Source organism: Nocardia sp. NBC_01009 (assembly GCF_045208035.1).
In the GTDB taxonomy this organism is placed as follows: domain Bacteria; phylum Actinomycetota; class Actinomycetes; order Mycobacteriales; family Mycobacteriaceae; genus Nocardia.
In genome coordinates this window covers 1,833,019-1,947,074 of record NZ_CP108695.1, presented here as the reverse complement: position 1 = coordinate 1,947,074, position 114,056 = coordinate 1,833,019, and the positions used below count along the sequence as shown (strand labels likewise).

Below are 114,056 nucleotides of genomic sequence, written 5' to 3'. Positions count from 1 at the left end.
GCGCCGCGCTCGTGGTGCTGGAACGCGCCGAACGCAATGTGATCGGTGATCGGTACAAGGTGCCGCGGCTGGTGGCCGAGGAGATCCTCGACTCTCCCGACTTCCTGCACCGGCTCGACGTCATCGCCGACCAGATCGGCGCAAGCCCGCACGAGGTGTACCGCAGGGCCGAGAAGGGGCTGCAGGAACTCGTTGCCGCACAGAGCAGGCTGGTTTCGGACCTGTTCACCCAGGCGATGCGGCCGGTGCACGCCTCTACCTGGAAGGTGCACACCGAGGAATCCGGGCTCGCCGGACTGCGGACCCTCAACCGGCGTTATCCGCTGGTCTTTCTACCTTCGCACCGCTCCTACGTCGACGCATTCGTGCTGGGTGATGTGCTGGCCCGCAATGATTTTCCGCCGAACCATGTGATCGGCGGCGCGAACCTCAGCTTCTGGCCGATGGGCCCCATCGCCCGGCGCACCGGCACCGTCTTCATCCGGCGCAGCTTCGGCGACGACGAGGTCTACAAGGCGGTGGTCGAGGAATACTTCGCCTACCTGCTCGCCAAGCGATTCAACCTGGAGTGGTACTTCGAGGGCGGCCGCACCCGCACCGGCAAGCTCCGACCGCCGCGCTACGGGCTACTGAATTATCTTGCCGCCGCTGTCCGTTCGAATCGCATCGACGACGTCATGCTGGTGCCGGTGTCGATCACCTATGAGCGGCTCAACGAACTCGGCGCCATCGCCACCGAACAGGTGGGCGGGCAGAAGAAGCCCGAGGGCCTGGCCTGGCTGGCGCGCTACATTCGCAGCCAACAGCATTCGGCCGGACACGTCTATGTGAGCTTCGGCGAACCGCTGTCCGCGCGCGACCGGCTTGCGGCGTATGGCGATCCGCTCGTCACGCCACCGCTGTCCATTCCGCTACACAGCACCGATTCGGCGCTGGATGGGCCGGGCTCCACTGCCGCCGAGGAAGAGATCGCCGAACGGGAACGAAAGGCCGTGCAGCGGCTGGCGTTCGAGGTCGCCGTCGGCATCAATGCCGTCACCCCGATCACGGTGAACGCGCTGGCCACCCTGGCACTGCTCGGTGTGCACGGACGCGCGCTGACCCGCGGCGAGGTGCGCGCAGTGCTCGATCCGGTGCTGAACTACATCGAGAAGCGCGCGCTGCCCAGCGGTGAGCTCGACGCGCTGCGCGACGAACAGAGCCTCGCCGTGGTGCTGGAACAGCTGTCGCTGGCCAAGGTTGTCACCGTCTATCGCGGCGGGCTGGAACCGATCTACTCGATCGAGGCGGGCGCCCACCTGGAAGCCGCGTTCTACCGCAACAGCGCCGTGCACTGGTTCATCAACCGCGCGATCCTCGAACTGTCCATCCTGACCGCGCTCGACACACCAGCACCGAACCAGCTGAAGGCAGGCTGGGACGAGGCGTTCCGCCTGCGCGACCTGCTGAAGTTCGATTTCTTCTTCCCCGAACGGTCCGAGTTCGCCGAACAGATGACCACGGAAATGCTGGTGCTCGAACCGGATTGGAACACCCACACCACCGAGGACACCTTCGGCACCGATGTGCTCGCCACCCTCACCGCCTCCGGATTCATGATGGCGCACCGCACCTTGCGTTCCTTCTTCGACGCGCAACTGGTGGTGGCAGAACGGCTTGCCGCCCGTGACCCCGCCGAGGAGATCGACCGCAAGCTGTTCATCGACGAGTGCGTCCGGGTCGGCAAACAGATGATGCTGCAGCAGCGGCTGCACAGCCCGGAATCGGTATCGACCGAACTATTCACCAGCGCACTGAAACTCGCGGACAACCACGGGCTGCTGACACCGGTCGGGCGGGATTCGGCCAAACGCCGGGCCGAATTGACCGAGCGCAGACTCGAGTTCGCCGAACGACTGCGCGCCATCGGCAACCGTATTTCCCAGGCCGCCACCTTGGATCCGTCGAACCGACTAGTGCAGGAGCCGTGATGGGTGCGCGCAACACTACGGCGCAGGAGGAAGGCGCGACTATTGCGCACAGCGAGACTGCGCCAACGGATCTCGATGCGGCGATCGCCGCGATCCGGTCGGGCCCGCAGGGACCCGAAATCGCCGCTGTCTTCGACTTCGGCGGCACCATCGCGGACGGGTTCGCCCGGCCCTCGCTGTTGCGGCGCGTCTTCCGGCCGAACGCCCCGACAGCGGCCACAACGCTGCTCGGCGGCATTCGCAACGGCCTCACCGACGGCGAGTACGGACGGTTCGTGCACCTGTCCATGCACGCGCTGGCGGGGCGGCCGGAGGCGGAACTCGACGCGCTCGGCCAACGTCTCTTCGAACGATCCATCTACGGGCGCCTGTATCCCGAAGCATGGCAGCTCATCCGAGCCCATGAGGCCGCCGGGCACACCCTGGTGCTCGCCACCTCGCTGACCAGGTTCCAGGTGGCGCCTGCGGCCGCCGCACTCGGCATCGAGCACGTGCTGTACACCCCGATGGCGACCAGCGAAGGCATCCTCACCGGCTACGTCGAGGGAAAGACGTTGTGGCGCAACGGCAAGTCCGATGCGGTCGGCAGTTTCGCGGCCGCAAGAGGCGTCGACCTCGGCCGCAGCTATGCCTATTCGGACACACTCGCCGATCTGCCGTTGCTGTCGCTGGTCGGCCATCCGGTGGCGGTGAACCCCGATAAACGGCTCAGCGTGGTAGCCACCGAACAGGATTGGCCGAAGCTGACGTTCCGGCCACGGCAGACCCCGAGCCCGGCCGACTACGGCCGGACGATCGCGGGATTCGCCGCACTCCTCGGCGGCGCCTTCCTCGGCGTGATCGCCAAGTCCTACACACGGCAGCGCAGAAAGATGGCCGATGGACTGATGGCCTACGCGACGCGCGGCACCCTCGGGGCTATCGGTGTGCGAATCCGCGTCTCCGGCGCGGAGCATGCGCGGACACCGCGGCCTGCGGTATTTCTCTTCAACCATCAGAGCCAATTCGACGTCATCATCGTGCCCAAGGTCCTGGTGGGCGGCGTCACCGGCATCGGAAAGAAGGAACTGACCCGCAATCCGATATTCGGGCCGTTGATGCGTTTCGTTGGAGTGACATTCATCGATCGCTCGAATACCGAGCAGGCGAAGGCCGCGCTAGCGCCGGTGGTGGAGACGCTGCGCGCGGGTCTATCCATCGCCGTCGCCCCCGAAGGCCATCGCTCGTACACACCGAGCCCGCTGCCGTTCAAGAAGGGCGCGTTCCATATCGCGCTACAGGCCGGTGTGCCGGTGATCCCGGTGGTGATCCGCAACGCGGGCGAAATCTCGTGGCGCAATTCGATGGTCGCACGCAAAGGCACGGTCGACGTCGCGATCCTCGCGCCCATCGATGTGAGCGGCTGGGATCCCGACGATATGCAGGACGAGGTCGAGTCGGTACGACAGCTCTACCTCGACACGCTGCTGAACTGGCCGGAACCGGACGCGGACTAGCCCTTTCGAGCAAAACCAGACGAGCGTTGTCGAACAAAGCCCAGCGCCCCGCATTCGAGTACGACGCGGGACCCTGGGCGTTCGGCTACACCTTGCGACCGAAGAGCAGCTTCCACGGCATCAGGGCCGACTCCAGCTGCACCTTGAGGCTCATCTTCGATGCGCCGAGGGTGCGCTCCTCGAAACGGATCGGCACCTCGGCAATCGTGATGCCCTGTTTGATCGTCCGATAGTTCATCTCGACCTGGAACGAATAGCCGTTGCTGCGGATCGAGGCGACGTCGATCGCGCGCAGCGTATCCGCCTTCCACGCCTTGAAACCGGCGGTGGCGTCCTTCACACCGAGCCGCAGAATCAGGTTCACGTAGAAATTGGCCCACGACGAGAGCGCTTTGCGATACCACTTCCACTCCGCGGCGGTCGACCCGCCCGGCACGTAGCGCGATCCGAGAACCACGCCGGCATCGGTGGTGGTCAGCTTCTCCAGCATGGCCGGAATCACCTCGGCCGGATGGGATAGGTCGGCGTCCATCTGGATCACCACGTCGGCACCTTCGTCCAGCGCCCGGGTGATCCCGGCGATGTAGGCCCGGCCCAATCCGTCCTTCTCGGTGCGATGCAGCACGCCGACGACGTTCGGCAGCTCGACCGCCAACTTGTCGGCGACCTCACCCGTCCCGTCCGGCGAATTGTCATCCACCACGAGCACATGCAGGTCGGGCACTGGCAGCGCCGTCAGCCGCTCCACCGCAACCGGCAGATTTTCCCGCTCGTTGTAGGTCGGCACAACAACGGTAACCCTCAAGGGTCGCCCTCCCTGCTCACCTGTCAGCTCCGAGCCCACGACAGGACCCCGAGCATTCGTCTGATTTCAGGAAACCGTACTTGATCGACCTAAACAGCACCTGAGCGCACTCCCCGACGTTCCGTCAACTTTCGTCCCACCTCCGGGGCCGAACCAGATACCTGTGCAACACTCGCTCGGAAATGCCTCGGGCGCATGGACATTCTGTTGCCTGCACCACGGCCGGTCCGCTCGCCGGGCTTTTCCTGGTTCACACCCGAACGAAACTGCTCGACCTTCCAGCGAGCTGCTCGGCGTGTCGAACGACGACAAGGACGCATTTCGCTCCTGGACCGCCGTCGTCGTCGACGACTCGGCCAGCATCGAGACGATGCCCGTCGGCGACGACAAGACGCAGTCCGCGATGGTCTGACCCGGTTGTGCGCGGCGCCCGTCGTGTCACAACGACGTGCACCGCGCCGCGGTTTTCCTCATTCGCCCTCGCGCCACGACCGATCCCGCGCATCCTCGCGCTCATTGCGCGCACGCACAATCTCCAACGCCCGCTCAGCGGTGGCCTGATCCGGATACGGCCCCATCCGATCCCGGAACCAACACTGCCGCCCCTGCTCGGCCCGGTTGTGCTTCAGGCAGTAATACCAGCGCTCAGCCATACCCCCAGCATCCCACCGATCCCCCAGCCGATCCGAGATTTCGGGCAAAGCCCGACACAACCGTTGGCCTGGGACGAAGGTGACCACATCGGTAGGCCCGAGGGCCGAACGTGACCCTGATCCGGGAGCCGGACTACTTCAGCCGACGATATGAGCCCAGGGTGTACTCAACGGCCGGCGCCAACGTGGCATACGGATGCACTGCCATGTTTCTCCACCCGAAGAGCTGACGAGCGCATCCGATCAACTGGTCCGAGCAACAACCAACACCGAGGTAATCCGCAGACTGTGATCAGCGTTACAGACGCCGTGCGACATACGTGCAACATCGGGCGGAAAACAGCGGTCACCCACGGACACATGCCCCAGCAGGGGTATAGACGCGAAAGATCCCCCTGACCACGTGCAATGTCAAGGGGATTTGGTGGCCAGGGCCGGGATCGAACCGGCGACCTTCCGCTTTTCAGGCGGACGCTCGTACCAACTGAGCTACCTGGCCGCAGGCACCCGTATTGAATGCCATACGCGAAGTGCCGGATTGCTCCGGCACTTATCTTGCGACCCTGACGGGACTCGAACCCGCGACCTCCGCCGTGACAGGGCGGCGCGCTAACCAACTGCGCCACAGGGCCTTGCGTGCTACCAACGATCCGAAGACCGTACCCCCTACGGGATTCGAACCCGCGCTACCGCCTTGAAAGGGCGGCGTCCTAGGCCGCTAGACGAAGGGGGCTCGTCCTGGATTCCTCCAGACCGGCTTTCAACGGGTATCCGTTGGGAGCTCGGTTAGCTTATGACAGACCGGTAGCGCTTTCCAAACCGGCTGGTCACAGCCCTAAACCGAGGTCTTCCAGGCGAGCTCGAGCCTGCCACCCATCCTTGCGGAACTTCTCGGCCCACTCCGGAGTGGCCATGGCCTCGACGATCACCTCGAGCGCCTCCTGGAACCGGGCGCGCAGATCCGCCCCGCCGCCGAAGAGGTCCACCATGTAGCGCTGACCCGCGAGTGCGGCGGCCAACGTGCGGGTGAAGCGATCCGGGTCCGCGTCGGTGCGCAGCTGCCCTTGCTCGACGGCACGGACAGTGAGCATCCTGGTGGCGCGGCCGAGAATCCGTCCACCACCGGTTTGCACGTCCCGATAGAAGTCGGGCTCGATGATCAACCGGTACTCGGCCTGGACGATGATGTCGTGCTCCAATCGCAGCGCCATCTCGTCGATCATGCCGTGCAGGATGTCCAGCGCACCGAGATCCGTTCTGATGAGCCAACGTTCGGCCGAGGCGCGATAGCGCTCGACCGCCGTCTCCAGTACGGCGCGAGCCAGATCTTCCTTGGAATCGAAATGAAAGTACATGGCGCCCTTGGTGGCGCGCGATCCTTCTAATATGCGGTTGAGCGATGCAGCGGCATAGCCGCTCTTCCCGAACTCAACGGCGGCGGACCTGATAATCGCCGCGCGTGTCCGGCGGGCCCGCTCTTGCTGCCGTGCCATGCTCGAAACGCCTCCGAAGCCTACTCGCCGCCAATCGATGCCCCCCAAAGGAACAGACCCTTGGCGCGAAGTTATGAGTTTTATCAATACTTCAAACCGGGTTTTCGCCCAGTTTCAAACTTTCGGTACGAAAACTTGCGATAAACCTAAAAAACACCAGCTGGTATAGTTTCCCTGCCCGGGTGCGCCGCAGGGGGTGCGCACCCGGGTATTTCTTTGTCTCGGATCTGCCTCCCCCGGCGTCGATTCGTAGTTCGCCACGATCGGCCATACCGGTCGCGACACGTTCGAACACAACAACGATAGGCCGAATTCCGGAACGCCGGGCAAGACGGCGATTCTTCCGGTATTCACCAAGTCGTCACCGTACCCGGAATCGTCATCCGACACGCGGCAAACTGGAGAGTAGGGTTGCAAGCAGACTCGACTATCTGTTACGGCAAACATTCCGCAATCAACTCGGGTCGCCTGCTCGATTCCCGAATTCGACAGCGTCGCAGCCACGTTCACTCGAGTCGACCGGCCGACCGATGACGTGTCCATTCGACGCGCGGCACCAGCCCGCGCCGACGACGCGCTCCCCCGAGCTTCGGCCCGCGCCCCCCGCAAATCCAAAGACTTTGGTAGACAACATGTTTCGATGATATCCATGTCTCGGCGAAATGAACAAAGCTGGGTACCAAATGTTTACCGGCAGCATCGTCGCGCTCGCACCCTTTGTTACCCGCTGCCACACCGCCTCTCGGCGACGCCGGCACGGTGCAGGCACCAGCCGCGTCCGGCCGCATCGGACGCGCCGCCGCCCCGGTTACCGGATACGCGCCAGGCCCACTACACTGTCCCTCCGCGCCCCTATAGCTCAGTTGGTAGAGCTACGGACTTTTAATCCGCAGGTCGTAGGTTCGAGCCCTACTGGGGGCACCTTGTCGGGCGTCCGGTTCCGTACCGGACGCCCGACCTGTCTCATCGATGGGCGACGCGCCCGCTCCGGCCACGAAACACCACATCACCCGCGGGGTTTCCCCTACTGTGGGCGCGCACCTGTACATCCTGGACACCATCCACGACAGGCGGAGCTGATGACTTCTTTCGATGATTTGCTCTCCCAGGTACCCATACCCCAGATCGCCGAGAAGCTCGGCGTCGACCAGAGCACCGCGACCAACGCGGTCAAGGCGGCGCTACCGACGCTGCTCGGCGGATTGCAGGCCAATGCCACCCAGCCGGAAGGCGCCGCCTCGCTGGTCGGCGCGCTCGACAACCACGGCGACCTCGTCGAAGGCGAGGGCCAGGTCGATATCGATAAGGTCGACGTCGCGGACGGCTCGAAGATCGTCGACAACGTCTTCGGTGCAGAGAAGAACACGGTGATCAGCGCGCTCGGCGCCACCGAGGGCACGGGCGGCAACGACCTGGTGTCCAAACTGCTGCCGATGCTCGCCCCGATCGTGCTCGCCTATCTGGCCAAGCAGCTGACTGGTGGCGGCGGTGGCACCGGCGCACCGCAGACACAGGCAGGCGGCGGTGGCATCGGCGACCTGCTCGGCGGGCTGCTCGGCGGCGGCAGCAACAGCGGCGGCATCGGCGGCGCGATCGGCGAGGCACTGGCCAAGAACTCAGGTGGCGCTTTGGCGAACGTGCTCGGCAGTCTGTTCGGCGGCAAGCGCTGAACCAGCGCTGCGACACTCGATGTCGGCCGGGCAAGCCGGTCCCGCCGCCAGCGGCAGTCCCGCATCAAGGCACACTGTGTGATCGAGCACGCTGGGCTAACAACTCTCGGCCCGTAGCGATATTCCCCTCGTTGCGGGCCGAAGCCATAGACTCGACGCGGTCGCCGAGCGCCAACGAAGGCGTATGACGTGCATCACCAGGGCATCGATTGTCAGACAGATGCGTTTCGCATCACACTTACGGTGCCGTAAGGTATGGCCGCATCGGCACGGTCCTACCTTGGGGGGACGACCTGCAAGAGCGCACGCACACATGAAGGGCATATGCATGGCAAGGGATCTGACTCAACTCGAGCTGCTCACGGAGTTGGAGCCGGTTGCCGAAGAAAACGTCAACCGGCACCTCTCCCTGGCAAAGGAATGGCATCCGCACGACTATGTCCCGTGGGACGAAGGCCGCAATTTCGCGGTACTCGGCGGGGTGGATTGGGACCCGGAGCAGTCCCGGCTGAACGAGGTCGCCAAGGCGGCCATGATCACCAACCTGCTGACCGAAGACAACCTACCCTCCTACCACCGTGAGATCGCCGAGAACTTCTCTCAGGACGGCGCATGGGGCACGTGGGTGGGCCGCTGGACCGCCGAGGAGAACCGCCACGGCATCGTCATGCGCGACTACCTGGTTGTCACGCGCGGCGTCGATCCGGTCGCCCTCGAAGAGGCGCGCATGATCCACATGACCAACGGCTTCGCCTCGCCCACCGAGGCCGACGCGGGCTTCCTGCACTCGGTCGCCTACGTGACCTTCCAGGAACTCGCCACCCGGGTCAGCCACCGCAACACCGGCAAGGTCTGCGACGACCCGATCGCCGACCGCATGCTGCAGCGCGTCGCCGCCGACGAGAACCTGCACATGATCTTCTACCGCAACATGTGCGGTGCGGCGCTGGATCTGTCGCCGGATCAGTCCATCGAGGCGATCACGTTGATCCTGGAGAACTTCCAGATGCCGGGCGCAGGCATGCCCAACTTCCGTCGCAACGGCGTGCTGATGGCCAAGCACGGCATCTACGACCTGCGCCAGCACCTCGAAGAGGTGGTGCAGCCGGTCCTCAAGAAGTGGGACATCTTCGAACGCACCGACTTCACCCCCCGTGGTGAGGCGGTCCGCGATCGACTCGCGATCTTCCTGGAGAAGCTGGCGGGCGACGTGATCAAGTTCGAAGAGCAGCGCGACCGCATGCTGGCCCGCGAGGCGAAGAAGCGCGAGCTGGCCGGGGTTGCCGCGGGCTGATCCCCACCGACATAAACGCGCCGCCGCCCGGATATCCGGGCGGCGGCGCGTTTATGTCCCGCTATCTAGTTATTGCCATGGCGAGCTATTTCATCGGGGCAGTGCACCGTCGACGCCGCCGACATCGGTGATCTTCCAGCCCGAGTTCTTATCCAGCGTGACGTTGTAGGTCACCGAGGTCTGCGCACCCTCCGGGCTTTGCGCATTCGTCGAACTCACGTTGACGAATACATTCACCTTGAAGATGCCGTCCTGTTCCGACATCACCTTTGCGGTGATCGGCGTGGCCGTCGAGGTCCACTTCAGCGGCACCAGAATCTGTTCGAGTTTGGGCCCTGTCGCGTCGAACTTGTTGGCCAGCTGCGGCGCGGTATTCGCCTTCAGCTTCGCGACCCAGGCATTGATGTCCTGATAATTGACCGTTGCCGCGCCGACCGAGTATTCGGTGGCGACCTGCTCGGCTTTCCGGTCGTCCGTGGCGTGATCATTTCGCTGGGTTATATCGTGTCGAGCCGACCACAGCAGTCCGCTCAGCACACAGACCGCGACGACGAGCGCAGCAATGACGGCGCCCCGGATTACCGTCGAAATCCGGATCGACACCGTTCCTGGGCGGGCGGACTTCGCGTCCGATGCTGCCGCGGTTGTCGATGCGGTTGGCTGTCCCGCCGTCGGCGCGCCTGTCGCGGCGTCGTCCCCGCCCGTACCGGTGTCTTCGATCCGTGCTGTCATGCGGCCTCTCCGATGAGTCTGGTGTGTCGAGACGCTCCCACCGCCAGCGGCAGGTGTTACTCGGAGTACCGAGGTAACTGAGGTCGGATAACCGCGTCGTAGGCCCCTCGGTCCTGCGGCTATACCGCCGTGCCGCGCCGGCACCGCGCTTCGGCCGAACTATGCATGCCGAATCCGCCGACGATTCCGGCTGCGAACCTCGACACTGGGGGGTATCCGCGCCGAACGAGCGGCGCAACCGGCCGCGAACGGCGTGCTGCGCTGCACGGCCACATCCCACGGGACGAGCACGCAGGAAGGCCGAGAATATGACCAGCACAGCGAAGGACGCGACCCCACTCGCAGGCAAGGTCGTCGCGATCACCGGCGGCGCACGCGGTATCGGACGCGCCACCGCGGCAGCCTTCCTCGCCGCGGGCGCCGCGGTCGCGATCGGCGACATCGATGTCGAGCTGGTCGCCAAGACCGCGGCGGAGCTGGGCGCTGACCCCGATGCCAAGATCGTCGGACTGCCGCTGAACGTCACCGACCGTGCCTCCTTCGCCGCCTTCCTCGACTCCGTGGACAGCGAGCTCGGTCCGCTGGATGTGCTGGTCAACAATGCCGGCATCATGCCGACCGGCCTGTTCGCCGACGAAGACGAGGCAATGACCGACCGCATCATCGACATCAACCTCAACGGCGTGATCCACGGCTCCCGACTGGCCGTCAAACGATTCACCGACCGCGGCAGCGGCCATCTCATCAACATCGCCTCACTGGCCGGAACCCAAGGCTTCCCCGGCCTCGCCACCTACTGCGCAACCAAGCACGCGGTGATCGGCTTCACCTCGGCGCTGCACCTCGAGATGAAAGAGCACGGCGTGCACGTCGGCGCGGTGCTGCCCGGCATCGTGCGCACCGAACTGTCCGCCGGTGCCAATATGCCGAGTTGGATCACCCCGCTGACCACCGTCGACCCCGAAGACGTCGCCGCGGCCATCGTCACATCGGTGCAGCGGGAGAAGCCGATGGTGACCGTGCCGCGCAGGCTCGCCGCCATCATCAAGTCGGCACAGCTGCTGCCCTACCGTGCACAGCTCGCAGTGGCCCGATTCACCGGTGCGACAACCGCTTACGCGCAGCCGGATGCCGCGGTGCGGGAGATCTACCACCGTCGGCTCCGGGGCGAGTAGGTCCTTTCGGCTCAGGGACTGCTCGACCGACCGCGGCTCGGCTACCGGGTGTCTTTCTCGCACAGGACCATTCGGGCCGCCTCCCCGCCCCGTCCGACAGGCCGGTGACGCAGCGGACGCGCCCGGGCGGCACGGGCGGCACGGGCGGCACGGGCGGCACGGGAGAGGCGTCACCCCGAGCGTCGAATAGCTTCAGCGCCGCTCTTTCCTGTGACAATCCTCATAGGATTCGTTCGACTGCGCCCGCCACGGGCAGGTGCGCCGACACCGCCGACACGGGAGACAACGATGTCCGACCTGCACGCCGCGCCCCACCGCACCGGACGGTCGAGTCCGCTGCGCCTGTTTCTGGCCGCTATGACCGTGATCGGCTTCGTCGTGCCCAACGCCATGGTGATCACGTACTTCAGCGGGTCGGAGCACACTCAGGCCGACTACTTCCGCGCCTGGACTGCGAGCCTGCCCTCCACTCAGCTGTTGGTCGACCTGACGATCGTGGTGATCGCCTTCCTCGGTTGGGCGCTGACCGAAGCCCGCAAGCTCCGGATCATGCGCTGGTGGGTGCTGTCGGTGGGGCTGACCTTCGCGGTCGGCATCTGCTGTGCGCTGCCGCTGTTTCTGCTGGTCCGTGAACTGAACAAGGATCGGATCGACGACGCGGAGGGCGGCGTGGGCGCAGCGCGGCACTGATTGTGTGGCGGCGGCACAGGTCCGTCATCAGGTCAGGGAGTGAATCAGCGCACGTCGCGCACCAGCACCTTCGGGGTCTGCCGGCCCTGATGAGACACTGGACGGCGTGACGATGACTACCGAGGCGAAGACCACGCTGCGGATCGGACCGTATCCGGTCGATCCGCCGGTGGTGCTGGCGCCGATGGCGGGCATCACGAACTTGGCATTCCGCAAGCTGTGCCGGGAGTTCGGCAGCTCCACCTCGATCTATGTCTGCGAGATGATCACCGCGCGCGCAGTGGTCGAACGCAACGAGAAGACGCTGCACATGATGTCCTTCGACGAGGACGAGCACCCGCGCTCCATGCAGCTCTACGGTGTAGACCCGGCCACTCTCGGCGAGGCCGTGCGCATCATCGTCGGCGAGGGGTGGGCCGACCATATCGATCTGAACCTCGGCTGCCCGGTGCCCAAGGTCACCCGGCTCGGTGGTGGCGCGGCACTGCCCTACAAGCGCGCCCTGTTCAGCAGAATCGTGCAGGCCATGGTCAGCGGCGCCGAACCGGCGGGCGTCCCGGTGACGGTGAAATTCCGTATCGGTATCGATGACGATCATCTGACCTATCTCGACGCGGGCCGCATCGCCGAGGCCGAGGGTGCCAAGGCCGTCGCGCTGCACGCCCGCACGGCCGCGCAGCGGTATTCCGGCCAGGCCGACTGGACCGCCATCGCCAGGCTCAAGGAAGCCGTACAGACCATCCCGGTGCTCGGCAACGGCGATATCTTCTCCGCCGCCGACGCCGTCCGGATGATGGACGAAACCGGTTGCGACGGTGTCGTAGTCGGCCGCGGCTGCCTCGGCAGACCGTGGCTGTTCGGCGAACTGCAGGCGGCGCTGCGCGGTGAGCCGCTCCCGGAGGCGCCGAATCTCGGACGCGTCGGCGAGGTGCTCTACCGACACGCGGCGCTGCTGTCCGAGCATCTCGGCGAGGACAAGGCCATGCGAGATCTGCGCAAGCACATGGCCTGGTATCTGATGGGTTTCCCGGTCGGTGCGGATCTTCGCCGTTCTTTCGCCACGGTGTCGCGGCTGACCGAATTGCAGGATCTGATCGGCCAACTCGATCCGGACGCCCCGTTCCCGCGGGACGCCGAGGGGCCGCGCGGACGCCAGGGCTCGCCGGGCAAGGTCGCGTTGCCGCACGGCTGGCTCGACGATCCGGAGGATCCCGCGGTACCGGAGGGCGCGGATCTGATGCACAGCGGCGGCTGATTTCAGCAGGCCACGCACCACGCGAAACACCCGTGTGGCCTATTCGATTTCCCGCTGGGCTGGCTCGTCGTGGCGGAATCGTTATCATTGGCGGAATCGGTCATGCCGGGCGAACCCGGCTCGGACTCGATAAGCCATGCGGCGTAGACGAAAAGTGAGGTTCGTTGGTGGGTGACGATCGGCACGGGCGTTCGCCTCGGCCCGGAGATCGCGCCCCGTGGGAGCGGTATCCCACGGCGGATTACACCGAGCGCGACGACACGCGGTCATCCCGGCGGTCCAGGCATACCGACGCCGAATCCGGCTCGGCACCGCTGACAGTTCAGGACCTCGTCCAGAAGGTCGACAACGAACGCGGCGGCCGCAGGCGCAGGGCGGCCACCGAGGGCGAAGCCGCGCCGGCCGGCCCGCCCGCCCGGCGTCCCGAGACCGCGCGACCCGCCGACAGCGCGCCTCCGCGCGAATCCGGCACCCCGCAGGCACGGCCCGCAGGCAGCGCGCCCCCACGTGAATCCGGCACCCCGCAGGCACGGCCCGCAGGCAGCGCGCCGCAGCGACCGACCGAACCCGCGCGGCCCGCAGGCGCCACCGGCGCCCGCCGTGCAGTGGCCTCTCCCGTCGTCGACGACATCGCGGGCACACCGTCCGCCGCCCGCCCCGCCGTTCGGCGCACCGCCGAGGACCCCAGGCGATCGGCACCGTCCGCACCCGGCGCACAGGAACCACCCGAGGTCGTCACCGACATCATCCCGCCGGTCAACGAACCCGCCAAGACCAAACGCCGCGGTGCCGGATGGCCGACGACCGAATCGGATAAGCGTGATCGGGGCGCACAACCGAAGACCGTCGGCAATCCACCGCTGTCGCGGCTCGCGGCGTCCAAGCAGCGCCGCAATAAGCGGCTTCAGGTCGCCGGACGCGTCAGCGGTTCGATCTGCGCGGCGGTCGCGCTCCTGATCACCGGCGGCGGCTGGAGCTATATGAACGCGACCGCCAACAGCTTCAACCAGGTCAATGCGATCGACGACAACTCCGAAGACGTCGTCGACTCCGGCGCGCAGCTCGGCGACGAGAACTTCCTGCTCGTCGGCACCGACACCCGCGCGGGCGTCAACGGAAAGCTCGGAGCGGGCACCATCGACGACGCCGAGGGCGCGCGCGCCGATACCGCCATGCTGGTCCATATCCCCAAGAACCGCTCGCGCGTCGTCGTCGTGTCGTTCCCGCGCGACCTCGACGTCACCCGACCGCAGTGCAACGGCTGGGACAACGACAAGGGCGAAAACACCCAGGAAACGTTCCCGTCGGCGATCGGCGACAAGCTCAACGCCGTCTATGCTCTTGGCGGCCCCAAGTGCCTCGTCACAACGATTCAGCGACTCACCGGCAGCACCATCAATCACTTCATCGGCATTGACTTCGCCGGCTTCGAAGCAATGGTCGATCAGGTCGGCGGTGTCGAGGTCTGTGCACCGAAGCCGGTCAAGGACGAAATTCTCGGCACTGTCCTCGAGACAGCGGGCAAACAGCGGATCAACGGTGAGACCGCGTTGAATTATGTGCGCGCCAGGCATGTCTACGGCGAGGAGCGCAGCGACTACGACCGCATCGCCAGGCAGCAGCGGTTCCTCGCCTCACTGCTACGCGGTGCCCTGTCCAGCAGGGTGCTGTTCGATCCGGTCAAATTGAACGGTTTCATCAAGGCATTCACCGACGCGACCTTTGTCCACAAGGTCGATACGAACGATCTGCTGACTCTCGGGCGGTCCCTGCAGAAGATGGACGCCGGCGCGGTGACCTTCTTGACCATCCCGACCGCGGGCACGACCTCCTACGGCAACGAGATCCCGCGCGAGTCCGACATCAAGGCCATCTTCAAGGCGATCCGAGACGACCAACCACTGCCCGGTGAGAAGAAGGTCGCGCCCGCGCCCGGTTCGATCCCTTCGGCTCCCCCCACGCCGCCGAAGCTGATCGCGGTGGATCCGAGCACGGTGTCACTGCTGGTCTCCAATGGCTCGACCACGGTAGGTGCGGCGAACAAGGCAGCCACCAAATTCGGCAACCTGGGCTTCCCGATCTACAACACCGCCAACTACTCCCTCGGCAACTCGGAGGTGGCCTCCAAGGTCCGCTACGGGGCCGGACACGAGGCCGAAGCGGCCACGGTGGCCAGCTCGCTACCCGGAGCGACGATGGAGCAGTCGAGCGATCTCGGCGGCATCATCGAAGTGGTGATCGGCGCCGACTACACGGGCAACATCCGCCCGCCGACACCGGTGGGCGATCCGATCTCGAACGTCAACATCAGCACCTCCTCGTCCTCAACGCCGGTGCCACTTCCCTCGGACCTGGAACACGTCAACGCTGCCGACGAAACCTGCAAGTAGCAGCGGCCCGAGCCGAGGTGAACACACGTGCCTCGTGCAGGTGGTCTGCGGTGGTATGCACAGACAGCATGTCCCGGTGCACAGACGCATCTTCGGGCATTGTCGGCCCTCGCTATCCGATGACTATCTCGGTCGCTTCGATGGCAACAGTCCGAGCTGCCAGTGGCTCGCGAACCAGGCCACGCAGCACCGAACCGTCAGCGATGCTGAATTTGCTTCCGTCACAGGGATACTCGATGACCCGCCGTGCCGCCGCAGCACCGCGCCGGACCGCGGTCGTCGACGACATGATGATCTCGTCACTGTTGTGGACGACGATTTGGCGCTACGCAACGAGCACGCGGCAGACTCACCTCCAGACAGCGGTCTTCATCTGACGACGATCTCGGTCGCTTCAATAGCGACAGTCCGGGCGGCCAATGGTTCGCGAGCCGGGCCACGCAGCACCGAACCGTCAGCGATGCTGAATTTGCTTCCGTGACAGGGACACTCGATGGTGTCGCCGATTTTGGCGACGGCGCAGCCCTGGTGGGGGCAGACGGCCGAGAAGGCGCGGACCTCACCGGGGGTCGGCTGGGTCACCACCAGACCTTGCTGTGGAAATATCCGTCCGCCGCCGATCGGAATCTCGGCCAGCGAAACCCGCAACGGCCCGGAATCCGCACTGCCGCTTGCACATCCGGTGGCGACCAGGGCTGCGGCAGCGCCGGCTCCGAGCAACACGCCGCGCCGCGTGCACCCGGCGCACGGCGGTGGATCGGAATGCGGTGCGGCAGCGTTGTTCATGCGGCCACCAGCAACCCGGTCGAGTACATCACCAGCAGTCCGACCGCGATGCCACCGAGTGCCATCGCGTCGAAACTCCGGCCGGCCGATTCGCGCAGGCTGGGGGCGATCTGCACGATGACCTGGATAATCGCGCCGACGCCGACGCCGAGCAGCAAGGCGGACAGCTCGGCATTGTTCACTGTCGCACCGACAACGGCGCCCACGATGGCGGGCGCTCCGGCGATCAGTCCGAGACCGAGCAGGGTCAGCAGTGGTGGACGTCGCTCGGTCAGCGGTGAAACGACCGCGAGGCCCTCGGTGGTGTTCTGGATGGTGAAACCGATGACCAGGAAGGCACCGAGCGCCAATTCGCCTACGGCATAAGCGGATCCGATGGCCAGCCCCTCGCCGAGGTTGTGCAGGCCGATACCGATGGCGATCATCAGCGCCAGCCGCACCCCGGCACCGCCCGCGGCCTCGGCGGTCCGGCGTCGGTTGCGCAGCCACTGGTCCACCGCGGTGAGTCCGAGGAAGGCAAGACCCGCGCCGAGCACGACCAGGGCCGTGCCGCCGAACGCACCACCGGAGCGGCCCGCGAGCTCGAAGCCTTCGCTGGCGCCTTCCCACGCCAGAAACGCCAGCAGACCCACCGTCACGGCAAGCAGCACCCGCACGACACGGCTGCCCGCGACCCGCATGACGGGCAGGAACAACATGCCGAGCACGACGGGGACGATGCCGACGTAGGTCCCGAGCAACGCCATCAGGCCGAAGAACGACGCATTGGGCTCCGGTGTGGTGACGGCCAGGGGGACGTCGTGTTCGATCACCAGACCGGTCGAGGTCAGCATGGAGATCTTGTAGGGCTGGCCGTCCTGCCACGGATAGTCCAGTCGCAACCGAGCCGAGCCCAATCGGCCGATCGGGTCGGTCGGGCCGGTGAAGTCGATGTATGCGTCGTTGACGAAAATCTGGGCGATCGACACCGCGTCGGGCCCGGTATTGCGCACCGTCAACTCGATTGCACCGGGTGTGAGGGTGGTGTGCTCGACCGCGATCTCTTCCACGGGCGGGCCGGTCCGTTCGGGCAGGGTGCGCCCGCCGAGCAGGGCCAACCCGGCCAGTGCGATCGCCAGGAGGGCGACCGAGATCAGTCCCAGAATCCACGGCCTGCGGGTGTGCACGGTAGTGGTCATCGCGATTACTCCGTCACCTCGAACATGCCCATCCAGCCGAGTTCGGCGAACTCGGTCTTGTGAGCGTGGAACATGTACTGCCCCAGGTGCGGAAAGCGCAGCTCACAGATGCCGCGCTGGCCTTGTCCCTGCACGATGGTGTCGGTGTATTCCGTTGGCTGCAGCCGGGTTCCGGTGGGGTAGTAGTCGAAGAAGTTCCCGTGGATGTGGAAGCTGTTGATGGGGTCGTACTCCAGCACGTTGACCAGGTAGATGCGCACCAGTTCGTTGCGCTTCACCCGGACCGGCTCGTGCATGAAGTGGAACGGAATCCCGTTGACCGCGTAGAGCTGGTTGCCCTCGCCATCGAAAGTCGTGTTGTAGCCGTGCATCACCATCACCATTTCGTCGGCCTGCGGCCGGGGCTGCGGCGGATCGACGATGAAGGTCCCGTACATGCCGCGGGCGATGTGTTCGGCCAGTGGGCCGACATGGCAGTGGAACAAGTGCAGGCCGAACGGTGTCGCGTCGAACTCGTAGGTGAAGCTCTCGCCCGGGTTGATGACACCGCGACCGATACCCGGAATGCCATCCATCTCGGCGGGGTGGATGCCGTGGAAATGCAGCGTGTGCGGGTGGTGCGAGCCGTTGGTGAAATGGACCCGCAGCAGATCGCCCGCGCGGCAACGCAGGGTCGGGCCCGGGATCCGCGAGTTCAGCGTCCACGCCGGGAAACGCACTCCCGGCGCTATCTCGATGTCCTCGTCACTGGCGAAGACCTCCCATTCGCGCACTGTCCGGCCGTCCGGCCGCGTCGAGGTCTTGCCGTAGTCGAAATCGCGGAGGACCTCGGTCGGGTCGAACCCGTTCGCGGCGTGATCGACGACTGCGCCTTTACGGAACGTCGGCCCGTTGACCCCGCCGCCGTGCGCACTCGTATTCGGATGGTGTGCGGGGTGTCCGGGTGGAGCCGGAGGCGAGTCCGCGGCGGCTGGGCCGTAGTCGCGCAGCGGCAACGCTCCGAGTGCCAGGCCCGCCGAAGCCGCGACGGTGCCACCGATCATGAACCGGCGCCGTGTTGAAGATGTCATCCCAGCCTGTCGTAATTAGAGCGAGCGATCTCCATAGTTTGGCAGGCCGAAAATAATCTTTCAATAGTCCGAATACGAACTGGTCGCGCGGTCATGACAGGCCCGATGTACGGCCACCGAATGGGACAGCGATGATCACATCGAATGCGATCCCGGTCACGCCACGGTTCGATATCGCACCCGCAGATGCTGCAGACAATGTCGGAGCCAGGGCGCTGCTCTCAGCTGCGGCAACACCAGCGCAAACGACTGCAACCGGGCATTAACCCTGTGTTCGTGACTAGGTCAGGGCAGGGCACTAGTGTCTGGACTCATGCGTGTCATCTACAACGAGCAAATGGCCGATCTCGCTCACCTGCTGGGCGAGATGGCCGGCCTGGCGGGTTCGGCCATGGACCGGGCCACTCAGTCACTGCTCCAGGCCGACCTCGCCCTTGCCGAGTCGGTGATCAGCGAATACGACCGGATCGCGGAAATGATCCAGGACGCCGAAGAGAAGGCGTTTGCCCTGCTTGCGCTGCAGGCGCCCGTCGCGGGCGATCTGCGACAGGTGGTCAGCGCCATTCAGATCGTCGCCGATGTGAACCGGATGGGCGCACTCGCGCTGCACGTCGCCAAGGTCACGCGACGCCGCCACCCCAACCATGCCCTGCCGGAATCGGTCAACGGCTACTTCGCCGAAATGGGCCGCATCGCGGTGAACATGGGTGCGGGCGCCAAAGAGGTGCTCGAGACCCGTGACCCGGAGCGTGCGGCGCAGCTCAACGAGGACGACGAGGCGATGGACGACCTGCACCGTCACCTCTTCACGTTGCTGATGGATCGCGACTGGAAGTACGGCGTCGCCGCGGCCGTCGACGTGACGCTGCTGGGCCGCTACTACGAGCGCTTCGCCGACCATGCCGTGGAGATCGGCCGCCGCGTGATCTTCCTCGTCACCGGTGTCCTCCCCTCGGACCCCGACGCCGAAGCGTAACCGCCGCGCCGGTTTTCCAGCGGCCGCCCGGCTCGCATTGCGAGCCGGCGGTCGAGGGCGCGGATGAGTTCTGGGGCGTACCCGAGTGCCTACGAAATCAGTTGTTGCGCAACACGCTCGAGCACGACAAAAGGCCCGCACACCGCTTGGGTTCATGCGGTCGTCGCAACACTCTCGATGTGAGAGGTTGCGGCGACCGTGTCGTTTTCGGAGGATTTGGTTCAGTTCGGTGATCAGCTGGCCCGGCTGGCCGATGCCGGGGTCCCGGTGAGGCAAGCAGCTGAGGCGTTGGGGATCGGGCGGGGGCGTTGCTATGCGATCCTGCGTGCGCAGGGTCGTGCAGCGGGCAAACCCAGGGGTGCGTCCCGGGCGGCGGACCCGGAGTTGATCAGGTCGGTGTTCGAGGCGACGGGATCGGTGAACCGGGCGGCCGAGACCGCTGGGGTGGCCTTCTCGGTGGCGCGCCGTTTTCTGGTTGCCGATGGCCTGATCGGCGTGGGTCCGATAGTTCGCGGCAAACCCGACGCCAAGAGGCGGTTCAGTGAGCTGATCGCCTCGGGGTGGTCGGTGGCGCGGGCGGCTCGCGAGGTCGGGGTGAACGAACGAACTGCCCGGGATTGGCGGGCTGGGATACGCAGGTCCGGGGACAAGCGGATTCATCCCGACGGCACGGTGGTGGACTACACGACCGGAAGCCGGTACACATCTGCGGTGATCAAACCCGTTGGTGTCGAGCCTGTTTCGATCAGTGACCGGTACCTGTCGTTGCAGGACCGCCTCGATATCGCCGATGGGCTATTGATCGGGCAGTCGTTGACGGGGATCGCGGCACGGATCGGTAAACATAAATCGACGGTGTCGCGGGAGGTCCGGGCGCACCGGATCGATGGGCTTTACCTGCCCTATCAGGCGAACAAGGCTGCCGCGGATGCGCGGGCGCGTCCGAAGGGGTCCAAACTGGTGACCAACCAGGCTTTGCGGGCGTGGGTGGTCGATGGTTTGTCACGGCAGCGGTCTCCCGAACAGATCTGTCACCGGCTCCGCAGGGACTATCCCGACGACGAGAGTATGCGGGTGAGCCACGAAACGATCTACCAAGCCCTCTACTTCCAGTCCCGTGGCGGGCTGAGACGTGAAGTCGCGCAAGCGTTGCGAACTGGACGGACCCGGCGGAAACCGCATCGCAAATCAGATCAGCGCACCCACCGGTTCGTCGATGCGATGATCATGATCAGTGACCGGCCCGCCGAGGTCGAAGATCGTGCGGTGCCCGGCCATTGGGAAGGCGATCTGATCATCGGCAAGGACGGTGGTTCGGCCATCGGCACCCTCGTGGAACGGTCCACCCGTTACACGATGCTGGTTCACCTGCCCGGCGGTCACGACGCCGAAACCGTCCGTGACGGCTTGATCCGGACGATCTCGACCCTGCCCACCCACCTGCGCGGGTCGCTGACCTGGGACCAGGGCGCCGAGATGGCCAGGCACAAGCAGTTCTCGATGGCCACCGACATGGCGGTCTACTTCTGCGACCCGGCGAGTCCTTGGCAACGCGGAACCAACGAGAACACGAACGGGTTACTGCGCCAATACTTCCCGAAAAGCACCGATCTGAGTGTCTATGGTCCCGAAGACCTCGAACACGTCGCTCACCAACTCAACGATCGTCCACGCAAAACGCTCGACTGGGAAACCCCAGCCGAGCGTCTGCGTGATCTACTTACCCGCTAAAAGCAGGCAGTGTTGCGACGACCCCTTGAATTCACCCCGAGTGCGGGCCTTTTGTCTGTCCATGCTTAACCGAAGCGGCCGGAGATGTAGTCTTCCGTCGCCTTCTGGCCCGGGTTGGAGAAGATCTTCTCGGTGTCGTCGATCTCGATCAGCCTGCCGGGCTTACCCTGCGCCTCCAGGTTGAAGAAGCCGGTCTGGTCACTCACGCGCGCGGCCTGCTGCATGTTGTGGGTGACGATGACGATGGTGAATTCCTTCTTCAGCTCGGTGATCAGGTCCTCGATCGCCAGGGTGGAGATCGGGTCCAGCGCCGAGCACGGCTCGTCCATCAACAGCACGTCCGGCGAGACCGCGATTGCACGCGCGATGCACAGCCGCTGCTGCTGACCACCGGAGAGGCCGCCGCCCGGCTTGTCGAGCCGGTCCTTGACCTCGTTCCACAGGTTGGCGCCACGCAACGAGCGCTCGGCGACCTCGTCGAGCTCCTTCTTGTTGCGCACGCCCTGCAGCTTCAGCCCGGCCACCACATTGTCGCGAATCGACATGGTGGGGAACGGGTTCGGCCGCTGGAACACCATGCCGATGGTGCGGCGCACACCCACCGGGTCGACCTGCGAGCCGTAGATGTCTTCGCCGTCGAGCAACACGGCGCCCTCGACGCGAGCGTTCGGGGTGACCTCGTGCATCCGGTTGAGCGAGCGCAACACGGTGGACTTACCGCAACCCGACGGCCCGATGAAGGCAGTCACGCTGCGCGGCAGCACCGACAGCTTGACATCGGCAACCGCATGGAATTTGCCGTAATAGATATTCAGGTCTTTGACGTCGATCCGCTTGGCCATCTGAGTATCCGTTCGCTTCTATCGGTTCCGCGTGAGCAGCTTGTTGACGACCGCCGCGGCCACGTACAGCAGCGCGATGATCAGGATCAGCGTCAGCGCCGCACCCCACACCCGCAGTCGGCCCGCGGGTTCCGGGTTCGACAGCTCTTGGTAGATCAGCAGCGGCAGCGAGGCCATATTGCCGTCGAAGAGGTCGGTGTTGATCGACTTGCTGTAGCCGACGAGCACCAGCACCGGCGCCGTCTCGCCCATCACGCGGGCAAGGGCGAGCAGGATGCCGCTCAGCATGCCGGGCAATGCGGTCGGCACGACGATCCGCAGGATCGTCTTCCACTTCGGAATGCCGAGCGCATACGACGCCTCGCGTAGCTCGTCGGGCACCAGCTTCAGCATTTCCTCGGTGCTGCGCACGACCACCGGCAGCATCAGCAGCACCAACGCGAGAGACACCGCGAAGGCGCTCTGCGGGAAGCCGAACGTGGCGATCCACAGCGCGAAGATGAACAGCGCCGCGACAATGGACGGGACGCCCGCGAGGATGTCCACCATGAAGGTGGTGGTCTTGGCCAGCCAGCCGCGCCCGTATTCCACCAGGTAGACCGCGGCCATAATGCCCAGCGGCACCGCGATGACCGCGGCCACCGCGGTCTGCACGATGGTGCCGTAGATCGCGTGGTAGACACCGCCCGCGAACTGGTCGGGCAGCACGCCCTTCTGCGACTTCTCCCACCAGTTCAGCGAGGTGATCGCCTCGAAGCCCTTGGTCACCACCATGAGCAGGACCCAGACCAGCGGCACGAGCGCGATGGCGAAGCAAGCCCAGACCACACCGGTGGCAATGTTGTTGCGTATCCGGCGGCTCGTGCTGACATGACGAAAGGTCGGCGCCTTGACCGGCTTGTCGAGTGTCGTCGTGGTCATTATCCGTTCACCCTTCCACCGGCCACCAGACGTGCCAGCGCGTTGACGACGAAGGTCAGCGCGAACAGCACGAAGCCGGCCGCAATGTAGGCGCCGGTCGGCAGCGGCGAACTGAATTCCGAAGCCGCAGAGGCGATCTTGGAGGCAAAGGTGAAGCCACCGTCGAACAGCGACCAGTGCCCGGCCTGTGCGGAGGTCCGCAGCACGAGCAGCACCGCGATCGTCTCGCCGAGGGCGCGACCGAGGCCGAGCATGGAGCCCGCGATGACACCGCTGCGACCGTAGGGCAGCACCGTCATCCGGACCATCTCCCACTTCGTCGCACCGAGCGCATGGGCGGCCTCGATGTGCGCGGCGGGAGTCAGATTGAAGACCTCACGCGAGACCGAGGTGATGATCGGCAGGATCATCACCGCGAGCACCACGCCCGCGGTGAAGATCGTGCCGCCGCCGGAGATCGTGACGTTGCCGTCGGAGAACAGGAACAACCAGCCGAGGTTCCGGTTCAGGAAGGTCTCCACCGGCTCCAGCTGGGGCGCGAGCACGAGCACGCCCCACAGGCCGAAGACGATCGACGGCACCGCGGCGAGCAGGTCGACCAGCATCGCGAACGGCCGCGCCATCGTCTTGGGCGAGTAATGAGTCAAGAACAGTGCGATGCCGACACCGACGGGCACCGCGATCACCAAGGCCAGCATCGAGCTCAGCACCGTGACCATGAGCAGGTCCCGGATGCCGAAGCGCAGGTGGTCGGCGTTGTTGGTGACGAACTCGGTACTGGCGAAGAAGTTCGCCTCGTTCGCCATGACCGAGGGCCACGCGCGGATCAGCAGGAACAGCGCGATCAGCGCGATGGCGGCGACGATGGTGGCACCGGCTGCCGTGGCTAGCGACCGGAAGATGATCTCGGCCCGCTGGCTGTGTGCAGGACGAACCTTCTTGGCCGGTTCGGTGCTCGGTTCACTCGGCATAAGGGAAGTATCTCCAGCCGCCCGCGGGCCCGTCGAGTCCGACGAGCCCGCAGCGGTCACCTCAGGGTGCACGGTCATGACGATGCGATCAGGAGATGGCGTTGATCGCGGTGGTCAGCTTGGTCTTGAACTTGTCCGGGATCGGGATGTAGCCGCTCTCGTCAAGGCCCTTCTGGCCGTTGGTGGTCGCCGAGGTCAGGAAGGCCTTGACCGCCTTGGCAGTATCGGCATCGGCGTACTTCGAGCACACGATCTCGTAGGTGGGCAGGATGATCGGGTAGGCGCCCGCCTCGGTCGGCTTGTAGAACGAACTGGTGTCGAGCACCAGGTCGTTGCCCTCGCCCTTGAGCTTCACGCTGTCGATGGCCTTGCCCGCGGACGCGACGGTCAGCTTGACCGGGTCCTTGCTGGCGGAGGTGACGATCTGCGCGATGGACAGGTTCTGCGACTTCGCGAACGACCACTCGTTGTAGGTGATCGAGTTCTTGGTGCTCTTGATCGCGGCCGAGGTGCCCTCGTTGCCCTTCGCGCCCTCACCGACGCCGCCGGCGAAGACCTTGCCCGATCCCTTGCCCCATGCGCCGTCGGAGGCCGCGTCGAGGTAGAGCTGGAAGTTGTCGGTGGTGCCCGACTCGTCGCTGCGGAAGATCACGGCGATCTTGTCCGAGGGGAGCTTGGCGTTCGGGTTCAGCGCCTTGATCTCCGGTGCGTCCCACGTGGTGACCGCGCCGTTGAAGACCTTGGCCGCGGTCGGGCCGTCGAGCACGAGGTCGGTGACACCGTCGATGTTGTAGGTCACGGCGATCGGGCCGAAGACGGTCGGCAGGTTCCATGCCGGGGCGCCGCAGCGCTCCTGAGCCTTGGCGGGCTCTTCCTTCTTGGCGCTCAGCGGCGAATCGGAGCCACCGAAATCGGTCTGGCTGCCGAGGAACTCGTTGACACCGGCGCCGGAGCCACTCGAGGTGTAGTTCAGGGTGTTGCCATCGCAGTTGGCCTCGTAGGCGGCGATGAAACGCTCCATGGCGTTCTTCTGCGCCGACGAACCGCTGGCCTTGAGGGCCTTCTTACCGCCGCAGGCGACGCTGGTGTTGGCGGCGTTGCTGGTGTCGCTGGTCGAGGAGTTGTCGTCGCTGCCACAGGCCGCGAGAGTCATCGCTCCGACGGCCAGCACGCCGACGAAGGCGCTGCTGCGCTTGAAGTTCACTATTCCTCCGGGGAATCACGTCCGACACGCCCGGTCCCTCACCGGCCCGGGCGGGTGTTGTGGTGCCGTTCGCGAGGAACTTGCGCACCAGGCAGCTGCGCCGCCCATAAGTAACGTAGATTCGCTCGGTTGACAGTTGGACCAAGCTGAGTGAACGCCGAGTGAACAGCCCGGCGCGATTAAGCCCGGCAGGTGTGAGATTTGCCCCAGTGTTACTCGAGCAACCCCACCGGGCCGCTTTCTATTCAGTCACGGGCCGCGTAGGCGACATCGACGTGCGCGGGAGCGAATCCGAGCCGGGTGTAGGTGTGCACGGCCGCGGTGTTGTCGGCCTCGGTGTAGAGCAGCACCTCGGCGAGATCGCGTTCGCGCAGGTAACGCAGTCCGGCGAGGGTGAGCAGGCGGCCGAGCCCGCGACCCTGCGCCGCCGGATCGATGCCGACCACGTACACCTCGCCGATCGCCGGGTCCTCGTCGTAATGCACCTTGGTCCAATGGAATCCGAGCACACGACCGGGATCGGCGGCCGCGGCCGCGATGAACAGACCCTTCGGGTCGAACCACGGCTCGTTGCTGCGGACCTCGATATCGCGCTCGGTCCAGCCGCCCTGTTCCGGATGCCAGGCGAACGCGGCCTTGTTCACCCGCAGCAGTTCGGCGTCGTCGGCAGGACCCGCATAGGTGCGCAGCACGATCTCCGCCGGAACCTCCAGCTCGGGTAGCTCAGGTGTAGCCAATGCGCGTCGCATCTGCCACAACTCGCGCGCGGTCACCAAATCCAGGCGGGCCGCGACGGCCTGCGCCTGGGTCCGATTGCCATGTGCCCAGACCCGAGTGCCGGTGCCGCCTGCGGCGAGCGCTGCGTTGACGAGCTGGGTTCCGATGCCGTGGCCACGAGCGGCCGGATCGACCGCGACCTCGGCCATCGCAGGGTGCTCACCATGCGCGGGAACCAGATTCGCGTATCCCGCGATCGCGCCGTCGTGACGCACGATCAGGTGTCGTGCGTCATCGGCGGCGGTCAACGACAACACGGCCTGCTCGGAGATCGGGGCGACGCCGTCGGCGACGGTCGCTCGGTCGAGCAGTTCACGCACCGAGCGCGCGGCATCGGCATCGACCTGTTCGGTCCAGCGCATCGTCACTGCGGCACGGAGCCGTTCACGGGCGCGAACGGAGCTTCGTCGGTGCCCTCGGTCTCATCCTCGTGGAACGGGACCGGCTCACCCTTGGTGGCCGACCTGGACGGCCGCACCGCCTTGTAGCCGACATTGCGCACGGTGCCGATCAGCGACTCGTATTCACTGCCGAGTTTGGCGCGCAGGCGACGCACGTGCACGTCGACCGTGCGGGTGCCACCGAAGAAGTCGTATCCCCATACCTCCTGCAGCAGCTGGGCCCGAGTGAAAACCCGGCCCGCATGCTGCGCGAGGTACTTGAGGAGTTCGAATTCCTTATAGGTGAGATCGAGCGGGCGCCCGCGCAGACGTGCGGTGTAGGTGCCTTCATCGATCACCAACTCACCGAGGGTGATCTTGCCGGTGTTCTCCGGGCTTGCCACACCACCGGTTCGACCGACCAGCAGCCGCAATCGGGCGTCCAGTTCGGCGGGCCCGGTGCCGGGCAGCAGAATGTCGTCGAGGCCCCAATCAGCGTTCACAGCCACCAGGCCACCCTCGGTGAGCACAGCGACGACGGGCACCGACGAGCCGGTGCTCCCGAGCAGCCGACACAGGCCGCGCGCGGCGGCCAGGTCGGTGCGCGCGTCGACAAGTGCCACATCCGCGGTGCCTGCTTCCAGCAGGGACGCCACCTCGGTCGGTGCCGGACGCACGTTGTGCGCCAGCAGCGCGAGCGAAGGCAGTACCGACTCGGGGTTGGGGTCGGAGGTCAACAGGAGCAGCTCCACAAAGCCCTCCTCCCATCTCGTCGCTCCGACGACAACAGCAGTAACCGCCGAAGCCACGTCGCTAATCACAGGTAATCGGTGCAAGATTAGCGCGTGAACCCCGATAACCTCGCCATCCGGGTAAGCAACGCATAGGCAATACCCAGAACAAGCTGCCAGTTGGGCGGCCGCCTCACCTTCGCGCTGCTCGGCACGACTGGCGACGGACTCCGTCCGGCGGTGCTATTAGGGTTGGGTCCATGCGCAAGCTGATTATCGGGCTGCTGGTTCTCGCGGGACTGGCAGTCGTCATCGATTTCGGCGCCGCCGCTTACTCCGAGTATCGCGTATCGCGCGCTCTGCGTGAGGGCGCCGATCTCATCGCCGACCCCCAGGTGACCATCTACGGGTTCCCCTTCTTCGGCCAGGTGCTCGAGAGTCGATTCCAGAATGTCGACATCCGCGCACGTATCGTGCGCCCGGACATCCCCGGCGAAGTCTCGGCCGAGGCGACGTTGACCGGAGTGCATCTGCCGCTGGGCGATCTCGTCGACAGCAGCGTGCGCCGAGTCCCGGTGGAACGGGTCGAGGGCAGGATGCGTCTCGAGCCCACCGAACTGGGCAGGCTGTTCAAAATCCCGGACCTGCAAGTGCATTCGCGACCTGCGGATAAATCCGACGGAACGGGCGGATCGGGCGGATCCGGAATGACGACGGCGGGCGCACTGGTGCTCACCGGCACGCTGCCCGGCACACCGCTCGCCTCGACCGCGCCCGGCGCGCCGCTGGGCGGTGACAAGGTCAGCGTGCAGGCGGATCTGCTGCTCGACGGTGATCAGGTGCGGATCGTCGCGACCGGTTTCTACCGCGGCACCAGCACCGAGCTCACCCCCACCGCGGTCGTCCCCGAAGCCGACCGACCGGCGGTGCTGGAGCTGTTCACGCGCACCATCGACACGAAGGAATTGCCCTTCGGTCTGCGGCCGACGAAGGTCTCCGCACAAGGCGGCCAGATCGTTGTCGAAGGCAAAGGGGAGAATGTGACGATCGACCTGGATAGATTGCAGCGGCCATGATCGGAATCACAATATTGGTGGTGATGATGCTTGCCGCACTGGCGGTCGGCACGGCGCTACGGCGCCGGGACGGGAAATTGCGTGCCGCCGATACGATCACACCGACCAAGGCGGCGCGCACCGAATTGCTCGCCGCCGCCGGAGTGAGCGGTGCGGGGCCCGCAGTGCTGCATTTCTCCGCCGACTGGTGCGGCCCGTGCGCGGCGGTGCGCCGGGTGGTCGCCGGGGTGACCGAAGGTCTATCGGATGCGCCGAACCCGCCGCTGGATATCGAGGTCGATATCGATGCCGAGCCCGCGCTGGCCAAAGAGCTGAATGTGCTCTCGTTGCCGACCACCTTCGTCTTCGACAGGGAAGGCAGGGAGCGTTTCCGTATCTCCGGCGTCCCGAAGACTGCCGATCTACACACCGCACTCGAGCCGCTGACGGTGTAAAAACAGGGCCTGAAAAGGCTCTATAGCCGATGTGACGAACCCGGGGTCCAATTTCCCCTCGGAACCGGGTAAACTGCCTTTCGTGCAATCCGACCACGAGCTGATGCTCACCCGACGCCGCACAGTTGATCTGTGTCGCCTCGGTGGTTGTTGCTGCCTGTGCCGCTGACCGGTCGGTCCGTTCAGATTTCCTGACGCCGACCTTTGTCCGCCGTGCGAGTGATCTCTTGATCCCCCGGCGAACTGGCAATTTTTCAGCCGTCAGAGTCATTCAGCGCAGGAGTACGCACAATGTCTGCCGAAACCCGTAACACTGCCTCCGGGCAAGCCATTCCATTCAATTCCGTCGACGTCCGTGGACCGCGCTTCGCCGCGTGGATCACCACCGCCGTCCTCGTCGTCGTGCTGATCGCCGCCGCTCTGTCCACCGCGGCCGCCGCCGTGCTCATCGCGATCCAAGCGGTGGTCTTCGCGATCGGCGCCGCCACCGGCCCGCGGCGCAGCCCCTACGGTCGGATCTACGCCGCGCTGGTCGCACCGCGCGTCGGCCCGCCGACCGAAACCGAACCCGTGGCGCCGCTGCGGTTCGCCCAATTGCTCGGCCTGGTCTTCAGTGCCGTCAGCCTGCTGGGTTTCCTGGCCGGCTCCATCGTCGTCGGCGCGGTGTTCGCCGGCTTCGCCCTGTTCGCGGCGTTCCTGAACGCGGCGTTCGGAATCTGCCTGGGTTGCCAGATTTATCCACTGGTCGCCCGTTTCCGCCGGACCATCCCCGCCCCGGCTTCGTCCTGACACTGCAAGTCACCACCCCGAAAGGAACAACATGGCCCGCTCCGATGTCCTGGTCTCCGTTGACTGGGCCGAAGAGAACCTCAACGCCCCCGGCGTCGTCTTCGTCGAGGTAGACGAGGACACCTCCGCCTACGACGGCGGCCACATCGAGGGTGCCGTCCGGCTCGATTGGAAGAAAGACCTGCAGGATCAGGTTCGTCGCGACTTCGTGAACCAGGAGCAGTTCTCCGATCTGCTCTCGGCGCGCGGCATCGCGAACGACGACGAGGTTGTGCTCTACGGCGGCAACAACAACTGGTTCGCCGCGTACGCGTACTGGTACTTCAAGCTCTACGGCCACAACAACGTCAAGCTGCTCGACGGTGGCCGCAAGAAGTGGGAGCTCGAAGGCCGTCCGCTCTCGCGCGACGCGGTGAGCCGCCCGGCCACCCAATACAAGGCTGCCGCGCCCGACCTGACCATCCGTGCCTTCCGTGACGAGGTCATCGCCGCCATCGGCGCCAAGAACCTGGTCGACGTGCGTTCGCCTGACGAGTTCTCCGGCAAGATCCTGGCCCCCGCCCACCTGCCGCAGGAGCAGAGCCAGCGCCCCGGCCACATCCCCAGCGCCATCAACGTGCCGTGGAGCAAGGCCGCGAACGAGGACGGCACCTTCAAGTCCGATGCCGAGCTCACCGAGATCTACCAGGAAGCGGGCCTGGACGGCGAGAAGGACACCATCGCCTACTGCCGCATCGGCGAGCGTTCCTCGCACACCTGGTTCGTGCTGCAGGAGCTGCTCGGCCACCAGAATGTCAAGAACTACGACGGGAGCTGGACCGAATACGGCTCCCTCGTCGGTGCACCTATCGAGTTGGGAGCCTGATCACATGTGCGCAGCACCTACCCAGGGTCAGGCCATTCCGGCCGGAGTCGATGTGGAAAAGGAAACGGTCATCACCGGCCGTGTCCTGAGCACCGACGGCCAGCCCGTCGGCGGCGCGTTCGTGCGCCTGCTCGACGGCAACGGTGATTTCACCGCCGAGGTCGTTGCCTCGGGCACCGGTGACTTCCGGTTCTTCGCCGCTCCCGGCGCATGGACCGTGCGGGCACTCTCCTCGGCCGGCAACGGCTCCGCGGAGATCCGCCCCGACGGCGCGGGCATCCACCCGGTCGACGTCGCCGTCGCGAAGTAATAGCTGAGATCCGATCAGCGACCGTAAGTTGTCGACGGCCCCGGCGTTTCCCAGATTCCATCGGGAAGCTCCGGGGCCGTTGTGCTGGGCGGCGAGCAAGTCGTTAGACTCGAAACGTGGTCCTCTTCTTCGAGATTCTGCTGGTGGCCGTGGCCGTGCTTATCGGCTGGTTCGGCCTGTACGTTTTCTACCGGCTGTTCACCGAGTCATGAGCGAGCTCGCTAGCGAAGGTTCCGATCCGGCCGAGCGAGCGAGTGAACACATGAACGGCGCCGCTCCGGCCGAGCCGTCTCGCCGCAGCGGCGATCAAGCCGTGGCCGATGCGGTCGAACGCGCGAAAGCAACCGGTGCACGCAACATTCCGGTCCTCCCGGATCTGCCATTGCCGGAAGACACCGCGAACCTGCGACTCGGCCCGGATCTGAGTTCCTCGATGCTGGCGCTGCTGCCGATGGTCGGTGTGTGGCGCGGTGAAGGCGAGGGCAACTCCCCCGAGCGCGGCGACTACCGCTTCGGCCAGCAGATCATCGTCTCCCACGACGGCGGCGACTACCTGGCCTGGGACTCACGCTCCTGGTTCATCGAGTCCGACGGATCCTACGGCGGCCCAGACCTGCGTGAGAGCGGCTTCTGGCGCGTTGGCATCGACGGCGATGACGAGGTCATCGAACTGCTGCTCACCCACAGCACCGGCATCGTCGAACTCTTCTATGGCACCGCGCTGACCCAATCCTCCTGGGAACTGGCCACCGACGTCGTGATCCGCAGTCAATCCGGCATCGTCGTCGGCGGCGCCAAGCGGTTGTACGGCATCGTCGAGGGTGGCGACCTGGCCTACGTCGAGGAACGCGTCGTTGCCGACGGTCCCCTCGAACCCCGGCTCTCCGCCCGGCTCCAGCGGTACATCGGATAGTCGACCACCACACGCCACGCCCCGCACCTCGAATCACCATGAGGGCGGGGCGATCTGCTGCCTGGGGCAGGTACCGGGTGAACCACCGCACGACACAGGCCCCGCGGTCATCGCACGTGCGTCGTCACCGGAGACGGCACAGGCCCTGCGGTCATCACATGTGCGTCACCGGAGCAGGAGTCTCATCAGGGTCGGTGTGCAGATACCGATCACCGAGGATCACAGGTCACCAGAAGTTCGTCGGCGACCGTTTCCACCGCCAAGGTGAAACCGCTCACCTCCAGAACCGCGCCGCGCAGTCGTTCATCGTGCAGGCGCGACTCGGAGACCGCGGCGACCCGGCTTCCGACCAGCTGCGAGTACGGATATTCCGAACCGACATCGAAAGCCGTGTACTTCCCGGACTCCGCCACGTACTCGATGTACTCGGGCTCGGACACACCGGCGAACGGGTCACGCCACGCTGCCGGAACAACGCGCAGCTCCTCACCATCACTGCCGGCATCGAAGAGCAGCACGGTGCCTTCGTCGAACGTCAACTCGATCGGCCCCTCCGAACGGTCGACATCCTCGCCGTGCACATAGAACACGCGCCTGACCGCCGTGATGCGCCGACCGATCGCCGCAGCAAGACTTTCCGATGCCAACCCGGATACCCCTTCATAGAACCGACCGATGAACTGTATCGTTCCAGCCGTCCGTCGCGAGGAGCCTGCCCGTGTCGCAGCCGCGACCCGCCCTGCGCCCGAATCTGATCCGCCATCGAGGGACCGCGGGCATGGCTGCCACCCCAGCTTCAGCGCCTACGGCTGATTCTCAACCGCGGCGGTCGATTTCGGCCTGGTCGATGTCGATGGGAAAAGCCGTAGAAAAGGGAACGGCCCCCGAACCTTTCCTTGTGGATGCAACTCACACAAGGCCCGGTCGGACTGGACCGGGGGCTCGGGGGCCGGGTGACTGCGTTGGATTCGCTAGCGCTCGCGCGGGAATCCTGCAGCGGTGGCGCTAGCGCGCAGCCACCTCACGTGTCCTGGAAAAATACATTTCTCGAACCACCTCCTTCCTTGTGTAAGGACGAATTTAGCGAGGTGTCGGCGAGTCGGCAACGGAATTTATCGGTGGGCGGAAACCGCGGCTTCCGATGCCGAGAATATGGTGCTGACCTGGCCTGATGCGGAGACCCGCACGATCGCGTCGGCGCGGTGGTCCGGCGGGAGTTGATGTGTGACGACAACCACAATTCGATCGGGTTCGATCAGGCCGCTGTCGGCATCGAGCAGATCGCGCAACAGTTGGGCGCCCGCTTCGGCTTCCAGGTGTTCGGTCGGCTCGTCGAGCAACAGGACTCGAGCAGGCGCGATCAGGGCGCGAGCGAGCAGGATGCGCCGGCGTTGGCCACCGGAGACGGCGGCGGCACCGCCGACCAGATCGGTGTGCACGCCGTCATGGAGGGAGTCCAGCCAGTCGCCGAGACCGACCGCGCGCAAGGCCTGTTCGGCATTGGCCTCGGTCAGGTCGCCGCGCGCGACGCGCAGGTTCTCCAGGACCGAGGTGCCGAACAGGTGGGCGTCTTCGGCGAAGAAGGTGACACCGGGGTGCGGGGTATCGAAGAGCCCGGCCCAGAACATGAGCAGCGTCGTCTTGCCCGCACCACTCGGGCCGACAATGGCGATCCTGCGTCCGGCGGGGCGGTCGGGCATGTTGTCCGGCAACAGGTCCGGGGATGATCCGTGCCGTGTTCGGTCTGAGCCATCCGGACCGGCGGGTCGGCCGTCCACCACAAATTCTCGCGAAGAGCTGCGCCGCCGTCGGTCCTCGTGGCTCGTGTCAGCGGTGCGTCCTGCTGGCCAACGTGCTGGGAGCTCTTGGGTAGCAGGGTCCCCGCCCTCGGCCGGCAAGAGCCGGTGCAGAGCGGCACGAGCGGTGGTCAGCGCCTGCGCGGCGGCGGGCAGCGTGCCCACCGCCTCGAAGGCCGAGAGTGGCAGCAGCACAAGGATGGTGAGTGCCATCGGCGTCATCGCACCGGAACCGCCGCCGTTCGGCCCGTAGATCGCGATTCCGACCAGCAGCGCGCCGAGCACGCTCGCGCCGATCGAGAGCGGTGTCGCTGCGGCGGCCCACGCGCTGCGTGACGCCGCCGAATCCTCCGCTGCCACTGCACGCTGCCCCGCACTGTTCGCGGCCGCCAGCGCCGCAGCCAGACGGCCGGCAACGCGCAACTCGGCCGCGTGGTCCAGTACGGTGACCGCCTGCGCGGTGAACTCGGCGCGATCGGCCCGCACGGCCGTCTCTGCTTCGTGTGCGGCCAATGCCGACAACAAAGGCGCGACGATCCCCGAAACGGCCAGCGCCGCAGCCAGAATCACGGCCGCTGCCACCGAAATAGTCGCAAGCAGCCCGATCGCGGCCGCCGACACGAGGATCGCCACCACGATCGGCACGAAGACGCGCACGACCACCGCGCCCAGATCGTCGATATCGCCACCGATTCGAACCAGGAGATCCCCGCGACGCAACTGCGCGGCGCCGCTGGCACCCGACGCGGCCACGGCAACTCCGCGCCCCGACCCGCCGAACCTTCCCACCGCCGCAGCCCCACGCTCGAGATCGGCGTCGGGCTGACGAACTGCACCCCCGGACTCTCCGGAAACCGCGCCATCTGGACCGGCCTCCTCGGGCAGGGCCCGTCGCATCCAGACGTCGGAGTGTGCCAACGCCCGGTAGACGGTCGACCGCGCCGTGGTCATCGCGCGCAACGCGACATCATGTGTAGCAAGACGTTCCAGGTACCGGCAGAGCCCACGTGAAATTCCCAGCGCCCGCACCGAGACCACCGCAACGCTCAGATCGAGCACCGGCGGCATCTCCCAGGCCCGCGCGATCAACCACGCCGCCAACGCCGCCAACCCGAGTCCACTGCCCAACGCCGCAGTGCCCCACCCGATCGCCACCGCGATCCGCCACGGCGACAACGCGAGCAACCGCCACATCCGCCGCATATCGCCGACCATGCCCGCTACCACCTTCCCGCCCACTACCTCTGTGGTTGTGCTCATCGCGGCACCACCGTGCGGGGGTCGCGTGCTTCGGCGCGGACCCGGATGATGTGGTCGGCGGCGGCAAGGACGGTGGGGCGGTGGCCGATGACGATGACGGTGGCTCCGGCACGGGCGCGTTGTTTCAGGGCTGCCAGCACGGCGGCCTCGCTGTCGGGGTCGAGGTGGGCGGTCGGTTCGTCGAGGAGCAGTATCGGTCGGTCGGCGGCGAGGACTCTGGTGAGGGCCAAGCGTTGGCGTTGCCCCAGGGAGAGCCCGACACCGCCGGCGCCGACGACCGTGTCCCAGCCGCGGGGCAGGTCGGCGAGAACTGCATCGAATCCGGTTGCTAGGCAGGCGGCTTCGAGCTCGTCGACGACTCGCGCTGCGCCCTGTGCCGACTTGTCCGGCACGTGGGCGCCGAGCAGTTCGAGATTTTCGCGCAGGGTTCCCGGCACCAGGACGGGGCGCTGCGGCAACCAGGCCACCCGACCCCACCAGGCGTCCGCATCGAGGTCGCGGACGTCGGTTCCGTCGACCGTCACCGATCCCCGATCCGGCGTGATCAGCCCCAGGATCGCCTGCAAGGTGGTGGATTTCCCGCTCCCATTGGGACCGGCCAGCACGGTGACCGCAGCGGGGCGCAGCACCGCCGAAAGGCCGGCCGGTGCGAAACCGTCCCTGGCGCGGACCGCGAGATCACGCACCGCGATGACGCCACCGAAGGCCGCGCCTGCCCGGTGGGACGAGCGACGGTGATCGACCTCGTCGGACGCGCCGACCGGACCGACGCCGGCCGAACCGGGCATCCCCGGCTCAGCAGCCGCCGATTCCGGCTCCAGAACGGCAAAAGCCTTGTCGGCAGCCGCCATTCCGTCCTGGGCGGCGTGGAAACGCTCGCCGACCATCCGCAGCGGCAAGTAGACCTCGGGGGCCAGGATCAGCGCCACCAATCCGGCGTACAGGCTCATCTCGCCGTACACGAGCCGCAGGCCGATGGAGACCGCGATCAGCGCGACGCTCAAAGCCGCGAGCAGCTCCAGCACCATCGACGACAGAAACGCGATTCGCAGTGCGCGCATGGTGCGCTGCCGCAACGCATCTCCGAGCTCGCGCACGCGATGTTCCATCGAGCCGGCCCGCTGGACCCGATTGCTCGCGCCGAGACCCGCATCCTGGTCGGGTCGCACTCGCGTCCGACCCGAAGTGGTGCTGGATTCGACCGCACCGCCCTCCCGCCCGAGCGCCCGCAACGTCGGCATACCGGCGAACAAGTCCAAGAGCTGATCCGAGAGGCGGGTGGTCGCGGCGAGGGTGGCTTCGGCACGGCCCTGGGTGAGCAGGCCGATGAGGATCATGAAAACCGGGATCAGCGGGAGCGTCACCAGGGCGATACCGCCGGAGATCGGGTCGTGCACGGCGATGACCACCAGCACGATCGGCGGCACCAGGCAGGCGAGCAGCAGGGCGGGCAGGTAGCCGGTGAGGTAGGCGCGCAAGCCGGCGAGGCCGGTGCCGACAACGACCGCGAGTTCGGTTCGGCGGGTTTCGAGTTCGCGTGGCGCCATGCGGGCGCCTGCGGCCAGGACGGCGGTCTCCAGCTCGGTCACCACCGTGGCGCCTGCGCGGTGCGCCAGGCGTGATTGCACCCAGGTGGCCACAACCCGAACGGTGATGGCGCAGGCCAGGACAACAAGTTCGGTCATCCACCCGCCGAGGGTGCGCTGGCCGGGGTCGGTGATGACTCCGGCCAGCACACGAGCCAACGCGACCGCGGCAACCACGATGGCGATCGTGATCACCAGCGACAGCGCCACGCTCAGCGCCAGATAGCGGCGGGCCGAACGGGCGTGCCGCCACAGGCGCGGATCGACGGGCGGGCGGGCCATGGAATCAGTCCTTGCTCGAATCCTGGGGGACGGCCGTTTCCACCGGCAGTGCCGATTGCAGCGGCAGCCCGATGGGCGGTGGGATCTGTTCGACGGTGATGCGCTTGCGGAACACCCAGTACGTCCAGCCCTGGTAGGCCAGCACAACCGGAGTGACGATCACCGCGGCCCAGCTCATCACCTTCAGTGTGTACGGCGTGGACGACGCGTTGTCGATGGTGAGGTCGAACAGGTCGCTGATGGTGGAGGGCAACACATTCGGGTACAGCGACCCGAACAACAGCACCGTCGCGGCGGCGACGGTGAGCGTGGTGCCGGTGAAACCCCACCCGTCCCGATGGGCGAACGAAGCCGCGCCGGCGATCAGGAGCCCGATCACCGCGAGCACCAACGGAATCCAGGTCCAGCCGGTGCCGTAGGCGAGCTGGGTCCACACTCCGAAGGCACCGACGACGACAGCCGTCGGCACGAGCAGCAGCCGCACCGTCCGCACCGCGTCGTCGCGCACTTCGCCGCCGGTCTTCAACACCAGGAAGACCGCACCGTGCAGCGCGAACAGCAGCCCGGTCGCGAGCCCACCGAGCAGTGCGTACGGTCCGAGCAGCTCCCACACCGAGCCGGTGATCTGCTTCTTCTCGTTCAGCGGTACTCCGCGCACCACATTGGCGAACACCCAGCCCCAGGCCAAAGCCGGTATCCAGGAGCCGATACCGATGCCGATGTCGCAGCGGGCCCGCCACTTCGGGTCGTCGATCTTGCTCCGGTACTCGATGGCGCAGATCCGCAGGATCAGCGCGACGAGCACCAGCAGCAGCGCGAGGTAGAAGCCGGCAAACAGACTCGCGTACCACTCGGGGAAGGCCGCGAACATCGCACCGGCCGCCGTGATCAACCAGACTTCGTTGCCGTCCCACACCGGGCCGATGGTGTTGAGCACCACGCGCCTGCGCGCGTCGCTGCCCTTGCCGAGGATCGGCATCAGCATGCCCACCCCGAAGTCGAAGCCCTCCAGCACGAAGTAGCCGGTGAACAGGACGCCGATCAGAATGAACCAGAACTCTTGCAAACTCATCGTCGGCTCCTCAGTACGCGAAGGAAAGCTGTTCGACGGCAGGCTCTGCGGCGCGATGGCGGCCGACAGGACCATCCGTATCGTCCGGTCCGCCGCCGGGCGGGCCGACGGTCGGCTGCTCGGGTCCGGCGATCACATAGCGGCGCATGAGGTAGAACCACACCACCGCGAGCGCACCGTAGAGCAGCGTGAAGACCACCAGCGAGGTGATCACCGTGCCTGCGACATGGTCGGAGACGCCCTGCTGCACCATCAGCCGCAGCTGTGGATCGCCGGTCGGGTTCGGCGCGACAACCCAGGGCTGGCGGCCCATTTCGGTGAACACCCAGCCCGCGGCGTTGGCCAGGAACGGTGTCGGGATGGCGAGCAGGCACAGCCACGAGTACCAGCGCTGATCCGCGACGCGACCGCGGCGGGTCAGCCACATGCCGACCAGCCAGAGCCCGATCGCACCGGCGGACAGGCCGATCATGGCGCGGAAGGACCAGTAGGTGACGAACAGGTTGGGCCGGTAGTCGCCGGGCCCGAACTTCTCGTTGTAGGCCTTTTGCAGGTCGACGACGCCGTCCAGGGTGACGTCTTCGAACTTGCCCTCGGCCAGATACGGCAGCACATAGGGCACGTCGAGCACGTGCGTGACGCTGTCGCAGTTGTTGTGCGTGCCGACCGTAAGGATCGAGAAGTCCGGATCGGTTGCGGTGTGGCACAACGACTCCGCCGACGCCATTTTCATCGGTTGCTGTTCGAACATCAGCTTGCCCTGGATGTCACCGGTGAAGAAGATCGCGATGCCGGACACCACGATCACCCACATGCCCGCACGCCCCGCCGAGCGCCACATGCCCCGCGCCTCGGCGACTTTCGTCTCGTCGCCGCTGCGCGCATTCCGAACCATCCACCAGCCGGAGATGCCTGCGATGAAGGTGCCTGCGGTGAGGAAGGCGCCCGCGACGACGTGCGGGAAGGCCGCGAGGGTGGTGTTGTTGGTCAGCACCTCCCAGATGCTGGTGAGCTCGGCGCGGCCGCGTTCGGCGTTGTACCTCGCGCCGACCGGGTGCTGCATGAACGAGTTGGCCGCGACGATGAAGTACGCGGAGGCATTCACACCGATGGCGACCAGCCAGATGGTGGCCAGGTGCAGCTTTTTGGGCAGCCGCGTCCAGCCGAAGATCCACAGGCCGAGAAATGTCGACTCCAGGAAGAACGCGACAAGCGCCTCCAGCGCCAGCGGGGCACCGAACACATCGCCGACGAAGCGGGAGTACTCGCTCCAGTTCATGCCGAACTGGAACTCCTGCACGATGCCGGTGGCAACGCCCAGCGCGAAGTTGATCAGGAACAGCTTCCCGAAGAACTTCGTCAGCCGGTACCAGTGCTCCTTGCCGGTCACCACCCATGCGGTCTGCATACCCGCGACGAGCGGGGCGAGGCCGATCGTCAGCGGGACGAAAATGAAGTGATAAACGGTCGTGATGCCGAACTGCCAGCGCGAGATGTCCAAGACGCTCATTCGACCTCCAGCCGATCTACGACATGTCGTAGTAAAGGCTACGCCGGAGGCTTGCCCGATCAAGAAGACTTAACGCGCGACACACCGTGCTGTCGGGCTCAGGACGGCCATTTCCCGAGCTCGCCAACAACTCCTACATGTCGTCGTAGGACGAAGATCACGGGATAGGGCGTCCCGAGGCACTCACCAATCCCCGATCGCACCGGCCCTGCCGACGCCTCGATCGACCAGCTCGACGATCTCCCCGGCATTGTCCGGCGCCATCATGCGCAGACCGTCCAACGCGTTGACCCGCGCGGCCAGCGTGATGCTCGACAGCATCCAGATGCTGTCGCAGGTGAGCAGATCGGCAGTGAACAGCGACTTGTATTCACATTTCCAGCCCGCCTTCTCCGCTTCGGCGAACAGCGCCCGCTGGGTGACGCCGGGCAGGATGCCGTTCTTGGCAGGCGGAGTGATCAACTGCTTGTCGCGGGCGATCACCACTGTCGAACGCGGACCCTCCAGCACCCGGTTCTCGGTGCTCGTGAAGATCACGTCGTCGGAGCCCATCCGGTGTGCGAACCGCAGCGCCGCCATGTTGGAGGCGTACGACAGCGTCTTCGCGCCGAGCAGCTGCCACGGCGCGGCCTGCGCCAGATCCACCGAGATACCGCGTGAGAGCGTCACCACCGAAACACCATCGGTCCTGGCCTGCTGCACCCGCTCCGGCACCGGCAGCACCAGCACGTAGCAAGTCGGCACCGGCACCGCGGCAGCGAGATCACCGGAGGTGACCGAGGACTTGGCGCCGGAAAGTTCGGTATCGCGACCCCGCGTGAACACCAGCCGCATCAGGCCCTCGCGTTCGGTGCCCCATTCCTTCGCAGCCTGCTCGACCGCCTCGCGCCACCGCCCCAATTCGGGCTCCGGCAAGTCCAGCGCCTGCGCCGAACGACGCAGTCTGCCTAGATGAAACTCGATCGCACAAGGATTGCCGGCACGCACCAGCACCGTCTCGAAAACACCGTCACCACGAAGCACGCCGATATCGTCGGCAAATAACAACGGCGCGTCCGGATCCCGGACCGCGCCATCGAGTGTTACCAGAACTCGATCTACCATGCGAGGAAGCGTAGGCCCTGTTCGCCGGCCGCGCCTACGTCACGGCAAATGTTTCGCGGCCATTCCGGTTGGTATCGGACCGAGCGCGACTTGTGCGGCGAAGTTTCCTGTGCCGCTCCCCGATCGGACACCCGCCGGTAGCCCGACTACGGCACGCCGCTCGGCACCCGCCTAGAGTGGTTGGCGTGTCCGTGGTCGTTGTACCGAGCCCCATCCTTGTTGTCCCGGGCGCCGTCGCGGGAGCACCCGGTTCGCCGGATGCCGCCGTCGCATGGCATTACGGTGATCCCCTCGGGGAGCAACGCGCAGCCGTGGAACGGGTGGCGATCGTCGATCGGTCACACCGATTCGTGCTGAGCATCACCGGCGCCGAACGGTTGACCTGGCTACACACCATCAGCAGCCAGCACATCGCGAACCTGGGCGACCGGAAGTCGGCGGAGAATCTGGATCTCGATCTCAACGGCCGAGTGCTCCACCACTTCGTGCTCACCGATCTGGACGGCACGCTGTGGATCGACACCGAGGCCGACCGCGGAACCGCGCTCCTCGATTTCCTGAAGAAAATGGTCTTCTGGGCCGACGCCAAGCCGGAAGCCGCCGATTACGCGGTGCTGAGCCTGCTCGGTCCGCAGGCCAGCCGGCTGACCGAGGCGCTCGGCCTGACCGAGCCGCTGCCCGACGCCTACGATGCGGTGCCGCTGCCCGGCGGCGGCTTCGTGCGCCGGATGCCGTGGCCGACCGGCGATTCCTTCGATCTGGTGATTCCGCGTGCGCAGCTCGACGATCTGTGGACCCGATTGAGCACCGCGGGCGCGGAACCCGCCGGCATGTGGACCTTCGAGGCGCTGCGTGTTGCGGCACTGCGCCCGCGCGTCGGGCTGGACACCGATGAGCGGACTATCCCGCACGAGGTGCACTGGATCGGCGGGATCGACGAGCACGGCGCGGTCCACCTGAACAAGGGCTGCTACCGCGGGCAGGAAACCGTCGCCCGAGTGCACAACCTCGGCAAACCGCCGCGCCACCTGGTGCTGCTGCACCTCGACGGCTCCGCCGACGACCGTCCTGCCGTCGGCGACGACGTCACCGCGGGCGGTCGCGCGGTCGGCCGCGTCGGCACCATCATCGACCACTACGAACTCGGCCCGATCGCTCTTGCCCTGATCAAGCGCACCATCCCGGCCGATACCGCACTGACGGCCGGACCGTGTGCCGCCGCGATCGATCCGGATTCGGTGCCCGCCGATGACGCACCCCAAGCGGGCAGGCTCGCGGTCGACCGGCTACGCGGGCGCTGAGCTGGTTCGGCTGTGGTGACGAAAGGTCCATCCGCCGCGGGCGTGACAAACAAAACACAGAGGGGCAGGCTCGATGCAACCCGATGACTCTGCCCGCGTGCTCGCGGTCTGTGTCGTGCATGCCGAACTCCAGGTGCCGGGCCGGGTCGGCAAGACCGCGATCGACAAGCGGCCCCAGCCCGGTCGGGTGACGGTGCGGTCGCTCGGCCTCGACGGCGATCACGTATGCGACATCAAGAATCACGGCGGTACCCATCAGGCCGTCTACGCATATGCCCAGGCCGACGCCGAACGCTGGGCCGCGGAGCTCGGCCGCGACCTGCCGGCAGGCTGGTTCGGTGAGAACCTGCGGATCTCCGGACTCGCGGTCAGTGACGCGGTGATCGGCGCCCGCTGGTCGATCGGCGACACACTGCTCGAGGTGAGCGCACCGCGCGTGCCATGCGCCACCTTCCAGCACTGGAGCAACGAGGCACAGTGGGTCCGGCGCTTCACCCTGCAGAGCGATACCGGCGCCTACCTGCGGGTACTGACCGAGGGCAGCATCGGCGCCTGCGACGAAGTGCGGGTGGTGCACGTCCCCGAGCACGGCGTGACCGTCCGTGATCTCTTCACCGGCAAAGACATGGACCGGCTCGCGATGCTGCTCGAGGCCGAACCGTCGATCTCCGACGACGTGCGAATGCAGATCGAGCGACACGCACGCCGCCATGCGAACGAACAACGCGCCCAACAACAGCGCGCCGACGAACTCGCGACAGGAGCCCAACTGTGATCGAGCGCAGTGAAACCGAGGACACGACGCAACCGATCTTCGGCGAGGTGCTGTCATGAGCGTCGAGCTGGTCGAAGTCGTCCGTTCCGGTTTCCGCGAATGCGTGCATCGCGGCTCGGCGGTCATCCTCGGCGCCGACGGTGAGCCGACCCTCGCGCTCGGCGAGGTGCACCTGCCGATCTTCCCGCGCTCGACCAACAAACCGATGCAGGCGATCACTCTGCTGCGCAACGGCTTCGAACCGCTCGACGACGCGGAGCTGGCCATCGCGACGGCCTCGCATTACGGCGAGCCCGATCATGTCGCGCTGGTGCGCAGGCTGCTCGACCGGTTCGGGTTCGACGAGAAGGCCCTCGCGTGCCCGCCCGACCTGCCGTCGGGCGAGCAAGCGCGGGCCGCGGCGCTCGCCGGATCCGTCGAGCCGAGCCCCGTTTTCATGAACTGCTCCGGCAAGCACGCGGCGATGCTCGCCACCTGCGCCGTCAACGGCTGGCCGACCACGGGCTACCTCGACGAGGCGCACCCGCTGCAGCAGTCGGTGATCGCCACCATCACCGACCTCACCGGGGAACCGGAGACCGATCTCGGTATCGATGGCTGTGGGCTGCCCATCATTCCGGTCTCGTTGGTCAACCTCGCGCGCGCCTTCGCGACCATGGCGACGGCCGATCCCGAGGCGCCGGAACGGCGCGTCGCCGACGCGATTCGCGCCCATCCGCGAGTGATTTCCGGCACGAACGCGCCCGATTTATTGACTATGCAGGCGACCCCCGGCCTGGTCTGCAAGATCGGCGCCGATGGGGTGCATGCCGGTGCGCTACCGGACGGAACGGCCTTCGCGTACAAGATCGATGACGGCCACGATCGGGCTCGCATCCCCTTGACGCTGGCCATTCTGCACCGAATGGGCGTCGAGTGGACCGACGCGCATGCCGAGCTCGCGGCGCCCGCGGTGCTCGGCGGCGGCGCTCGGGTCGGCGTCATCCGTGCCATCCCCGGGGTGGTGTAGGCCCGAGCGCCGAGGGCGACAACCGGGCAAACGGCACCACTCGACGAGTTCTTCACCCACTCATGGAAGCGAGACTGCCTGACACACGCTAAAGTGTCTGTCAGGAAGATATCAATTCGAACGGGGCCGCCAAACCACCCCAGGCCGCCCCGCAGTGACGCGAGGGGGTCAGCCATGGGCCGTGGCCGGGCTAAGGCAAAGCAGACCAAGGTCGCACGCGAGCTGAAGTACAGCTCTCCGTCGACCGACTTCACGAGCCTTCAGCGCGAGTTGGCGGGTAGCAGTGCTCCCCACACCGCGCAGCGCAGTGATGTGATCTCCGACGAGCACGATGTCGACGAATCGCGGTCCCGCTGGGACAGCGACGATAACTACGACGACTGGCGCCGCTGACACACGTCTACGTATGAGGGGGAGGCCAGGGCCTCCCCCGCTTTCATGCGTCGATTGACCCTGTGTTGGCGGACGCGAACATCTAGGCCTGCAACACAATCACCTGCATACGACAACAGAGTCCCGCATCATCCGATGTGGGACTCTGTTGTGCGTTCGATGGTGTCCGACCGCGGCGGTCAGAACCTCGGGTGCTCACCGACCAGGACCGCGCGCAACGCGTCCGCATCCTTGGCCTTCTTGACGGTGCCGAGGGTCCAGCATTCGATGTGCCGCGCGGTCAGCACCGCAAGCGCCCGGTCGACATCCTCCGGCGCAACGACGGCAACCATGCCGACGCCCATGTTGAAGGTCTTCTCCATCTCGACCCGCTCGACCCGCCCGCGCTGGGCGATCATCTTGAAGACCGGCGCGGGATTCCAGGTGCCGCGATCGAGCTCGGCGACCAGACCCGCGGGCAGCACCCGGCCCAGATTGGCGGCCAGACCGCCACCGGTGACATGCGCGAAGGTGCGCACATCGGTTTCGGCGATGAGCGCAAGGCAGTCCTTGGCGTAGATCCTGGTCGGCTCGAGCAGCTCCTCGCCCAGTGTGCGACCGAACTCCTCGACGTGCCCGGTCAGCGACATCCTGCTGATGTCGAGCAGCACCTTGCGGGCCAGGCTGTAACCGTTGGAGTGCAGGCCCGACGCGCCCATCGCGATCACCACGTCGCCGGGACGCACTCGATCCGGGCCGAGCACCGCGTCGGCCTCGACCACGCCGACACCGGTCGCCGACAGGTCGTAGTCGTCGGGATCCATCAGGCCGGGGTGCTCGGCGGTCTCGCCGCCCAGCAACGCGCAGCCTGCCTGCACGCAGCCCTCGGCGATGCCGGAGACCAGTTCGGCGACCCGCTCCGGCACCACCTTGCCGACGGCGATGTAGTCCTGCAGGAACAGCGGCTCGGCGCCGCACACCACCAGATCGTCGACGACCATGGCGACCAGGTCGAGCCCGACGGTGTCGTGCTTGTCCATGGCCTGCGCGACGGCGATCTTGGTGCCGACGCCGTCGGTCGAGGCGGCGAGCAGTGGCTCGCGGTAGCCACCCTTCAGTGCGAACAGTCCGGCGAATCCGCCGAGGCCACCCTGGACTTCGGGACGGCTGGCCTTCTTCGCCAATGGTCCGAACAACTCGACGGCGCGGTCACCGGCCTCGATGTCCACGCCCGCTGCGGCGTAGGAGGCACCGGCGCCACTAGGTGTCTGTTCAGTCATTTTCGGGGAAAGCTCCAAACCGAATCGGCGGATAGATGCCTGATCACGCTACCGGAGCCAGATAACGAGCACACAGCGCTCCCCCGCCTCTCCGCGACTTTCGCCGGTGGTAACTGCCACGACAGCTTCCGCGCGGACCGGCGGTCCCGTGTCGAGTCGAGTTCTGGACGTACCCGGTGAGTTACCCATGCGCGAGCGAAATCGGTTGTCACGTCGGATCCCCATCCGTCACCTGGGTGCGAGTCATGCTCGATTCGCCGGGCTCGGTCGCGAACAGGCCCGCGGTCCGGGCCCGGCGGCGGCGCTGTTCCACCGGATCGGGGACCGGCACGGCGGCAACCAGGCGCTGCGTGTACTCCTGTTGCGGCGCACGCAGAATCCGATCCCGATCGCCCTGTTCGACCACCGCGCCATCGCGTAGCACCACGATCCGATCGGCCAGCTGATCGACCACGGCGAGATCGTGGCTGATGAACAGGCAGGCCCACCCGCATTCGCGTTGCAGCTGGCCGAACAGCTCCAGCACGGCGGCCTGCACCGAGACGTCCAGTGCGCTGGTCGGCTCGTCGGCGACCAGCAGATCGGGGTCCAGCGCAAGGGCCCTTGCCAGACTGGCACGCTGGCGCTGGCCGCCGGACAGTTCATGCGGATAGCGGCGATCGGTGCCGGCCGGCAGTTGCACGTCTTCGAGCAGATGCCGCACCCGGTCGCGAATCTGAGTCGCGGTGCCCATCTTGTGCACGATCAACGGCTCGGCGACGCAGTCACCGACGGTGAGCCGCGGGTTGAGCGAGCTGGCCGGGTCTTGGAAGACGAAACCGAAGCGCCGCCGGATCGGCCGCAGTTGTCGCTGCGACAGCCCGGCGATGTCCTGCCCGCGGACCCGGACAACGCCGGACGTCGGACGTTGCAACGCGGCGACGCAGCGGCCGATGGTCGATTTGCCCGAGCCCGATTCACCGACGAGTCCGAGCGTCTCGCCCGGCCCGATGGACAGAGTCACGTTGTCCACCGCCCGGAACGCCGGCCTGCCGAACGGCCCCGGGAATTGCACCACCAGGTCGGATACCTCGAGCACCGGGTCGCCCGCGATCGTCACATCCTTCGGCGGGCCGTGCTGGAGCTGTTCGGTGCCGAGATGGGGCACGGCCGCAAGTAGCGCGCGGGTGTAGTCCGCGCGCGGATTCGCGAAGAGCTCGTCCACCGGCGCCTCCTCGACCACCCGGCCGTCGCGCATCACCACGACCCGGTCGGCGAGGTCGGCGACCACCCCCATGTTGTGGGTGATGAGCACGATGGCGCTGCCGATGCGATCGCGCAGATCGCGCAGCAGCTCCAGGATTTCGGCCTGCACGGTGACGTCGAGCGCGGTGGTCGGCTCGTCGGCGATGATCACCTTCGGCTCGCAGGCGATGGCGATGGCGATCACCACGCGCTGCTTCTGTCCGCCCGAGAGTTGATGCGGGTAGTAGTCGACCCGATGCTCGGGGTCGGGCAGACCGACCAGCCGAAGCAATTCCACCGCACGCGCTTTGGCTGCCTTGCGCCCCATGTCGCTGTGCGCCCGCAGCGCCTCGCTGATCTGGAAGCCGACGGTGAACAGTGGGTCGAGCGCGAGGCCGGGCTCCTGGAACACCATCGAGATCGCGCCACCCCGCAGCGCGGTGAGCTGCTTCTCGCTCATCGAGGTGATGGCCTCGGTGCCGAGGGTGACAAGGCCGCGCACCCGCGCGGTCGCGGGCAGCAAGCCCATCGCCGTGCGGGAGCTCACCGACTTCCCGGAGCCCGACTCCCCCACAATCGCGAGGACCTCCCCGGGAAACACCTCATAGGACACATCGCTGACGGCGTAGACGGGCCCGGCATCGGTGGCGAAGGTGACCGACAGCGATTCGATCGACAACGCCGGTCGGCGATCGGCCACCACAGCTGGCTCACTCATTGGTCTTGTCCTTCCGCACCGTCTCGCCCGGCTCGGTGCTGCCGTCGGCGGCAGCATCGGTTTCGGTTCCGGCACTCGGTGATTCGCTGGCATCGGCCTTGCCCGGTGCGGTCCCACGACCATCCGCAGGGGCAGCCTTGTCGTCGGCAGGACTCACGGTTTCATCCGGATCGGCCTGGTCCAGCGCAGTGTCGTCGGCGGCCGCGACAGCCTTTTCGCCGGTGCCGCCCGAGGTTTCGTCGGGATCGGCCTTCTCCAGCGCAGCACCGCCACCGCCATCCGCGGAGCCATCGCCTGCACCGGCATCGGTTTCCACTGCGGCAGTGGAATTCTCGCCGCCATCGGCTTCGGTGACTTCGGCGACCTCCGCAGCTTCGGCAACCTCGCCGACCTCGGCAACCTCGCCGACCTCGGCAACCTCGCCGACCTCGGCAACCTCGCCGACCTCGGCGACCTCCGCAGCTTCGGCAGCTTCGGCAGCTTCGGCAACCTCCGCGGCTCCGGCGGCTCCGGCGGCTCCGGCGGGGAGATTGTCGTCCGCTGACACCGCAACGGCACGGCGGGTCCGCAGCAGTGGGTTGAGGGCCTCGTTGAGACTCTCGCCGACCAGCGTCATGCCGAGCACCACGAGGACGATGGCGGTACCGGGGAAGATGCTGGTCCACCAAATGCCGTTGGAGACATCGTTGAGCGCCTTGTTCAGGTCGTAACCCCATTCCGCGGCTTGGGTCGGCTCGATGCCGAAACCGAGGAAGCCGAGCGCGGCCAGTGTCAGGATGGCGTCGGCGCCGTTGAGGGTGATGATCACCGGCAACGACTGGGTGACATTGGCGAGGATATGCCGGAACAGGATTCGCGTGGTGGAGGCGCCGGTGACGCGGGCCGCATCCACATACGGTTCGTTCTTCACCGCCACCGTGGCGTTGCGTACCACCCGAAAGTACTGCGGCACATAGATCGCCGTGATCGCCACCGCGGCGGAGAGCACCCCGCCGAAGCTGCTCGACTGGCCGCCCGCCACCACGATCGACACCACGATTGCGAGCAGCAGTGTCGGGAACGCGTAGATCGCATCCATGAAGAGCACGAGAATCCGGTCGACCCAGCGACCGACGTATCCGGACACCAGACCCAGCGGCACACCGATGAGCAACGACAGTGTCAGCGAGATGGCGATCACATAGAGCGCGGTGCGCGCGCCATAGATCACCCGGGAGAACACGTCCTCACTGCGGACCGATGTCCCGAACCAGTGCTGCCCCGACGGCGGCTGCTGTGCAACGAAAGCAACTCCGTCGGAAGAGTTCTGGGCAAGCCCGTAGGGGGCGATCAACGGCGCGAAGATCGCCGTGAGCACGAACAGCGCGACCAGGCCGAGACCGATGATCAGCGTCACCCGTTGCAACCCTGCGGTCATCGTCAACAGTCGCAGCCCTGGCAATCGCCTGCGCCCACCGGGCGACACCGGCGGCACGATCACCGGCTCGTTGGCCAATTCCGGTGCGGTCATCAGAACCTCACCCTCGGGTCGATCAGTGCGACGATGACATCCACCAGGAAGCTCATGGCTGCGACGGCGAGTGCGACGAACGCGACAATGCCCTGCACTGCGATGAAGTCACGTTGGTGCAGATACTCCGCGAGCTGATAGCCGAGCCCCTTCCATTCGAAGGTCGTCTCGGTGAGCACCGCCCCGCCCAGCATCATCGCGATGTACATACCCATCACCGTGACAATGGGAATCATCGCGTTACGCACGGCATGTCGGCCGGTCACCACGCGCGATGAGAGCCCGCGGGCCCGCGCGGCGTCCACATAGTCGCTGCGTAGCGTCTGGATCAGATTGATGCGCACCAGCCGCAGGAAGATTCCCGCGGTCAGCAGACCGAGCGCAATCGCAGGCAGCACAGCATGTTTCAACACGTCGACGAGATAGCCGCCGTCTCCGTAGAGAATGGCGTCGATCACCATGATGTTGGTCTTCGGCGAAACATGCTGCAGCTCCAGCTCCACCGGTGTACTGGCCCGGCCCGCGACCGGCAACCAGTCCAGTTTCACCGCGAAGATCAACTTGAGCAGCATGCCGACGAAGAAGACCGGCGCCGCGTAGGCCAGGATGGCGAACATCCGCAGCCCGGCGTCGGCGGTCGAATCACGATGCGTCGCCGCGTATCTGCCCAGTGGCACGCCGACCGCGAAGGCCACGAGCAGCGCCCAGAACACCAGCTCCAGGGTCGCCGCACCGTAGGTCGTCACGACCTCGCTGATCTGCCGATTGTCTTGGGAGTGACCGAAATCCCCGTGCATGAGCCCGGAGATGTACTCCCAATACTGGGTCAGGATCGGCCGGTTCAACCCGGCCGCCTCCTTGCGCACTTCGATCTGCTCCTGGGTCATGCGGCCGCCCATCGCCGCACTGATCGGATCGCCGATCACCCGCATCAGGAAGAACACGACCGTCACCAGAATCCATGCGGTCGGCAGAATCAGCAGCAGCCGAATCCCCAAGTACCGCAGCAGCGCGAGCTGACGGGAATCCCCGCCACCCCCCTTGACGCGGCGCAGCAGCCCGAACCGCCGGGCCCGAGGCGATGCCTCGAGCCCGGCTTCACCGGATGTCACTTGCTCAGTACCGTGTAGCGGAACTTGAACGAGGCGTCGAGTGTCTGCGGCACCCCCTGGACCTTGGGATTCGCTACCGCAATCTGCTTACCCGACAACAAAGGAAGCGTCGGCAGGTAGTTCTGCGCGAGGTCACGCTGCACGGCCTCGATCAGCTTGACCCGCTTGTCCTTGTCCGGCTCGGTCACCTCCGCGGTGAGCTGCGCGGTGACTTTCGGATCCTCGAAGTGCGACTGCAGGAAGTTGTTCGGCGCGAAGAACGGGGTCAGGTAGTTGTCCGCGTCCGGGAAGTCCGGGAACCAGCCGAAGTGGTAGAGCGGGTAGCCGTCACGCGCACGTTCACGCTGGTAGGTAACCCATTCGGTGGATTGCAGGTTCACCTTGAACAGCCCGGATGCCTCGAGCTGGGACTTGATCGCTGCGTACTCCTCGGAGCTGCTGGAGCCGTAGTGATCCGGGTTGTATTGCAGGTTCAGCTCGACCGGCGTCGCCACACCTGCATCGGCGAGGAACTTGGCGGCCGCGTCCTTGTTCGGCTTCGCGCCGTAGAGCTCCTGGAGCGGCTCGGCGGCGCCCGGCATACCTTGCGGCACATAGCCGTAGGCGGGCTTGTAGGTGCTCTTGTAGACGCCCTCGGCCAGCGCCGGACGGTCGATGGAGGACGCCATGGCCTTACGCACCGCGAGCTTCTGCTCCGGCGTGCCGCCCGGCATGGTGTTCATGTTGAACACGATGTAGCGCAGCTCACCGCCGGGACCGTCGTACACCTTGACCTTGTCGTTGCCGCGCAGCGATTCGATGTCGGTCGGCGTGAAGGACCGGTAGCCGACATCGAGCGCACCGTTCTGCAGGTCGAGCTTCATGTTGTCGGAAGTCGCGTAGTACTTGGTGGAGACCGTCGAGGTCTTCGGGGTCCCGAGAATGCCCTTGTAGTCCGGGTACGCCTTGTACTCGACCAGCTTGTTCTTGTCGTAGCTCGCAATGGTGTACGGCCCGGAATAGCCCTTGGCCTTCACCACGTCCTCATCGGCCATGACCTTGTCGGCCGGGTAGACCTTCTCGTCCACGATGGGACCGGCCTGGGTGGGCAGGATCGCCGGGAAGGTCTGATCGTTGCCGACCTTCAGGGTGAACGCGACGGTCAGGTCATCGACGACGTCGGTCTTGTCCAGATTGCCAAGCAGTGAGGCGGGTCCGTTGGGATCGTTGATCTTGACCATCCGGTCGAAGGAGAACTTGACGCTGGTGGCGGTCAAGGGATTCCCGTTGGCGAACTTCAGCCCGGACTTCAGCTTGCAGGTGTACATGGTCGGTGTGGAGAACTCACACTTCTCCGCGGCGTCCGGCTTCGGCGTCGCATCACCGGGGGTGAAGTTCAGCAGATACGAATAGATCTGAGTCTCGACCAGCAGCGATCCGTTGTCGTAGGCGGCGGCGGGATCCAACGAGAAGATCTTGTCCGTGGTGCCGGCAACCAGCCCGGCGCCGCCACCTCCCTCCCCGGTCCGTCCGGAACCACAGCCCGCGAGACCGGCCGCCAGTAGCGCTGCCGCGCCGATGGCCGCGAAGGCTCGCATCCGCTTTCGTTCTCCAGGCGTCCTTGAAACCAACATCTCCGGCCCCACTTCTCGAGCGCCGCACCGCGTTCTCCTGGATCACAGGCCCCGGTACGGACACGGTGAACTTCCGATATAACCGGGCACCGTACCCACGAACCATTTCCGACAGGTTGCGTTTTCAAAGAAAAAATTGCCGGGGCGGTATCAGCCGTTGCCTATGGCGCAGCGGCCACCCCCGCTCACCGGTCGAATGACCAGGTTCACGCCGAAACGGCGGCTGGGGTGTCTCGAGGATGCCACGTCACGTGACTGGACAGCGGTACGGCGGTACCCAAGGCGCGCAGCGCTGAAACACCGCAAATGATTTTGCTCGTTCACCGCACCCCCGGAAGGCTGGACACGGCTTCGCCGACGCGCAATCGGGTCGGGGTTCAGTGGGTCATCACAACGTGCGTAGACCACGGTAATTCGCGGCCTTCGCCGATACGTATACGCGAGTTCTCAGGACGGAGAGGACTCGAAGCGAGGCTCGAAAACAGCGTCCGAGTTCCCGGGGCGCCGCCGGCGCACCCGGGATATCGAGCCTCAAGGACGGCTCAGTGCGCTCGCATTCGCGTTGTCGCCCAGCAACATTGCCTCGGACTGCCCGCTGAGCATGCCCTCGAGCACGTTCTTGCCGATCGCCGCCTCCGTGGGCAGCGCGATCGGGTAGTCGCCGTCGAAGCACGCGCAGCACAGTCGCGAGCGCGGCTGTTCGGTCGCGGCGATCATGCCTTCGGTGGAGATGTAGCCGAGGGTGTCGGCGCCGATCGAGCGGCGCACGCCCTCGACCATATCGGCGTAGCTGTCTTCCGCGCCCGCACCGTTGGCGATCAGCTCGGCGCGCGAAGCGAAGTCGATGCCGTAGAAGCACGGCCACTTCACCGGCGGCGACGCGATCCGCACATGGATCTCCAATGCGCCTGCCTCACGCAGCATTCGAATCAACGCGCGCTGGGTGTTGCCGCGCACGATGGAGTCGTCGACCACGATGAGCCGCTTGCCGCGGATCACCTCGCGCAGCGGATTCAACTTGAGTCGAATGCCCAGCTGGCGAATGGTCTGGCTCGGCTGGATGAAGGTGCGCCCCACGTAGGCGTTCTTCATCAGGCCCTGCCCGTAGGGCACGCCGGAACCCTGGGCGTAACCGACCGCGGCCGGGGTGCCGGATTCCGGAACCGGGATCACCAGGTCGGCCTCGACGGGATGCTCCTTGGCGAGCAGCCGTCCGATCTCCACCCGAGTTGCGTGCACCGAACGACCGGAGATGGTGCTGTCCGGCCTGGCCAGGTAAACGAATTCGAAGACACAGCCCTTGGGCTCCGGGTTGGCGAAGCGCATCGACCGGACACCCTCGGCGTCGATCGCCAGTAGTTCGCCCGGCTCGATCTCACGGACGAAGGCCGCGCCGACGATGTCGAGTGCGGCGGTTTCGCTGGCAACAACCCAGCCACGATCGAGCCTGCCGAGACACAGCGGACGCACACCGTGCGGGTCGCGCGCGGCGTACAGGGTGTGCTCGTCCATGAAGGTCAGGCAGAACGCGCCCTTCAGCGTCGGCAGCAGCTCCATCGCCGCCTGCTCGATGCTCGAGTCCGCCGCGGCGTGCGCGAGCAGCGCGGTCACCACATCGGAGTCCGAGGTTGCCGCGATCGGCGCCGGGCGGCCGCCGGACACGGTTGCGCCGCCGATCAGCCCGAGTTCCCTTGCCCGGCCTGCCAATTCGGAGGTATTGACCAGATTGCCGTTGTGGCCCAAGGCAAGTCCGGAACCGACGGCAGTGGTACGGAAGATCGGCTGGGCATTTTCCCAGGTGACGCCGCCGGTGGTGGAGTAGCGGCAGTGGCCGATGGCGATGTGACCCGGCATAGCGGCCAGGGTCTGCTCGTCGAACACCTGGCTGACCAGCCCGAGATCCTTGAAGACCAGGATCTGCGAACCATCGGAAACGGCGATGCCCGCCGCCTCCTGGCCACGGTGCTGCAACGCATACAAGCCGTAGTAAGTGAGCTTGGCCACGTCTTCACTCGGCGCCCAGACTCCGAACACACCACACTCTTCGCGTGGCTCGTTCTCATCCTGATCCGGTGTGGCGGCAGAGTTGATTTCAACAGGCATGCTGCTGTCGACCGGCAGTTCGGCGTTGGTCACCGTTTGCTCCCTGTTCGGGCGGGCTGGGGGCAATGGTCATTCTACGGGTGATTTTCTGTGCGCGATCACCGACGCCGCATCCGGGCAGCAATCGCCGCGGTAAGCTGCCCGATTCCGACCGGGTCAGCTGTTACCGTGCGACCCGTGACGACTACCGACAGTGCGGACACCGGCGGCGGGACAGCAGGGGGCGCAACGGGAGGGTCACCGCGGCGCCACTGGCTTCGCATGGTGTTGCTGCCCGTCGCGGTCCTGACCCTGCTGACCACGCTGCTGGGCATCATGTACCTCGACTATGTCGTCGATCCGGAGCAGAACCTGCACGACTTCCCCATCGCGCTCGTCAACCAGGATGTCGGCGACACGATCGGTGCGCCGGGTCAGGAGAAGCGAGTCAATTTCGGCGACCAGGTGGCCGCCGGTCTGGAGCAGGCCGTGCCCGCCGACCGAATCGACCTGCGCGTGCTCGGCATCAACGAGGCGCAACTCCAGATGCAGAACGGCAAGGTCTACGGCGCCATCATCATTCCGAGCGATTTCAGCAAGCGGCTCGGCATTTTCGGCGTCGGCAGCGTGATTCCCGGCGATATCGAGCGCCCGATCATCACGCTGCAGACCAATCCGCGCACCGGCGCCTTCGCCACCGAGATCGTCAACCGCATCGGCGCCCAGGCGCTGCCGCAAGTGAACGCGCAGGTCGGCAAGCAGCTGACCGATCAGGTGCGGGCCCAGCTGTCCGCGCCGCCCGGTGAGCCACCGGCACCCGAACTGACCGGGGCCACCCGAATCGCGCTGGCGGATCCGCTACAGATCGTCGTCGAGCCGTTCCGGCCGTTGCCCAGCGGAACCGGCCAAGGTCTCACCGCCTTCTTCTTCGCCCTGCTGCTGCTGCTGGCCGGGCTGGTCGGCTCTATGACAATTCACACCATGGTCGATGCCGCACTCGGCTTCGTGCCGACCGAGTACGGACCGTGGTTTGTGCACTTCCCGCCGACGCCGATCTCGCGCTTCCACACGCTGCTGATCAAGTGGGGAGTGATGGTGCTGACGGCGACTATCGTCGCGGCGATCTACCTCGTCGTTGCGAACGCACTCGGCATGCCGATCGACCATCCGCTCGGTCTGTTCCTCTACAGCACGTTCGCGATCATCGCCGTCGGTATCACCGGCCTCTCGGTGCTCGCCGCGATCGGCTCCGCGGGCCTGCTGGTGAACCTGATCCTGTTCATCGTCCTCGGCCTGCCCTCCTCGGGCGGCACGGTGCCGATCGAGGCCACCCCGAAGTACTTCGGCTGGCTGGCCGAATTCGAGCCGATGCATCAGGTCTTCCTCGGCGTTCGCGCCATCCTCTACTTCGACGGAAACTATGACGCGGGTCTGGCCCGTGGTTTCTGGATGGTCGTGCTCGGGCTAGCGGTCGGCCTGGTCTTCGGCGCGATCATCACCCGTTATTACGACCGCAAGGGCCTGCACCGCGGCGCGACCGCCCCCGCCGCCGGCTGATCGGCCGGACTCCGCGTCCGGCCCGATCGGACCGCACACCGGAATGCGCTGCTCAACAGGTCGGCAGACGCGGCAGCCGACGACTGATGCTCGTCAGTCCGTGACCAGCCGAGTGACCGGCAGCCAGTGCGCGACCTCCGCGGCCCGGCTCCCGGACGCGGTCACCGCACCGACGTCCACCGCGCCGGCGAATTCGAGCAGGCCGGTGGCGAGCAGCAGCCAGGTGCGTGGATCGGTCTCGACGACATTCGGCGGCGTGCCCCTGGTGTGCCGCGGCCCTTCGATGCACTGCACCGCGACGAACGGCGGCACCCGCACCTCCACCGAATGCCCGGGCGCAGACGCGGCCAGCGCACGCACAGTCGTGCGAACCGCCGCGGCGAGCTCGGTCCGGGCTGGTGTCGGGGCGGATTCGTCCCGCAACCACTCGCTCACCGCCGCTACCGCCACCCGCAACGCCATCGGATCCACTGTCGACTTTCCCGCCACTGTGCCGAGAATACTGACGCGCACCGTCACCGAATGCCGCGCCGGGGCCAGACCGCACGGAACAAGCCCTGCCGCCGCCGACTCGGCACACACCGACGTCGAACAAGTGCGTACCGGCCCGCGCAGTGACCACCATCGCACGGCGCGAGTCCACCGGCACCGACCAGTCAGGGGTCGCAGGGCGAGTCGCCGCTCGGTCAGCGCGTCGATCGGTGAGCCCACCGAGCGGCAAGCCAGGGGGCGAGCGCTCCGCCCGCGTTGACGGCCAGGTGCAGCAGGGCAGAAGCGGCGGCGCTGTCGGAGCGGCGGCGGAGCAGGCCGAAGACGAGGCCACCGAGCGCGGTTGCGGCAACGGTCACCGCGACACTGTCGCCCGCGGCGCGGGCCGGGTGGATATGCCACAGGCCGAAGGTGCTCGCGCCGAGGAGAATTCCCGCTCGCGTGCCGAAGGTAGTGTCCAGCAACGGATCCAGGGTGCCGCGGAAGACCAGTTCCTCGCTGTAGACCGTGCCGATCGGGATATGCACGGCGATCCACTCCGCGGGCGTGACATCCGGGCCACGATCGGCGAACTCGCGCAGCCGGCTCCGCACTCCCGGAACAGCAACGGCCGCACCGTAGCCCGCGACAACAACGGCCGCCGACGCCAGCCCGTAGCGCAGTCCACGAACCGACCACCAGTTCGCCCTGCTACCGAACACCAGCGCATAACCGGTGGCGAATCCCGCATTGGCAGCGGTCCTGCCGCGCACATCGAGACCGAGACGTGGCAGCAGCCCATTGCTCCACAGCAGCGCAGTGGCAATAGCAGCAGCACTCTTCGCGCCCGTGGCGCCGTCACTCACTTGGTCTCCCGCTCGTAGTCCTCGGCGGCCTCGAGCTGCCTGCGGATCTTGTCGGAGAGCTCAGCGGTCCAATCCGGCGGCTGCGCCACGGCTACCCAGCCATCGAGTACCAGACTGCCGTAGCGATGACCGTGCCCATCGGTGACGCCCTGAGCATTGGTGAGGTCGGCGGCAACCTGCCAGAAGGTGACGAATGGCCACCAGCGCATCTGCGAGGAGACATCGGCGCCGCGTGGCTCCGAGAGCCAATCCGGTTGGGACAGGATCAGATCGGGCGACCACCACACGATCGGGTCGGAAGCGTGTTGCAGATAGGCGATGCGTGGTGACCGCCATTCGGGACCCGGTCTGACGAGATCGGCGCTGTCACTGGCGAATCGGACGACGAGGCCGTCCGCGTACACCGGCTGCACCTCCCTGGACCCGGGGTCACGCCGCGAAACGAACTGCTGCCACAGCCGATTGGAGTTCGGCGGACCCACCCACAGCGCGCCGTCCACCTGTGCCCGCAGGTCCGCGAGCCCATCGAAGGCCGCCTCCGAACCCTGCGAACCCAGGCTCTCCCCATACACGAGCAGCTTCGGCCGAGACTCCGGCGGCCGTGCCTTCCAATGCTGGTACACCGCATCGAAGAGCCGCTTGCCCGCGTCCATGGCCTTGCTGCGGTCGGCGAGGAACGACAGCACACTGGGCAGGTACGAGTACTGCGAGGCGACGATCGCGGTGTCGCCACCGTACATGTACTCGATGGCACCGGTCGCCATCGAATTCACCCAGCCGGTGCCGGTTGTGGTGACCACCACGATCACCTTCCTGTCGAAGGCACCGGTGCGGTCCAGCTCGGATACCGCGAGTTGCGCCTGCGCCTCGCCGTCGGCCGCCGACTCCAAGCCCACATAGGCCCTGATCGGCTCGCGGGCCTGCCGACCGGTGACCGCCGTGATCCGATGGGCGGAGGGACCGTGCGAAACGAACCACCGCCCCTCGAAACCCAGCGAGTCCCATTTCGCCAATGACGCCGGGCTACCGGACCGCTCGGGTTGAGACGGCGGTACCGCGTTGGGGGAGGTGTAATCGTTGCGCACGCTGAAGGCCGAGTTGGCCACGGCGAAGAAAGCGCGCGAGGCCACGCCGTTGAAGATTGTGACGACCAGCAGTACCAGCACCAGGAACCCGGCGGTCGGCGCGAGCTCGCGCGGCACCCGCACCCAACGATTGAGCTGGCGGGCCAGAAAGAGGATGATCTCGCGCAGCGTCCGGTACCCGGCGACCACCGCCGCGCCGACGGCCACGCTGAGCAGTCCGGTGCGCAGGTAGGCGGGGGTGGTGGTGCCCTCCATGTCCATCAGCGTGGTGATCTCCCGCTGCCAGCGCGCCGATTGCACGAGCATCAGACCCGCGCTCAATGCGGCGGTCAGCAGGATGGCGGATTTCACCGCGTAGCGCACCCAGGTCGGCGGTGCGGGAAGGGTGACTCGCGGTCGAATCCACACCCGGAACACCCACTCCAGCAGGCAGCCGAGGCCGTAGCCGAGCGCGGCATTGACACCGCTGATCAGGCCCTGGAACAGCCAGTCGCGCGGGACGAGCGAAGGCGTCACCGACAGCGCGAAGAACACCGTCGCAACGATCAGCCCCACATAGTTCAGGTCGATGATGTCCTCGGCGCGCCGCACGACAACGACGCCACGCGTACGCAGCTTCGTCAGGGTCGTAGCGGTCTCGAGCACGATCGGCTCAGCGTGACGGCACGCTGCGACGGTCGGGCACGGGTGGCGTCGGCGGGTCCGAAACGATCATCACCCGACCAGTATGCTGTGTTTGTTTTGCAGCGCCTGCGGCGCTGCGTGTTCGCGGCCCCCAAGGCTCGCGTCCGAGCGGCCGAGACTCGCGACTTCGTCGCATGCGCTTCGGCCACTCGGACGCGAGCCGGCCGCGAACGGTCGCTCGTAAAACTCGCTCCGTGGTGCGTGCTTTGGTGGGAAGCTCGCGACTGTGGCGCGCTGTATCGGTTGCGTAGGTGCTAGCTGCGAACGGTCGCTCGTAAAACTCGCTCCGTGGTGCGTGCTTTGGTGGGAAGCTCGCGACTGTGGCGCGCTGTATCGGTTGTGTGGGTGCCGGCCGCGAACGGTCGTTCGTAAAGCTCGCTCCGCGGTCGCTCGGTATGTCGGGAGAAGTCGGCCCGATCAAAACTAATTGCCCTGGTGGGCAAGAGATTAAGGACCGCGCGGCAATTACCCATTTCGCTCGAGTAGTTGTACCCGGTCGCCCAGGCGGCCGGGCCAGCAGACTCAGTACCCATGAGCACCCCCAACGCACAGCCGAAGACCACCTCGGCATTCCTCGCGCAAGCCGCGATCGCGTTCGGCGTCAGCTTCTTCGGGACCGGCGTCGGCATCTGCTATCTCCCACTGGACATCTCACAGCGCGGCTTTCTCGCCATGTCGGTCCTGTTCCTGGTGTCGAGCACCTTCACCCTGGCGAAGGTAGTTCGCGACCAACAGGAAACCGCGAGCGTGCGCAGGCGCATCGACGAGGCGCGGATGGAAAAACTGATCGCGGAGCACGATCCGTTCAAGTCCGTCGCCTGACGGCGCTCACCTGGACGGGCCCGGTACACGAGGGGTCCGGGTCCGCCCAGGTGGTGCGTTTACTTGAGCTGACGCTCGCGGATGGCCGACAACTCCAGGTAGTTCCGGATCCGATCCGACAGCTCCGCCGACCACCCCGGCGGCTGTGCGATCGCGGCCCAGCCGTCCAGCACCAGCGTGCCGTAGCGGTGCCCGTGCCCGTCGGTGACGCCTTGGGCGTTGGGCAGATCCGCGGCGACCTGCCAGAACGTGACGATCGGATACCAGGCCATCGTCGCGGACACATCCGGCCCGCGCGGTTCCCGCAGCCAATCGGGTTCGGCGAACAGCAGGTCGGGCGACCACCAGATCACCGGGTCCGAGGCATGCTGCAGGTAGGCGATGCGTGGCGAAAGCCAGGTGTCCGACGGCTTCGCCAGATCGCCGCGATCGTTGGCGAAGCGCACCACCAACCCGTCGGCATAGGTCGGCAGAATCTCGGGCGCACCTGGATCCCGGCGTGCGGTCAGCTCACTCCACAGACGATTCGAGTTCGGCGGCCCGACCCACAGCACCCCGTCGGCCCTCGCACGGATACCCGCCAGGCCGGTGAAAGCGCCCTCCGAACCTTGGGAGCCGAGACTCTCGCCATAGACGAGCAGCTTCGGCCTTGCGTCCGCGGGCCGCGCCGACCAATGCTCGTAAACCTTGTCGAACACCAGCTTTCCGGCCTGTGTCGCCTTCTCCTTGTCCGACAGGAACGACAGCACACTCGGCAGATACGAATACTGACTCGCGACGATCGCGGTGTCGCCGCCGTACATCATCTCGACGGATTCGGCGCTGGTCGAGTCGACCCATCCGGTGCCCGTTGTGGTCACCACAACGATCACCTTGCGGTCGAACGCGCCGGTGCGCTCCAGCTCGGCCACCGCGAGTTCCGCCTGCGCCTGCGGCCCGTCGGCCGACTCCAGGCCGGTGTACACCCGGATCGGCTCGCGGGCGGGCTTGCCGGTGACCTGGCTGATGGTGGCGGCGTCCGGTCCATAGGAAACGAACCAGCGCCCCTCCGAGCCGAGCGTCTCCCACGCCGCCAGTGAAGCCGGGCTGCCGGACCGCTCCGGCCCCTGCGGCTGCACGGCATTCGGCGAGGTATGGCCGTTGCGCACACTGAAGGCCGAATTCGCCACGCTGAAAAAGGCTTTGAACAGCACACCGTTGAAGAGCAGGATCGCCGCAAACGCGACGAGCACGAAGCCGACGGGCAGCGCCGCCCGGCGTGGGATGGGCATCCACTTGGTCAGCTCGGTCGCGACCCACCGAACCAGCCACCGGACGCTTCGGAATGCCCCGATGGCGATCGCACCCACCAGGGCACTCAACGCGCCGGTGCGCAGGAACCCCGAGGTGGTGATCGGATCCATGCCCATCAGTGCGGTGATCTCGCGCTGCCACCGCGCCGACTGCACGAGCATCTGGACAGCGACGAGAACGCAGGCCACCACGATCGCGACCTTGACCGCGCCGGGCAGCCAGTTCGGCTGTTTCTCCAGCACGTGCGTCACCGCGGCGGGCAAGTGCACGTTGGGCCGAATCCACCTGCGGTACACCCATTCCAGCACGCAGCCGACCCCGTAGCCGATGGCCGCGTTGATGCCGCTGACCAACCCTTCGAACAGCCAATCGCGCGGCAGCAGTGACGGAGTCAACGACCAGGCGAAGAAGACCGTGGCAACGACGAGCCCGGCGTAGTTGGGATGGAAGAACCGCTCGACGGCGCCGACAATCGTGCCGACGCCGTCGCGTAGACGTACTGAGACTGCTCGAGCCCCAGCCCCGGTCAAACGGCGCTGGCTCCGAACAGCTTCGGCAGCGTGCCCTCGTGCGCGGCGCGCAATTCGTCCATGGGGATGCTGAACTGGCCCTGGACCTCGACGGAATCAGCGCCCTGGTCGACAACGCCGATGCGCACCCACGGCAGCTCCCGCGCGGTGCACATCTTGGTGAAGCGGGTCTCCTCCGAACGCGGCACCGCGACGAGCACCCGGCCCGCCGACTCGGAGAACAGCGTCACGAACGGGTCCGCGCCCTCGGGAAGCAGGATGCGGCAACCGGTTTCGCCGGCCAGCGCAGCCTCGACGACGGCCTGGATCAGACCGCCCTCGGACAGGTCGTGCGCGGCGCTGATCATGCCATCGCGCGAACCCGAGGTCAGCACCTCGGCGAGCAGCTGCTCGCGGGCGAAGTCGACCTTGGGCGGCACGCCGCCGAGGTGGTCGTGGGCGACCTGGGACCAGATGGACCCGCCGAACTCGTCGTGGGTCTCGCCGAGCAGGATCAGCGTCTCGCCCGGCTCCAGGCCGAGGCCGGTCGGGATGCGACGGTGCACATCATCGATGACACCGAGCACGCCGACAACCGGGGTCGGCAGGATGGCGTCCTGGCCGGTTTGGTTGTAGAAGCTGACGTTGCCGCCGGTCACCGGAATGCCGAGCGCGACACAACCGTCCGCGAGACCGCGCACGGCCTGCTGGAACTGCCACATCACACCGGGATCCTCGGGAGAACCGAAGTTGAGGCAGTTGGTGACGGCCTTCGGTGTCGCGCCGGTGGTCGCCACATTGCGGAAGGCCTCGGCCAGCGCCAGCTGCGCGCCGGTGTAGGGGTCGAGCTTGGTGTAGCGCCCCGACGCGTCGGTGGCCAGCGCGATACCGCGGCCGGTCTGCTCGTCGATGCGGATAACGCCCGCGTCGGCGTGCTCGGCGAGCACGGTGTTGCCGCGCACGTAACGGTCGTACTGCTCGGTGATCCACTTGCGGCTGCACAGCTGCGGGCTGGAAATCATCTGCAGCAGCGTGTCGCGCAGCTCGTCCGGGGTCTTCGGGCGGGTCAGCTTGTCGGTGCTGTCGGCGATGAGCGCGTCCTGCTCGTCGGGGCGCTGGACCGGGCGCTCGTAGACCGGGCCCTGGTGGGCGACGGTGCGCGGCGGCACGTCGACAACGGTCTCGCCGTGCCAGCTGATGACCAGCCGGTCGCCGTCGGTGACCTCACCGATCACCGTCGCGAGCACGTCCCACTTGTGGCAGACGGCCATGAAGGCGTCGACATTCTCCGGCGTCACGACCGCGCACATGCGCTCCTGCGATTCGCTGGAGAGCACCTCGGCCGGGGTCATGCCCTTGGCGCGCAGCGGCACCTTGGTCAGGTCGATGTGCATACCGCCGTCACCCGCCGCGGCCAGTTCCGAAGTGGCGCAGGACAACCCGGCGCCGCCGAGGTCCTGGATACCGACGACCAACTTGGCGGCGTACAGCTCGAGACAGCACTCGATGAGCACCTTCTCGGTGAACGGGTCGCCGACCTGCACGCTCGGCAGCTTCTTGCGGCCGGCGCCGGATTCCTCGCCGGAGAAGGTGTCCGAGGCGAGCACCGAAACGCCGCCGATGCCGTCGAGCCCGGTGCGCGCACCGAACAAGATGATCTTGTTGCCGGTGCCGGACGCGAACGCCAGATGCAGGTCCTCGACCCGCATTACGCCCGCGCACAGCGCGTTGACCAGCGGGTTGCCCTGGTAGGAGGCATCGAAGACGGTCTCGCCGCCGATATTCGGCAGGCCGAGGGAATTGCCGTAACCACCGACACCGCGCACCACACCGTCGACAACACGGCGGGTGTCGGCCGCGTCCGCCGCGCCGAAGCGCAGTTGGTCCATCACTGCGATGGGCCGGGCGCCCATGGCCATGATGTCGCGCACGATGCCGCCGACGCCGGTGGCCGCACCCTGGTAGGGCTCGACATAGGAGGGATGGTTGTGGCTTTCCACCTTGAAGGTGACCGCCCAGCCGTCGCCGACGTCGACGACGCCGGCGTTCTCGCCGATGCCCGCGAGCATGGAGGCCCGCATTTCGTCGGTGGTGGTCTCACCGAAGTAGCGCAGATGCACCTTCGAGGACTTGTAGGAGCAGTGCTCGCTCCACATCACCGAGTACATCGCTAGTTCGGCGTCGGTCGGCCGGCGGCCGAGGATCTCCTTGATCCGCGCGTACTCGTCGTCTTTCAGACCTAGTTCTTTATAGGGCTGCGAGATATCCGGAGTTGCTGCGGCTGCGCTGACGGTGTCGACCTGCGGAGTCACGGAGTACCAGGGTCCTTTCGGGCCGGAGCGCGAAGCTGGGGATTCGCCTCGAAGTTTAGCTGTGGCTCCCGACGGACGGCGGGCCGCATCGCACCCGCCGTCCGGTCAGCCGGTTTTGCGCACCGATACCGGAGGGTTACGGCGCCGAATCCCGTTGGCGGAATGTGACGCAAGACATGGTGTAGACCGCGGCGAACGGCTCGGGCCGGCACACATCGGCCGACGTCGCAACCGCTACGCTTTGGCGGTGAGCGATAGATCGGGGATTGCAGATCCGGCTGAGCGGCCCGTCACCTCGGAGCACGTGCGCCCGGAATCCGCAGCGGCCGACCCGGTGTTGTCGCGACCCCCGATGTCGAACCGGCAGCTGCGCTGGCTGATCGGCGCCGTCGCCCTTTTCGTCGTTTCCGCCGCCGTCTCGCTGCTCGTGCACTGGTGGAGCGGCTATATCGATCTGCAGGTGTATCGCACCGGCGCTCGGGTCTGGCTGGACGACGGCGAGCTGTACGGGCCGATGCCGCCGGTGATGGGGATCGGGCTGCCGTTCACCTATCCCCCGCTCGCCGCGCTGTTCTTCGCGCCACTGGCACTGATGCCGCTGCTGCTGGCCGAGGTGCTGGTCCTCGCCACATCCGTGCTCAGCCTCGGCATCACGCTGTGGCTTGTGCTCGCGCGCTTGCGCCCGGAACTGGACCGGATGGTCGTCCTCCCGCTGGTCATCACCACGGTCGCACTGCTGCAATTGCTGGAACCGCTGCGCCAGACCTTCGGGTTCGGGCAGATCAACCTGGTGCTGATGGCGGCGATCACGATGGATTGCCTGGTACGCAAACCGTTCTGGCCGCGCGGCATGCTGATCGGCATCGCGGTGTCGGTGAAGCTGATCCCGGCCGGCTACCTGCTGTATTTCCTGCTGCGCAAGGACTGGAAGGCGGCGGGCACCCTGGTGGTGTCCGCGATCGCGGCGGTCGGGCTCGGATTCCTGCTGTTTCCCGGCGATTCGGTCGAGTACTGGTTCAACACGCTGGCCGACACCGGACGGATCGGGCCGCCGTACTACGCGGGCAACCAGTCGCTCAAGGGCATGGCCTTCCGGCTCGGCGTCTCCGATTCGCTGGCGACCCTGATCTGGATCACGCTGTCGCTGGTGGCGATCGGGCTCGCCGCGATCTGGATGCGAAGGCTCATCGAGGCCGGCTCGAACGTGGCCGCGCTGATGGTCAACGCGGCCACGGTCCTGCTCGTCTCCCCCGTCTCCTGGTCGCATCACTGGGTCTGGGTCGCACCGGCACTTGTTGTCGCCGCCGACGCCATCGAGCGCGGCAGGCGCAATCGGTGGTTCATCGGCACCGTCGCCGCAGGCACGGTGATGTTCGCGATCGGCCCGCAGTGGCTGCTGCCACACCAGCACGATCGCGAACTCGGCTGGGCCTGGTGGCAACAGCTCATCGGCAGCGCCTATGTGCTCGCCACCCTCGCGATATTCGTTGTCGCCGTTGTCAATTACCGCCCGGACGGGGTGGGTGTCAGGAAGGCCGCAAGCGCCGCGGCGTAGGCCACCACATCGGCAGCGCCCATCAGCTCGCGAGCCGAATGCATAGCAAGCTGCGGTGCACCGACATCGACGGTCGACATACCGGTGCGCGCGGCCGTCATGGGGCCGATGGTCGAACCGCACGGCAGATCGGCGCGATGCACGTAGCGCTGCAACGGCACCTGTGCCTGGGCACAGGCCAGCGCGAACGCGCCCGCACCCGCCGCATCGGTGGCGTAGCGCAGGTTCTGGTTGACCTTGAGCACCGGGCCGCCGTTGACCTCGATCCGGTGCGCCGGCTCGTGCCGGTCGGGATAGTTGGGGTGTGTCGCGTGCGCCATATCGCCGGAAGCACACACGGATCCGGCCAGCGCGGCCAAATATTCGGCGCGGCCGCCACCTCCGGCCAGCACGATGCGCTCCAGCACGGTCGGCAGCAGATCCGATTGCGCACCCCGATCGGACTGGCTGCCGACTTCCTCGTGATCGAACATCGCCAGCACCGGAATGGCGGCTCCCGGTTCGGCGACCGCGGCCAGGAACGCATGCAGCCCCGCGTAGCAGGTGCCCTGGTTGTCCAACCTGGGCGCGCTGACCAGATCGAGGTCACGCCCGACCAGCCGGCTCGGCGTCAGGTCGTGGGTCATCAGTTCCCAGCCGAGGATCTCGTACGGGTCGACCTCGGCGTGCTCGGCGACGAAAGCGAGGAACGAGCGCGGTGCGGACCCGACACCCCAGATCGCGTTGACGTGGCGCTGCGGATCCAGCGTGACGCCGCGTCGATCCTCGGACAGATGGATCGCCAGCTGCGGCACCCGCAGGATCGGCTCGTCGATGCGAATCAGTCGGTCGCGCACCACATTTCCGTCGCGCACGCTCAGCCGACCCGAGATGCCGAGCTCGCGATCGAGCCACGAATTCAGCAGCGCACCGCCGTAGGGCTCGAGCCCGACCAGCTGCCAGCCCGCAACGGCGAGGTCCGGATGTTGCTTCACCCGCAGATTCGGGCTGTCGGTATGCGCACCGACGACACGGAAGGGCGTGTCACCGGAGGAGTCCGCGGTCGCCCAGGCGATCAGCGAACCACCGCGAATCACGTAGTGCCTGCTCGGCCCGTCCGACGGCCACGACGCCGACTCCTCGAGCGGGGTGAAGCCGTTGGCCTCCAGCGCACGGGCGGCCGTACGGCACACATGGAACGACGAGGGCGACTCGTCGATGAACGCACACAATCCGGCGGCGGTGGCGTCGGTACTGGAAACGGGCATGCCTGCGATCCTAGGCAGCCCTCACCGCGCCGCCGGTTCGCCGGCCCGGTCGACGATCTCCTGGACCTGTTCCTGCGCCTTGACCGGATCGTTGATCCAGGTCCGGTAGAAGTCGAGCGGGCAATCCGCGAGTCCGTGCGCGTGCGTGTCTCTTGTCGTGCCGCGATGCAGCAGGCTGTACGGGCCGAACTGGTTGCGATCGAAGTACCGCGTCTCGCGCACCGTCCGGACCGAAAGCCGCGCGGTGCGTACCTCGTTCGGCTCCGACCCGCACTGCGCGAGCGCCCGGCCCTCGGCGTCGATGATCGCGGAATGGCCGCAGTAGGAATGCACTCCGTCGAAGCCGGCGGCGCCGCCGACCACGACGTAGGCACGGTTGGCCCATGCCATCGCCTTGGCCATGGCGAGCTGCTGTTCGGCGGCGCACCCGCGCAGGCTCTGGCAGTGAACCACGAGTTCGGCGCCTTTCATCACGCAGTCGCGCCACACCTCGGGATAGTTGCCGTCCTCACCGATCATCAGGGAAATCTGTATGCCCTTCGGGCCCTCGCAGACGTAGGTCGTATCACCCGGGTAGCAGGCTTCGCCTTCGGCCGCGGGTGCGATCTTGCGGTAGCGCTGCACGATCTCGCCGCGGTCGTTGATCAGCACGGCGGTGTTGTACGGGGCGCGCAGCGGGTGTTCCTCATGCCGCTCGCCCGCGATCGAGACCACGCCCCACACCCCGTTGCGGCGGCACGCCTCGGCAAGGACCTCCGTCTCGTCGCCGGGGACCACCGCGGCGGTGGAGTACAGCTCGGTCTCGTCGTACATCACGCCCATGGCCGAATACTCCGGCAGCACAATCAGATCCAGATCGCGATGACCGCGCCTCAGACCGTCGATCAGATGACCGATCCGGTAGCAGTTCGCCAGCACTTCGGCACGTGTGTGCAAGCGCGGCATCATGTGGTTGATGACGGCCACATACACCGCATCGGGGTTCGACACAACCGCTTCGTAGCCCATCTTCGCTCCTGACGATCGACCAAACTAATTCTGTTTGGAAACATAACCGAAGGAACGGCATTCCGTGCACTTACTGCCGACGAACCGGACTTTCGAGACATTCATCGGATGATTTGCCCGAGCGACATGTACGCCGGAGGTTTCATCGGATGATTTACATTCGCATCAATTCGTCGAACACCGTGTTACCGAAATCCGGACCATCGAAAGTCAGGTCGCGGAAACGAGTTCGAGCAGCCGCATCAGTTCGGCGTAACGGCGCGCACCCATCCTGGTCCGCAGCTGCTGCTCCGCACGCGCCTCCTCGGCCTGCACCGACTCGACCAGCTCGACGCCGAGCCTGCTCAGCCCGATCAGAATCCGCCGCCGATCACCCTCCGCGGCCAGCCGGAAGATCAGCCCGCGTTCCGCGAGAAAGTCCGCATGCCTGGTCGCCGACGACGGCGCCAGCTGCGATCTGATCGCCAATTCGCTCATTGTGATGCCCGCCTCATCGGACAGATTCGACAGCATCGACCACTGATCGGCCGATAGTTGCCTGGCACAGAGTGCATCGTCGAGGTGACTCAGCCAACGACGTTCCGCAGCACGCAGCGCACCATGCAGCGTGGAATATCCGCCTACAATGGTCGTCATTATTTCCTGCCTGCCCTGAATTTCGCCCGAACGAGAAGAAGAGTACCGAATGTCAGCGTTCGGCGAGAGCCAAGACGGGACGATCGAGATCCTCAACATCGTTCCGATGCAGGGTTCCCAGCGGTATCGTCGCCGCCTCGTGTGACGCGGCAATTTCGCTTGCGGTCGATGAAATCAACGGCAGCACAGGAATTCTGGGACGCGAAATTCGTACCACGAATATCGTTGGACAAACGCACACCCGACGGCCGGGCCCGCATGGCCCGCTACCGCAACCTGCACGGCAGCTTCGCCCCGGCACTGACCAGCTTCAGCAACGCCGGCTACGAGGCCGACACCTCGAGCGCGCTCGCATCGACGGTGGGCTCACTCGCTGTGCCCGATATCCATGCCGCACTCGAAAGCGGCGTACTACTCGAAACCCCCGGCGGCACCCAAGGTTTCCTCGGCAATCAGGCAATCCAGCACGGCTACATCGCCCGCGCCGACGGCATCGACTTCGACGTAGTCGACCGCACCACTCGAGTGAGCGACCGTGACATTCCCGCCCAACCCGCGTACATCCACCGAAGTCGCAAGCATCCCACCAACGCGCCCTTCGGCACGATGACGCCTTCCCCGCAAAGCGAGGCCCAGCACCAGAGTTCGCGGCGCATCCCACCCCCACAGCCGCCGAAGCGCCTCGACCGAAGTCGCAAGCTCAACTACCAACACACCCACTCGGCACGATGACACCTTCCGAGCGAAGCGAGACCCAGCACCAGAGTTCGCGGCGCATCCCACCCCCACAGCCGCCGAAGCGCCCAAACCAAAGTCGCGAGCTCAACTACCAACACACCCACTCGGCACGATGACACCTTCCGAGCGAAGCGAGACCCAGCACCAGAGTTCGCGGCGCATCCCACCTCTACAGCCGCCTAAGCGCCCAAACCAAAGTCGCAAGCTCAGCTACCAACGCACCCACTAGGCACGATGACACCTTCCGAGCGAAGCGAGACCGAGCACTAGAGTTCGCGGCCCGTCTCGCTTCCGAGCCGTCGAAGCGCATGCGCCGCAGGCGCGAGTCTCGACGGCTCGGAAGCGAGACCAAGGGGGCCGCGAACACGCAGCGCCGCAGGCGCTGCCAAAAAAACACAGCCAAAACTACACAGCGATGAGGGTGTCCAGAACAGAAAGGAAGAGCCCAAGGCCGTCGTCGCTCGGGCCCGTCAAGGGCTCGGTGGCGTGCTCGGGGTGGGGCATCAGGCCGACTACGCGGCCGTTGGCCGAGGCGATGCCCGCGATGCCGCGCTGCGAGCCGTTCGGGTTGGCGCCCGCGTAGCGGAATACCACCCGACCTTCGCCCTCGAGCTCGTCGAGCACAGCGGTGGACGCCTGGAAGCGACCCTCACCGGACTTCAGCGGCACGAGGATCTGCGCGCCTGCCTCGTACCGTGAGGTCCACGCGGTATCGGCCGATTCCACCCGCAGCCATTCGTCGCGGCAGATGAAATGCAGGCCCTCGTTGCGGGTCAGCGCGCCGGGCAGCAGACCGGCCTCGCACAGCACCTGGAAGCCGTTGCAGATGCCGAGCACCGGCAGGCCGCGGCCCGCGGCGCGGATGACCTCGCCCATCACCGGCGCGAACCGGGCGATGGCGCCCGCACGCAGGTAATCGCCGTAGGAGAAGCCGCCCGGCACGACGACCGCGTCGACCTGCTTCAGATCGGCGTCGGCATGCCACAGGCTGACCGCTTCCGCGCCTGCCAGCCGCACCGCACGCGCCGCGTCGACGTCGTCGAGCGTGCCGGGAAACGTGATGACCCCGATGCGCGCAGTCATGAGACGCGGACGACCTTCCATTCCTCGATCACGGTGTTGGCGAGCAGCGCCTCAGCGATCTGTTCGAGCTCCGCATCGCTGACACTGTCGTCGATGTCGAGTTCGAATCGCTTGCCCTGCCGCACATCCGAGACTCCGGCGAATCCCAGACGCGGGAGCGCGCCGACGATTGCCTGCCCCTGCGGATCCAGGATCTCGGCCTTCGGCATCACCTCGACCACGACTCGTGCCACGCGTTGCTCCTCAGGTGGTATTGGGGTGTTACCTGTGCAGCGTAGTTGTCCGAGCCGTCCGAGCCGCCTTCGGGGTCGGCTCGGAATCGACAGGGTGCCAATAACCAATCGGCTGGGTGCCAAATAGCCTTGCCACATGCATATAGCCCACTTCGGCCATTCCTGCATTCTCGTCGAACTGCACGGCAAGAAGGTGCTGTTCGATCCCGGTACCTTCGCGCACGGCTTCGAAGGCATCACCGGACTCGACGCGATCGCCGTCACCCATCAGCACCCCGATCACATCGATCCACTGCGGATCGACGCCCTGGTCGAGGCCAATCCCGGCACCCGCCTGCTTGCCGATCCGCAGACTGCGAAGCAACGCGGCGCACCGTGGGAAGCGGTGCACGCAGGCAACGTGCTGACGCTCGGCGGCCTGCAGATCACCGGTGGCGGTGGCAGGCACGCGGTGATCCACCCGGAAATCCCGGTGATCGACAACACCGTGTTCCAGCTCGGCACGGCCGAGGACCCCGCACAGCTCGTCCATCCCGGCGACTCGCTGTGGGTGCCGCCGGTCCCGGTCGGTGTGCTTGCGCTGCCTGCCGTCGCGCCGTGGATGCGGATCAGCGAGGCCGTCGACTACCTGCGTGCGGTCGGTCCGCGCACCGCCTTCCCCATCCACTACGGCATTGTCGTGCCCGAAGCGCAGGGCATCTTCTTCGGCAGGTTTGCCGAAATGCGACCCGCAGATACCGAATTCAGGGTGATCCAGCCCGAGGACACCGCCGAGCTGTAGGTCTCTACGCCTGCTCGGCGTAGCTGGTCAGGAACAAGGCTTCGGCCAAGGCCAGGTGCTCGATCTCGCTGGGGTCCACGCTCTCGTTGGGGGCGTGGATCAGGCATTTCGGTTCCTCGACGCCGAGCAGCATGATCTCGGCGTCCGGGTAGGTGTCGGCGAAGACATTGCACAGCGGGATGGAGCCGCCCTGGCCCTGGGTGGTCGCAGGCCGGCCGTAGGAGGCGGCAAGCGCGGCCTCCATCGCGGCCCGGGCCGGTCCACCGCTGCCGGATTTGAAGGGTGCGCCGGTGGCCTCGACTTCCAGGGTCAGCTTCGCCTGCCACGGCGTGTTCGCGTGCAGGTGCGCGGTGAGCGCTTTCCATGCATGCTCCGGGTCGGTACCCGGTGGGATGCGCAGGTTGAGCCTGGCCCGCGCCGAAGGCTGGATGGATGCCGACGAGCCGACCACGGGTGGCGCATCGATGCCGAGCACCGTCAAAGCCGGTCGCGCCCAGAGCATATCGGCGACGGTGCCGTCCCCGGTCAGTTCGACCCCGCCGAGCACACCTGCGTCCGCGCAGAACTGCTCCTCCGGATACTGCACGCCGGTCCACCGCTGGTCGTTCGACAGACCGGACACGGTGGTGTTGCCGTGCGCGTCACGCAACGAGGCCAGCAGCTGGATCAACGCGGCGAGCGCATCGGGAGCCGGTCCGCCGAACATGCCGGAATGTACAGGGCCCGCGAGGGTTTCGATCGTGACAACCACATTCACGTTGCCGCGCAGCGTTTCGGTGAAGGTCGGCACGCCGACGGCGAAGTTACCGCAGTCGCCGACCAGGATCGCGTCGGCGCGCAACAGCTCCGGGTTGGCCTCGACGAACCGCTCCAGCCCGCCGGTGCCCTGTTCCTCGGAACCCTCTGCCACCAGTGTGATGCCGAGCGGCACCTCCGAACCGAGCGCCCGCAGCGCGGTGAGGTGCATGACGATATTGCCCTTGCAGTCGGCGCTGCCGCGGCCGTACCAGCGCCCGTCTTTCTCGGTCAGCTCCCAGACCGGGGTGCGCCATGCGGCGTCGTCCAACGGCGGCTGGACGTCGTAGTGGCAGTACAGCAATACCGTCGGCGCGCCGGCGGGCGCGGGGCGCGAGGCGATGACAGCTTTACTGCCGTCGGGGGTTTCGTGCAGACCGACCTTGGTCAGCCCGGTCGCGGCGAAGGCATCCGCCACCCACTGCGCGGTCCGGTGGCATTCCGCCGGCGGGAATTGCCGGGCGTCGGCCACCGACTTGAACGAAACCAGCTGGGTGAGATCGGTTTTCGCCTGCGGCATGAGAGCCGCGACCCGCTTGCGCAGTTCGGCTGTACGAGGTTCGTCGGAAGTCATGCCAGCGCCTCACTTGGTTGTGTTGTCGACCTTCATATCCTGTACGTGCGCCAGGTACGCACCGAGACGATCGGTCGGCGCGACGGCGAATTCACCCGACCGATCGGTCTGTGTCGCACCGGTTAGAACATCGAATAGCCCGTCGTCCTGGCGAAGGACGCCATGGCGACCGCGCCCGCCACCGAATTGCCCTTCGCGTCCAGACCGGGCCCCCAGGCGGCGACCGAACATTTGCCGGGCACGATGGACAGGATGCCGCCGCCGACACCGCTCTGGCACGGCAGACCGATCCGGTACGCGAATTCCCCTGCGGCATCGGAGGTCCCACACGTGGTCATGAGCGCGACGAGTTGCCTGGCATCGGCGCGGTGCAGCAGTCGGGAGCCGTCCTCGCGCAGCCCGTCACGCGCGACGAGCAGACCAGCCTTGGCGAGCTGCTCGCAGGTGATGGCGATCGAACATTGCCGGAAATAATGGTCGAGCGCCTGGTGCACCGGATTGATCATGTTGCCGAAACTCGCCATCAGATAGGCCATCGCCCGGTTGCGGTCTCCGGCGCCTTCCTCGGATTCGACCGTCACGCTGTCGACTTGCAGATCCGCAGCGCCGGTTTCCGCGCGCAGCAGGGTGTGCAGCGCGTCGAGGCCGTTGCCGGTGTCGTGCAGTAATTGGTCGGCGACCACGATGGCACCGGGGTTGACGTACGGGTTGCGCGGGATCCCGTTTTCCGTCTCCAGTTCGATGAGCAAGTTGAACGGCGTGCCGGACGGCTCGCGACCCACCCGCTGCCAAATCGGCGTTTCCTTCCTGCTGAGCACCAGAGCCAGCGCGAAGACCTTGGAAATACTCTCGACAGCGAAGGGCGTGTGCGCCTCCCCCACGCTGTAGACGTGCCCGTCGACGGTGGCAATGGTGAAGCCGAACTGCTTCGGATCGGCCTTCACAAGATCGGGAATGTAGTCGGCGACCTGGCCGGAACCGATGCTCGATTCTGTATCAGACATCACTTGCGTTATGACATGCCGATAGTCCATGGTGCGCATAGTAAACGATTGGCATCCATTATTGTTTCGATGAATATGCAGGTACAGCAATAAATTTCAAGTCACCGACACTACTATCCGCAGCATGGCAAACATCAAGCGAGCCGCTACTCGGGAGGCCATTTCGATGTCCGACACCCCTGATCCCGACGACCTTTTCGCGCTGCCCGGCCTCAGCAGGACCGCGCCGAAATCCGGGTTCCCGGCGCTGGAGCTCTTCCCCCAGGTCGCCTACGAAATCGTGCACGACGAACTCATGCTCGACGGTGTCTCCCGGATGAACCTGGCGACCTTCTGCACCACCTGGGTGGACGACCAGGCACGCAGGTTGATGGCCGAATCCCTGGACAAGAACATTGTCGACAAGGACGAGTACCCACAGACGGCCGAACTGGAGCGCCGCTGCGTGCGGATGGTCGCCGACCTGTGGCACTCCCCCGATCCGGCGGGCACGCACGGCACCTCGACCACCGGCTCCAGCGAGGCCGCGATGCTCGGCGGCCTGGCCGCCAAGGTTCGCTGGCGGAAGCGGGGCGGCACCGGGACACCCAACTTCGTCTGCGGTCCGGTACAGGTGTGCTGGGAGAAGTTCGCCCGCTACTTCGACGTCGAAATTCGGCAGATCCCGCTGCGCGGTGATCGCCTGACCATGCATCCCGACGATGTGGCCGCCTTTTGCGATGAGAACACCATCATGGTGGTGCCGACCTTCGGGCAGACCTTCACCGGGCTGTACGAGGATGTCGAGGGGATCGCCAAGGCTCTCGACCAGCTGCAGCGGGTCAGCGGCCTGAACATCCCCATTCATGTGGACGCCGCGAGCGGCGGTTTCCTCGCGCCGTTCACGGCACCGGATCTGATCTGGGACTTCCGGCTGCCCAGGGTGAAGTCGATCAACGCCTCCGGCCACAAGACCGGCCTGGCCCCGCTCGGCTCCGGTTGGGCGATCTGGCGCGAGGCCGCCGACCTGCCGCCGGAGCTGATCTTCAACGTCGACTACCTGGGCGGCAGTATGGCGACCTTCAACCTTAATTTCTCCCGCCCCGGTGGGCAGGTGATCACCCAGTACTACGAGTTCATTCGACTCGGCCGCATCGGCTACACCCGGGTGCAGTCCCAGATCTACCACGTGGCAAAGCACTTGGCAGCAGGCCTGCGCGAACTCGGCCCATTCGAAATGATCCACGCGGGCAATCCGCAACACGGCATCGCTGCGGTGTCGTGGCGGCTGAAAGACGAAGCGGACCAAGGCTTCAATCTCTACGACCTGTCGGATCGGCTGCGCACCCGCGGCTGGTTGATCGCCGCTTACCCGCTGCCCGCCGACCGCGAGAACGAAACCATCATGCGTGCCCTCATTCGGCACGGGTTCACCATCGATATGGCGGAAATACTGCTGTCGGATGTCATCCGCGGCATGAACCAGTTGGTGCGGCATCCGCTGACGACGCCGCTCACCAAGGCGGAGGCGGGCGGCTTCACACACACTGCGACGGCGGCGGTACCGGACAACAAGGCGACCCCGACCAAAGCGAAGTAAGAAACGAGGACCGACGACGACATAAGACCCGCCGCGCGCCGCCGCCCGGTTACGCCATACGGGCGACGGCGCTTCGCGGGGCGGTGCCGACCACACCACTCACCCGACCCTGTCGCGGGCGACCGCGGCTACCGCCGGCGCCCGCGCCTGTCCGGTTCACGCCGCCCGTGCGGCAGTGAACGATTCCCAGCGATAGACGTCACCGACCGCGCCGTGCAGCAGGGCGAGATCGACCGCGTCGAGAATGGCTTGGCGCGGACCCGAGCGGTCGAGCTGAGCGGCCGAGATGGCCAGACGCAGCACGCCACCGCGGCGTGCGGTGCGGGCCGCACCCATCACCAGCGCCCGACACCACCACGGCTCGGCACGGAAGCCCTCGCCGATGCCATACACGCGCGCTTTCTGCGCCACGTTGCGTTCCAGGTCGAGCATCGAGGTCAGCCCGAGCGCGAGCCGGAACCCGACCTCCGGCAGCGCCTCGATAGCCCCCGCCGAAGCATCCCACCGCGGCGCGGCGAACAGCCTGGTGCGCAGCTCCACCTGCTCCATCACCCGATCCGCCGCGGTGAGCCGCAACCGCGCCTCGTGGCGCGGCAGGGTGGCGAACTCGGCCCTGCGCGGCTTGGTCGCCGCCTGGTCGTAACCGTGCAGCACAATGGCGTCACCCCGCGCGCGACGACCACGCAGCCATGCCTGCGTCGCCGGATCGTCGACCAGCCGATACCGCCCCTTGAGCCGCGGCGCGACCAGCAGTGACATCGGCACACCACGCCGATCCATCTCCGCGCCGAACTCGATCGCGGCATTTCGGGTGGTGTCCCTGATCCCCGACACGGACACGATCAGCTGAGCGGTCATGAACCCACGATGCCCTGGCCAGATGTACTGAGCGTGCAGCACGGATGACCTCGCGACGAACACACCGTCACGCTCTTGTCGACTACCAGCGGTCCCAGTGCAGCACTTCGGCCCGAGGCACGTCACCGTCACCGACGCGGGCCTCGACCGGCTGCGCGCGGCGGAGGCGGCCATCCCGGCCCACCTGGACGCAACCTTCGCGGCGCTGACCCCCGCCGAGCGTGCTCAGCTCACCGCGCTACTCGGCAAGCTCCTGGTGTCCAAGCCTGCCGAGTAACCAGGACTCGGCTACGCGTCGGCCAGTCCGACGATGTCGAGCATCCAGGCGTATTCGAACGCGACTTCCTTCCACTTCTCGTAGCGGCCGCTGACCCCGCCGTGACCTGCGCTCATCTCGGTCTTCAACAGCAGCGGGGCGTCGCCGGTCTTGGTGGCGCGCAGCTTGGCGACCCACTTGGCCGGTTCCACGTACAGCACGCGGGTGTCGTTGAGGCTGGTGACGGCCAGGATGGCCGGGTAGTCGGCGGCCACGACATTCTCATACGGCGCGTAGGACTTCATGTAGTCGTAGACGTTCTTGTCCGCCAAGGGATTACCCCACTCGTCCCACTCGATCACAGTGAGCGGCAGGGACGGGTCCAGGATGGAGGTGAGCGGATCGACGAACGGAACATTCGCGAGGATGCCGGCGAACAGCTCCGGCGCCAGGTTCGCCACCGCGCCCATCAGCAGGCCGCCCGCGCTGCCGCCGTCGGCGACCATGACGTCAGCCGAGGTGACATCGGTATCGATGAGATGCCGTGCGCAAGAGACGAAATCGGTGAAGGTGTTCTTCTTGGTGAGCGTCTTGCCGTTCTCGTACCAGAGCCTGCCCATCTCACCGCCGCCGCGCACGTGGGCGACCGCGAACATCATGCCGCGATCGAGCATGGACAGCCGCGAGACCGAGAACGACGGGTCGATGCTGGCCTCGTAGGAGCCGTAACCGTAGAGCAGCAACGGTTTCGGCGTGGAGGTGTCGATGCCCCTCTTCCACACCAACGAGATCGGAATCCGGGTACCGTCGGCGGCGACCGCCCAATCACGATGCTGCTCATAGTCGTTCGGGTCGTATCCGCCGAGCACCGGCTGCTCCTTGCGCAGCAACAGCTCACCGGTGGCTGGCACGTAGTCGAACACCTGCAGCGGCGTGATGAACGAGGTGAGGCCGATCCGCAGCGTCGGCTGCTCCCACTCGGGATTGGCGCCCGAGCCGACCGCGAAGAGCTCCAGATCGAACTCGAGCTCACGGCGCTCGCCGTACCCGGCTTCGGTCAGCGGCCAGACGGCCACCCTGGTCAGCGCCTCACGACGGTAGCTCAGGACCAGGTGATCGGCGAAGCAGTCGATGTCCTCGATCCGCACGTCGTCACGATGCCCGATCAGCAGGGTCATGTTCGACGGGTCGGCGACCGGTGCGTCGGCGAGCACGAAGTTCTCCGCCTTCACTCCGTCGACGACATCGTTGTGCAGGATCAGGAAGCGGTCCTCGCCGCCGACCACCGCATGCTCGGCGGAGTACTCGACGCCCTCGCGGCGCGGCAGGATGACGCGGAATTCGCCCTCGGGGTTGTCGGATTCCAGTACCCAGCCCTCGGTGGTGATCTTGGAGCCGACCCAGATCATCAGGTACTTCTCCGAGCGGGTGGCGCCGATGCTCACCCAGTAGCGCTCGTCGGGCTCGTGGAACACCTGCACGTCGGTGTCGGTGGCGGCGCCGAGGTGGTGGCGCCACACGGTGTCGGGCCGCCACGATTCGTCGACCGTTTGATAGAAGATGTGCGAGCCGTCCAGCGACCAGGTCGCACCGGGCGCGGTCCCCACGATCTCGTCGGCGAGCAACTCGCCGGTGCGGAGGTCCTTGAAACGCAGCACGTACCGCTCGTCACCGGCGGTGTCGACCGAGTAGGCGAGCAGGTTGCCGTCATGGCTCAGCGAGAACGCGCCGAGCGCGAAGAAATCGTGGCCCTCGGCCTGCTCATTGCTATCGAGCAGAATCTGCTCGCCGGGGATCTCGGTGCCCACCTCGAGTTGCGGCGGTGTCCATGCGTCGATCCCCTCGGCGTCGGTATCGATGGGACAGCGGCAGTGCACGCCGTACTGCTTGCCCTCGAAGCTGCGCGAGTAATACCAGTACTCGCCCATCCGCGTCGGCACCGAAAGATCGGTCTCCTGGGTGCGCGCCTTGATCTCGTCGAAAATCTTCTCCCGCAGCGGCTGCAGATGCGCGGTCTGCGCCTCGGTGTGGGCGTTCTCCGCCTCCAAGTACGCGATGACCTCGGGGTTCTCCTTGTCCCGAAGCCACTCGTACTCGTCGACGAACGTATCGCCGTGGTGCACCCGCTCGGTCGGGACCGTCTTGGCGATCGGCGCCGTCACCACCGCCGACCCGCCGTCGGGGTTAGGGATCGTTCCGGTACCTGTGTCGAGAGCCATGGGATCCACCGTAGCGGCGCACCCCGGTGTCGGCGTGTTGGCGGGGCAACTCCGCCATGAGCGGTCTGTTTTGTCGGGCGGTGGCACCCGCACTCCCCGTGGGCTCGCGACCATGCGCCTCACCATTGCCGTCCGGCTCGCCACGGTTGCGGCGGCGCTGTTCGCCGGCACCGGAATCGGCGTGGCCACACCGGCTTCCGCGTGCGCGTGCGGCGGCGTGGCGAGTGCGCGCAACGAGACCGCGTCGGTGGGCAACGAGATCGCGCTGGGCGAAATCACCGTGTTGGAGCGTTGCCGAGCCGTGGGATGGGCGTGCTGTCAGGGGCGAGCCGAGGGGGTTCCGGAGGGGACGGCTTCGTCGCTTCGGGCGCCGGTCAGGATCGCGTCGAGCAGGCCCGGGTAGCAGGCGTCGAGGTCATCGCGCCGCAGTGAGACGAGGTTTTCGCGGCCGGAGGGGATCTGGTGGATCACGCCCCCCTCGCGCAGCACGCGCCAGTGGTGGGTCATCGTCGATTTGGCGTTGACCTCGATGAGCTCGAGCACGCTTGTGCAGTTGTGTTGGCCACCTTCGGCGAGCACGCGCACGGCGGCGAGCCGGATCGGGTTGCCCAGTGCCGAGAGCACGTTCTCGATGCGGATCTGATCGCGGTTCGGGTGCTGGAGAACCATAGTCCGATAGTACCGCGATATACGAACAATCCCTTGACAGATCGTACGCATTAACTAGTACAGTCCAAATGTACGCGTTTATACGTACGATCGAACGGTGTGGGCCCCACCGTTCGGCACCTCCGTCTCACGCAGCCAGAAAGGCGTGCACTCAGATGCCCACCTCACTCACCGGCCAACGGCTGGGCTGGACGCTGGCACTGCTGGCGTTCGCGCAGCTGATCTTCGCGCTCGACCTCAATATCGTCTTCGTCGCACTCCCCGAAATCGGATCCGACCTCGGCTTTCCCGGCCAAACCCAGCAGCTGGTCGTCAGTGCGTACGTCGTGTTCGCCGGCGGCTTCCTGCTGTTCGGCGGGCGCGCGGCCGACCTGCTCGGCCGCCGCAGGATATTCGTGCTCGCACTGACGATCTATGCCGTCTCGTCGCTGATCGGCGGACTTGCGGGCAGCCCGATCACCATCATCATCGCCCGCGCCGTTCAGGGCATCGGCGGTGCGCTGCTGCTGCCCTCGACGCTCGCCCTGCTCAACACCCTGTTCGACGAGGGCCCGAAACGCAATCGGGCACTGGCGATCTGGGGCGGTGCCGGTGCGAGCGGTCTGACGGTCGGCGCATTGCTCGGCGGCGTGCTGACCGACGGCTTCGGTTGGCCGGCAGTCTTTTTCGTGAATGTACCGCTCGCCGGTATCGTCGCGCTCGCCGCACTGGTGGTGATCCCGCGCGATCCAGCGGGCGGCCCGCGTCGCTCCTTCGATCTGCCCGGCGCGCTCAGCGTCACCGTCGGGGCGACCGTGCTGGTGTTCGCGCTCGTCGAGGGTCCCGAATTGGGTTGGGGCAGCCCGTTTGTCGTCGGTGCTTTCGTCGCTGCGTTGCTGCTGCTCGCGCTGTTCACAGCCATCGAGGCGCGCAGCGCGGATCCGCTGGTGCCGTTGCGGCTGTTGCGCAACCGCAGTCTCACCGTCGGCATGGCGGTCGCTTTTCTGTACATGGCGACATTCGGCGTGCTCCCGTACTTCCTTTCGCTGCTCATGCAGGGCGTCCACGGGTACAGCGCACTACAGGCCGGCCTGGCCTTCCTGGTGCCGTCGCTGGCCATCGCCACCGGCACGCAACTCGGTGAGCGACTCACCACCCGCATCGGCGGTCGCACCACCCTGCTCATCGGCTTCGCTGTCGGCGCGGTGGGCACGTTCGTCCTCGCAATCGGCTTCGACCCGGATTCGAGCTTCGCCGCACTGGTCCCCGGCCTGGTGATCTCCGGTGTCGGCCAGGGCATCGTCTGGACTGCCATGTGGATCACCGCGGCAACGGGCACCGCCGCGCACGAGCAGGGGGTGGCGAACGGCATCGCGTCGACGGCAATGAATATCGGAAATGCCATCGGCCTCGCGATCTTCACCGTCCTCGCCGAACTCGGCACCGCGGGCAAGTCCGGTGCTGCCCTGCGGGAGGCCACCGCGCACGGCGAGTCATTCGTGGTCGTCCTGACGGCAGCCGGGATGGCGCTCGGGCTGGTTGTCGTCCTCGTGCTGCCCCGACACCGGGCCACCGATTCGGATGCGGTATCCGCCGGTCGACCGTCGGTCGTCGCGGGATAGCCCACGACGAATGACGAGCCCGGCCCTATGTCGGGCCGGGCTCGTCGTTCCTGCACAGCAGAGTCAGGCCCCGATTGCCTGGCCGATGGTCGGCCACGAGGCGTGCAGGGTGTCCTGCCAGTAGGACCAGGAATGGGTGCCGGTGGGGCGGTAATCGACGTGCGCGGGGATGCCCATGCGGCGCAGACGCTGTTCGAACGAGACGGTGCAGACGTTGACGCCGACCTCCACCGGGCCACCGAGGAAGATGTTCTCGGCCAACTGCGGCTTGATCTCGGCCTCGTACGGGCCGGGGATTCCGGTGCCGGCGGACAGGTAGATCGTCTTGCCGCGCAGTCGCTCGGCCAGCAGCGCCGGATCGTGCTCGGACCAGACGGGGCTGCCCGGCACGCCCCACATCCGCATCGGGTTGCCACCGCGGTTGGCGATCGAGAACATCACCGCAGCCTGGGCAAGACCGGTGTCCGGGCAGGCGCTGTAGCCCGCGACCGCGCGATACAGCTGGGGATTGCGGACCGCAAGAATAAAGGCCGCGTTGCCGCCCATGGACAGGCCGCCGATCGCGTTCACACCGTTGCCACCGAAGCGGTCGTCGATGATCGGCGGCAGCTCCTCGGTCAGGAAGGTCTCCCACCAGTAGCGGCCGAACCGCGGGTCGTCCTGCTGCCAGTCGGTGTAGTAGCTGGCCTGGCCGCCCACCGGGAGCACCACGTTGACGTTCTTGCTCGCGAAGAAGCTCTCGGCATCGGTCGCGTTGGTCCAGGTGCTCTGTCCGACGCCGGGATCCAGGCCGTCGAGCAGGTAGTACGAGGGGCGGGCGCCGCCGCCTCTCGGGTGCAGCACCTGCACCTGGATGATCTTGCCCATCGCCGGCGAGTCGATGAACACCGCGGACTTGGTCGGGCCGAGGTCATCGATCCTGACCACCTGGGCGGCCGCGGCCTGCGCAGGCACCGACACGAGGGGTCCGAACACACCGAGCGAAAAAGACAGCACCACTGCAGCAACAATTCTTCGTCGCATGTCCCGCTCCATCAGCCCACCACACGTGGCAGTCAACGTAACTCACCGATAGCCGTCGCGGGAGGAAATGGCATTCGGGAATTTCTTCAGCAAACCACGGGTCGACGCCACCCGCCACACAGCGCTTTACGAAGCTTGCGCACTCCGCCCGAGCGCGCCGCGAATAGACCCGGCCAAATAATCGAGATCGGCCCGTTTCGGGCTGGTCGGTCGGCCACGCAGGCCGAAGCCGTCACCCGGCATGCGCGGGATCACATGCAGATGCACATGGAACACCTCCTGGCCCGCGGTCACCCCATCGGCCAGAAAAAAGTTCACTCCGTCGCAGCCCACTTCCGACACCCGCAGCGCCGCCGCCAACTGCTGCCCCACCTGGAACAACTTCCCGCCGATCGCCGGATCCAGCTCCGCGAGACTGCGGGCGGCCACCTTCGGCACCACGAGCAGATGCCCCGGCGTCATCGGCCGAATATCCATAAACGCCAGCACATCGTCGTCTTCGTACACCGTGCTCGCGGTCGCCCGCCCGGCGATGATGTCAGCAAAAATCGTGTAAGGGTCCACACGGCACCCTAACGAGCGCACGCGGGCTCCCGCCGACCGGCGTGATCGGCGGAAGCGGCGGCGGTCAGAGGATCGGAGACGGCGTGTAGCGCGCTGCTTCCGGGTAGGAGTCGACGAGCTTCTGCACCTGGGCGATCACCTCGGAGACCTGGGCTTCGGCGGCGCCGATGAAGGCCGACTTCTCGGCAAGGGCGACGTCGAGAGCCGGGCGGTCGAGGGGGAAGCGGTCATCGGCCGCGAGGCGGTCGAGGAGGTCGGGTTCGCGCCCCTGTTCACGCATCGCAAGGGCGACGGCGACCGCGTGTTCCTTGATCACCTCGTGCGCGGTTTCGCGGCCGACGCCGGCCCGGACCGCCGCGATCAGCATCCGGGTGGTGGCAAGGAAGGGCAGGTAGCGGTCGAGTTCACGAGCGACGACGGCCGGGTAGGCGCCGAATTCGGCCAGCACGGTGAGGAAGGTTTCCATCATGCCGTCGATCGCGAAGAAGGCATCCGGCAGCGCGACGCGCCGAACCACCGAACAGAAGACGTCGCCCTCGTTCCACTGCGCGCCCGCCAGCTCCGCGGCCATCGACGCGTAACCACGCAGCACCACCTGCAGGCCGTTGACGCGCTCGCAGGATCGAGTGTTCATCTTGTGCGGCATCGCCGAGCTGCCCACCTGGCCGGGCTGGAAGCCCTCGGTGACCAGCTCGTGGCCCGCCATCAGCCGGATGGTGTGCGCGAACGACGACGGGCCCGCACCAACCTGCACCAACGCCGAAAGCACGTCGTGGTCCAGCGAACGCGGGTACACCTGGCCGACGCTGGTCAGCACGGTGGCGAAGCCGAGATGCCCGGCGACCTGCTGCTCCAGCTTCGCCAGCTTGGCCGAATCGCCACCGAGCAGGTCGAGCATGTCCTGTGCGGTGCCCATCGGGCCCTTGATGCCGCGCAGCGGATACCGCTCGATGAGTTCGCGTAACCGGGTCAGCGCGATCAGCAGCTCGTCGGCCGCGGAAGCGAAACGCTTACCGAGCGTGGTGGCCTGCGCCGCGACATTGTGCGACCGGCCCGCCATCACCAGCGCCTGGTATTCGGCGGCGCGCTCGGCCAGCCGAGCCACGACGGCGACGCCGTGCGCGTGCACGTGCTCGAGCGAGAGCCGGATCTGCAGCTGCTCCACGTTCTCGGTGAGATCGCGGCTCGTCATGCCCTTGTGCACGTGCTCGTGCCCGGCCAGCGCGTTGAATTCCTCGATGCGGGCCTTCACGTCGTGGCGGGTGACCCGCTCACGCTCGGCGATGGAGGCGAGGTCGACCTGGTCGATCACCCGCTCGTAATCGGCGATCACGCCGGGCGGCAGCTCGATGCCGAGTTCCGACTGGGCCCGCAACACCTCCAGCCACAGCCGCCGCTCGAGTACGATCTTGTTCTCGGGCGACCAGAGATGCACCAGTTGCGGACTGGCGTATCGAGTGGCGAGGACATTAGGGACAAGGCTCACGACTGCGCCTCGCTGACGCTCGGCTCCGTCGTAAGCCAGGGCGCTGTGTCTATGGCTCGTTCGCTGCGCTCTCTCACGTCGCATCAGTCTAGTGCCCGGAACCGATCGATCTGCTGCGGCGTAGCGGGCGCGACGATATCGATTACTTCGAGCAGCGCGCCACGCGCCATTCGCCTTGGCTCCGGGTCGAATTCGCTCAACGCGGCCACCACGGCGCCGTCGACGACGGCGACCAGCCTGCGCAATTGCTCCGGCCGCACCATTCGATCGGACCGGCGCAGCACATCGGCGAGCAGCTCGTCCAGTTGCGCTCTTAGTCGTAGCTGCACATCCCGCAATTCCGGGTGCCGCGCCGAGGCCACCGAACGCTCGTAACGCGCGATCAGCTGCCCGCGGGCGTCTTCATCGTTGCCATCGGTCCCCACCAGGAGATCGAGTACCAGATCGACCGTCGCCTCGGCACCGCGCCGCCGGTGGCTGACGTCGCCGACCCGGTGCCGCATCGCGTCCAACTCCGCGTTGCCACTGAATTCGACCGCCCGCGCGATCAGATCATCGAGCGACTCGAAGTAGTACGTGGTCGACGCCAACGGAAGGTCGGCGCGCGTCGCAACAGAGCGATGCCGTACCGCATCGAATCCGCCTTCGAGTAACAACTCGGCGGCGGCGGCTACCAGAGCCTGGCGACGCCGTTCGCCTTTCGGGGTCGTCGCGGTTATCACCGTGCCATCGTGCCAGTCGTCATCAGTTCATCCGTGCGAAATCAGAGAGGAAACCCAGCCATCGTTGTTTTACCCCATCTGGACCTTCGGGGTGACGAACTGTGCAAACTCGTTGCCGGACACGAGGATCAGCCACGCAGATAGTGACCCAGCCGAACCAGCGCCGCCTCGATGTCCGCGGTAGCTCCGGCAAACGAAAAGCGCACGGTCCGATGTCCTGCGACGGTGTCGAAGTCGAGGCCGGGCGCGAGCGCGACCCCGGTGTGGTCGAGCACGTCCGCGCACCACTTCCTGGCATCGTCGGTGAGGTGGCCGATGTCGGCATAGGCGTAGAACGCGCCGTCGGCCGGTGCCAGGTCGGTGATGCCGAGTTCGGCCAGACCGTCCAGCAACAGCCGCCGGTTCACCGCGTAGCGCCGGACATGCCCGTCGAGCTCGGCTTTCGCCTCCGCGCCGAATGCGTGCAGCGCCGCGTACTGGGAAATCGCGGGCGGGCACACCGTCATATTCGAGGCGAGCCGCTGCAACGCGGGTCGTAAACCGCTGGGCGCCAGCATCCAGCCCAATCGCCAGCCGGTCATCGAGAAGTATTTCGACACGGAGCCGATGACCACCGATTCGCGGGAGGTCTCCCACGCCGAGGAAGTGCCCGCGCTATCGCCCGCGTAGGTGATGCCGTGGTAGATCTCGTCGGAGATCAACAGCGTTCCGTGCGCGTCGCACCAGCGCGCCAGGGCGGCGAGTTCCGCGGGATCGATCATCGTGCCGGTCGGATTGGCCGGGCTCGCGACCACCAGGCCCGCAGGCGGCTCCGGCAGCGCCTCCAGCATCGCCACGGTCGGCTGGAACCTGGTCCCGGCGCGGCAATCGAGCTCGACGACGCGACAACCGAGCGCCGCCAAGGTGTTTCGGTAGGCCGGATAGCCGGGACGGGCCACCACGACGGTGTCGCCGGGGTCGAAGGCGGCCAGGAAGATGAGCGTGAACGCGCCCGAGGAACCGGTCGTCACCACCACGTCGTCGGCGTCGACCTGGTAACCGTAGGTGTCGCGGTGGTGCTCGGCGATCGCCTCCCGCAACGGCAGAATCCCGAAAGTCTCTGTGTAGCCGAGCAATTCGGAATCGATCGCGGCCTTCGTCGCGCGTAGCACCGGGGCCGGCGCCGGCGTCGAAGGTTGCCCCGCCGCGAGCACCAGCACATCACCGTGCGATCTGGCGCGCTCCGCGGCGGCTTTCCAGACATCCATCACGTAGAAAGGTGGAATGGTCGACCGGCGAGATTCTCTTGGCACCCGACAGACGGTAGATGGTCGAGCCCGGCAACGCTTCGCTGACGCCCGGCCTTTGTCGGGCGCTATCGATACCGGAGGTCGATCAAGAGCGCTCCGCTGCCCCGAACGAGGAGGTGTGTCGGCACGCGGTCGGGCTTCGTCAGGTCCGCGATCAGGCTATGGTCGGCTCAATGCTTGACAAAGCTCGCCGCGCGGGGCTGGAACGCGTACGTGGAGTGGGTGGCATCGGGGTCATTCCGCGGGATTGGCGTGCCGAGCCACAGGAACGCCCCCACCGCGACGTCAGCGCCCTGATTGCGCGCGCCGAGCGCGAACTGCACAACCTGCGGCAGCGACCGCGGCCCGACCCGCGCAAGCTCTGGCAGCGGCGACTGGAGCCCGACTACCGCGCGCTCTTGCGCAAGCATCGGATCCTGATCGCCGGTCTCTGCGCGACAGCGCTGTTCGCCGCCGCCGATTCGTCGTTCACCTGGGGGCTCACCGACCGGGTTCCCGGTCCGGGCGAAGCGCAGCGCGTCGCCTTCGCCTATCCGCAGCAGATGCAGTCGACCCCGCCGTCGGTGCGCAGGTACCTCAACGCGATCGCCAACGGCGAGCTACTCCGCGAGCAGGCGGTGGTCGCCGCCGCCGCGCGCAGCACCCTCGAACGCGCCAAGGCCGAGGCCGCCGCCGCTGTCGCCGGGGAACAGCAGCCGTGGATGACCGGCAGCGCGCCGGTGTACCCCGGCTCGATCGTGCCGGGCAGTGGCGGCTTCGTGCTGCCGACCCGAGGCATCTTCACCTCCGGATTCGGTTCCCGTTGGGGCACCTTCCACAACGGCATCGATATCGCGGGACCGATCGGCACGCCGATATACGCCGTCGCCAACGGCACCGTCATCGATGCGGGCCCGGCCCAGGGCTTCGGGCTATGGGTGCGCATCCGGCACGACGACGGCACCATCACGGTCTACGGGCACATGTACGACTTCTTCGTGTCCGTCGGCGAGCGCGTCCCGGCGGGCATGCAGATCGCGCGCATGGGCAACCGCGGCGATTCTTCTGGTCCGCACCTGCACTTCGAGGTCATCCTCGGCGGCCAGCACGTGGACCCCCAACAATGGCTGGCGGTCCACGGCCTCACCTTCGGATAACTCGCCTCAGACCGTGATCCGGTCCTCGACCGCAGCAAGGCCGATGTCGTTGCGGTAGTGACTGCCAGGGAGTTTGATCGAAGCGACACGCTCGTAGGCGTGCGCGCGGGCCTCCGACAGATCCGCACCGACGCCGACGATGCTGAGGACCCGGCCGCCCGCGGAGACCAGGGCACCGTCCTCGCGCTGTGCGGTGCCCGCGTGCAGGACCGTGGAGTCCTCGCGCGTGCCGTCTCCCGCGCCGGTGATGACGTCCCCGATGCGCGGGCGGCCCGGGTAGTTTTCGGCGGCGACCACCACGGTGATGGCGGAGCCGTCCCGCCAGCGCGGTGCGGCGACATCGGCAAGGGTGCCGGTGGCGGTGGCGTTCAGCAGCTCGGCCAGCGGGCTCTCCAGCAGTGCGAGCACCGCCTGCGTCTCGGGGTCACCGAAGCGGCAGTTGAATTCCACTACAGCGGGGCCTACCGCGCCGATCGCCAGACCCGCGTAGAGCAGGCCGGAGAACGCGCTGCCGCGCCGCACCAGTTCGGCAGCGACCGGCTTGACCACGTCCTCCACGATCTCGGTGACGGTCTCCGCGGGCAGCCACGGCAGCGGCGTGTACGCGCCCATGCCGCCGGTGTTGGGTCCGGTGTCGCCGTCGCCGACGCGCTTGTGATCCTGCGCGGGCAGCAGCGGAACCACGGTTTCACCGTCGACCAGGCAGAACAGCGAAACTTCCGGCCCGTCGAGGAAGGATTCCAGCAGCACCGGATGACCATTTTCGAGCAGTTCGGCACCATGGTCGCGGGCCGCGAGCCGGTCCGCGGTCACCACAACGCCCTTGCCCGCGGCCAGTCCATCGTCCTTCACCACCCAGGTGGGGCCGAAGCGGTCGAGCGCGGCATCGAGTTCGGCCGGGGTGTCCACGATCTCGCTGTGCGCGGTGCGCACCCCCGCCGCCGACATGACGTCCTTGGCGAAGGCCTTGGAGCCTTCGATCCGCGCGGCAGCGGCGGAGGGACCGAAGCAGGCGATACCCGCCGCGCGCACCGCGTCGGCGACACCGAGCACCAGCGGCACCTCCGGGCCGATCACCACGAGATCCGACGCCAGCTCGGTGGCCAGCGCCACCACCGCCTCTGCCGAGCACGGATCGACGGGGCGGATCTCGGCGTGCTGGGCGATCCCCGCATTGCCTGGCGCCGCGTAGAGCGCGCTCACCGCGGGGTCCCGGCGCAGCGCAAGGACGAGGGCATGTTCACGGGCTCCGGAACCGATGACGAGTACTCGCACGGCCATCAGCTTAGGTGACGGCCGAGAGCGACCTACCTGGACCGCAAACCTGCGGAAAGCGCCAACTGATTTCGCATGGACATGGGTAACTCGCCGGGTACGCCCGGAAGCCGCCACCCATCCGACCGCCGGCCCGTATGGTGAATATCGAGGCACCCGAGACCGGCAAGATACGCGGAGAGGCGGCGGAGCCGATGGGTCTGATCGACGGACTGATGGGCAATGCCGGGCGTATCGATCCCGGCCAGGCACAGACGGAGTACGCGAAACTCCTCGGCAACGGTGAACAGATCTATGCCGCGTATCTGCTTGTCCGCGATGCCATCCTGTTCACCAACCGACGCTTGATCCTCGTCGACAAACAGGGTCTCTCGGGCCGGAAGGTGAGCTACCACAGCGTCCCCTACCGGGCGATCACCCACTTCTCGGTGGAAACCGCGGGCACCTTCGACCTGGATGCCGAACTCGCCATCTGGATCTCCGGCTCGCACGAGCCGATTCAGAAGCGGTTCAACCGCCAGGTCGATATCTATGAGGTGCAGGGCATCCTGTCGCATTTCGTCGCGGTGTAGATCGCGCGCGCCCTACACCACTGAAAGGCCTACGCGGGCAGCCGCGTCTGATCACCGGTCACCACCGGACGCACCCGGGTCAGCAGCAGCTCGAGGAATTGCGCGGGCTGCCAGAACGATGCGAAGTGGGTGGCGTCGGTGATCAGCGCGAACTCTTTGTGCGGGGCATGCACGTCGTCGAAGTAGCGGCGAGCGCGATCCGCGGGCGTCAGCGTGTCGTGTTCGCCCTGGAAGACGAAGAACGGGAGCTCGAATCGCGTTCCGTCGCGCCAGGAATCGAAGTGCACGGACTCGACGCCCACCTGCGCAGCGAATGTCATACCGTCCATGCCGTTCTTCAGGTCGCGCAGCCGATGCTGAGGTGAGAACCACATCGACGGGAGGATCAGCTTCTTCACCACACTGGAGAGGAAGGGATCGGAGTTGGTCTTCAGCTTGGCGTGCATCGCCCAGTCCGCCGCCGACCATTTCGTCGCATCCGGGCCGATCTGCTCCAGCTTCGCTGCGTCGGAACGCTTTCCACTGTCGCGCAGCCGCTGCACGGTTGTATAGAACTCGCTGTCGTCGCGCTCGCCGCCGAGGATGTTCTGGTCGGTACCGACGTACGCCGAGTACAGCTCGGGGTGGTTGCGCGCAAGGCGAAGTCCGAGCACCGATCCGAAGGAGTTGCCGAGCAGCACCACCTTGTCGGTGCGCAGCCTGCGCTGTACGTACCGGGTGACCTCCAGCGCGTCGGTGCACAACTGCCGAAAGCTCATCTCACCCTGGTCGCCGCGACCGAAGGTCTTGCCGGTGCCGCGCTGGTCCCAGCGGACGATCGTGAAGTGCCGCTCCCACTGCCGGGTCCGGTTGGCGAAGTAGGTGTTCGTGGCGCCGGGACCGCCGTGCAGGTCGAGCAGGACCGGGTTGGCCAGGTTCTCGCCGCGGATCTCGATCCACTGATCGATGCCGCCGATGCGTACGAAGCCGGCTTCGGAGATGCCGTTCGGGGTGTCGATACGCAGCGCCTTCGCGTTGCTTCGGCGACGCAGTTGGCGGTGACCGAGCAGGCCGGCGGGGGCGGCGGAGATTGCGGCGGCAGTGGCGGCGAGCGCGATGGTGATCATGTCGTTCCTAAATTGTGTCCATCGGAAACTGATATGTGTATGCTAGACACAGTTTCAAGGCAGTGTCAACCTCCAGCTGCCGCCGCACCGACCCGAGGGCCGGCGCGTAGCCTGCGGGCATGGCTTCTGTTTTCAGTGCGATCATCGACGGTCAGCTGCCTGGCCGATTCGTTTGGGAGGACGAGGAATTCGTCGGTTTCCTCACCATCGCCCCGATCACCCCCGGTCACACCCTGGTGGTGCCCCGCAAGGAAATCGACCAGTGGCAGGACGTCGACGCCGAGATCTTTGCCCGGCTCAACGGCGTCGCCCAGAAGATCGGGCAAGCAGTCCGCCAGGCTTGGGACGCGCCGCGCGCCGGCCTGCTCATCGCCGGCCTCGAGGTGCCGCACCTGCACGTGCACGTCTTTCCGGCATTCACCATGGGCAACTTCGACATCTCCGGCGCCGACCACCACCCTTCCCCCGAGTCGCTCGACGAGGCCCAGGCAAGGATCAAGCAGGCGCTGCGCGACCTCGGCCACGGCGCACACGTCCCGGACTGAGCTCGTCGTTCACGAAAAACACCGAAGGGCGGTCACGCGCAAAGATGCGCAGTGACCGCCCTTTATCGTTGACGCGGCTGGAAGAGTGGCCGAGCCTCTACCACTGAGCTCAGCCGCCCAGCGGCTGGAAGAGCCCCCTGTCAGGATTGAACTGACGACCTTTCGCTTACAACAACGGCCGAGCCTCTACCACTGAGCTCAGCCGCCCAGCGGCTGGAAGAGCCCCCTGTCAGGATTGAACTGACGACCTTTCGCTTACAAGGCGAGTGCTCTACCACTGAGCTAAGGAGGCGGGAAAACGGTGACCATCATAACCGGGCGCGCCGACTGCGTGACACCGGATTACGGTGCCACGCAGCGGCAGTTCTATCGAACGTCCCGGCGCAGTATCTAGCCGCGGGTCAGGACTGGGCGCCCTGTCGGGCCGCATCGTCGGCGGCCATCGCGTCACGCAGGCTCTTCGGACGCATATCCGTCCAATTCTTTTCGACGTATTCGACGCAGGCAGCGCGGCTGTCCTCGCCGAAAACGACTCGCCATCCGGCCGGAACCTCCGCGAAGGCCGGCCACAGCGAATGCTGCTCTTCATCGTTGACCAGGACGAAGAAGCGGCCGTCTTCGTCATCGAAGGGGTTGGTGCTCAATTTCACCTCACTGGATACTGGCGCATGTACGGGATCGACTCTTGGACCGGTCCGCCGCTGCTGGAGCGTCGGAAGATCCCCGAGCGTTGTGTCGACCCTAGCAAGGTAGACGTTACGTGTTGGCAGTTACCTCAGGCCCCGAAGAAATCGAGCAGGATCTTGTTGACCGCCTCGGGGCGCTCGAGGTAGCCGTAATGGCCCGCATCGGGAATCTCCTGGTAGCGCGCGCCCGGAATCACCTCGGCGACCTCGCGTGACAGATAGGGCGGGATCATCCGATCATCGGCGAATCCGATGGACAGACAGGGCACCTTGATCCCTCGATAGGCCTGCACCCTGTCGAAGTCGTGGTCCATCCGGCGCTGCGCGCGGATACCCGGCGTCACCGGGCCACCGGTGAACTCGAACAGGTCGAGCCAGTCGCGGGCAGCGTTCGGGTCGGCGAGGGTCGCGGGCGACAGGTTCATCACCGCGGTCACCGCGGCCTCATATTTCGCGGGCAGCTGCACACCGCTGGCGTCGAGGTCGTGCTCGCCGAGCGAGAGCGTCTTCTGAAATTGGTCGAGGCGGCCGTGACCGGCCATGAACACGGCCTTGCGCACCAGATCGGGACGGGCGAGCGCCAATTCCTGGGCCACCCGCGACCCCATGGAGGTGCCGACGACCAGCGCGGGCCCCTCGCCGAGCAATTCGATGAGTCCCGCGGTGTCGGCGGCCAGCTCGTCGATGGTCATGCCGGTGGCGGCCTCGAAAGACGGCGCGATGCCGCGGTTGTCGAACGTGCACACCCGGTATCCCGCGGCGACCAACGCGGGAACCTGATGCAGTTCCCAGACTCGTCCCGGGCTGCCCGTCCCCATGATCATCACGACCAGCGGCGCCGATCCCGGCGTGTCTGTTCCCTTGGTTCGGTCGCCCTTGACCTGGTAGTTGAGGGAAATTCCGTTCACCGTGGCCAACGGCATCTTCGAACCCTTTCGTGGAGTTGTGCTGGGCCCCCACGGTATAGGGACCGACGTGGCGACGCACCGACCGGGCGAACAGGTATCCGGGTGCGGCGCGCGCGCACCAGGTCCGGATACCATTGACTACTCGCACGTACGAGCGTACCGAGCCGGGAGGACAAGAAAATGGCCGCGAAGGGCAGCGCGAACGACATCGCGGACGACGATCTGGAACCACTTGCCGATGAGACCGCCCGCCAAGCGCAGCGCGTCGTCGCCGCGTACGCGGAGGACGCGGACGAGTGCCGGATGCTGTTGTCGATGCTCGGCATCGGACCCGGCGGCCGAGGCGAGTAGCGACCGAGTCGACCACCTCGAGCTCGACGACAACGGCGCCGTCGATAAACCGATAACCACAGCGGGAAAATCGACGCGCAAAGGATGCGTGAGTGGAACAGATGACTGACCAGCCGTCCGACGACTCCGAGCACGCCCTTCCAGACCCATCGCCCGATGGCGCCGTGTTCACCGCGGCGACAACCGATCGCGCCGAGACGAACGGCGCCGGTTCCGGCTTCGTCGTCGTCGCCAATCGACTCCCTGTCGACCTGGAGCGACTGCCAGACGGCACCACCCGCTGGAAACGCAGCCCCGGCGGCCTCGTCACCGCGTTGGAGCCGGTGCTGCGCAACAACAAGGGGGCGTGGGTCGGCTGGGCGGGCGTACCCGATATCGATGTCGACCCGATCATCGAGGACGGGCTCGAGCTGCACCCGGTGCCGCTGACCGCCCAGGAGGTCTCCGACTACTACGAAGGCTTCTCCAATGGCACGCTGTGGCCGCTCTATCACGATGTGATCGTGCGGCCGGTCTACGACCGCAGCTGGTGGACCGCGTACGTGCAGGTGAACCGTCGTTTCGCCGAGGCGACCGCGAAGGTGGCCGCCGAGGGCGCGACCGTGTGGGTGCAGGACTATCAGCTGCAGCTGGTGCCCAAGATGCTGCGCATGCTGCGCCCCGATCTGACCATCGGCTTCTTCCTGCACATCCCGTTCCCGCCGGTCGAGTTGTTCATGCAGATGCCGTGGCGCGCCGAGATCATCGACGGTCTGCTCGGCGCGGATCTGATCGGGTTCCACCTGCCCGGTGGCGCGCAGAACTTCCTGTACCTGGCCAGGCGGCTGGCCGGGCAGCCGACGTCCCGAGGGACCGTCGGCGTGCGTTCCAAGCTCGGTGTCGTGCAGGTCGGGTTCCGTACGGTCCGGGTCGGCGCGTTCCCGATTTCGATCGCCTCCGCCGAACTCGACGAGCATTCCCGGCGCAGGTCGGTGCGGGAACGTGCCGCGAAGATCCGCGCCGAGCTCGGCAACCCGAAGAACATTCTGCTCGGCGTCGACCGGCTCGACTACACCAAGGGCATCGATATCCGGCTGGGGGCGCTGGAGGAACTGCTGGTGGAGGGCCGCATCGATCCGGCGGAGACGGTCATGGTGCAGCTGGCGACACCGAGCCGGGAGCGGGTGGAGAGCTACATCCAGATGCGTGGCGACATCGAGCGCCAGGTCGGCCGGATCAACGGCGAGTTCTCCCAGGTCGGCCACCCGGTGGTGCACTATCTGCACCGCCCCATCCCGCGCGACGAACTCCTCGCCTTCTTCGTGGCCGCCGACGTCATGCTGGTGACCCCGCTGCGCGACGGCATGAACCTGGTCGCCAAGGAGTACGTGGCCTGCCACAGCGGCCTCAACGGCGCCCTCGTGCTGAGCGAATTCACCGGCGCCGCAGCCGAATTGCGTCAGTCCTACCTGTGCAACCCGCACGACCTGGATAGCGTGAAGGACGCCATCAGCTCCGCACTGGAGGACGACCGCGACACCAAACGCCGCCGCATGCGCTCACTGCGCCGCCAGGTGCTCGCCCACGACGTAGACCGCTGGGCCCGCTCCTTCCTCGACGCCCTGGCCCAAGACCAGGTCGCAGGCAGCGCCCTGCTCACCGACGACGACGTATATCCGGAATCCCGCTCACCCCGCAGATAGCTGTGTTTTTTGGCAGCGCCTGCGGCGCTGCGTGTTCGCTGTGTTTTTTTGGCAGCGCCTGCGGCGCTGCGTGTTCGCTGTGTTTTTTTGGCAGCGCCTGCGGCGCTGCGTGTTCGCGGCCCCCTTGGTCTCGCTTCCGAGCCGTCGAGACTCGCGACTTCGTCGCATGCGCTTCGACGGCTCGGAAGCGAGACGGGCCGCGAACTCTAGTGCTCGGTCTCGCTTCGCTCGGAAGACATCATCGTGCCCAGTGGGGGCGTCAGCAGGGATTGTCGCGACCTGGTGGATGCGCTTGGGCTGGTGTCGAGGTGAGACGGGGTCGCGAACTCTAGTGCCAGGTCTTGCTGCGCTCGAAAGGCGTCATCGTGCCCAGTGGGGGCGTCAGCAGGGATTGTCGCGACCCGGTGGATACACAGGAATCACCCAGTAAAGGTCCAGCGAGTTCCCAGGCAGGTGTCGGACGATGAAACAATGAGCGCGCCTGCGGAGAGCACACCCGAGGCCCGGGTCCTTGTGGTGGACGACGAGCCGATGATCGTGGAACTGCTGTCGGTGAGTCTGCGCTACCAGGGTTTCGAGGTCGATACCGCGGCCGACGGCGCGCAGGCGTTGGACAAGGCGCGCAGCTTCCGGCCGCAGGCCTTGATCGTCGATGTGATGATGCCCGGCATGGATGGCTTCGGGCTGCTGCGCAGGCTGCGCGCCGACGGCATCGACGCGCCGGTGCTGTTCCTCACCGCACGTGACGAAGTGCAGGACAAGGTCGCCGGACTCACTCTCGGCGCGGACGACTACATCACCAAGCCGTTCAGCCTGGAGGAGGTCGTTGCGCGGCTGCGGGTGGTGCTGCGCAGGTCCGGTCACCACGCGCCGGTGCGGGAGAGTTCGCGCATTCGGTTCGAGGACATCGAACTCGATGACGACACCCATGAGGTGTGGAAGGCGGGCGAGCCGGTTCCGCTGTCCCCCACCGAATTCACGTTGCTGCGCTACTTCATGGTGAACGCGGGCACCGTGCTGAGCAAGCCGCGCATTCTGGATCATGTGTGGCGCTACGACTTCGGGGGTGAGGTCGGCGTGGTGGAGACCTATGTGTCGTATCTGCGTAAGAAGGTCGATACGGGAAACGAGCGGCTGATCCACACGCTGCGGGGTGTCGGCTATGTGATGCGCGCGCCTAATCGCGCGCGACAGGCCGAGAAGTGACGAACGCACGCAGTCGGAAAGTTCGCAGCAGGCTCTCACGGAGGTGGTCGGCGATCCCACTCCGGGTGACATTGGTGCTCGCCCTTGTTGTCCTGGCCGGGCTCGGTCTGCTGGCTTCCGGAATGGTGGTCACCTCCGTCTTGGAAGATTCGCTGATGCGCCGCACCGATCAGCAATTGCGGGATGCCTCGATGGCGTGGATGCGGCCACCACGGCCTGCACCACCCGGCCCACCGCATTTGCCGAGCGTCTTCTACATCCGGTCCGAACCGAACGCGGGCAACGGCATCCGGCTCGAGACCCCTTCGTTCATTGCGGATGCCGAACCTGCGCTGCCGGATCCGCCTCCGTGGCGGACCGACCGCGATCCCCCGCCGGGGATTGTCGCCATCACCAAGCCCACCACGGTCGGCTCCAAGAACGGCGCGTCGGTTCAGTGGCGGGCCATTACCGTGCAAACACCGGACGCCACCACGACGGTGGCGGTGCCGCTCACCCAGAACATCGAGACCGTCCGCCGGCTGATCATGCTCCAACTGATCGTCGGCGCCGCGGTCCTCGCCGCACTCGCGGTGGCCGCCTACTTCGTGATCCGGCGCAGCCTGCGGCCGCTGCGCGGGGTCGAGAAGACCGCCGCCGCGATCGCCGCGGGGGATCTGACCCGCCGAGTTCCGGTGCGCGGCAACAATACCGAGGTCGATCGACTGTCGCAATCACTCAACGGCATGCTCGCCCAGATCCAGAGCGCCTTCGCGGCGACCGAGGCGTCGGAGTCCGCGGCACGCCGCTCCGAGGCGAAGATGCGTCGCTTCGTCGCCGACGCGAGCCACGAACTGCGCACGCCGCTGACCACGATCCGCGGCTTCGCCGAGCTCTACCGCCAGGGCGCTACCACTGACCCGGCCCTGTTCATGGACCGGATCGAACGCGAGGCCCAACGCATGGGCCTGCTGGTCGAGGATCTACTGATGCTGGCCCGACTCGACGCGCAGCGCCCACTGGAGCAGGGCCCCGTCGATCTGCTCGCCGTCGCAAGCGATGCCGTGCACAACGCCCGGGCGATGGCGGCCGCCGACGGCTCGGACGGCCCGCATCGTTCCATCGAACTGGAAATATGTTCCGGTGAAGGCACATTGGAGGTGAACGGCGACGAAGAGCGGCTGCGCCAGGTGCTGGCCAATCTGCTGAACAATGCACTCACCCACACCCCGCCGGATGCCTCGGTAAAAGTACGCCTGACACCCGAGCTCGACGAGATCCTGCTCGAAGTCGCCGACACCGGCCCCGGCTTGCCCGCCGACGAGGCCGAGCGCATCTTCGAACGCTTCTACCGCACCGACAGCTCCCGGACGCGCGCCAGCGGTGGCACCGGCCTCGGGCTATCGATAGTCCAAGCCCTGGTAGCCGCCCATGGCGGAACGGTTACCGCAGACAGCGTGCCAGGATCGGGCACCACTTTCACGGTGCATCTTCCGCGATCGACGCGACGAGCGGGCGGGTAGGACTACCGCCGCTCGTAATCGACTGCCAGACTTAACAATTCGAAGTGATTTGTGGCGCGCGATCTTGATACTGTGCCGAAGCACCGTTCGCGGAGCATCACATCCCGCGAGCAGATGCCACAGGTCAGCGAATGAAACCTGCCGCGGTGTTCCGACCCTCGCCCCGGAGGCCGCGGCGGAATGGCTGGTGCGGGCAATCCGCACCAGACCGATCGCGCTGTATCCACGCTTCGCCGCACTGATGCGGCCTACAGCGCGCTGTTTCCGACCGCAGCCGACCGCGCCCTGCTCATGGCATCGTGAACTGCTGCCGGTACACCGGCTCAGATCGGCGTGACCTGCGAAACCAGCCAGTGGTCGTCGCCCTTGTCCAGGGTGACCCGGACCCGGCTGCCGGTGGAAGTGCCCTGCGGGGATTCCTGACTGGTGGTGACCTGGTTGAGGAAGATCAGGACAACCGCACGCGAGCGATCGGCTGAAACCACGCCGCGCGCCTCGGTGGTGGCCTTGACGCTGAGCTGTTTCTCCTTGGCACCCGGCGCGATGGCCTGCTTGATCAATTTCAGGTAGTCGTCGCGGAAGCTCGCCGAGAGCTGATCGGCCGCCTTCGGCAGCTCGGTGTCCACGGTCTTGTAGTCGTAGGTGAACATCGCCGACACTGTGCGGTCGGCCGCATCGACAGCTTCGGTGCGTGACTGCTCGGATCGCCGATCATCCCAGTACCGATATCCGTTGATACCAGCAACGATTCCCGCCACGACCACGATCACGGCCGTGACGAGCAGCAGGATCTTGCCTCGTAGTCCACTCATCCCACGAACTCCACGTTGGACGCGGACAGCCCGGAATCGTTGCGGGTCACGGTGACCCGGAACCGGTAGAACCGCGTCTGCGGCTCGGCCTGACCCGCGTTGGTCAGTGTCTGTTTTGCGGCGACGAGGATCTTTGCCGAGCCCTCGTCGTCGCTCTCGACCGCGGCCTCCACGATCTCGCCGTTGGAGACGACCTTGGCCTCCTTGACGATGTTGAGGAACGGGTCGACCCGGCCGTCGAATTCGGTCTTGAACTGGCCGGAGGCGACCGAAAGGATCCGGTCGATGTCCTCCTTGGCGGAATCGGCCCTGATGGTGGTGAGGTTGAGGATCGCCTGCCTGGCGGTCTGGGTGTACTCGGTGCGGCGGGCATCGCGGTCGTCGACGGATTTCATCGCGATGACCGACCAGCCCGCGCCGATCACCGCGGCGACGGCCAGCAGTGCGCACGCGGCCGCGGCCAGGATGCGGGTGCGTCCCCCACCTGCCTTCGTTTCCTCGTTCGGCCCGGAGTCGCCGGGCTCGTCGGCGTCCTTCGCGGTTTCCGCCCGTGATTTGCCGAGGTCGACCCGGCTGCCCTCGACAGGCGTCGGCTCGGCGTCCGGCACACCCGAGGCGGCCGACGTCGAGGCGACACCAGCAGTCGCGGTGCCCTCGGGTCCGGCCGCGGCGCCGAGCGCCACTGCGCGAGCCGAGAAGCCCTTCGCGACCTCGGACGTCGAGCCTGCGGCAGCCGCAGACTCGCCCGTCCCGGCCTCCTCGACCGGAGGCCCCGCCGAACGCACCGCGCGTCGCCGCGCGCGGTGAGTATCTTCGTTGATCTCACTCATCGTTGCTGCTCCTCAAGCATTGCCTGCCAGCTCGACGGTACCGTGCCCGATCCGCTCCGCCCGACGTCGCCTTGTCGGTAGGTGCGTCCGTCCGTACCGATGTATACGCCGGTGCCGGGGTCGTAGGGCTTAGCGGCCGCCGGCGTGCCGCCACCGTAGCTCGCGGGAGCGACGGGCACCGCGGCAGGCGCGATGGGCGCGCTCGCGGGAGCCACCGGCTGCACCGGACCGAACGGCGGGTTGTTCCCCTCCGGCACGTATCCGGTGCGGCACAGCTCCGGAGTCGGAGCGCGCACACCCGGCACCTCCATGCAGGGCGTATTGCGGATGCCGCGCACCTCGATGGGCGAATCCTGCGGCACCTTGCAGTACAGGCCGGGCGGGGTGCCGATCGAGTCCAGCTCACTCGGCGAGCGGCGCTGATCCGCGGGCAAGAACCCGGTGGTGCACGCGGGTGGATCGTTGACAACGGCCATGAAGTCGACCATCACGCCATATTCCATCGGTCCACGGATGATCGTCTCCAGTGCCGCGATCAACGGCGGGAAAACCACCAGGAGTTGTTCCAGCCCAGCGTGATACGTGACGGCGACCTGTCCGACACTGACCAGATTCCGCAACAACAACGGCAGCGTCGGTCGCAGGTCGTTGAACTGTGCGCTGACCCGCTGCATCGCGGCGGGACCGTCGCGCAGCAGATTGCGCAGCGCGGGATCGTGGGCGCGCAGTTGGTCGGTCACCGTGGCCAGATCGCTTGTCCATGAACGGATGGCGGCGTCGGATTGAATTTGGGTGTCCAGCAGCGGCCCGATCTGATCCAGCAGCTTCTTGGTCGGTTCCGCACTGTTCTGTGCCTCCTGCACCAGCAGGGCCGCCGAATCGATGAACCGCTGCAGATCGGGGCCCGCACCGTTGAAAGCCTGGAATGCCTCGTCGATCACCTGACGCAGCCTGGTGTCGGCGACGCTGGACAGCAGCCGGTCGCTCTGGTCCAGCAGCGAACCCACATCCTGTGGCAGCTTGGTGCGATCCACCGGAATCACCGAGCCAGCGGCCAGGTTTCCGCCCTTGGGCTGCTCGACCGGCACCAGATCGACGTACTGCTCACCGATCGCGGAAACGCTGCGGATCCAGGCGTCCACATCGGACGGAATCTTGTAATCGCTGTCGATGGACAGTTCGGCCTCGACACCGTCCTCGGTGAGCCGAACTTCCTTGACCACACCGACATTCGTGCCGCGATATGCGACGTTCGCCGTTTGGTAGAGGCCGCCGGTCGCATCGAGGCGGACGATCACGTCGTAGCGTCCGATGCCGAACATCGCGGGCAGCTGGACGTACATACCGCCCATCACCACCAGGCCGATCACCGTGAGCACGGCGAAGATCGACAGCTGGATGCGAACGAATCGGGTGAGCGTCATCGCCCCGGACCCCCTTGTGGCGCAGTGGCTCCCGGCAACGGCACGGTCAGTCCTGGAATGGCGGGCAGCCCCGGTATCGGCGGCAGACCAGGGATGGTCGGCGTTGGCTGGCCTTGGGCGGGCGGCGGTTGCAGTGGCCCGGTCGCCGGGTTTCCGTTCTGAGTGGCCGTATTGGGCGCGAAGCCGCCGAGGACACCTTCGACGCCGCCGAACCGGCCGCCGAGCGGTGTTCCGGTGAGCCAGTTGGTATCCAACCGTTTCCCGGTCAGATCCATGGTGATGTACAGGTTGAGGTAGTCACCCTTGATCGCGTTGTCGAGGTTCTTCATCGGGAACGGGAACGTGAGCAGGATCTTGAGCGACTCGATGAGATTGTCGCCGGTGTCGGCGAGTGTCTGCAGCAGCGGCGCGAGGCTGCGCAGATTCGACTTCAGGTTCTCACCGCCCGCCGCGACGATCCGCTGCGTGACATCGCTCAGCTCACCGAGCGCGGTGATCGCGGCGGTGATGTTCGCGGTGCGATCGGCGAGCACGGTGAGCGCGGGGTGGATCTGCTCGATGCCCGCGGCCAGCACCTCACGCTGCTGAACGAGTTGGCCGCCGAGGCGATCCAATCCGCTCATGGCCCTGATGATGTCGTTGCGCTGCACGTCGAGATTGGTGGTGAGTTCGGCCAGCTGCGGCAGCAGATCACGGATGTCGTTCTCGCGACCGTGCAACGCGGCGTTGAGCTCGCGGGTGATCGTCTCCAGCTGCGAAATGCCACCGCCGTTGAGCACCACCGACAGCGACGAAAGCACCTGCTCGGTGGTCGGGTAAATGCCGGCGCGGTCCAGCGGAATGAGGTCACCGGCGCGCAGTTGCCCCTGCGGTGTGACATCGGTCGGCGGGGCCAGCTCGAGATGGTTGCTGCCGAGCAGGCTGGTCTGACCGATCTTCGCGACCGCGTTGGCCGGGAGCTTCACATCGGGATTGATCGACACGGTGACCAGCGCATGCCAGCCCTCCACCTCGATCTTGGACACCGTCCCGACCGTCACGTCGTCGACGCGCACCGGTGAATTCCTGGTCAGCGTCGTCACATTCGGCATCTGGATGCGCACCGCGTAGGAGCCCTCCTCGGCCCCCTGGGTGCCGGGCATCGGCAGCGAATTCAGGCCGTCCCACTGGCAGCCGGAGACGCCGAGCGTCACCGCGATGCCAATGGCGAGGGCACCTATCCTGCGCATCGAACGCGGTCGCATCATCGCCCTCCTCCCGGAATAGCCAGTCCCTCTAGCCCACTCGGCACGGTTACCGGCGCCTGCTGCGGTGCCGTCGATGGTGCCCGCGCCGCCAGGCTCGGCGGGCTGTACACCAACTGGTTGGGGAACGCGGTCACGCTGGAGGCCGGATTCAGCAGTATCGGCGCGTAATTCATGGCCAGCGAGCTGATCACGGGTGCAAGGTACTGGGCACACAGATCGGCGGAGCGGTTGGAATCATTGGCCTCCAGCGCCCGGATCGATCCGCACAGGAAGCTGAGCGGATCCGCTGTGTTGTTCAGTGCGATCGCCCCGCTGACCGTACCGGTCGCGGGCTTGTAGATCTGATAGAAGTTCACCAGTGCCGTCGGTCCCGCGTGCAGCACTCGCTCCAGTTCCGGCTGCTTGTCCACCAGAATCTGCGTGACGTCGGCCAGCCGCTGCACGCCCTCGGTGAGTTCGGCGCCGCTGCCCTCCAGGAATCGCTTCACATCGGCGAGGGCCACATCCAGATTGTCCAGTCCGGCACCGAGATCCGTGGAGACACCGGCCAGCACCGAGGATACCGAGGCGAGCCTGCCGCCGAATTGCACGATCTGTTCGTTGCTCGACGACAGCACCTCGACGAACTTCTGCAGATTCCGGATAGTGCCGAAAAGGTCGGTGCGGCCGTCGGACAGCGTGCTCAAGGTCGCCGACAGCTCCCGCAACGTGTCGCGCAGCTTCTGACCGTTGCCGTCCAAATTATCGGCGGCAGTGTTGATGAAGCGCCCGAACGAACCCTGCGTGTCATCACCCACCGGGCCGAGAGTCGTTGCCAGCTTGGACAGCTCGGCCTTGATGTCGTCCCACTCGACGGGCACCGCGGTGCGATCGAGCCCGATCTCCGCGCCGTCGCCGAGCTTCGGGCCACCGGTGTAGGCGGGTGCGAGCTGAATGAACCTGGCCGAAACCAACGACGGTGAAATGATCACCGCGCGGGCGTCGGCGGGAATGTCGACCCCGCGATCGATGGTCATCCGCACCTTCACCCGGTCGCGGCCGGGGTCGATCGCGTCGATGCCGCCGACCTTGACGCCGAGCACCCGCACATCGTCGCCCGCGTACAAACCCGTCGTCGACGGGAAGTACGCGGTGATCGTGGTCTTCCCGATCCGGAGGATGCCGCTGTACGCGCCGGTCAGCACCAGGGCGGCGACCAGCACTCCCGCGACGACCAGCACCCAGCGCGGCAGCTTCCGAACAGTGGTCAGCATGCTCATCGCGGCGGCTCCTGGACTGCGGGCCCGATCGAGGGTCCCGGGTTCGTGAAGATATTGCGCAGGTCCTCCGGGAGATGCTGCGGCCATACCAGGGCATCGACGAGCGGCTGCAGTTCGGTGCTCGATGCGTTCACCACGTAGGCGTTGAACCAGGGTCCGTTGCCGACCTGTTCACCGAGCGCCGCCGAATACGGTCCGAGTCCATCGAGCGCTTCGCTGAGGTTCTGCTTGTTGCGCTGCAGCAACGCGAGCACCGAATTCAACTTGTCCAGCGCCGGTTTCAGCTGCGCCTCGTTATCGGCGACAAGTCCGGACAGCTGCTGGGACACACCGTTGACGTACACGATCAACTGCGCAATCGCGCCGCGGCGTCGATCCAGCTCGCCGAGCAGGTCGTTGCCGTCCAGCAGCAGTGCGTTGATCTGGTTGCTCCGGTCGGCGAGGATCTTCGTGACGCTCTGCGCACGGGTCAGCAGCTCCGACAGCGCCTGATCGCGGGCATTGATGCTGCGTGACAACGCGGTCACCCCGTCCAGCGCGGAACGCAGCGGCGCTGGGGTGTCGGCGAAGGTCGCCGACAGTGCGTCGAGGGTCTTGTCGACCTGATCCATATCCAGCCCCTGCACCGTGCGACCGAGGTCGCCGAGCGCGTCGTTGAGCGAATACGGAGAGGTGGTGCGCTCCAACGGAATCGTGTCGTCGGCACGCAATGCGCCCGAACCCTCCGGTGTCACCTCGAGCGACTTGCGGCCGAGCACGGTGTTCGTCTTGACCGCGGCAGCGGTCTTCTGTCCCAACACGATCGACTCGTCGAGGGTGAACCGGACCAGCACCTTGGCCCCGTCCAGATGGACATCCTCCACCCGGCCCGAGCGCACCCCGGCGACCTGCACCGGGTCGCCGGGCACCAAACCACCCGCGTCGGCGAAGTACGCCGTGAAGGTGGCGCCACCGCGGATGAACGGCAGCCGGTCGAATTGCAGTGCCGACAGTGCCACCGAGATCGCGACGACAATGCCGACGACGCCGATGGTGATGGCTGGTGATCGCTTCTCGTTCATTTGTTCGGCGCACACCTTCCGGTCGTCTGCTCCCCGGGCAGGTTGATCTGTATCACCTTGCCGTCGGGGCCATCCACGAGCATGTTCGTGCCGCAGATGTAGAGCTGCAGGAACGAGCCGTAGGCGCCGATGCGGATCAGCTGCTTATAGGTGGCGGGCAGGCGTTCGAGCACCCACTGCACGGTGTCGGAACCACCGTCGAGATTGGTGGCCAGGCGCCCGGTCTGCTCGATGGTCGCGCGCAGATCCGGACGCGCCTGACCGAGCAGATCGGTGAGATCGCGCGTGGCTCCGGCTATTCGGGGCAGTGCGTCACCGATCGGGTCCCGTTGGGCGGCCAAACCACTGACCAGGCGCTGCAATTCTTCGAGTGTGGTGGCGAACTGGTCACCGCGCTGGTCGATGGTCTCCAACACCGTGTTCAGATTGTTGATCACACTGCCGATCAACTCATCGCGGTCGGCGAGGGTCTTGGCGAACGAGCCGCCGCTGTTCAACAGCTGCACCAGCGTGCCGCCCTGGCCCTGGAAGATCTGCAGCAGTGCGTTGGTCAGATCGTTGACCTGCCCAGGATCGAGGCCACGGATGAGCGGCTTGAAGCCACCGAGCAGCATGTCCAGGTCGAGCGCGGGCGCGGTCTGCTCCTTGCCGATGGTGCCGCCGTCGGCGAGCACCTTCGTCGAGCCGGGTCCTTCGAGCAGTTCCATATACCGGTCACCGACCAGGTTTTCGTACTTGATCGTCGCGCGTGTGCTCGCGAGCAACCGGTACTTGCGGTCGACATCGAACTCGACGTGCGCCAGATGGTCCTTGCCCACCTTGATCGAGGTGACCGTGCCGACCGGCACGCCGGCGATGCGCACCTTCGAGCCGGGCAGCATCCCCGACGAGCTGGTGAACACCGCGTGGTATCCGTACTCCCTCGCGAAACGCACCTGACTGAACACGATCGCGAGCCCGGCGAAGACCAGCGTCATCACCAGGGTGAAGATGGCCAACTTGATTGCTGTTCCAGTATTTTTCACGGCGTGGGCACCCCCGGCAGCCCGGCGAACAACAGCTGGAACACCCTGGGCGCCTCGTTCAATCGCGGCGATCCCGTGTTCGGCTGGTACACCGTGCCCTGGCTGGTATCGGTGACGACATAGTCGGCGTGGCTGCCGGGCACTCGGTTCACGACGCCTTCACAGTGCGGACCGCCGGTGGCGTTCACCTTCGGCAGATCATCCGGATAGGTATAGGGCTTGGCGCCGAACATGAAGTTGGTGTTCATCCCGATGCCTGGCTTTATGCCGCCGAACATGGCCTCGGCCGTCGGCATCAGCGGACCGATGCCATTGATGACGCAGCCGAGCGCGGGCGCGTACTCCCACAGCAGACTGGTCGTCGGCTGCAGCAGATCCAGCGCGGTGACGAGCTGATTCTCGTTCTCCCGCAACACCGAGCCGGTGGTGTCGGCCAAGCCGATGAGGTTCACCAGCACGTTGTCCAGGCCGCTCTGCTCATCGACGAAGGTGTTGCTCGTCGTGATGAGGTTGTTCACGGTGCGCAGGAGGTCGGGAACGGTGTCGGCGTAGAGCTCGGTGACATCGGCCGTCTTGATCAGATCCTGTTGCAGGGTAGGCAGATACGGGTTGATGTCCTTCAGGTACGCGTCGCTGCGTGCGAGCAGCTCACCCAGCTTCTGACCCCGCCCCTGCAGCGCGGTGCCGAGCGCGGTCATCGTCGCGTTCAGTTTCTCCGGCTCGATCTTGCCGAGCAGGTCCGACAGATGCTGGAACAAGGTGTTGAATTCGACGGTCACCGCGGCGGCGGTCACGGTCGCGCCGGGCTGCAGCGACGTCGACGAGGGCTGCTGCGGCACGGTGAAGTTGATGTACTTCGCGCCGAATACGGTGGTGGAACGGATGTCGACACCCGCATTCGACGGAACCAGTTTCAGCAGTTCTGGATCCAGCGCGAGCTTCAGCTTCGCACCGTCGCCGGTCTGGTTGATCGCCGAAACACGGCCGATCTCCACCCCACGCACCTTCACCTTGGCGTCGGGGTCCAGAACCAGGCCGCTGCGCGGTGCGTCGACCGTGACGGTGACCGTCTTGGTGAAGCCGCCGACGAACATGATCATTGCGACGGCGGCGATGGCGACCAGGGTGAGCACCATCGCGGCGCCCGCCAGTTTCAGGCCGAGCCCACCGCGCATGGCTGCTGCCAGGCCGCGTTCTGCTTGCTTCGATTGCGCCATACCGCTTTACCCGGAGAGATGGAAGTTGCCGGAGGTGCCATAGATGGCCAGTGAGATCAGCAGTGTCACCGTGACCACCGCGACCAACGAGGCCCGCACCGCATTGCCTACCGCGATTCCCACACCGACCGGCCCGCCCGCGGCGTGATAGCCGTAGTAGGTGTGAATCATCATGACCGCCAAGGCCATGAAGATCGCCTGCGCGAACGACCAGAGGATGTCGCTGGGAATCAGGAACGTCGAGAAGTAGTGGTCGTACACGCCCGCGGACTGCCCGTAGATGACCACCGTCGCGAACCGGCTCGCGATGAACGAACAGATGACCGCCAACGCGTACAGCGGCACGATCGAGATCATCCCGGCCAGCACTCTGGTGCCGACCAGGTAGGGCACCGGCCGGATCGCCATGGATTCCAGCGCGTCGATTTCCTCGGCCACCCGCATCGCACCCAACTGCGCGGTCGAGCCTGCACCGATGGTTGCGGCGAGGCCGATACCCGAAATCACCGGCGCCGCAATGCGTACGTTGATGAACGCCGCGAAGAATCCGGTCAGTGCTTCGACGCCGATATTGCCCAGCGAGCTGTAACCCTGAACGGCAATGGTGCCACCGGTGAACAGGGTGAGAAATCCGACGATGACAACGGTGCCGCCGATAACAGCCAAAGCACCTGTGCCCATGCTGATCTCGGCGATCAATCGGATCGTTTCGGTCCGGTAGTGCACCAGCGCACGCGGGATGGATCCCAGTGTCTGCGCATAGAACACCGCATGCTTGCCCATCGAATCGAGTGAGCCAGAAACTCGGCGCACTCGCCGCACCGTACGTGGGAACCGGGATTCGATCACGAATGCCATGTGATCACCGCGCCGAGAACTTGATACCGACGGCGGTGACCACGACATTCACCACGAACAGGGCCATAAAGGCGAAGACGACGGTCTGATTCACGGCATCACCGACACTCTTGGGACCACCTTTGACATTCAGGCCCAGATAACACGCCACCAGCCCGGCGATCAGTCCGAACAAGCCGGCCTTCACCTCGGAGATGATCAGTTCGGGCAGATGGGTGAGCAGCGTGATGCCGTTGACGAAAGCGCCGGGGTTCACATCTTGCAGCAGCACGGAGAACAGAAAGCCGCCGACAATGCCGATGGTGCAGACCAGGCTGTTGAGCATCAGCGCGACGAAGGTCGAGGCCAGCACGCGCGGCACCACCAGCCGTTGGACCGGGTCGATGCCGAGCACCCGCATCGCGTCGATCTCTTCGCGGATCGTTCGGGCGCCGAGGTCGGCGCAGATCGCGGTGGCGCCTGCGCCTGCCACGATGAGCACGGTGACGATCGGTCCCACCTGGGTGACCGCGCCGAATGCCGCACCGGCGCCGCTGAGGTCGGCGGCGCCGATTTCGCGAAGCAGAATGTTCAGCGTAAAGCTGACCAGCACCGTGAACGGAATCGCGACGAGCAGCGTCGGAACGATCGAGACGCGGGCAATGAACCAGGCTTGATCAATGAATTCGCGCCCTTGAAAAGGGCGTCGAATGCTTGCGCGGGCGACGTCGGCGACCAGTTCGAAAAAACCGCCCACCGCACGCAACGGCACAGCGAGGACCTCGTTCATTCGCGATCCTCCTTGATCATCCTGCTTGCACAGCTCACAGCGTGATGCCCCCTCGAGGCGTCGTTGCCTCAACGATTAGAACATGTTCATTTTGCCGTAGGAAGCTTTTCGCCAACTTTGAACTGCACTTCTCTTAGACGCGAGGATCTCAATTTGAAACGTGTGTCAGAAATGCATGACCTGGGCCTTGTGAGCCGTGGCACACCCTCGACTCTCATGTCTACCAAGCGCCAGGCCGGCGATCAACAGTTGGTCACATGATCAGCATGTCGACCGATGGCACCCGCCATCAGCGAGCGAATCAGCCGAGATCGAGTAATGACGATGCGGAAAATGTACGACCTTCCGCCCGATCGGCGAAGTACCCGCCGAGCGTGGCGGCCAAATCGTTCGCTGACCATTGGTCACCTGCCGCATCGAACCGCTGCTCGACCGTCGGCGCCGCCATCAGCGCGACCATCGGCCCGTACACCACGAAGACCTGCCCATTGACCGCGTCGGCGGCGGGCGAGGCGAGGTAGGTGACCAGTCTGGCCACATGCTCCGGCGCGAGCGGATCGACGCCGCCCTCGGGCGCCGCGCTGAACACGGCCTCGGTCATCGCGGTCCGCGCACGCGGGCAGATGGCGTTGGCTCGCACGCCGAAGCGGGAGAGGCCACGTGCGGCCGACAACGTCAGCGCAGTGATGCCCGCCTTCGCGGCACCGTAGTTGGCCTGCCCCTCGGGCCCGAGCAGTCCTGCCTCCGACGAGGTGTTGACGAGCCTGCCGTAGATCGGCGCGCCCGCTTCCTTGGATTTGGCGCGCCAATAGGCTCCCGCATTGCGGGACAACAGGAAATGGCCGCGCAGATGCACCGCGATCACCGCGTCGAAGTCCTCGTCGGACATGTTGAACAGCATCCGGTCGCGGGTGATGCCCGCATTGTTGACCACGATGTCGACGCCGCCGAACGCCTCGTCCGCGGTACGGATGAGCGCATCGGCCGTCGAACGCTCGGCGATGCTGCCCGCGACGAACTCCGCCTTGGCACCGAGCGCCCTGATCTCGGCGAGAGTGTCGGCTACCGCATCCGACTCCGACAGGTCGTTGACCACCACCGACGCGCCCGCGGCAGCCAGCGCGAGCGCTTCGGCCCGACCCAGCCCCGCGCCGGACCCGGTCACGATCGCCACCCGCCCGGCAAGGTCTGTGTTGCCCATCACTTCTTCATCGCTCACGACTGCACCTCGCTGGCGCTCGGCTCCGCCGTGCGCGATGCGCGCCCTGTGTTCTTGGTTCGCTCGCTGCGCTCACTCACGGGCCGACTCTAGAACGTGTTCCTATCTAGAGCAAGGACCGGGCTACTCCAACCGCAGCGCAGCCTTCGGACACTGCGCCACCGCATCCTCCACATCGGCGAGCCGATCCGCGGGTACCTCCGCCGCCACAATGTGCAGCACGTCCTCGTCGTCGAGTTCGAAGACGTCGGGGGCGATTCCGACACAGATTCCGTTCGCCTCGCACTGGTCCAGATCGACACTGACCTTCATGGCAACTCCTTTGACAAGACTTTGATCGAAGCCTAACAACCCGAGGTGACGGCGTGTGCCGTCATCAACCGGATTCACCCTCAATACTGGAACATGTTTCAGTTCATATGCAATGATCGGTTGAACCCAATCGAACGAAGGCATGAGGTATTTGCCATGCGCATTGCGTACACGCCGCAGCAGGAACAGCTCCGCGAGGAGCTGCGCGACTACTTCGCGCGGCTGATCACCCCGGAGCGCCGTGCGGCGCTGAGCTCGCAGACCGGCGAGTACGGGCAGGGCAACGTGTACCGCGAGGTCGTGCAGGAAATGGGCCGCGACGGCTGGCTGACTCTGGCTTGGCCGAAGGAGTTCGGCGGCCAGGACCGACCGACGATGGACCAGCTGATCTTCACCGACGAGGCGGCCATCGCGGGCGCGCCGGTGCCGTTCCTGACCATCAACTCGGTGGCGCCGACGATCATGCACTACGGCAGCGAGGAGCAGAAGAAGTTCTTCCTGCCCAAGATCGCGGCGGGCGAACTGCACTTCGCCATCGGCTACTCCGAGCCGGGCGCGGGCACCGACCTGGCCAGCCTGCGCACCTCAGCGGTGCGCGACGGCGACGACTATGTGATCAACGGTCAGAAGATGTGGACCAGCCTGATCGCCTATGCCGACTACATCTGGCTCGCTGTGCGCACCGACCCGACCGCCAAGAAGCACAAGGGCATCAGCATGCTCATCGTGCCGACCACGGCCGAGGGCTTCTCCTGGACACCGGTGCACACCATGGCGGGCCCGGATACCAGCGCCACGTATTACCAGGACGTCCGCGTCCCCGCCAGCTCGCTGGTCGGCCAGGAGAACGGCGGCTGGGCGCTGATCACCAACCAGCTCAACCACGAGCGGGTGGCACTCACCTCGGCAGGACCGCTCGGCCTCGCGCTGAGCCAGACCGTGGAGTGGGCCCGCAACACCAAATCGGCCGACGGCCAGCGGGTGATCGACAAGGAGTGGGTGCAGCTCAACCTCGCCAGAGTGCACGCCAAAGTCGAGTACCTGAAGCTGATGAACTGGGAGATCGCCAGCCGCGCCGATGCAGGCGGTGACGCCGCGCCACGGCCGTGGGATGCCTCCACCTGCAAGGTGTATGGCACCGAACTGGCCACCGAGGCCTACCGGCTGCTGATGGAGATCCTCGGCCCGCAGGCCTACCTGCGGCAGGACTCCCCAGGCTCGGTGCTGCGCGGGCGGCTGGAGCGGATGCACCGGGCCGCGCTGATCCTCACCTTCGGTGGCGGCACCAACGAGGTCCAGCGCGACATCATCGCCATGACCGCCCTCAAGCAGCCGGCCTCGGCGCGCTGAGCGAGACTTTCGAAAGTAGGTAGATCGCCATGGATTTCACCCCCACCGAGGCCCAGCTCGATCTCGCTCGATTGACCGGCGAGGTGTGCGGCAAGCTGGTCACCGCCGACCGGCTGCGCGAACTCGACAAGACAGCCGTGCGTTTCGACGAACCGCTGTGGGCCTCTCTTGCCGAGACCGGCGTGCTGGCAGCGGCGCTGCCGGAGGCGGTTGGCGGCAACGACTTCGGGCCGCTGGAGCAGAGCGCCATCCTGCGTGAGCTCGGAAAGTATGTCGCCGCGGTGCCGTACCTGTGGTCGGTTGTGCTCGGTGCCGGCGCGCTGGCCGCGTTCGGCAATGACGCGCAACGCGATTGGGCCACCCAGGCCGGTGCGGGCAGCGCGATCCTCACGGCGGCACTGGCCGAAGAGCAGAACTGGGAGCCGACCAAGCCGACAACCACGGCGGTCGAGGGGGGTGGCGGCTGGCGGGTGACCGGCGCCAAGCTCGCGGTGCCATTCGCCGCGCAGGCCGCCAGGGTCCTGGTCCCGGCAACGGTTTCCGGCCGTGCCGCGGTGTTCCTCGTCGATCCGTCCGACGCCTCGGTCCAGCTTGCCGCCCAGCAAGTGACCGACCTGAGCGCCGAGTACTCACTCGAATTCACCGACACGCCTGCCGAATTGGTCGGCACCGTCGACACCGGCGCCGAGATCCTGGACTGGCTGCTGACCAGGGCCTGGCTCGGACTGAGCTCCCAGCAACTCGGCACCGTCGAACGCGCATTGGAACTCGTCGCCGACTACGCCCGTGAGCGTGAGCAATTCGGCAAGGCGGTCGGCAGCTTCCAGGCCGTTGCGCAGCGCCTGGCCGACGGCTACATCGACGTGCAGGGCCTGCGCCTGGCCGTCACCCAGGCCACCTGGCAGTTGTCGGAGAACCTGCCGAGCGCCGAGGCTGTGCACACCGCGAAGTTCTGGGCGGCCGATGCGGGCCACCGCGTCGCGCACACCGTCGTGCACGTGCACGGCGGCGTCGGCATCGACCGCGACCACATCGTGCACAACTACTTCACCGCCGCCAAGCACAACGAATTCGCACTGGGCGCGGCCACCGACCACCTCCGGGCCATCGGCTCTCTCCTCGCGGAAACTCCTGCCTGACCCAGGAACTCCGCACCCGAATCGGCCCGCCGGTCCTGCCCCGGCGGGCCGATTGCCGTGGTAACTCACTGATGACCGCGGCCCTGTCGCGATCATTTCGGCCTTATTCGTTGGACTGCCGGTTGCGAAGGCGTGCGGTGTGAGCAGTCAGCGGTCGAACTCGCCGTGCGCCGCAGCGACTGTGAAGGCCGACCACTCGGCCGAAGTGAACAGCAACGCCGGGCCGGAGGGGTTCTTCGAATCACGAACGCCGACAAGGTTATTCGAGAGGAATGCGACCTCGACACAGTTCCCTACAACGCCGCTACGACTGCTCTTGAACCATTCGGCACCGGCCAGATCGATGTTCACATGTACTCCTTCGCGATCTGCCGAAGCAGGCTCCGGCGCGGGGTGGACAGCATGGATTTGGTCTTGGGTGCCCACCGCATCAACCGCCAGCGCCGACCCGACCGTCGATACCACGGCGCTGATCACCCTGTTCTCACTAGTATTACGTAATAAGCGTATTACAGATGCAGCCCGAGGAGGCTACTGTGCTGCTCAACAGCAAAGGCCAGGTAACGATCCCCGCCCAGCTTCGTGCCAAGCACAATCTGCGTGAGGGCGATGACGTCGAGATCGTCGAAGTCGATGGCACGCTCCGGATCGTGCGTACCGAAGGTGCCCCCACTCGAGGCCAACGCCTTGTCCGTCGGCTGCGCGGCACCGCAGCGAGCCGAGATATCGAAGGCATGAGCACCGACGAGATCATGGACCTGCTCCGTGGCGAGTAGTCCGACACCCATCGCCGGACCGGCCACCCTGATCGACTCGTGCGTCCTGCTCGATGTCATGACCAACGACGAGAAATGGGGTGCGTGGTCAGCGGATCGAATCACCAAGGCCCTCGATTCCGGGCGGGTTGTCATCAACCCGATCATCTACGCCGAAGTTTCCGTCGGATACGACACCGTCGAAGATCTGGACGATTTGCTGCCTGCCGATGAGTTCGAGCATGAAGCACTGCCGTTCCGTGCCGGCTTTCTGGCAGGAAAGGCATTTCAGCGCTACCGCCGCAATGGTGGCGAGAAGCGCTCCCCGATGCCCGACTTCTACATAGGCGCGCACGCCGCTGTCGCCGGTTATCGACTGCTGACACGCGATACTGCCCGGTATCGGGGCTACTTCCCGACCGTAGAGCTGATCACGCCCGACTCCTGAACACGCCGCAACATCAGATGGGTCGCTGATCGACTTCGACACTGACCTCCAGTGCATGGTCGGCCGCCGTGAATTTCGTCGAGTGCCGCCCCGAACTGGCTTCGGTCGGGCTCGAGGTCAGATACCGCTGCAGCGTCGGTGCGATATCCACGATGATTTGCTCCCGCGAAAGCCCGACCACCGGCGGCAGCCGCAGCACGTAGCGGCACAGGGCAAGCCCGAGCAGCTGGGTCACGATCAATCCGCCACGGCGCTGCGCATCAGCGGGGTCGCCGAAGCGCAGCACAGCAGGCAACACCTGCTCCGCGAACACCTGCCTGAAGCGTTCGCTCACCGCTTCGTCGGCGATGGAGGAACGCAGCAAAATCAGCAGGACCTTGTTGTCGGGCTGGTCCTCCCAGATCGCCAGAAAGCGGCGAACCAGCAACTCGCCCACGGCGTCCGGCTCCGCGGACGCCAGATCGGGCAGATTCAGTTCGACATCGACCGCGGCGGCGAACAGACCGTCCTTGCTGCCGAAGTAGCGCATCACCATGGACGGATCGATCGCAGCGTCTGCCGCGATGGCGCGAATGGTCGCCTTGCGAAAGCCCTCCGCGGCGAAGCGGGCGCGGGCGGCTTCGAGGATCGCCGCCCGGGTGGCATCGGAGCGGCGCGCAGGCTGTTGATCTGGGACGACGGTCATGCCAACAAGTGTATGCCAACAAGTGTTGACTTTCGAGATCGGGCCGGTCTACCGTTAAGCCAACAAGCGTTGGCCCACAGATGTTGACCAAGGAGTTCCGATGAGCACCACCCCGAGCAACGAACTGCCGGACACCACCTCCGTGGTGATCGTCGGCGCCGGGCCCGCCGGACTGACCGCCGCGATCACGCTCGCCGACGCCGGTATCGACTTCGTGCTGCTGGACCGGCTCGCCGAGGGCGCCAACACCTCTCGCGCCGCCGTGGTGCACGCACGAACCCTCGAGGTACTGCGCGAGCTCGGCATTGCCGATGAACTCATCGCACGCGGCATCGTGGTACCGACCTTCACCGTGCACGACGGCGACCGGACGCTGGCCACCGTACGCTTCGACGGACTGCCTACCGAGTACCCCTACACCCTCATGGTTCCGCAGGACACCACCGAGACGGTGCTGCTGGACCGACTGCGCAAAGCGGGCGGCGAGGCGCGCCGACCGTACCAGGTGACCAGGATCGTCGACGAAAACAACGGCGTCACAGTGGATTACGAAGACGGCGCGGGCACGCCGGGAACCATCAGGGCCGACTACGTGATCGGCGCCGACGGTATGCACAGCGTCGTCAGGGAGCAAGCGGGCATCGGGTTCACCGGCGACACCTACCCGGCCTCCTTCGTGCTCGCCGATGTCAGGATGGACTGGCCGATCGCGCGAAACGAAGTGGCGCTGCACCTTTCACCCGAGGGCGTCACCGTCGTCGCGCCACTGCCCGACGACGCCGAACCGAACCGCTACCGGGTCGTCGCCACCCTCGACGAAGCCCCCGAACACCCGGACGCCGCCGATATCCAGTCGATCCTCGATATCCGCGGCCCCGGTGGCGCGGTGAAAGTCCGTGAGGTGCTGTGGAGCTCACGCTTCCGGGTGCACCACCGCGTCGCCAACCACTACCGCGCAGGCCGGGTGCTGCTGGCCGGCGACGCCGCGCACGTGCACAGCCCGGCGGGCGGACAGGGTATGAACACCGGTATTCAGGACGCGGCCTTCCTCGGCCCGTTGCTCGTTCGAGTCATCCAAGGCGAGCCGGCGGCCATCCTGGACGGCTACGAAGCCACCCGGCGCCCAGTGGCACTCGGCGTCGTCGCCTTCACCGACCGGATGACCAAGATGGCCACCCTGCGCCCGCGGCCCGCCCGCCTGCTCCGCAATACCGTCATGTCGCTCGTGATCCGCATCCCCGCGGTCCGCAACAAGCTGGCCTTCCAACTGGCCGAGCTCGCCAACCGCTGAGTCACCGAGACCGAAAAGACCGGCCCGCCAGGACAACTGGCGGGCCGATCTGCTGGAATTCCTACTGGATGCCCGCTCGCGCCGCGAATACGGAGCCGTCGGCGAAGTCGACCTGCCGATCGGCGTTCGACAGTGCGGTCACCATGCAGGTCCCGAACGACCCGGAGCGATCAAACAGGGTCGCACTGCCGACGGCGATCCCGTCGGCACTGATGTGACTGTCGGCCTCCAACCCGATCTCCGGCCCGATAGCGGGCCGCGCCAGCGCGAGCGTCAGATCAGTGTTGATGAAACCGATGCCCTTGCTGCCCCAGTTGGTCATCATGCTCGTCGCCTCACCGATCATCGCGGCGCCGGCGAACGCCGAAGACGTCTCCCCCTCGATCACCGACATCGGCACCTGCCAGGTGCGCTTGCGCCCGCCGTTCTGATGCTCGCCGATCCGCGACGACCAGCCATCGGCTCGACCGTCGCTGTTCCACAGCGGCGGGGTCGGTCCGTCGGCGATCGGTACCTCGGGCGGCCGCGGTCCGTCGCCCCTGGTCCAGACCTCTCCCGGCGGCTGCACCGACCGTTTCAAGAAGATCGCCGTCGCGCGAGCCACATCCGCGCCGTCCTGCATCAGCGCGGCATCGGCGACCCGGATCCGCTTCCCCGCCCTGACCAACTCGGTCACTACGGTGACCG

At 66.2% G+C, this 114,056-nt stretch carries 104 protein-coding genes, 5 tRNA genes and 1 pseudogene (2 of these 110 only partly in view); 42 read left to right on the top strand and 68 right to left on the bottom strand.

The features are described from left to right. On the top strand, positions 1-1,970 hold the 3' portion of the coding sequence (locus OHA42_RS08600) for a glycerol-3-phosphate 1-O-acyltransferase (protein WP_406235977.1). Its footprint begins 490 nt before the window's first position; 1,970 of the gene's 2,460 nt are visible here — the last part of the coding sequence; its start codon lies off the left edge, out of view; the stop codon is at positions 1,968-1,970. Next, positions 1,970-3,466, top strand: coding sequence for an HAD-IB family hydrolase (locus tag OHA42_RS08595; RefSeq protein ID WP_406235975.1), 1,497 nt, complete (start codon positions 1,970-1,972; stop codon positions 3,464-3,466). Before OHA42_RS08600 ends, OHA42_RS08595 begins: the two co-directional genes overlap by 1 nt. An 85-nt stretch (positions 3,467-3,551) precedes the next feature. Here OHA42_RS08595 and OHA42_RS08590 read toward each other — a convergent pair whose 3' ends face one another. From OHA42_RS08590 to OHA42_RS08565, 6 genes are all read right to left on the bottom strand, one after another. After that, positions 3,552-4,253: a polyprenol monophosphomannose synthase gene (locus tag OHA42_RS08590; protein ID WP_328412712.1), complete on the bottom strand. Its 702-nt coding sequence runs from the start codon at positions 4,251-4,253 to the stop codon at positions 3,552-3,554. A 488-nt stretch (positions 4,254-4,741) separates the two neighbouring features. Further along, the gene (locus tag OHA42_RS08585) at positions 4,742-4,924 is read right to left on the bottom strand and encodes a hypothetical protein (RefSeq protein WP_328408850.1); all 183 of its coding nucleotides are present in this window, start codon (positions 4,922-4,924) and stop codon (positions 4,742-4,744) included. 422 nt (positions 4,925-5,346) lie between these two features. Further along, positions 5,347-5,423, bottom strand: a tRNA-Phe gene (locus OHA42_RS08580). A 59-nt stretch (positions 5,424-5,482) separates the two neighbouring features. Beyond that, positions 5,483-5,556: transfer RNA gene (locus tag OHA42_RS08575), tRNA-Asp, on the bottom strand. A gap of 28 nt (positions 5,557-5,584) precedes the next feature. Continuing rightward, positions 5,585-5,657 (bottom strand) — tRNA-Glu (locus OHA42_RS08570). A 94-nt stretch (positions 5,658-5,751) separates the two neighbouring features. Then, positions 5,752-6,417 carry a TetR family transcriptional regulator gene (locus tag OHA42_RS08565; RefSeq protein ID WP_406235973.1) on the bottom strand — a complete coding sequence of 222 codons (666 nt, stop codon included), beginning with the start codon at positions 6,415-6,417 and terminating at the stop codon, positions 5,752-5,754. Between the two features lie 848 nt (positions 6,418-7,265). Here OHA42_RS08565 and OHA42_RS08560 point away from each other — a divergent pair. The 3 genes from OHA42_RS08560 to OHA42_RS08550 all read left to right on the top strand — a co-directional run bounded on the left by OHA42_RS08560 (position 7,266) and on the right by OHA42_RS08550 (position 9,381). Next, positions 7,266-7,338, top strand: a tRNA-Lys gene (locus OHA42_RS08560). Positions 7,339-7,496: 158 nt separating this feature from the next. Further along, the gene (locus OHA42_RS08555; RefSeq protein ID WP_406235971.1) at positions 7,497-8,087 is read left to right on the top strand and encodes a DUF937 domain-containing protein; all 591 of its coding nucleotides are present in this window, start codon (positions 7,497-7,499) and stop codon (positions 8,085-8,087) included. Between the two features lie 328 nt (positions 8,088-8,415). Further along, positions 8,416-9,381, top strand: a complete 966-nt coding sequence (locus tag OHA42_RS08550) for an acyl-ACP desaturase (RefSeq protein WP_406235970.1) — start codon at positions 8,416-8,418, stop codon at positions 9,379-9,381. 90 nt (positions 9,382-9,471) lie between these two features. Here the strand turns inward: OHA42_RS08550 and OHA42_RS08545 are convergent, their stop codons facing one another. Then, positions 9,472-10,113, bottom strand: coding sequence for a hypothetical protein (locus OHA42_RS08545; protein WP_406235968.1), 642 nt, complete (start codon positions 10,111-10,113; stop codon positions 9,472-9,474). 308 nt (positions 10,114-10,421) lie between these two features. On the opposite strand from OHA42_RS08545, the gene OHA42_RS08540 reads away from it, so the two are divergent. From OHA42_RS08540 to OHA42_RS08520, 5 genes are all read left to right on the top strand, one after another. After that, positions 10,422-11,288 (top strand): SDR family oxidoreductase, encoded by an 867-nt coding sequence (locus OHA42_RS08540; RefSeq protein WP_406235966.1) that lies wholly within the window; start codon positions 10,422-10,424, stop codon positions 11,286-11,288. A gap of 288 nt (positions 11,289-11,576) precedes the next feature. After that, positions 11,577-11,978, top strand: coding sequence for a DUF2834 domain-containing protein (locus OHA42_RS08535; protein WP_406235964.1), 402 nt, complete (start codon positions 11,577-11,579; stop codon positions 11,976-11,978). 112 nt (positions 11,979-12,090) lie between these two features. After that, complete coding sequence (gene dusB, locus OHA42_RS08530; protein ID WP_406239226.1) at positions 12,091-13,233, top strand: tRNA dihydrouridine synthase DusB; 1,143 nt, start codon at positions 12,091-12,093, stop codon at positions 13,231-13,233. A gap of 167 nt (positions 13,234-13,400) precedes the next feature. After that, positions 13,401-15,623 (top strand): LCP family protein, encoded by a 2,223-nt coding sequence (locus OHA42_RS08525; protein WP_406235963.1) that lies wholly within the window; start codon positions 13,401-13,403, stop codon positions 15,621-15,623. Between the two features lie 236 nt (positions 15,624-15,859). Next, the gene (locus tag OHA42_RS08520) at positions 15,860-16,000 is read left to right on the top strand and encodes a hypothetical protein (protein WP_406235961.1); all 141 of its coding nucleotides are present in this window, start codon (positions 15,860-15,862) and stop codon (positions 15,998-16,000) included. Here the strand turns inward: OHA42_RS08520 and OHA42_RS08515 are convergent. From OHA42_RS08515 to OHA42_RS08505, 3 genes are read right to left on the bottom strand one after another with little or no spacing between them, the layout of a single operon-like run. Further along, the gene (locus OHA42_RS08515) at positions 15,993-16,409 is read right to left on the bottom strand and encodes a Rieske (2Fe-2S) protein (RefSeq protein ID WP_406235959.1); all 417 of its coding nucleotides are present in this window, start codon (positions 16,407-16,409) and stop codon (positions 15,993-15,995) included. The two genes, OHA42_RS08520 and OHA42_RS08515, sit on opposite strands and share 8 nt — an antisense overlap. After that, positions 16,406-17,587, bottom strand: coding sequence for a ZIP family metal transporter (locus OHA42_RS08510; protein ID WP_406235957.1), 1,182 nt, complete (start codon positions 17,585-17,587; stop codon positions 16,406-16,408). The genes OHA42_RS08515 and OHA42_RS08510 overlap by 4 nt, the downstream gene beginning before the upstream one ends. A gap of 5 nt (positions 17,588-17,592) precedes the next feature. Continuing rightward, positions 17,593-18,657: a multicopper oxidase domain-containing protein gene (locus OHA42_RS08505; RefSeq protein ID WP_406235955.1), complete on the bottom strand. Its 1,065-nt coding sequence runs from the start codon at positions 18,655-18,657 to the stop codon at positions 17,593-17,595. A 313-nt stretch (positions 18,658-18,970) separates the two neighbouring features. Here OHA42_RS08505 and phoU point away from each other — a divergent pair, with 313 nt between their 5' ends. Together phoU and OHA42_RS08495 are read left to right on the top strand one after the other, a co-directional pair. Next, a complete protein-coding gene (gene phoU / locus OHA42_RS08500) occupies positions 18,971-19,633 on the top strand; it encodes a phosphate signaling complex protein PhoU (protein WP_406235953.1) in 663 nt (220 codons plus the stop codon). Positions 19,634-20,227: 594 nt separating this feature from the next. Further along, a complete protein-coding gene (locus OHA42_RS08495) occupies positions 20,228-21,364 on the top strand; it encodes an IS30 family transposase (protein ID WP_406239224.1) in 1,137 nt (378 codons plus the stop codon). Between the two features lie 65 nt (positions 21,365-21,429). Here the strand turns inward: OHA42_RS08495 and pstB are convergent, their stop codons facing one another. The 6 genes from pstB to OHA42_RS08465 form a co-directional block, all read right to left on the bottom strand. Then, on the bottom strand, positions 21,430-22,206 hold the full coding sequence (pstB, locus tag OHA42_RS08490; protein ID WP_328408829.1) for a phosphate ABC transporter ATP-binding protein PstB: 777 nt from the start codon (positions 22,204-22,206) through the stop codon (positions 21,430-21,432). An 18-nt stretch (positions 22,207-22,224) separates the two neighbouring features. Then, on the bottom strand, positions 22,225-23,127 hold the full coding sequence (gene pstA / locus OHA42_RS08485) for a phosphate ABC transporter permease PstA (RefSeq protein ID WP_406235951.1): 903 nt from the start codon (positions 23,125-23,127) through the stop codon (positions 22,225-22,227). Then, complete coding sequence (pstC, locus tag OHA42_RS08480; protein ID WP_328408826.1) at positions 23,127-24,098, bottom strand: phosphate ABC transporter permease subunit PstC; 972 nt, start codon at positions 24,096-24,098, stop codon at positions 23,127-23,129. Before pstC ends, pstA begins: the two co-directional genes overlap by 1 nt. Positions 24,099-24,186: 88 nt before the next feature. After that, complete coding sequence (gene pstS, locus OHA42_RS08475; RefSeq protein WP_406235949.1) at positions 24,187-25,302, bottom strand: phosphate ABC transporter substrate-binding protein PstS; 1,116 nt, start codon at positions 25,300-25,302, stop codon at positions 24,187-24,189. Between the two features lie 245 nt (positions 25,303-25,547). After that, positions 25,548-26,441: a mycothiol synthase gene (mshD, locus tag OHA42_RS08470; protein WP_406239222.1), complete on the bottom strand. Its 894-nt coding sequence runs from the start codon at positions 26,439-26,441 to the stop codon at positions 25,548-25,550. 2 nt (positions 26,442-26,443) lie between these two features. After that, positions 26,444-27,211: a winged-helix domain-containing protein gene (locus OHA42_RS08465; protein WP_406235947.1), complete on the bottom strand. Its 768-nt coding sequence runs from the start codon at positions 27,209-27,211 to the stop codon at positions 26,444-26,446. A gap of 239 nt (positions 27,212-27,450) precedes the next feature. Between OHA42_RS08465 and OHA42_RS08460 the strand changes: the two genes are divergently transcribed. The 6 genes from OHA42_RS08460 to OHA42_RS08435 all read left to right on the top strand — a co-directional run bounded on the left by OHA42_RS08460 (position 27,451) and on the right by OHA42_RS08435 (position 31,577). Beyond that, on the top strand, positions 27,451-28,266 hold the full coding sequence (locus tag OHA42_RS08460) for an LmeA family phospholipid-binding protein (RefSeq protein WP_406235945.1): 816 nt from the start codon (positions 27,451-27,453) through the stop codon (positions 28,264-28,266). Beyond that, positions 28,263-28,700 carry a thioredoxin family protein gene (locus tag OHA42_RS08455; RefSeq protein WP_406235943.1) on the top strand — a complete coding sequence of 146 codons (438 nt, stop codon included), beginning with the start codon at positions 28,263-28,265 and terminating at the stop codon, positions 28,698-28,700. Before OHA42_RS08460 ends, OHA42_RS08455 begins: the two co-directional genes overlap by 4 nt. A gap of 291 nt (positions 28,701-28,991) precedes the next feature. Continuing rightward, positions 28,992-29,489, top strand: a complete 498-nt coding sequence (locus OHA42_RS08450) for a DUF4395 domain-containing protein (RefSeq protein ID WP_406235941.1) — start codon at positions 28,992-28,994, stop codon at positions 29,487-29,489. 31 nt (positions 29,490-29,520) lie between these two features. Beyond that, the gene (locus tag OHA42_RS08445) at positions 29,521-30,354 is read left to right on the top strand and encodes a sulfurtransferase (RefSeq protein ID WP_406235940.1); all 834 of its coding nucleotides are present in this window, start codon (positions 29,521-29,523) and stop codon (positions 30,352-30,354) included. 4 nt (positions 30,355-30,358) lie between these two features. Beyond that, complete coding sequence (locus tag OHA42_RS08440) at positions 30,359-30,664, top strand: DUF1416 domain-containing protein (RefSeq protein ID WP_014981486.1); 306 nt, start codon at positions 30,359-30,361, stop codon at positions 30,662-30,664. A 208-nt stretch (positions 30,665-30,872) separates the two neighbouring features. After that, positions 30,873-31,577, top strand: a complete 705-nt coding sequence (locus OHA42_RS08435) for an FABP family protein (RefSeq protein WP_406235938.1) — start codon at positions 30,873-30,875, stop codon at positions 31,575-31,577. A 209-nt stretch (positions 31,578-31,786) separates the two neighbouring features. On the opposite strand, the gene OHA42_RS08430 is transcribed toward OHA42_RS08435, so the two are convergent. The 6 genes from OHA42_RS08430 to OHA42_RS08405 form a co-directional block, all read right to left on the bottom strand. Beyond that, on the bottom strand, positions 31,787-32,224 hold the full coding sequence (locus tag OHA42_RS08430; RefSeq protein WP_406235936.1) for a hypothetical protein: 438 nt from the start codon (positions 32,222-32,224) through the stop codon (positions 31,787-31,789). Positions 32,225-32,689: 465 nt separating this feature from the next. Beyond that, positions 32,690-34,588 (bottom strand): thiol reductant ABC exporter subunit CydC, encoded by a 1,899-nt coding sequence (gene cydC / locus OHA42_RS08425; protein ID WP_406239220.1) that lies wholly within the window; start codon positions 34,586-34,588, stop codon positions 32,690-32,692. A 41-nt stretch (positions 34,589-34,629) separates the two neighbouring features. Beyond that, the gene (locus OHA42_RS08420; protein ID WP_406235934.1) at positions 34,630-36,501 is read right to left on the bottom strand and encodes an ABC transporter ATP-binding protein/permease; all 1,872 of its coding nucleotides are present in this window, start codon (positions 36,499-36,501) and stop codon (positions 34,630-34,632) included. Between the two features lie 4 nt (positions 36,502-36,505). Then, positions 36,506-37,573, bottom strand: a complete 1,068-nt coding sequence (gene cydB / locus OHA42_RS08415) for a cytochrome d ubiquinol oxidase subunit II (protein ID WP_406235932.1) — start codon at positions 37,571-37,573, stop codon at positions 36,506-36,508. Between the two features lie 10 nt (positions 37,574-37,583). Beyond that, positions 37,584-39,083, bottom strand: coding sequence for a cytochrome ubiquinol oxidase subunit I (locus OHA42_RS08410; RefSeq protein ID WP_406235930.1), 1,500 nt, complete (start codon positions 39,081-39,083; stop codon positions 37,584-37,586). 183 nt (positions 39,084-39,266) lie between these two features. Continuing rightward, positions 39,267-40,187, bottom strand: a complete 921-nt coding sequence (locus tag OHA42_RS08405; protein ID WP_406235928.1) for an aminodeoxychorismate lyase — start codon at positions 40,185-40,187, stop codon at positions 39,267-39,269. A 185-nt stretch (positions 40,188-40,372) separates the two neighbouring features. Between OHA42_RS08405 and OHA42_RS08400 the strand changes: the two genes are divergently transcribed. The 4 genes from OHA42_RS08400 to OHA42_RS08385 all read left to right on the top strand — a co-directional run bounded on the left by OHA42_RS08400 (position 40,373) and on the right by OHA42_RS08385 (position 43,665). Further along, positions 40,373-41,488, top strand: coding sequence for a YgfZ/GcvT domain-containing protein (locus OHA42_RS08400; protein ID WP_406235925.1), 1,116 nt, complete (start codon positions 40,373-40,375; stop codon positions 41,486-41,488). Between the two features lie 73 nt (positions 41,489-41,561). Then, complete coding sequence (locus tag OHA42_RS08395; protein ID WP_406235922.1) at positions 41,562-42,263, top strand: MOSC domain-containing protein; 702 nt, start codon at positions 41,562-41,564, stop codon at positions 42,261-42,263. A gap of 55 nt (positions 42,264-42,318) precedes the next feature. Then, the gene (locus tag OHA42_RS08390) at positions 42,319-43,272 is read left to right on the top strand and encodes an asparaginase (protein WP_406235920.1); all 954 of its coding nucleotides are present in this window, start codon (positions 42,319-42,321) and stop codon (positions 43,270-43,272) included. A gap of 174 nt (positions 43,273-43,446) precedes the next feature. After that, positions 43,447-43,665 carry a DUF3073 domain-containing protein gene (locus OHA42_RS08385; RefSeq protein WP_328408793.1) on the top strand — a complete coding sequence of 73 codons (219 nt, stop codon included), beginning with the start codon at positions 43,447-43,449 and terminating at the stop codon, positions 43,663-43,665. Between the two features lie 179 nt (positions 43,666-43,844). Here OHA42_RS08385 and purM read toward each other — a convergent pair whose 3' ends face one another. From purM to purF, 6 genes and pseudogenes are all read right to left on the bottom strand, one after another. Then, on the bottom strand, positions 43,845-44,924 hold the full coding sequence (gene purM / locus OHA42_RS08380; RefSeq protein WP_328408791.1) for a phosphoribosylformylglycinamidine cyclo-ligase: 1,080 nt from the start codon (positions 44,922-44,924) through the stop codon (positions 43,845-43,847). 208 nt (positions 44,925-45,132) lie between these two features. Further along, a complete protein-coding gene (locus OHA42_RS08375) occupies positions 45,133-46,866 on the bottom strand; it encodes an ABC transporter ATP-binding protein (RefSeq protein WP_406235917.1) in 1,734 nt (577 codons plus the stop codon). 556 nt (positions 46,867-47,422) lie between these two features. Beyond that, a pseudogene (locus tag OHA42_RS08370) lies at positions 47,423-48,283 on the bottom strand (ABC transporter permease); the annotation flags it as partial. A 92-nt stretch (positions 48,284-48,375) separates the two neighbouring features. Next, complete coding sequence (locus OHA42_RS08365; protein WP_406239218.1) at positions 48,376-49,386, bottom strand: ABC transporter permease; 1,011 nt, start codon at positions 49,384-49,386, stop codon at positions 48,376-48,378. A 98-nt stretch (positions 49,387-49,484) separates the two neighbouring features. Next, positions 49,485-51,065, bottom strand: a complete 1,581-nt coding sequence (locus OHA42_RS08360) for an ABC transporter substrate-binding protein (RefSeq protein WP_406235915.1) — start codon at positions 51,063-51,065, stop codon at positions 49,485-49,487. Between the two features lie 567 nt (positions 51,066-51,632). Beyond that, positions 51,633-53,237 (bottom strand): amidophosphoribosyltransferase, encoded by a 1,605-nt coding sequence (gene purF, locus OHA42_RS08355; protein ID WP_406235913.1) that lies wholly within the window; start codon positions 53,235-53,237, stop codon positions 51,633-51,635. A 228-nt stretch (positions 53,238-53,465) separates the two neighbouring features. Between purF and OHA42_RS08350 the strand changes: the two genes are divergently transcribed. Beyond that, on the top strand, positions 53,466-54,740 hold the full coding sequence (locus OHA42_RS08350; RefSeq protein WP_406239216.1) for a YhgE/Pip domain-containing protein: 1,275 nt from the start codon (positions 53,466-53,468) through the stop codon (positions 54,738-54,740). Positions 54,741-54,833: 93 nt separating this feature from the next. Here OHA42_RS08350 and OHA42_RS08345 read toward each other — a convergent pair whose 3' ends face one another. The 3 genes from OHA42_RS08345 to OHA42_RS08335 form a co-directional block, all read right to left on the bottom strand. Then, entirely contained in the window at positions 54,834-55,202 is a 369-nt protein-coding gene (locus OHA42_RS08345) for a sterol carrier family protein (protein WP_406239214.1), read from the bottom strand. Between the two features lie 224 nt (positions 55,203-55,426). Next, complete coding sequence (locus tag OHA42_RS08340; protein ID WP_406235911.1) at positions 55,427-56,074, bottom strand: CPBP family intramembrane glutamic endopeptidase; 648 nt, start codon at positions 56,072-56,074, stop codon at positions 55,427-55,429. Then, on the bottom strand, positions 56,071-57,804 hold the full coding sequence (locus tag OHA42_RS08335; RefSeq protein ID WP_406235909.1) for an alpha/beta hydrolase: 1,734 nt from the start codon (positions 57,802-57,804) through the stop codon (positions 56,071-56,073). The genes OHA42_RS08340 and OHA42_RS08335 overlap by 4 nt, the downstream gene beginning before the upstream one ends. A gap of 570 nt (positions 57,805-58,374) precedes the next feature. Here OHA42_RS08335 and OHA42_RS08330 point away from each other — a divergent pair. After that, complete coding sequence (locus OHA42_RS08330) at positions 58,375-58,665, top strand: YiaA/YiaB family inner membrane protein (RefSeq protein WP_406235907.1); 291 nt, start codon at positions 58,375-58,377, stop codon at positions 58,663-58,665. Between the two features lie 59 nt (positions 58,666-58,724). On the opposite strand, the gene OHA42_RS08325 is transcribed toward OHA42_RS08330, so the two are convergent. Together OHA42_RS08325 and purL are read right to left on the bottom strand one after the other, a co-directional pair. Next, the gene (locus tag OHA42_RS08325) at positions 58,725-60,488 is read right to left on the bottom strand and encodes an alpha/beta hydrolase (protein WP_406235905.1); all 1,764 of its coding nucleotides are present in this window, start codon (positions 60,486-60,488) and stop codon (positions 58,725-58,727) included. Beyond that, the gene (gene purL / locus OHA42_RS08320; protein ID WP_406235903.1) at positions 60,485-62,779 is read right to left on the bottom strand and encodes a phosphoribosylformylglycinamidine synthase subunit PurL; all 2,295 of its coding nucleotides are present in this window, start codon (positions 62,777-62,779) and stop codon (positions 60,485-60,487) included. Before purL ends, OHA42_RS08325 begins: the two co-directional genes overlap by 4 nt. Positions 62,780-63,026: 247 nt before the next feature. On the opposite strand from purL, the gene OHA42_RS08315 reads away from it, so the two are divergent. Next, positions 63,027-64,334 carry a glycosyltransferase 87 family protein gene (locus OHA42_RS08315; protein ID WP_406235901.1) on the top strand — a complete coding sequence of 436 codons (1,308 nt, stop codon included), beginning with the start codon at positions 63,027-63,029 and terminating at the stop codon, positions 64,332-64,334. Here the strand turns inward: OHA42_RS08315 and OHA42_RS08310 are convergent. The 3 genes from OHA42_RS08310 to OHA42_RS08300 all read right to left on the bottom strand — a co-directional run bounded on the left by OHA42_RS08310 (position 64,283) and on the right by OHA42_RS08300 (position 67,225). Beyond that, positions 64,283-65,581: a M18 family aminopeptidase gene (locus tag OHA42_RS08310; protein WP_406235899.1), complete on the bottom strand. Its 1,299-nt coding sequence runs from the start codon at positions 65,579-65,581 to the stop codon at positions 64,283-64,285. The genes OHA42_RS08315 and OHA42_RS08310 overlap by 52 nt on opposite strands. A gap of 21 nt (positions 65,582-65,602) precedes the next feature. After that, complete coding sequence (locus OHA42_RS08305) at positions 65,603-66,589, bottom strand: aliphatic amidase (RefSeq protein WP_406235897.1); 987 nt, start codon at positions 66,587-66,589, stop codon at positions 65,603-65,605. Between the two features lie 210 nt (positions 66,590-66,799). Continuing rightward, complete coding sequence (locus OHA42_RS08300) at positions 66,800-67,225, bottom strand: MarR family winged helix-turn-helix transcriptional regulator (protein ID WP_406235895.1); 426 nt, start codon at positions 67,223-67,225, stop codon at positions 66,800-66,802. A 168-nt stretch (positions 67,226-67,393) separates the two neighbouring features. Here OHA42_RS08300 and OHA42_RS08295 point away from each other — a divergent pair, with 168 nt between their 5' ends. Then, positions 67,394-67,957 carry a hypothetical protein gene (locus tag OHA42_RS08295; protein ID WP_406235893.1) on the top strand — a complete coding sequence of 188 codons (564 nt, stop codon included), beginning with the start codon at positions 67,394-67,396 and terminating at the stop codon, positions 67,955-67,957. Positions 67,958-68,368: 411 nt separating this feature from the next. Here OHA42_RS08295 and purQ read toward each other — a convergent pair whose 3' ends face one another. Beyond that, complete coding sequence (gene purQ / locus OHA42_RS08290) at positions 68,369-69,046, bottom strand: phosphoribosylformylglycinamidine synthase subunit PurQ (protein WP_406235892.1); 678 nt, start codon at positions 69,044-69,046, stop codon at positions 68,369-68,371. Further along, on the bottom strand, positions 69,043-69,279 hold the full coding sequence (gene purS / locus OHA42_RS08285) for a phosphoribosylformylglycinamidine synthase subunit PurS (RefSeq protein WP_328408768.1): 237 nt from the start codon (positions 69,277-69,279) through the stop codon (positions 69,043-69,045). The genes purQ and purS overlap by 4 nt, the downstream gene beginning before the upstream one ends. A 136-nt stretch (positions 69,280-69,415) precedes the next feature. On the opposite strand from purS, the gene OHA42_RS08280 reads away from it, so the two are divergent. Continuing rightward, the gene (locus tag OHA42_RS08280; RefSeq protein ID WP_406235889.1) at positions 69,416-70,060 is read left to right on the top strand and encodes an MBL fold metallo-hydrolase; all 645 of its coding nucleotides are present in this window, start codon (positions 69,416-69,418) and stop codon (positions 70,058-70,060) included. 4 nt (positions 70,061-70,064) lie between these two features. Here the strand turns inward: OHA42_RS08280 and OHA42_RS08275 are convergent, their stop codons facing one another. Beyond that, positions 70,065-71,429, bottom strand: coding sequence for a dipeptidase (locus tag OHA42_RS08275; protein ID WP_406235888.1), 1,365 nt, complete (start codon positions 71,427-71,429; stop codon positions 70,065-70,067). A gap of 122 nt (positions 71,430-71,551) precedes the next feature. After that, on the bottom strand, positions 71,552-72,433 hold the full coding sequence (locus OHA42_RS08270) for a glutaminase (RefSeq protein ID WP_406235886.1): 882 nt from the start codon (positions 72,431-72,433) through the stop codon (positions 71,552-71,554). A 124-nt stretch (positions 72,434-72,557) separates the two neighbouring features. On the opposite strand from OHA42_RS08270, the gene OHA42_RS08265 reads away from it, so the two are divergent. Continuing rightward, positions 72,558-74,012, top strand: coding sequence for a glutamate decarboxylase (locus OHA42_RS08265; protein ID WP_406235884.1), 1,455 nt, complete (start codon positions 72,558-72,560; stop codon positions 74,010-74,012). Positions 74,013-74,168: 156 nt separating this feature from the next. Here the strand turns inward: OHA42_RS08265 and OHA42_RS08260 are convergent, their stop codons facing one another. After that, positions 74,169-74,870 carry a DUF2334 domain-containing protein gene (locus tag OHA42_RS08260; protein WP_406235882.1) on the bottom strand — a complete coding sequence of 234 codons (702 nt, stop codon included), beginning with the start codon at positions 74,868-74,870 and terminating at the stop codon, positions 74,169-74,171. Positions 74,871-74,967: 97 nt separating this feature from the next. On the opposite strand from OHA42_RS08260, the gene OHA42_RS08255 reads away from it, so the two are divergent. Beyond that, positions 74,968-75,147 (top strand): hypothetical protein, encoded by a 180-nt coding sequence (locus OHA42_RS08255; protein ID WP_406235880.1) that lies wholly within the window; start codon positions 74,968-74,970, stop codon positions 75,145-75,147. Between the two features lie 11 nt (positions 75,148-75,158). Here OHA42_RS08255 and OHA42_RS08250 read toward each other — a convergent pair whose 3' ends face one another. Both OHA42_RS08250 and OHA42_RS08245 read right to left on the bottom strand, forming a co-directional pair. Continuing rightward, entirely contained in the window at positions 75,159-77,345 is a 2,187-nt protein-coding gene (locus tag OHA42_RS08250) for a S9 family peptidase (protein WP_406235878.1), read from the bottom strand. 318 nt (positions 77,346-77,663) lie between these two features. Next, the gene (locus OHA42_RS08245; RefSeq protein WP_328408752.1) at positions 77,664-78,014 is read right to left on the bottom strand and encodes a helix-turn-helix transcriptional regulator; all 351 of its coding nucleotides are present in this window, start codon (positions 78,012-78,014) and stop codon (positions 77,664-77,666) included. 155 nt (positions 78,015-78,169) lie between these two features. Here OHA42_RS08245 and OHA42_RS08240 point away from each other — a divergent pair, with 155 nt between their 5' ends. Next, positions 78,170-79,615, top strand: a complete 1,446-nt coding sequence (locus OHA42_RS08240; RefSeq protein ID WP_406235876.1) for an MFS transporter — start codon at positions 78,170-78,172, stop codon at positions 79,613-79,615. A gap of 63 nt (positions 79,616-79,678) precedes the next feature. Here OHA42_RS08240 and OHA42_RS08235 read toward each other — a convergent pair whose 3' ends face one another. From OHA42_RS08235 to OHA42_RS08215, 5 genes are all read right to left on the bottom strand, one after another. Further along, positions 79,679-80,638, bottom strand: a complete 960-nt coding sequence (locus OHA42_RS08235) for an alpha/beta hydrolase (protein WP_406235874.1) — start codon at positions 80,636-80,638, stop codon at positions 79,679-79,681. 126 nt (positions 80,639-80,764) lie between these two features. After that, positions 80,765-81,202 (bottom strand): HIT family protein, encoded by a 438-nt coding sequence (locus tag OHA42_RS08230; RefSeq protein ID WP_406235872.1) that lies wholly within the window; start codon positions 81,200-81,202, stop codon positions 80,765-80,767. A gap of 64 nt (positions 81,203-81,266) precedes the next feature. Then, positions 81,267-82,688, bottom strand: a complete 1,422-nt coding sequence (purB, locus tag OHA42_RS08225; protein WP_406235870.1) for an adenylosuccinate lyase — start codon at positions 82,686-82,688, stop codon at positions 81,267-81,269. A gap of 83 nt (positions 82,689-82,771) precedes the next feature. Further along, positions 82,772-83,410 (bottom strand): TetR/AcrR family transcriptional regulator, encoded by a 639-nt coding sequence (locus OHA42_RS08220; protein WP_406235868.1) that lies wholly within the window; start codon positions 83,408-83,410, stop codon positions 82,772-82,774. 128 nt (positions 83,411-83,538) lie between these two features. Further along, positions 83,539-84,702, bottom strand: a complete 1,164-nt coding sequence (locus OHA42_RS08215) for a pyridoxal phosphate-dependent aminotransferase (RefSeq protein ID WP_406235866.1) — start codon at positions 84,700-84,702, stop codon at positions 83,539-83,541. A gap of 170 nt (positions 84,703-84,872) precedes the next feature. On the opposite strand from OHA42_RS08215, the gene OHA42_RS08210 reads away from it, so the two are divergent. Continuing rightward, positions 84,873-85,835 (top strand): M23 family metallopeptidase, encoded by a 963-nt coding sequence (locus OHA42_RS08210; protein ID WP_406235864.1) that lies wholly within the window; start codon positions 84,873-84,875, stop codon positions 85,833-85,835. Between the two features lie 6 nt (positions 85,836-85,841). On the opposite strand, the gene purD is transcribed toward OHA42_RS08210, so the two are convergent. Next, a complete protein-coding gene (gene purD / locus OHA42_RS08205; protein WP_406239212.1) occupies positions 85,842-87,110 on the bottom strand; it encodes a phosphoribosylamine--glycine ligase in 1,269 nt (422 codons plus the stop codon). Positions 87,111-87,304: 194 nt separating this feature from the next. Between purD and OHA42_RS08200 the strand changes: the two genes are divergently transcribed. Further along, positions 87,305-87,682, top strand: a complete 378-nt coding sequence (locus OHA42_RS08200; protein WP_328408737.1) for a PH domain-containing protein — start codon at positions 87,305-87,307, stop codon at positions 87,680-87,682. 29 nt (positions 87,683-87,711) lie between these two features. On the opposite strand, the gene OHA42_RS08195 is transcribed toward OHA42_RS08200, so the two are convergent. Beyond that, positions 87,712-88,788, bottom strand: coding sequence for an alpha/beta fold hydrolase (locus OHA42_RS08195; protein ID WP_406235862.1), 1,077 nt, complete (start codon positions 88,786-88,788; stop codon positions 87,712-87,714). Positions 88,789-88,907: 119 nt separating this feature from the next. Between OHA42_RS08195 and OHA42_RS08190 the strand changes: the two genes are divergently transcribed. Beyond that, positions 88,908-89,333 carry an HIT family protein gene (locus OHA42_RS08190; protein ID WP_406235860.1) on the top strand — a complete coding sequence of 142 codons (426 nt, stop codon included), beginning with the start codon at positions 88,908-88,910 and terminating at the stop codon, positions 89,331-89,333. A 220-nt stretch (positions 89,334-89,553) separates the two neighbouring features. Here the strand turns inward: OHA42_RS08190 and OHA42_RS08185 are convergent. The 3 genes from OHA42_RS08185 to OHA42_RS08175 form a co-directional block, all read right to left on the bottom strand. After that, positions 89,554-89,625 (bottom strand) — tRNA-Thr (locus OHA42_RS08185). A gap of 109 nt (positions 89,626-89,734) precedes the next feature. Next, positions 89,735-89,977 carry an MbtH family protein gene (locus tag OHA42_RS08180; RefSeq protein WP_011207082.1) on the bottom strand — a complete coding sequence of 81 codons (243 nt, stop codon included), beginning with the start codon at positions 89,975-89,977 and terminating at the stop codon, positions 89,735-89,737. A 131-nt stretch (positions 89,978-90,108) separates the two neighbouring features. Beyond that, complete coding sequence (locus OHA42_RS08175; RefSeq protein WP_406235858.1) at positions 90,109-90,942, bottom strand: alpha/beta fold hydrolase; 834 nt, start codon at positions 90,940-90,942, stop codon at positions 90,109-90,111. 165 nt (positions 90,943-91,107) lie between these two features. On the opposite strand from OHA42_RS08175, the gene OHA42_RS08170 reads away from it, so the two are divergent. The 4 genes from OHA42_RS08170 to OHA42_RS08155 all read left to right on the top strand — a co-directional run bounded on the left by OHA42_RS08170 (position 91,108) and on the right by OHA42_RS08155 (position 95,668). Then, on the top strand, positions 91,108-91,278 hold the full coding sequence (locus OHA42_RS08170) for a hypothetical protein (RefSeq protein WP_328408728.1): 171 nt from the start codon (positions 91,108-91,110) through the stop codon (positions 91,276-91,278). A gap of 101 nt (positions 91,279-91,379) precedes the next feature. Continuing rightward, positions 91,380-92,960 carry a trehalose-6-phosphate synthase gene (locus OHA42_RS08165; protein ID WP_406239209.1) on the top strand — a complete coding sequence of 527 codons (1,581 nt, stop codon included), beginning with the start codon at positions 91,380-91,382 and terminating at the stop codon, positions 92,958-92,960. 471 nt (positions 92,961-93,431) lie between these two features. Further along, positions 93,432-94,166 (top strand): response regulator transcription factor, encoded by a 735-nt coding sequence (locus OHA42_RS08160; protein WP_328408727.1) that lies wholly within the window; start codon positions 93,432-93,434, stop codon positions 94,164-94,166. Positions 94,167-94,219: 53 nt separating this feature from the next. Continuing rightward, a complete protein-coding gene (locus tag OHA42_RS08155) occupies positions 94,220-95,668 on the top strand; it encodes a sensor histidine kinase (RefSeq protein ID WP_406239207.1) in 1,449 nt (482 codons plus the stop codon). 323 nt (positions 95,669-95,991) lie between these two features. Here the strand turns inward: OHA42_RS08155 and OHA42_RS08150 are convergent, their stop codons facing one another. From OHA42_RS08150 to OHA42_RS08095, 12 genes are all read right to left on the bottom strand, one after another. After that, complete coding sequence (locus OHA42_RS08150; protein ID WP_406235856.1) at positions 95,992-96,480, bottom strand: h domain protein; 489 nt, start codon at positions 96,478-96,480, stop codon at positions 95,992-95,994. Beyond that, positions 96,477-97,310, bottom strand: a complete 834-nt coding sequence (locus tag OHA42_RS08145) for a hypothetical protein (RefSeq protein WP_406235854.1) — start codon at positions 97,308-97,310, stop codon at positions 96,477-96,479. The genes OHA42_RS08150 and OHA42_RS08145 overlap by 4 nt, the downstream gene beginning before the upstream one ends. After that, the gene (locus OHA42_RS08140) at positions 97,307-98,734 is read right to left on the bottom strand and encodes an MCE family protein (protein ID WP_406235852.1); all 1,428 of its coding nucleotides are present in this window, start codon (positions 98,732-98,734) and stop codon (positions 97,307-97,309) included. Before OHA42_RS08140 ends, OHA42_RS08145 begins: the two co-directional genes overlap by 4 nt. Then, positions 98,731-99,981: an MCE family protein gene (locus OHA42_RS08135; RefSeq protein WP_406235850.1), complete on the bottom strand. Its 1,251-nt coding sequence runs from the start codon at positions 99,979-99,981 to the stop codon at positions 98,731-98,733. Before OHA42_RS08135 ends, OHA42_RS08140 begins: the two co-directional genes overlap by 4 nt. Next, positions 99,978-101,240 (bottom strand): MCE family protein, encoded by a 1,263-nt coding sequence (locus OHA42_RS08130; protein ID WP_406235848.1) that lies wholly within the window; start codon positions 101,238-101,240, stop codon positions 99,978-99,980. Before OHA42_RS08130 ends, OHA42_RS08135 begins: the two co-directional genes overlap by 4 nt. Next, positions 101,237-102,301, bottom strand: coding sequence for an MCE family protein (locus tag OHA42_RS08125; protein ID WP_406235846.1), 1,065 nt, complete (start codon positions 102,299-102,301; stop codon positions 101,237-101,239). Before OHA42_RS08125 ends, OHA42_RS08130 begins: the two co-directional genes overlap by 4 nt. Then, positions 102,298-103,326 (bottom strand): MCE family protein, encoded by a 1,029-nt coding sequence (locus tag OHA42_RS08120; RefSeq protein WP_406235844.1) that lies wholly within the window; start codon positions 103,324-103,326, stop codon positions 102,298-102,300. Before OHA42_RS08120 ends, OHA42_RS08125 begins: the two co-directional genes overlap by 4 nt. Continuing rightward, positions 103,323-104,543: an MCE family protein gene (locus tag OHA42_RS08115; protein ID WP_406235842.1), complete on the bottom strand. Its 1,221-nt coding sequence runs from the start codon at positions 104,541-104,543 to the stop codon at positions 103,323-103,325. Before OHA42_RS08115 ends, OHA42_RS08120 begins: the two co-directional genes overlap by 4 nt. Positions 104,544-104,549: 6 nt before the next feature. Next, positions 104,550-105,401, bottom strand: coding sequence for an MlaE family ABC transporter permease (locus OHA42_RS08110; RefSeq protein WP_406235840.1), 852 nt, complete (start codon positions 105,399-105,401; stop codon positions 104,550-104,552). Positions 105,402-105,405: 4 nt separating this feature from the next. Continuing rightward, positions 105,406-106,170, bottom strand: coding sequence for an ABC transporter permease (locus OHA42_RS08105; RefSeq protein WP_366530328.1), 765 nt, complete (start codon positions 106,168-106,170; stop codon positions 105,406-105,408). A 301-nt stretch (positions 106,171-106,471) separates the two neighbouring features. Next, positions 106,472-107,371: a 3-oxoacyl-ACP reductase gene (locus OHA42_RS08100; protein WP_406239205.1), complete on the bottom strand. Its 900-nt coding sequence runs from the start codon at positions 107,369-107,371 to the stop codon at positions 106,472-106,474. A 141-nt stretch (positions 107,372-107,512) separates the two neighbouring features. Next, on the bottom strand, positions 107,513-107,701 hold the full coding sequence (locus OHA42_RS08095; protein ID WP_328408708.1) for a ferredoxin: 189 nt from the start codon (positions 107,699-107,701) through the stop codon (positions 107,513-107,515). Positions 107,702-107,857: 156 nt separating this feature from the next. Here OHA42_RS08095 and OHA42_RS08090 point away from each other — a divergent pair, with 156 nt between their 5' ends. Both OHA42_RS08090 and OHA42_RS08085 read left to right on the top strand, forming a co-directional pair. Beyond that, the gene (locus tag OHA42_RS08090) at positions 107,858-109,051 is read left to right on the top strand and encodes an acyl-CoA dehydrogenase family protein (RefSeq protein ID WP_328408706.1); all 1,194 of its coding nucleotides are present in this window, start codon (positions 107,858-107,860) and stop codon (positions 109,049-109,051) included. A gap of 29 nt (positions 109,052-109,080) precedes the next feature. After that, the gene (locus tag OHA42_RS08085; protein WP_406235837.1) at positions 109,081-110,190 is read left to right on the top strand and encodes an acyl-CoA dehydrogenase family protein; all 1,110 of its coding nucleotides are present in this window, start codon (positions 109,081-109,083) and stop codon (positions 110,188-110,190) included. A 147-nt stretch (positions 110,191-110,337) separates the two neighbouring features. Here the strand turns inward: OHA42_RS08085 and OHA42_RS08080 are convergent, their stop codons facing one another. Continuing rightward, the gene (locus tag OHA42_RS08080; protein WP_406235835.1) at positions 110,338-110,541 is read right to left on the bottom strand and encodes a DUF397 domain-containing protein; all 204 of its coding nucleotides are present in this window, start codon (positions 110,539-110,541) and stop codon (positions 110,338-110,340) included. A gap of 164 nt (positions 110,542-110,705) precedes the next feature. On the opposite strand from OHA42_RS08080, the gene OHA42_RS08075 reads away from it, so the two are divergent. Together OHA42_RS08075 and OHA42_RS08070 are read left to right on the top strand one after the other, a co-directional pair. Further along, positions 110,706-110,966: an AbrB/MazE/SpoVT family DNA-binding domain-containing protein gene (locus tag OHA42_RS08075; protein WP_406235833.1), complete on the top strand. Its 261-nt coding sequence runs from the start codon at positions 110,706-110,708 to the stop codon at positions 110,964-110,966. Beyond that, a complete protein-coding gene (locus OHA42_RS08070) occupies positions 110,956-111,393 on the top strand; it encodes a type II toxin-antitoxin system VapC family toxin (RefSeq protein WP_406235832.1) in 438 nt (145 codons plus the stop codon). The genes OHA42_RS08075 and OHA42_RS08070 overlap by 11 nt, the downstream gene beginning before the upstream one ends. 13 nt (positions 111,394-111,406) lie before the next feature. Here the strand turns inward: OHA42_RS08070 and OHA42_RS08065 are convergent, their stop codons facing one another. Further along, positions 111,407-112,078: a TetR/AcrR family transcriptional regulator gene (locus tag OHA42_RS08065; protein WP_406235830.1), complete on the bottom strand. Its 672-nt coding sequence runs from the start codon at positions 112,076-112,078 to the stop codon at positions 111,407-111,409. A 100-nt stretch (positions 112,079-112,178) separates the two neighbouring features. Here OHA42_RS08065 and OHA42_RS08060 point away from each other — a divergent pair, with 100 nt between their 5' ends. After that, positions 112,179-113,369, top strand: a complete 1,191-nt coding sequence (locus OHA42_RS08060) for an FAD-dependent oxidoreductase (protein ID WP_406235828.1) — start codon at positions 112,179-112,181, stop codon at positions 113,367-113,369. A 61-nt stretch (positions 113,370-113,430) separates the two neighbouring features. Here the strand turns inward: OHA42_RS08060 and OHA42_RS08055 are convergent, their stop codons facing one another. Continuing rightward, positions 113,431-114,056: the 3' portion of a thioesterase family protein gene (locus OHA42_RS08055; protein ID WP_406235826.1), read on the bottom strand. It continues 205 nt past the right edge of the window; 626 of the gene's 831 nt are visible here — the last part of the coding sequence; the start codon falls outside the window, past its right edge; the stop codon is at positions 113,431-113,433.

Excerpts from the sequence above, each read along its gene's own strand:
- OHA42_RS08595 (WP_406235975.1), top strand. The coding sequence starts at position 1,970 with ATGGGTGCGCGCAACACTACGGCGCAGGAGGAAGGCGCGACTATTGCG.
- OHA42_RS08585 (WP_328408850.1), bottom strand. The coding sequence starts at position 4,924 with ATGGCTGAGCGCTGGTATTACTGCCTGAAGCACAACCGGGCCGAGCAG.
- OHA42_RS08565 (WP_406235973.1), bottom strand. The coding sequence starts at position 6,417 with ATGGCACGGCAGCAAGAGCGGGCCCGCCGGACACGCGCGGCGATTATC.
- OHA42_RS08555 (WP_406235971.1), top strand. The coding sequence starts at position 7,497 with ATGACTTCTTTCGATGATTTGCTCTCCCAGGTACCCATACCCCAGATC.
- OHA42_RS08550 (WP_406235970.1), top strand. The coding sequence starts at position 8,416 with ATGGCAAGGGATCTGACTCAACTCGAGCTGCTCACGGAGTTGGAGCCG.
- OHA42_RS08545 (WP_406235968.1), bottom strand. The coding sequence starts at position 10,113 with ATGACAGCACGGATCGAAGACACCGGTACGGGCGGGGACGACGCCGCG.
- OHA42_RS08540 (WP_406235966.1), top strand. The coding sequence starts at position 10,422 with ATGACCAGCACAGCGAAGGACGCGACCCCACTCGCAGGCAAGGTCGTC.
- OHA42_RS08535 (WP_406235964.1), top strand. The coding sequence starts at position 11,577 with ATGTCCGACCTGCACGCCGCGCCCCACCGCACCGGACGGTCGAGTCCG.
- dusB (WP_406239226.1), top strand. The coding sequence starts at position 12,091 with ATGACTACCGAGGCGAAGACCACGCTGCGGATCGGACCGTATCCGGTC.
- OHA42_RS08520 (WP_406235961.1), top strand. The coding sequence starts at position 15,860 with ATGACCCGCCGTGCCGCCGCAGCACCGCGCCGGACCGCGGTCGTCGAC.
- OHA42_RS08515 (WP_406235959.1), bottom strand. The coding sequence starts at position 16,409 with ATGAACAACGCTGCCGCACCGCATTCCGATCCACCGCCGTGCGCCGGG.
- OHA42_RS08510 (WP_406235957.1), bottom strand. The coding sequence starts at position 17,587 with ATGACCACTACCGTGCACACCCGCAGGCCGTGGATTCTGGGACTGATC.
- OHA42_RS08505 (WP_406235955.1), bottom strand. The coding sequence starts at position 18,657 with ATGACATCTTCAACACGGCGCCGGTTCATGATCGGTGGCACCGTCGCG.
- phoU (WP_406235953.1), top strand. The coding sequence starts at position 18,971 with ATGCGTGTCATCTACAACGAGCAAATGGCCGATCTCGCTCACCTGCTG.
- pstB (WP_328408829.1), bottom strand. The coding sequence starts at position 22,206 with ATGGCCAAGCGGATCGACGTCAAAGACCTGAATATCTATTACGGCAAA.
- pstA (WP_406235951.1), bottom strand. The coding sequence starts at position 23,127 with ATGACCACGACGACACTCGACAAGCCGGTCAAGGCGCCGACCTTTCGT.
- pstC (WP_328408826.1), bottom strand. The coding sequence starts at position 24,098 with ATGCCGAGTGAACCGAGCACCGAACCGGCCAAGAAGGTTCGTCCTGCA.
- mshD (WP_406239222.1), bottom strand. The coding sequence starts at position 26,441 with ATGCGCTGGACCGAACAGGTCGATGCCGATGCCGCGCGCTCGGTGCGT.
- OHA42_RS08460 (WP_406235945.1), top strand. The coding sequence starts at position 27,451 with ATGCGCAAGCTGATTATCGGGCTGCTGGTTCTCGCGGGACTGGCAGTC.
- OHA42_RS08455 (WP_406235943.1), top strand. The coding sequence starts at position 28,263 with ATGATCGGAATCACAATATTGGTGGTGATGATGCTTGCCGCACTGGCG.
- OHA42_RS08450 (WP_406235941.1), top strand. The coding sequence starts at position 28,992 with ATGTCTGCCGAAACCCGTAACACTGCCTCCGGGCAAGCCATTCCATTC.
- OHA42_RS08445 (WP_406235940.1), top strand. The coding sequence starts at position 29,521 with ATGGCCCGCTCCGATGTCCTGGTCTCCGTTGACTGGGCCGAAGAGAAC.
- OHA42_RS08440 (WP_014981486.1), top strand. The coding sequence starts at position 30,359 with ATGTGCGCAGCACCTACCCAGGGTCAGGCCATTCCGGCCGGAGTCGAT.
- OHA42_RS08435 (WP_406235938.1), top strand. The coding sequence starts at position 30,873 with ATGAGCGAGCTCGCTAGCGAAGGTTCCGATCCGGCCGAGCGAGCGAGT.
- cydC (WP_406239220.1), bottom strand. The coding sequence starts at position 34,588 with ATGGTCGGCGATATGCGGCGGATGTGGCGGTTGCTCGCGTTGTCGCCG.
- OHA42_RS08420 (WP_406235934.1), bottom strand. The coding sequence starts at position 36,501 with ATGGCCCGCCCGCCCGTCGATCCGCGCCTGTGGCGGCACGCCCGTTCG.
- cydB (WP_406235932.1), bottom strand. The coding sequence starts at position 37,573 with ATGAGTTTGCAAGAGTTCTGGTTCATTCTGATCGGCGTCCTGTTCACC.
- OHA42_RS08410 (WP_406235930.1), bottom strand. The coding sequence starts at position 39,083 with ATGAGCGTCTTGGACATCTCGCGCTGGCAGTTCGGCATCACGACCGTT.
- OHA42_RS08405 (WP_406235928.1), bottom strand. The coding sequence starts at position 40,187 with ATGGTAGATCGAGTTCTGGTAACACTCGATGGCGCGGTCCGGGATCCG.
- OHA42_RS08395 (WP_406235922.1), top strand. The coding sequence starts at position 41,562 with ATGCAACCCGATGACTCTGCCCGCGTGCTCGCGGTCTGTGTCGTGCAT.
- OHA42_RS08390 (WP_406235920.1), top strand. The coding sequence starts at position 42,319 with ATGAGCGTCGAGCTGGTCGAAGTCGTCCGTTCCGGTTTCCGCGAATGC.
- OHA42_RS08385 (WP_328408793.1), top strand. The coding sequence starts at position 43,447 with ATGGGCCGTGGCCGGGCTAAGGCAAAGCAGACCAAGGTCGCACGCGAG.
- purM (WP_328408791.1), bottom strand. The coding sequence starts at position 44,924 with ATGACTGAACAGACACCTAGTGGCGCCGGTGCCTCCTACGCCGCAGCG.
- OHA42_RS08375 (WP_406235917.1), bottom strand. The coding sequence starts at position 46,866 with ATGAGTGAGCCAGCTGTGGTGGCCGATCGCCGACCGGCGTTGTCGATC.
- OHA42_RS08360 (WP_406235915.1), bottom strand. The coding sequence starts at position 51,065 with ATGCGAGCCTTCGCGGCCATCGGCGCGGCAGCGCTACTGGCGGCCGGT.
- OHA42_RS08350 (WP_406239216.1), top strand. The coding sequence starts at position 53,466 with ATGGTGTTGCTGCCCGTCGCGGTCCTGACCCTGCTGACCACGCTGCTG.
- OHA42_RS08345 (WP_406239214.1), bottom strand. The coding sequence starts at position 55,202 with ATGGCGTTGCGGGTGGCGGTAGCGGCGGTGAGCGAGTGGTTGCGGGAC.
- OHA42_RS08330 (WP_406235907.1), top strand. The coding sequence starts at position 58,375 with ATGAGCACCCCCAACGCACAGCCGAAGACCACCTCGGCATTCCTCGCG.
- OHA42_RS08310 (WP_406235899.1), bottom strand. The coding sequence starts at position 65,581 with ATGCCCGTTTCCAGTACCGACGCCACCGCCGCCGGATTGTGTGCGTTC.
- OHA42_RS08305 (WP_406235897.1), bottom strand. The coding sequence starts at position 66,589 with ATGGGCTACGAAGCGGTTGTGTCGAACCCCGATGCGGTGTATGTGGCC.
- OHA42_RS08300 (WP_406235895.1), bottom strand. The coding sequence starts at position 67,225 with ATGACGACCATTGTAGGCGGATATTCCACGCTGCATGGTGCGCTGCGT.
- OHA42_RS08295 (WP_406235893.1), top strand. The coding sequence starts at position 67,394 with ATGAAATCAACGGCAGCACAGGAATTCTGGGACGCGAAATTCGTACCA.
- purQ (WP_406235892.1), bottom strand. The coding sequence starts at position 69,046 with ATGACTGCGCGCATCGGGGTCATCACGTTTCCCGGCACGCTCGACGAC.
- OHA42_RS08280 (WP_406235889.1), top strand. The coding sequence starts at position 69,416 with ATGCATATAGCCCACTTCGGCCATTCCTGCATTCTCGTCGAACTGCAC.
- OHA42_RS08275 (WP_406235888.1), bottom strand. The coding sequence starts at position 71,429 with ATGACTTCCGACGAACCTCGTACAGCCGAACTGCGCAAGCGGGTCGCG.
- OHA42_RS08270 (WP_406235886.1), bottom strand. The coding sequence starts at position 72,433 with ATGTCTGATACAGAATCGAGCATCGGTTCCGGCCAGGTCGCCGACTAC.
- OHA42_RS08265 (WP_406235884.1), top strand. The coding sequence starts at position 72,558 with ATGGCAAACATCAAGCGAGCCGCTACTCGGGAGGCCATTTCGATGTCC.
- OHA42_RS08260 (WP_406235882.1), bottom strand. The coding sequence starts at position 74,870 with ATGACCGCTCAGCTGATCGTGTCCGTGTCGGGGATCAGGGACACCACC.
- OHA42_RS08250 (WP_406235878.1), bottom strand. The coding sequence starts at position 77,345 with ATGGCTCTCGACACAGGTACCGGAACGATCCCTAACCCCGACGGCGGG.
- OHA42_RS08245 (WP_328408752.1), bottom strand. The coding sequence starts at position 78,014 with ATGGTTCTCCAGCACCCGAACCGCGATCAGATCCGCATCGAGAACGTG.
- OHA42_RS08240 (WP_406235876.1), top strand. The coding sequence starts at position 78,170 with ATGCCCACCTCACTCACCGGCCAACGGCTGGGCTGGACGCTGGCACTG.
- OHA42_RS08235 (WP_406235874.1), bottom strand. The coding sequence starts at position 80,638 with ATGCGACGAAGAATTGTTGCTGCAGTGGTGCTGTCTTTTTCGCTCGGT.
- OHA42_RS08210 (WP_406235864.1), top strand. The coding sequence starts at position 84,873 with ATGCTTGACAAAGCTCGCCGCGCGGGGCTGGAACGCGTACGTGGAGTG.
- OHA42_RS08200 (WP_328408737.1), top strand. The coding sequence starts at position 87,305 with ATGGGTCTGATCGACGGACTGATGGGCAATGCCGGGCGTATCGATCCC.
- OHA42_RS08195 (WP_406235862.1), bottom strand. The coding sequence starts at position 88,788 with ATGATCACCATCGCGCTCGCCGCCACTGCCGCCGCAATCTCCGCCGCC.
- OHA42_RS08190 (WP_406235860.1), top strand. The coding sequence starts at position 88,908 with ATGGCTTCTGTTTTCAGTGCGATCATCGACGGTCAGCTGCCTGGCCGA.
- OHA42_RS08175 (WP_406235858.1), bottom strand. The coding sequence starts at position 90,942 with ATGCCGTTGGCCACGGTGAACGGAATTTCCCTCAACTACCAGGTCAAG.
- OHA42_RS08170 (WP_328408728.1), top strand. The coding sequence starts at position 91,108 with ATGGCCGCGAAGGGCAGCGCGAACGACATCGCGGACGACGATCTGGAA.
- OHA42_RS08165 (WP_406239209.1), top strand. The coding sequence starts at position 91,380 with ATGACTGACCAGCCGTCCGACGACTCCGAGCACGCCCTTCCAGACCCA.
- OHA42_RS08160 (WP_328408727.1), top strand. The coding sequence starts at position 93,432 with ATGAGCGCGCCTGCGGAGAGCACACCCGAGGCCCGGGTCCTTGTGGTG.
- OHA42_RS08150 (WP_406235856.1), bottom strand. The coding sequence starts at position 96,480 with ATGAGTGGACTACGAGGCAAGATCCTGCTGCTCGTCACGGCCGTGATC.
- OHA42_RS08145 (WP_406235854.1), bottom strand. The coding sequence starts at position 97,310 with ATGAGTGAGATCAACGAAGATACTCACCGCGCGCGGCGACGCGCGGTG.
- OHA42_RS08140 (WP_406235852.1), bottom strand. The coding sequence starts at position 98,734 with ATGACGCTCACCCGATTCGTTCGCATCCAGCTGTCGATCTTCGCCGTG.
- OHA42_RS08135 (WP_406235850.1), bottom strand. The coding sequence starts at position 99,981 with ATGATGCGACCGCGTTCGATGCGCAGGATAGGTGCCCTCGCCATTGGC.
- OHA42_RS08130 (WP_406235848.1), bottom strand. The coding sequence starts at position 101,240 with ATGAGCATGCTGACCACTGTTCGGAAGCTGCCGCGCTGGGTGCTGGTC.
- OHA42_RS08125 (WP_406235846.1), bottom strand. The coding sequence starts at position 102,301 with ATGAACGAGAAGCGATCACCAGCCATCACCATCGGCGTCGTCGGCATT.
- OHA42_RS08115 (WP_406235842.1), bottom strand. The coding sequence starts at position 104,543 with ATGGCGCAATCGAAGCAAGCAGAACGCGGCCTGGCAGCAGCCATGCGC.
- OHA42_RS08110 (WP_406235840.1), bottom strand. The coding sequence starts at position 105,401 with ATGGCATTCGTGATCGAATCCCGGTTCCCACGTACGGTGCGGCGAGTG.
- OHA42_RS08105 (WP_366530328.1), bottom strand. The coding sequence starts at position 106,170 with ATGAACGAGGTCCTCGCTGTGCCGTTGCGTGCGGTGGGCGGTTTTTTC.
- OHA42_RS08100 (WP_406239205.1), bottom strand. The coding sequence starts at position 107,371 with ATGGGCAACACAGACCTTGCCGGGCGGGTGGCGATCGTGACCGGGTCC.
- OHA42_RS08095 (WP_328408708.1), bottom strand. The coding sequence starts at position 107,701 with ATGAAGGTCAGTGTCGATCTGGACCAGTGCGAGGCGAACGGAATCTGT.
- OHA42_RS08090 (WP_328408706.1), top strand. The coding sequence starts at position 107,858 with ATGCGCATTGCGTACACGCCGCAGCAGGAACAGCTCCGCGAGGAGCTG.
- OHA42_RS08085 (WP_406235837.1), top strand. The coding sequence starts at position 109,081 with ATGGATTTCACCCCCACCGAGGCCCAGCTCGATCTCGCTCGATTGACC.
- OHA42_RS08075 (WP_406235833.1), top strand. The coding sequence starts at position 110,706 with ATGCAGCCCGAGGAGGCTACTGTGCTGCTCAACAGCAAAGGCCAGGTA.
- OHA42_RS08065 (WP_406235830.1), bottom strand. The coding sequence starts at position 112,078 with ATGACCGTCGTCCCAGATCAACAGCCTGCGCGCCGCTCCGATGCCACC.
- OHA42_RS08060 (WP_406235828.1), top strand. The coding sequence starts at position 112,179 with ATGAGCACCACCCCGAGCAACGAACTGCCGGACACCACCTCCGTGGTG.